Source organism: Chryseobacterium bernardetii, assembly GCF_003815975.1.
Taxonomy (GTDB): Bacteria; Bacteroidota; Bacteroidia; order Flavobacteriales; family Weeksellaceae; genus Chryseobacterium; species Chryseobacterium bernardetii.
In genome coordinates this window covers 4,066,590-4,181,932 of record NZ_CP033932.1, presented here as the reverse complement: position 1 = coordinate 4,181,932, position 115,343 = coordinate 4,066,590, and the positions used below count along the sequence as shown (strand labels likewise).

General features: G+C 35.8%; 113 protein-coding genes and 1 other RNA gene (2 of these 114 cut by a window edge). 84 read left to right on the top strand and 30 right to left on the bottom strand.

Annotated features, from left to right (window positions below; translation table 11 throughout):
* Both odhB and apaG read left to right on the top strand, forming a co-directional pair.
* Positions 1 to 355, top strand: partial view of a 2-oxoglutarate dehydrogenase complex dihydrolipoyllysine-residue succinyltransferase gene (gene odhB / locus EG339_RS19040; protein ID WP_123871487.1) — the 3' end only. The gene continues 899 nt to the left of window position 1, outside the view; the window shows 355 of its 1,254 coding nt (coding positions 900-1,254); the start codon falls outside the window, past its left edge; the stop codon is at positions 353 to 355.
* Between the two features lie 81 nt (positions 356 to 436).
* On the top strand, positions 437 to 826 hold the full coding sequence (gene apaG, locus EG339_RS19035) for a Co2+/Mg2+ efflux protein ApaG (protein WP_066700001.1): 390 nt from the start codon (positions 437 to 439) through the stop codon (positions 824 to 826).
* A gap of 45 nt (positions 827 to 871) precedes the next feature.
* Here apaG and EG339_RS19030 read toward each other — a convergent pair whose 3' ends face one another.
* From EG339_RS19030 to EG339_RS19020, 3 genes are all read right to left on the bottom strand, one after another.
* Positions 872 to 1,426 carry a 3'-5' exonuclease gene (locus EG339_RS19030; protein ID WP_123871486.1) on the bottom strand — a complete coding sequence of 185 codons (555 nt, stop codon included), beginning with the start codon at positions 1,424 to 1,426 and terminating at the stop codon, positions 872 to 874.
* 81 nt (positions 1,427 to 1,507) lie between these two features.
* Positions 1,508 to 2,491 carry a glycosyltransferase family 2 protein gene (locus EG339_RS19025; protein ID WP_123871485.1) on the bottom strand — a complete coding sequence of 328 codons (984 nt, stop codon included), beginning with the start codon at positions 2,489 to 2,491 and terminating at the stop codon, positions 1,508 to 1,510.
* 6 nt (positions 2,492 to 2,497) lie between these two features.
* A complete protein-coding gene (locus tag EG339_RS19020) occupies positions 2,498 to 3,382 on the bottom strand; it encodes a lysophospholipid acyltransferase family protein (protein WP_123871484.1) in 885 nt (294 codons plus the stop codon).
* Between the two features lie 80 nt (positions 3,383 to 3,462).
* On the opposite strand from EG339_RS19020, the gene EG339_RS19015 reads away from it, so the two are divergent.
* Positions 3,463 to 4,032 (top strand): thioredoxin family protein, encoded by a 570-nt coding sequence (locus EG339_RS19015; RefSeq protein WP_123871483.1) that lies wholly within the window; start codon positions 3,463 to 3,465, stop codon positions 4,030 to 4,032.
* Positions 4,033 to 4,156: 124 nt separating this feature from the next.
* On the opposite strand, the gene EG339_RS19010 is transcribed toward EG339_RS19015, so the two are convergent.
* The 4 genes from EG339_RS19010 to EG339_RS18995 form a co-directional block, all read right to left on the bottom strand.
* The gene (locus tag EG339_RS19010) at positions 4,157 to 5,518 is read right to left on the bottom strand and encodes an aldehyde dehydrogenase (RefSeq protein WP_123871482.1); all 1,362 of its coding nucleotides are present in this window, start codon (positions 5,516 to 5,518) and stop codon (positions 4,157 to 4,159) included.
* A gap of 214 nt (positions 5,519 to 5,732) precedes the next feature.
* Complete coding sequence (locus EG339_RS19005; protein ID WP_123871481.1) at positions 5,733 to 7,295, bottom strand: MFS transporter; 1,563 nt, start codon at positions 7,293 to 7,295, stop codon at positions 5,733 to 5,735.
* 263 nt (positions 7,296 to 7,558) lie between these two features.
* Positions 7,559 to 8,605 (bottom strand): HlyD family secretion protein, encoded by a 1,047-nt coding sequence (locus tag EG339_RS19000; RefSeq protein ID WP_123871480.1) that lies wholly within the window; start codon positions 8,603 to 8,605, stop codon positions 7,559 to 7,561.
* Positions 8,606 to 8,610: 5 nt separating this feature from the next.
* Positions 8,611 to 9,945: a TolC family protein gene (locus EG339_RS18995; RefSeq protein ID WP_228459653.1), complete on the bottom strand. Its 1,335-nt coding sequence runs from the start codon at positions 9,943 to 9,945 to the stop codon at positions 8,611 to 8,613.
* Positions 9,946 to 10,081: 136 nt separating this feature from the next.
* On the opposite strand from EG339_RS18995, the gene EG339_RS18990 reads away from it, so the two are divergent.
* Complete coding sequence (locus tag EG339_RS18990; RefSeq protein WP_123871479.1) at positions 10,082 to 10,885, top strand: helix-turn-helix domain-containing protein; 804 nt, start codon at positions 10,082 to 10,084, stop codon at positions 10,883 to 10,885.
* Positions 10,886 to 11,048: 163 nt separating this feature from the next.
* Here the strand turns inward: EG339_RS18990 and rplI are convergent, their stop codons facing one another.
* From rplI to rpsF, 3 genes are all read right to left on the bottom strand, one after another.
* Positions 11,049 to 11,549, bottom strand: a complete 501-nt coding sequence (gene rplI / locus EG339_RS18985) for a 50S ribosomal protein L9 (protein WP_123871478.1) — start codon at positions 11,547 to 11,549, stop codon at positions 11,049 to 11,051.
* A 107-nt stretch (positions 11,550 to 11,656) separates the two neighbouring features.
* Positions 11,657 to 11,959, bottom strand: coding sequence for a 30S ribosomal protein S18 (gene rpsR, locus EG339_RS18980; RefSeq protein ID WP_002979091.1), 303 nt, complete (start codon positions 11,957 to 11,959; stop codon positions 11,657 to 11,659).
* 32 nt (positions 11,960 to 11,991) lie between these two features.
* Positions 11,992 to 12,333, bottom strand: a complete 342-nt coding sequence (gene rpsF, locus EG339_RS18975; RefSeq protein WP_002979092.1) for a 30S ribosomal protein S6 — start codon at positions 12,331 to 12,333, stop codon at positions 11,992 to 11,994.
* Positions 12,334 to 12,485: 152 nt separating this feature from the next.
* On the opposite strand from rpsF, the gene EG339_RS18970 reads away from it, so the two are divergent.
* Positions 12,486 to 12,674 (top strand): hypothetical protein, encoded by a 189-nt coding sequence (locus tag EG339_RS18970; protein WP_123871477.1) that lies wholly within the window; start codon positions 12,486 to 12,488, stop codon positions 12,672 to 12,674.
* A 48-nt stretch (positions 12,675 to 12,722) separates the two neighbouring features.
* Here EG339_RS18970 and EG339_RS18965 read toward each other — a convergent pair whose 3' ends face one another.
* The 5 genes from EG339_RS18965 to EG339_RS18945 all read right to left on the bottom strand — a co-directional run bounded on the left by EG339_RS18965 (position 12,723) and on the right by EG339_RS18945 (position 19,605).
* Complete coding sequence (locus tag EG339_RS18965) at positions 12,723 to 14,069, bottom strand: T9SS-dependent choice-of-anchor J family protein (protein WP_123871476.1); 1,347 nt, start codon at positions 14,067 to 14,069, stop codon at positions 12,723 to 12,725.
* 106 nt (positions 14,070 to 14,175) lie between these two features.
* Complete coding sequence (locus EG339_RS18960; RefSeq protein WP_123871475.1) at positions 14,176 to 15,537, bottom strand: chloride channel protein; 1,362 nt, start codon at positions 15,535 to 15,537, stop codon at positions 14,176 to 14,178.
* A gap of 288 nt (positions 15,538 to 15,825) precedes the next feature.
* The gene (locus tag EG339_RS18955; RefSeq protein ID WP_123871474.1) at positions 15,826 to 17,256 is read right to left on the bottom strand and encodes a serine hydrolase domain-containing protein; all 1,431 of its coding nucleotides are present in this window, start codon (positions 17,254 to 17,256) and stop codon (positions 15,826 to 15,828) included.
* Positions 17,257 to 17,412: 156 nt separating this feature from the next.
* Positions 17,413 to 18,714: a dihydrolipoamide acetyltransferase family protein gene (locus EG339_RS18950; RefSeq protein ID WP_123871473.1), complete on the bottom strand. Its 1,302-nt coding sequence runs from the start codon at positions 18,712 to 18,714 to the stop codon at positions 17,413 to 17,415.
* A 63-nt stretch (positions 18,715 to 18,777) separates the two neighbouring features.
* The gene (locus tag EG339_RS18945; protein ID WP_123871472.1) at positions 18,778 to 19,605 is read right to left on the bottom strand and encodes an SAM hydrolase/SAM-dependent halogenase family protein; all 828 of its coding nucleotides are present in this window, start codon (positions 19,603 to 19,605) and stop codon (positions 18,778 to 18,780) included.
* Between the two features lie 133 nt (positions 19,606 to 19,738).
* Between EG339_RS18945 and EG339_RS18940 the strand changes: the two genes are divergently transcribed.
* The 6 genes from EG339_RS18940 to EG339_RS18915 all read left to right on the top strand — a co-directional run bounded on the left by EG339_RS18940 (position 19,739) and on the right by EG339_RS18915 (position 24,655).
* Positions 19,739 to 20,698 carry a PhoH family protein gene (locus EG339_RS18940; protein ID WP_066695208.1) on the top strand — a complete coding sequence of 320 codons (960 nt, stop codon included), beginning with the start codon at positions 19,739 to 19,741 and terminating at the stop codon, positions 20,696 to 20,698.
* 123 nt (positions 20,699 to 20,821) lie between these two features.
* Complete coding sequence (locus EG339_RS18935) at positions 20,822 to 21,496, top strand: porin family protein (protein ID WP_123871471.1); 675 nt, start codon at positions 20,822 to 20,824, stop codon at positions 21,494 to 21,496.
* A gap of 140 nt (positions 21,497 to 21,636) precedes the next feature.
* Positions 21,637 to 22,134 carry a hypothetical protein gene (locus tag EG339_RS18930; protein WP_123871470.1) on the top strand — a complete coding sequence of 166 codons (498 nt, stop codon included), beginning with the start codon at positions 21,637 to 21,639 and terminating at the stop codon, positions 22,132 to 22,134.
* A gap of 449 nt (positions 22,135 to 22,583) precedes the next feature.
* Positions 22,584 to 23,246: an outer membrane beta-barrel protein gene (locus EG339_RS18925; RefSeq protein ID WP_123871469.1), complete on the top strand. Its 663-nt coding sequence runs from the start codon at positions 22,584 to 22,586 to the stop codon at positions 23,244 to 23,246.
* An 81-nt stretch (positions 23,247 to 23,327) separates the two neighbouring features.
* Positions 23,328 to 23,978: a porin family protein gene (locus EG339_RS18920; protein ID WP_123871468.1), complete on the top strand. Its 651-nt coding sequence runs from the start codon at positions 23,328 to 23,330 to the stop codon at positions 23,976 to 23,978.
* A 17-nt stretch (positions 23,979 to 23,995) separates the two neighbouring features.
* Complete coding sequence (locus tag EG339_RS18915) at positions 23,996 to 24,655, top strand: OmpW family outer membrane protein (RefSeq protein ID WP_123871467.1); 660 nt, start codon at positions 23,996 to 23,998, stop codon at positions 24,653 to 24,655.
* An 80-nt stretch (positions 24,656 to 24,735) separates the two neighbouring features.
* Here the strand turns inward: EG339_RS18915 and ffh are convergent, their stop codons facing one another.
* Entirely contained in the window at positions 24,736 to 26,097 is a 1,362-nt protein-coding gene (gene ffh, locus EG339_RS18910; protein WP_123871466.1) for a signal recognition particle protein, read from the bottom strand.
* Between the two features lie 746 nt (positions 26,098 to 26,843).
* Between ffh and atpB the strand changes: the two genes are divergently transcribed.
* The 28 genes from atpB (at position 26,844) to EG339_RS18770 (ending at position 53,803) form a co-directional block, all read left to right on the top strand.
* The gene (gene atpB / locus EG339_RS18905; protein WP_123871465.1) at positions 26,844 to 27,971 is read left to right on the top strand and encodes a F0F1 ATP synthase subunit A; all 1,128 of its coding nucleotides are present in this window, start codon (positions 26,844 to 26,846) and stop codon (positions 27,969 to 27,971) included.
* A gap of 51 nt (positions 27,972 to 28,022) precedes the next feature.
* On the top strand, positions 28,023 to 28,241 hold the full coding sequence (locus tag EG339_RS18900) for an ATP synthase F0 subunit C (protein ID WP_007844726.1): 219 nt from the start codon (positions 28,023 to 28,025) through the stop codon (positions 28,239 to 28,241).
* 101 nt (positions 28,242 to 28,342) lie between these two features.
* Positions 28,343 to 28,837: a F0F1 ATP synthase subunit B gene (locus tag EG339_RS18895; RefSeq protein WP_045497327.1), complete on the top strand. Its 495-nt coding sequence runs from the start codon at positions 28,343 to 28,345 to the stop codon at positions 28,835 to 28,837.
* Positions 28,838 to 28,839: 2 nt separating this feature from the next.
* Positions 28,840 to 29,379, top strand: coding sequence for an ATP synthase F1 subunit delta (atpH, locus tag EG339_RS18890; RefSeq protein WP_123871464.1), 540 nt, complete (start codon positions 28,840 to 28,842; stop codon positions 29,377 to 29,379).
* A gap of 16 nt (positions 29,380 to 29,395) precedes the next feature.
* Positions 29,396 to 30,973 carry a F0F1 ATP synthase subunit alpha gene (gene atpA / locus EG339_RS18885; RefSeq protein WP_065398060.1) on the top strand — a complete coding sequence of 526 codons (1,578 nt, stop codon included), beginning with the start codon at positions 29,396 to 29,398 and terminating at the stop codon, positions 30,971 to 30,973.
* Between the two features lie 77 nt (positions 30,974 to 31,050).
* Positions 31,051 to 31,914: an ATP synthase F1 subunit gamma gene (gene atpG, locus EG339_RS18880; RefSeq protein ID WP_123871463.1), complete on the top strand. Its 864-nt coding sequence runs from the start codon at positions 31,051 to 31,053 to the stop codon at positions 31,912 to 31,914.
* A 271-nt stretch (positions 31,915 to 32,185) separates the two neighbouring features.
* The gene (locus tag EG339_RS18875; RefSeq protein ID WP_123871462.1) at positions 32,186 to 33,544 is read left to right on the top strand and encodes a hemolysin family protein; all 1,359 of its coding nucleotides are present in this window, start codon (positions 32,186 to 32,188) and stop codon (positions 33,542 to 33,544) included.
* Between the two features lie 11 nt (positions 33,545 to 33,555).
* On the top strand, positions 33,556 to 33,861 hold the full coding sequence (locus EG339_RS18870) for an ATP-dependent Clp protease adaptor ClpS (RefSeq protein WP_123871461.1): 306 nt from the start codon (positions 33,556 to 33,558) through the stop codon (positions 33,859 to 33,861).
* Between the two features lie 490 nt (positions 33,862 to 34,351).
* Entirely contained in the window at positions 34,352 to 34,966 is a 615-nt protein-coding gene (udk, locus tag EG339_RS18865; protein ID WP_066693081.1) for a uridine kinase, read from the top strand.
* 4 nt (positions 34,967 to 34,970) lie between these two features.
* Positions 34,971 to 35,327 carry an FtsB family cell division protein gene (locus tag EG339_RS18860; protein ID WP_065394243.1) on the top strand — a complete coding sequence of 119 codons (357 nt, stop codon included), beginning with the start codon at positions 34,971 to 34,973 and terminating at the stop codon, positions 35,325 to 35,327.
* A gap of 110 nt (positions 35,328 to 35,437) precedes the next feature.
* Entirely contained in the window at positions 35,438 to 36,601 is a 1,164-nt protein-coding gene (locus EG339_RS18855; protein ID WP_123871460.1) for a methylmalonyl-CoA mutase family protein, read from the top strand.
* Positions 36,601 to 37,041 (top strand): DinB family protein, encoded by a 441-nt coding sequence (locus EG339_RS18850; RefSeq protein ID WP_123871459.1) that lies wholly within the window; start codon positions 36,601 to 36,603, stop codon positions 37,039 to 37,041. Before EG339_RS18855 ends, EG339_RS18850 begins: the two co-directional genes overlap by 1 nt.
* A 281-nt stretch (positions 37,042 to 37,322) precedes the next feature.
* On the top strand, positions 37,323 to 38,468 hold the full coding sequence (locus tag EG339_RS18845) for a class I SAM-dependent methyltransferase (RefSeq protein WP_123871458.1): 1,146 nt from the start codon (positions 37,323 to 37,325) through the stop codon (positions 38,466 to 38,468).
* A gap of 137 nt (positions 38,469 to 38,605) precedes the next feature.
* Positions 38,606 to 38,881, top strand: coding sequence for a hypothetical protein (locus EG339_RS18840; RefSeq protein WP_123871457.1), 276 nt, complete (start codon positions 38,606 to 38,608; stop codon positions 38,879 to 38,881).
* 168 nt (positions 38,882 to 39,049) lie between these two features.
* The gene (locus tag EG339_RS18835) at positions 39,050 to 40,429 is read left to right on the top strand and encodes a dipeptidase (protein WP_123871456.1); all 1,380 of its coding nucleotides are present in this window, start codon (positions 39,050 to 39,052) and stop codon (positions 40,427 to 40,429) included.
* A gap of 261 nt (positions 40,430 to 40,690) precedes the next feature.
* Positions 40,691 to 41,608, top strand: coding sequence for a T9SS type A sorting domain-containing protein (locus EG339_RS18830; RefSeq protein WP_123871455.1), 918 nt, complete (start codon positions 40,691 to 40,693; stop codon positions 41,606 to 41,608).
* 79 nt (positions 41,609 to 41,687) lie between these two features.
* Positions 41,688 to 42,395, top strand: coding sequence for an SDR family oxidoreductase (locus tag EG339_RS18825; protein WP_123871454.1), 708 nt, complete (start codon positions 41,688 to 41,690; stop codon positions 42,393 to 42,395).
* 199 nt (positions 42,396 to 42,594) lie between these two features.
* Positions 42,595 to 43,341 carry an electron transfer flavoprotein subunit beta/FixA family protein gene (locus tag EG339_RS18820; protein WP_065398045.1) on the top strand — a complete coding sequence of 249 codons (747 nt, stop codon included), beginning with the start codon at positions 42,595 to 42,597 and terminating at the stop codon, positions 43,339 to 43,341.
* A gap of 41 nt (positions 43,342 to 43,382) precedes the next feature.
* Positions 43,383 to 44,330 (top strand): electron transfer flavoprotein subunit alpha/FixB family protein, encoded by a 948-nt coding sequence (locus EG339_RS18815; RefSeq protein WP_123871453.1) that lies wholly within the window; start codon positions 43,383 to 43,385, stop codon positions 44,328 to 44,330.
* 190 nt (positions 44,331 to 44,520) lie between these two features.
* Complete coding sequence (locus tag EG339_RS18810) at positions 44,521 to 45,120, top strand: bifunctional nuclease family protein (RefSeq protein ID WP_123871452.1); 600 nt, start codon at positions 44,521 to 44,523, stop codon at positions 45,118 to 45,120.
* 20 nt (positions 45,121 to 45,140) lie between these two features.
* Positions 45,141 to 46,523: a nucleoside permease gene (locus EG339_RS18805; RefSeq protein ID WP_123871451.1), complete on the top strand. Its 1,383-nt coding sequence runs from the start codon at positions 45,141 to 45,143 to the stop codon at positions 46,521 to 46,523.
* Positions 46,524 to 46,818: 295 nt separating this feature from the next.
* Complete coding sequence (locus EG339_RS18800; protein ID WP_123871450.1) at positions 46,819 to 47,223, top strand: hypothetical protein; 405 nt, start codon at positions 46,819 to 46,821, stop codon at positions 47,221 to 47,223.
* Between the two features lies 1 nt (position 47,224).
* Positions 47,225 to 47,635, top strand: coding sequence for a hypothetical protein (locus EG339_RS18795; protein WP_123871449.1), 411 nt, complete (start codon positions 47,225 to 47,227; stop codon positions 47,633 to 47,635).
* Positions 47,636 to 47,692: 57 nt separating this feature from the next.
* Complete coding sequence (locus EG339_RS18790; protein ID WP_123871448.1) at positions 47,693 to 48,871, top strand: acetyl-CoA C-acyltransferase; 1,179 nt, start codon at positions 47,693 to 47,695, stop codon at positions 48,869 to 48,871.
* Between the two features lie 106 nt (positions 48,872 to 48,977).
* The gene (locus tag EG339_RS18785; RefSeq protein ID WP_066700402.1) at positions 48,978 to 50,468 is read left to right on the top strand and encodes an MFS transporter; all 1,491 of its coding nucleotides are present in this window, start codon (positions 48,978 to 48,980) and stop codon (positions 50,466 to 50,468) included.
* Between the two features lie 233 nt (positions 50,469 to 50,701).
* Positions 50,702 to 51,628: a mevalonate kinase family protein gene (locus EG339_RS18780; RefSeq protein ID WP_123871447.1), complete on the top strand. Its 927-nt coding sequence runs from the start codon at positions 50,702 to 50,704 to the stop codon at positions 51,626 to 51,628.
* 11 nt (positions 51,629 to 51,639) lie between these two features.
* Positions 51,640 to 52,569 (top strand): UbiA family prenyltransferase, encoded by a 930-nt coding sequence (locus EG339_RS18775; protein WP_123871446.1) that lies wholly within the window; start codon positions 51,640 to 51,642, stop codon positions 52,567 to 52,569.
* 64 nt (positions 52,570 to 52,633) lie between these two features.
* Positions 52,634 to 53,803 (top strand): proline dehydrogenase family protein, encoded by a 1,170-nt coding sequence (locus tag EG339_RS18770; protein WP_123871445.1) that lies wholly within the window; start codon positions 52,634 to 52,636, stop codon positions 53,801 to 53,803.
* 598 nt (positions 53,804 to 54,401) lie between these two features.
* Here EG339_RS18770 and EG339_RS18765 read toward each other — a convergent pair.
* Positions 54,402 to 54,938 (bottom strand): helix-turn-helix transcriptional regulator, encoded by a 537-nt coding sequence (locus EG339_RS18765; RefSeq protein WP_123871444.1) that lies wholly within the window; start codon positions 54,936 to 54,938, stop codon positions 54,402 to 54,404.
* 971 nt (positions 54,939 to 55,909) lie between these two features.
* Between EG339_RS18765 and EG339_RS18760 the strand changes: the two genes are divergently transcribed.
* Positions 55,910 to 57,019, top strand: a complete 1,110-nt coding sequence (locus EG339_RS18760) for a M14 family zinc carboxypeptidase (protein ID WP_123871443.1) — start codon at positions 55,910 to 55,912, stop codon at positions 57,017 to 57,019.
* A 204-nt stretch (positions 57,020 to 57,223) separates the two neighbouring features.
* On the opposite strand, the gene EG339_RS18755 is transcribed toward EG339_RS18760, so the two are convergent.
* Positions 57,224 to 57,739 carry a DUF4920 domain-containing protein gene (locus EG339_RS18755; protein WP_123871442.1) on the bottom strand — a complete coding sequence of 172 codons (516 nt, stop codon included), beginning with the start codon at positions 57,737 to 57,739 and terminating at the stop codon, positions 57,224 to 57,226.
* A 142-nt stretch (positions 57,740 to 57,881) separates the two neighbouring features.
* On the opposite strand from EG339_RS18755, the gene EG339_RS18750 reads away from it, so the two are divergent.
* The 7 genes from EG339_RS18750 to EG339_RS24855 all read left to right on the top strand — a co-directional run bounded on the left by EG339_RS18750 (position 57,882) and on the right by EG339_RS24855 (position 67,212).
* Positions 57,882 to 59,294, top strand: coding sequence for an APC family permease (locus tag EG339_RS18750; protein ID WP_123871441.1), 1,413 nt, complete (start codon positions 57,882 to 57,884; stop codon positions 59,292 to 59,294).
* 162 nt (positions 59,295 to 59,456) lie between these two features.
* The gene (locus EG339_RS18745) at positions 59,457 to 59,897 is read left to right on the top strand and encodes a GPW/gp25 family protein (RefSeq protein ID WP_115925850.1); all 441 of its coding nucleotides are present in this window, start codon (positions 59,457 to 59,459) and stop codon (positions 59,895 to 59,897) included.
* A gap of 23 nt (positions 59,898 to 59,920) precedes the next feature.
* Complete coding sequence (locus EG339_RS18740; protein WP_123871440.1) at positions 59,921 to 61,804, top strand: type VI secretion system baseplate subunit TssF; 1,884 nt, start codon at positions 59,921 to 59,923, stop codon at positions 61,802 to 61,804.
* A gap of 24 nt (positions 61,805 to 61,828) precedes the next feature.
* Complete coding sequence (locus tag EG339_RS18735; protein ID WP_123871439.1) at positions 61,829 to 62,758, top strand: DUF3829 domain-containing protein; 930 nt, start codon at positions 61,829 to 61,831, stop codon at positions 62,756 to 62,758.
* Positions 62,759 to 63,118: 360 nt separating this feature from the next.
* Complete coding sequence (gene uvrA, locus EG339_RS18730; RefSeq protein ID WP_123871438.1) at positions 63,119 to 65,950, top strand: excinuclease ABC subunit UvrA; 2,832 nt, start codon at positions 63,119 to 63,121, stop codon at positions 65,948 to 65,950.
* A gap of 85 nt (positions 65,951 to 66,035) precedes the next feature.
* Positions 66,036 to 66,860 carry a hypothetical protein gene (locus EG339_RS18725; RefSeq protein ID WP_123871437.1) on the top strand — a complete coding sequence of 275 codons (825 nt, stop codon included), beginning with the start codon at positions 66,036 to 66,038 and terminating at the stop codon, positions 66,858 to 66,860.
* A gap of 217 nt (positions 66,861 to 67,077) precedes the next feature.
* Positions 67,078 to 67,212, top strand: coding sequence for a bacteriocin-like protein (locus tag EG339_RS24855; protein WP_123871436.1), 135 nt, complete (start codon positions 67,078 to 67,080; stop codon positions 67,210 to 67,212).
* Between the two features lie 29 nt (positions 67,213 to 67,241).
* Here the strand turns inward: EG339_RS24855 and EG339_RS18715 are convergent, their stop codons facing one another.
* The 3 genes from EG339_RS18715 to EG339_RS18705 form a co-directional block, all read right to left on the bottom strand.
* Positions 67,242 to 67,589 carry a hypothetical protein gene (locus EG339_RS18715; protein WP_123871435.1) on the bottom strand — a complete coding sequence of 116 codons (348 nt, stop codon included), beginning with the start codon at positions 67,587 to 67,589 and terminating at the stop codon, positions 67,242 to 67,244.
* A gap of 111 nt (positions 67,590 to 67,700) precedes the next feature.
* Positions 67,701 to 68,621: an ISAon1 family transposase gene (locus EG339_RS18710; protein ID WP_228459750.1), complete on the bottom strand. Its 921-nt coding sequence runs from the start codon at positions 68,619 to 68,621 to the stop codon at positions 67,701 to 67,703.
* Between the two features lie 37 nt (positions 68,622 to 68,658).
* Positions 68,659 to 69,012 (bottom strand): ISAon1 family transposase N-terminal region protein, encoded by a 354-nt coding sequence (locus tag EG339_RS18705; protein ID WP_123869105.1) that lies wholly within the window; start codon positions 69,010 to 69,012, stop codon positions 68,659 to 68,661.
* 263 nt (positions 69,013 to 69,275) lie between these two features.
* On the opposite strand from EG339_RS18705, the gene EG339_RS18700 reads away from it, so the two are divergent.
* From EG339_RS18700 to EG339_RS18685, 4 genes are all read left to right on the top strand, one after another.
* Positions 69,276 to 69,788 carry a DUF421 domain-containing protein gene (locus tag EG339_RS18700; RefSeq protein WP_123872724.1) on the top strand — a complete coding sequence of 171 codons (513 nt, stop codon included), beginning with the start codon at positions 69,276 to 69,278 and terminating at the stop codon, positions 69,786 to 69,788.
* A 4-nt stretch (positions 69,789 to 69,792) separates the two neighbouring features.
* The gene (locus tag EG339_RS18695; protein ID WP_123871434.1) at positions 69,793 to 70,284 is read left to right on the top strand and encodes a GNAT family N-acetyltransferase; all 492 of its coding nucleotides are present in this window, start codon (positions 69,793 to 69,795) and stop codon (positions 70,282 to 70,284) included.
* Between the two features lie 163 nt (positions 70,285 to 70,447).
* Positions 70,448 to 70,594 (top strand): quinol oxidase subunit 4, encoded by a 147-nt coding sequence (locus tag EG339_RS18690; protein ID WP_225719201.1) that lies wholly within the window; start codon positions 70,448 to 70,450, stop codon positions 70,592 to 70,594.
* Positions 70,595 to 70,678: 84 nt separating this feature from the next.
* The gene (locus tag EG339_RS18685; RefSeq protein ID WP_123871432.1) at positions 70,679 to 70,891 is read left to right on the top strand and encodes a hypothetical protein; all 213 of its coding nucleotides are present in this window, start codon (positions 70,679 to 70,681) and stop codon (positions 70,889 to 70,891) included.
* Between the two features lie 98 nt (positions 70,892 to 70,989).
* On the opposite strand, the gene EG339_RS18680 is transcribed toward EG339_RS18685, so the two are convergent.
* Complete coding sequence (locus EG339_RS18680) at positions 70,990 to 71,304, bottom strand: DUF4286 family protein (RefSeq protein WP_123871431.1); 315 nt, start codon at positions 71,302 to 71,304, stop codon at positions 70,990 to 70,992.
* A 148-nt stretch (positions 71,305 to 71,452) separates the two neighbouring features.
* Between EG339_RS18680 and gyrA the strand changes: the two genes are divergently transcribed.
* From gyrA to EG339_RS18650, 6 genes are all read left to right on the top strand, one after another.
* A complete protein-coding gene (gene gyrA, locus EG339_RS18675) occupies positions 71,453 to 74,053 on the top strand; it encodes a DNA gyrase subunit A (RefSeq protein ID WP_123871430.1) in 2,601 nt (866 codons plus the stop codon).
* Between the two features lie 27 nt (positions 74,054 to 74,080).
* Positions 74,081 to 75,112: a tetratricopeptide repeat protein gene (locus EG339_RS18670; protein ID WP_123871429.1), complete on the top strand. Its 1,032-nt coding sequence runs from the start codon at positions 74,081 to 74,083 to the stop codon at positions 75,110 to 75,112.
* Positions 75,113 to 75,288: 176 nt separating this feature from the next.
* Positions 75,289 to 76,125 (top strand): 1,4-dihydroxy-2-naphthoyl-CoA synthase, encoded by an 837-nt coding sequence (locus EG339_RS18665; protein WP_123871428.1) that lies wholly within the window; start codon positions 75,289 to 75,291, stop codon positions 76,123 to 76,125.
* 71 nt (positions 76,126 to 76,196) lie between these two features.
* Entirely contained in the window at positions 76,197 to 77,126 is a 930-nt protein-coding gene (gene menA / locus EG339_RS18660; protein ID WP_123871427.1) for a 1,4-dihydroxy-2-naphthoate octaprenyltransferase, read from the top strand.
* 17 nt (positions 77,127 to 77,143) lie between these two features.
* Positions 77,144 to 77,590, top strand: coding sequence for an SRPBCC family protein (locus EG339_RS18655; protein ID WP_123871426.1), 447 nt, complete (start codon positions 77,144 to 77,146; stop codon positions 77,588 to 77,590).
* Positions 77,591 to 77,729: 139 nt separating this feature from the next.
* Positions 77,730 to 78,416, top strand: a complete 687-nt coding sequence (locus EG339_RS18650; protein WP_123871425.1) for a metal-dependent hydrolase — start codon at positions 77,730 to 77,732, stop codon at positions 78,414 to 78,416.
* Positions 78,417 to 78,532: 116 nt separating this feature from the next.
* Here the strand turns inward: EG339_RS18650 and ffs are convergent.
* An RNA gene (gene ffs, locus EG339_RS18645) (signal recognition particle sRNA small type) lies at positions 78,533 to 78,630 on the bottom strand.
* Positions 78,631 to 78,760: 130 nt separating this feature from the next.
* Between ffs and EG339_RS18640 the strand changes: the two genes are divergently transcribed.
* The 14 genes from EG339_RS18640 (at position 78,761) to EG339_RS18580 (ending at position 90,922) form a co-directional block, all read left to right on the top strand.
* Positions 78,761 to 79,363, top strand: coding sequence for a DUF4199 domain-containing protein (locus EG339_RS18640; protein ID WP_123871424.1), 603 nt, complete (start codon positions 78,761 to 78,763; stop codon positions 79,361 to 79,363).
* Positions 79,364 to 79,379: 16 nt separating this feature from the next.
* The gene (locus EG339_RS18635; protein ID WP_123871423.1) at positions 79,380 to 80,330 is read left to right on the top strand and encodes a glycosyltransferase family 2 protein; all 951 of its coding nucleotides are present in this window, start codon (positions 79,380 to 79,382) and stop codon (positions 80,328 to 80,330) included.
* 134 nt (positions 80,331 to 80,464) lie between these two features.
* Positions 80,465 to 80,773 (top strand): PAAR-like protein, encoded by a 309-nt coding sequence (locus EG339_RS18630; protein WP_123871422.1) that lies wholly within the window; start codon positions 80,465 to 80,467, stop codon positions 80,771 to 80,773.
* A 49-nt stretch (positions 80,774 to 80,822) separates the two neighbouring features.
* Positions 80,823 to 80,987, top strand: a complete 165-nt coding sequence (locus tag EG339_RS24345) for a hypothetical protein (RefSeq protein ID WP_164466461.1) — start codon at positions 80,823 to 80,825, stop codon at positions 80,985 to 80,987.
* A gap of 351 nt (positions 80,988 to 81,338) precedes the next feature.
* A complete protein-coding gene (locus EG339_RS18625; RefSeq protein WP_123871421.1) occupies positions 81,339 to 82,040 on the top strand; it encodes a GIN domain-containing protein in 702 nt (233 codons plus the stop codon).
* Positions 82,041 to 82,100: 60 nt separating this feature from the next.
* On the top strand, positions 82,101 to 83,816 hold the full coding sequence (locus tag EG339_RS18620) for a phospho-sugar mutase (protein ID WP_123871420.1): 1,716 nt from the start codon (positions 82,101 to 82,103) through the stop codon (positions 83,814 to 83,816).
* Positions 83,817 to 83,830: 14 nt separating this feature from the next.
* On the top strand, positions 83,831 to 84,727 hold the full coding sequence (locus EG339_RS18615; protein ID WP_123871419.1) for a hypothetical protein: 897 nt from the start codon (positions 83,831 to 83,833) through the stop codon (positions 84,725 to 84,727).
* Positions 84,728 to 84,754: 27 nt separating this feature from the next.
* Complete coding sequence (locus tag EG339_RS18610) at positions 84,755 to 86,008, top strand: pyridoxal phosphate-dependent aminotransferase (RefSeq protein ID WP_123871418.1); 1,254 nt, start codon at positions 84,755 to 84,757, stop codon at positions 86,006 to 86,008.
* Positions 86,009 to 86,156: 148 nt separating this feature from the next.
* Positions 86,157 to 86,747, top strand: coding sequence for a hypothetical protein (locus EG339_RS18605; RefSeq protein ID WP_123871417.1), 591 nt, complete (start codon positions 86,157 to 86,159; stop codon positions 86,745 to 86,747).
* 132 nt (positions 86,748 to 86,879) lie between these two features.
* Positions 86,880 to 87,866, top strand: a complete 987-nt coding sequence (locus EG339_RS18600; protein ID WP_123871416.1) for a phosphatase PAP2 family protein — start codon at positions 86,880 to 86,882, stop codon at positions 87,864 to 87,866.
* Positions 87,867 to 88,085: 219 nt separating this feature from the next.
* On the top strand, positions 88,086 to 88,808 hold the full coding sequence (gene kdsB / locus EG339_RS18595; protein WP_123871415.1) for a 3-deoxy-manno-octulosonate cytidylyltransferase: 723 nt from the start codon (positions 88,086 to 88,088) through the stop codon (positions 88,806 to 88,808).
* 312 nt (positions 88,809 to 89,120) lie between these two features.
* On the top strand, positions 89,121 to 89,786 hold the full coding sequence (locus EG339_RS18590; RefSeq protein WP_123871414.1) for a histidine kinase: 666 nt from the start codon (positions 89,121 to 89,123) through the stop codon (positions 89,784 to 89,786).
* Between the two features lie 37 nt (positions 89,787 to 89,823).
* Positions 89,824 to 90,399, top strand: coding sequence for a glutathione peroxidase (locus EG339_RS18585; protein WP_123871413.1), 576 nt, complete (start codon positions 89,824 to 89,826; stop codon positions 90,397 to 90,399).
* A gap of 61 nt (positions 90,400 to 90,460) precedes the next feature.
* Positions 90,461 to 90,922, top strand: coding sequence for a tetratricopeptide repeat protein (locus EG339_RS18580; RefSeq protein ID WP_123871412.1), 462 nt, complete (start codon positions 90,461 to 90,463; stop codon positions 90,920 to 90,922).
* A gap of 7 nt (positions 90,923 to 90,929) precedes the next feature.
* On the opposite strand, the gene EG339_RS18575 is transcribed toward EG339_RS18580, so the two are convergent.
* A complete protein-coding gene (locus EG339_RS18575) occupies positions 90,930 to 91,589 on the bottom strand; it encodes an NAD(P)H-binding protein (protein WP_123871411.1) in 660 nt (219 codons plus the stop codon).
* Between the two features lie 180 nt (positions 91,590 to 91,769).
* On the opposite strand from EG339_RS18575, the gene EG339_RS18570 reads away from it, so the two are divergent.
* Both EG339_RS18570 and EG339_RS18565 read left to right on the top strand, forming a co-directional pair.
* Complete coding sequence (locus EG339_RS18570; RefSeq protein WP_123871410.1) at positions 91,770 to 92,123, top strand: MmcQ/YjbR family DNA-binding protein; 354 nt, start codon at positions 91,770 to 91,772, stop codon at positions 92,121 to 92,123.
* Positions 92,124 to 92,222: 99 nt separating this feature from the next.
* Positions 92,223 to 92,711 carry a hypothetical protein gene (locus EG339_RS18565; RefSeq protein WP_123871409.1) on the top strand — a complete coding sequence of 163 codons (489 nt, stop codon included), beginning with the start codon at positions 92,223 to 92,225 and terminating at the stop codon, positions 92,709 to 92,711.
* Positions 92,712 to 92,757: 46 nt separating this feature from the next.
* Here the strand turns inward: EG339_RS18565 and EG339_RS18560 are convergent, their stop codons facing one another.
* Entirely contained in the window at positions 92,758 to 93,678 is a 921-nt protein-coding gene (locus EG339_RS18560; RefSeq protein ID WP_123871408.1) for a bifunctional riboflavin kinase/FAD synthetase, read from the bottom strand.
* Between the two features lie 206 nt (positions 93,679 to 93,884).
* Here EG339_RS18560 and atpD point away from each other — a divergent pair, with 206 nt between their 5' ends.
* The 3 genes from atpD to EG339_RS18545 all read left to right on the top strand — a co-directional run bounded on the left by atpD (position 93,885) and on the right by EG339_RS18545 (position 96,664).
* Positions 93,885 to 95,393: a F0F1 ATP synthase subunit beta gene (gene atpD / locus EG339_RS18555; protein ID WP_065397992.1), complete on the top strand. Its 1,509-nt coding sequence runs from the start codon at positions 93,885 to 93,887 to the stop codon at positions 95,391 to 95,393.
* An 80-nt stretch (positions 95,394 to 95,473) separates the two neighbouring features.
* Positions 95,474 to 95,755, top strand: a complete 282-nt coding sequence (locus EG339_RS18550) for a FoF1 ATP synthase subunit delta/epsilon (protein ID WP_123871407.1) — start codon at positions 95,474 to 95,476, stop codon at positions 95,753 to 95,755.
* Positions 95,756 to 95,845: 90 nt separating this feature from the next.
* Positions 95,846 to 96,664 carry a hypothetical protein gene (locus tag EG339_RS18545; protein ID WP_123871406.1) on the top strand — a complete coding sequence of 273 codons (819 nt, stop codon included), beginning with the start codon at positions 95,846 to 95,848 and terminating at the stop codon, positions 96,662 to 96,664.
* A 500-nt stretch (positions 96,665 to 97,164) separates the two neighbouring features.
* Here EG339_RS18545 and EG339_RS18540 read toward each other — a convergent pair whose 3' ends face one another.
* From EG339_RS18540 to EG339_RS18520, 5 genes are all read right to left on the bottom strand, one after another.
* Positions 97,165 to 99,360: a B12-binding domain-containing radical SAM protein gene (locus EG339_RS18540; protein WP_123871405.1), complete on the bottom strand. Its 2,196-nt coding sequence runs from the start codon at positions 99,358 to 99,360 to the stop codon at positions 97,165 to 97,167.
* Between the two features lie 248 nt (positions 99,361 to 99,608).
* A complete protein-coding gene (locus tag EG339_RS18535; protein ID WP_123871404.1) occupies positions 99,609 to 100,349 on the bottom strand; it encodes a hypothetical protein in 741 nt (246 codons plus the stop codon).
* 11 nt (positions 100,350 to 100,360) lie between these two features.
* The gene (locus tag EG339_RS18530) at positions 100,361 to 101,239 is read right to left on the bottom strand and encodes a DMT family transporter (protein ID WP_123871403.1); all 879 of its coding nucleotides are present in this window, start codon (positions 101,237 to 101,239) and stop codon (positions 100,361 to 100,363) included.
* A 77-nt stretch (positions 101,240 to 101,316) separates the two neighbouring features.
* Positions 101,317 to 102,588: an aminotransferase class I/II-fold pyridoxal phosphate-dependent enzyme gene (locus EG339_RS18525; RefSeq protein WP_185146558.1), complete on the bottom strand. Its 1,272-nt coding sequence runs from the start codon at positions 102,586 to 102,588 to the stop codon at positions 101,317 to 101,319.
* Positions 102,589 to 102,670: 82 nt separating this feature from the next.
* Positions 102,671 to 103,708 (bottom strand): PLP-dependent cysteine synthase family protein, encoded by a 1,038-nt coding sequence (locus EG339_RS18520; RefSeq protein ID WP_123871401.1) that lies wholly within the window; start codon positions 103,706 to 103,708, stop codon positions 102,671 to 102,673.
* 222 nt (positions 103,709 to 103,930) lie between these two features.
* On the opposite strand from EG339_RS18520, the gene EG339_RS18515 reads away from it, so the two are divergent.
* The 8 genes from EG339_RS18515 to EG339_RS18480 form a co-directional block, all read left to right on the top strand.
* Entirely contained in the window at positions 103,931 to 107,416 is a 3,486-nt protein-coding gene (locus EG339_RS18515; RefSeq protein ID WP_123871400.1) for a glycosyltransferase family 117 protein, read from the top strand.
* A gap of 87 nt (positions 107,417 to 107,503) precedes the next feature.
* Positions 107,504 to 108,991 carry an LTA synthase family protein gene (locus EG339_RS18510; protein WP_123871399.1) on the top strand — a complete coding sequence of 496 codons (1,488 nt, stop codon included), beginning with the start codon at positions 107,504 to 107,506 and terminating at the stop codon, positions 108,989 to 108,991.
* Between the two features lie 79 nt (positions 108,992 to 109,070).
* On the top strand, positions 109,071 to 109,598 hold the full coding sequence (locus EG339_RS18505; protein WP_123871398.1) for a DUF1697 domain-containing protein: 528 nt from the start codon (positions 109,071 to 109,073) through the stop codon (positions 109,596 to 109,598).
* A gap of 423 nt (positions 109,599 to 110,021) precedes the next feature.
* Positions 110,022 to 110,831 (top strand): 3-deoxy-8-phosphooctulonate synthase, encoded by an 810-nt coding sequence (gene kdsA, locus EG339_RS18500; protein WP_123871397.1) that lies wholly within the window; start codon positions 110,022 to 110,024, stop codon positions 110,829 to 110,831.
* A 43-nt stretch (positions 110,832 to 110,874) separates the two neighbouring features.
* Positions 110,875 to 113,115 carry a TonB-dependent receptor plug domain-containing protein gene (locus tag EG339_RS18495; RefSeq protein WP_123871396.1) on the top strand — a complete coding sequence of 747 codons (2,241 nt, stop codon included), beginning with the start codon at positions 110,875 to 110,877 and terminating at the stop codon, positions 113,113 to 113,115.
* 140 nt (positions 113,116 to 113,255) lie between these two features.
* Entirely contained in the window at positions 113,256 to 113,636 is a 381-nt protein-coding gene (locus EG339_RS18490; protein ID WP_228459652.1) for an HYC_CC_PP family protein, read from the top strand.
* Positions 113,637 to 113,752: 116 nt separating this feature from the next.
* On the top strand, positions 113,753 to 114,226 hold the full coding sequence (locus EG339_RS18485; RefSeq protein ID WP_123871395.1) for a DUF3347 domain-containing protein: 474 nt from the start codon (positions 113,753 to 113,755) through the stop codon (positions 114,224 to 114,226).
* A gap of 105 nt (positions 114,227 to 114,331) precedes the next feature.
* Positions 114,332 to 115,343: the start of a multicopper oxidase domain-containing protein gene (locus EG339_RS18480; protein ID WP_123872722.1), read on the top strand. The gene runs 1,733 nt beyond the window's last position; the window shows 1,012 of its 2,745 coding nt (coding positions 1-1,012); it begins with the start codon at positions 114,332 to 114,334; the stop codon falls past the right edge of the window.

Here is a 115,343-nt window from a genome sequence, read left to right as displayed (position 1 = left end):
AGCTAACATCAAAGACCTTGCTACAAAAGTAAGAGACGGTAAAATTACAGTTGACGAAATGACTGGTGGTACTTTCACAATTACAAACGGTGGTACTTTCGGATCTATGATGTCTACACCAATCATCAACCCACCGCAATCCGCAATCCTTGGTATGCACAATATCATCCAAAGACCGGTTGCTGTTGACGGACAGGTAGTAATCAGACCAATGATGTATGTGGCTATGTCTTATGACCACAGAATTATCGATGGAAAAGAATCTGTAGGATTCCTTGTAGCGGTAAAAGAAGGTATCGATAACCCTGTTCAGGTATTAATGGGAGGCGACGAAAGAAAAGGCCTTGGATTATAGTTTTTAATAAAATTATAATGTAAATATATGATCTCGCCTTAAAAAAGGCGAGATTTTTGTATCTATTAAGAAAATACTACAATGATGTTTTCAAAAATGACTTCCAATATCAAAGTTTCAGTAATACCTGAATATGATAGTAAAAACAGTTATCCATCCGAAAATCGTTATGTTTTCAAGTACAATATCACTATAGAAAATGACGGAAGCTTTCCTATAAAAGTACTGAAAAGAAAATGGCTCATCTTTGATGTAGGATTCGGATATACAGAAATTATAGGCGATGGAATCATCGGATTGACTCCAGAGATAGGAACCGGCGAAAATTTTGCTTATTTTTCCAACGTAATGCTTCGTTCCGGAGTAGGGAATATGAGTGGGAAATACCTGGTTAAAAACCTTGAGACACAGGAAACATTAGAAATTGATATTCCAAAATTCAATCTATTGTCTGAAGTCTTAAGTAATTGATGATTTAAGTTGCAGACCAAAGAACCCGGGTTCTGTAGTCTGTATTCAGAGTCTTTTAATTTTTGCTTTCATATAATCGTGTACTTCATCATTACTGGTGAGGAAGAGTTTCTCAAAAGCCAATAAAGATATTTTTGCACATACTTCAGCATCCGCTCCGGCTCTGTGATGGTTGAACGTAATATTGTGATATTCAGCCAGTGGCTTCAGTCCATATTTTGGAAGATAATTCCATGATTTCTTTGCAAGCTGTATGCTGCAAAGATAATTGATCCTTGGGGTGAACATCCCGTAATGTTCAAGGCAGCCTCTTAAGACAGAAGCATCAAAACCTGCATTGTGGGCAATCATTAAACTTCCATACATCATTTCCTGAGCCTCATACCAAATTTCATCAAAAGTAGGGGCATCCTGCACATCTTCAGGCTGTATCCCATGCACGGCGATATTAAATTTGCTGAAATAAGGAAAGCTTGGCGGTTTAATAAGCCACGTTTTGGTTTCTATAATCTTAGAATCCTGTACTACACAGATTCCCATCTCACAAGCAGAGCTTTTTTCATGAGTGGCGGTTTCAAAATCTATTGCGCAGAAATCCATCGATAATTTGATATTTAAATTTAATATTCGCGAAGTTATACATTTCTGATTTAGTAGTAACAGATCCCCATAAGGCTGCTATTATTTTTTACTACCACCCAAAAAGTGCCTGAAGATAAGCCATTTTGATTGATAAAATTGATCTTTCTGATGGTTCTGACGGAGTCTCCACGTTCCCGGAATCTGTGCGTAGAAGCCGAAATGAGCTCTTAAAACGGCCCAGAGATGCGAAAATCCATATTTCAGTCCGAAATAAATTCCGGCAACACCATCCAGGCAAAGCCTTAAAAAAATCAGCCATATCAGCTTTGGAAACGGCAGGTTTTTAAGCATCATAGACAGGTTGTTTCTGATATTTAAATACGTTTTCTGAGCACTTTGTTTATTTAATGTCCCACCACCTACATGATATACCTTAGACTTTCCGGTGTAAAATATTTTCTTTCCTGAATTGATGAGCCTCCAGCAAAGGTCAATTTCTTCCTGATGGGCGAAGAAACGCTCATCAAAACCATTTTGTTCCCAAAAATCTTTAGAACGGATAAAAAAACAACATCCTGAAGCCCAGAAGATTTCCGATTCATCATCATATTGTCCTTTATCTTCCTCAAGATCATCAAAAACGCGTCCCCGGCAGTAAGGATAGCCGAGATTGTCAATCAGTCCACCTCCGGCACCGGCAAATTCAAAGAAATTTTGATAATCGTAAGACAATACTTTAGGCTGAACTGCAGAAATAGAGTCATCCTTCTCAAACAGATTTAAGACAGGTTCTATCCAGTTTTCCGTAACCTCTACATCAGAATTAAGAAGACAGTAATATTCATTATTAATCTTCTTTAATCCTTCATTATATCCACCGGCAAACCCATAATTTTTATTGTTTCTAATAATTTTTACGCTAGGGAAATGCAGGTTCAGAAATGCTATAGAATCATCAGTAGAAAGATTATCAATAACATAAATATCTGCATTTTGAGAAAACTGAACTACACTCGGAAGAAATTTTTCCAGCCAGTTTTTCCCATTCCAGTTTAAGATGGCTACAGCCAGTTTGTTCTGCATGTAAATCTAATTTTTTTCAGTATCAAAAATCTTAATAGAGTCCTGATACTTCCACTTTCTGTGTGACCAAAGATAGTTGTCCGGATATTTATTTAAAGTATTTTCAAGCATTTTATGGAATTTTCTAACCACTTCATGCTCTGTAAATTTTTCCTGATCCGGGTAGATCCTGTAATAGTTGACCTGATAATAACCACGCTTTACTTTTTTCATCTCACAATAAATGAATGCAAGATCCATTCGGGTTGCCAGTTTATCATATCCTATGAACGCAGGGGTTCTTTGATGCATAAACTCTAATCCATAAGTAACATGAGAAAAATGTGGGGTTTGATCTGCCACAAACATATATGCAGAATCTCCGTTATTTTCTGATCTGAAAATGTTTCGGATCACTTCATTCGCTTCCAGAGCTTCGTTTCCGAATTTATTCCTTACCTTTTTCATCTGATTTTCCCAAAAATCACTGTTTACCTTTCTGTAAACCGGATGGCAATGAGCTTGTGGGATAATCCTTGCCAATGCATTGATCCACTCCCAATTAAAGACGTGACCAGCCAATAAAATGATGTTTTTACCTTCCTTTTTGGCTTCATGAAAAAGATCCTGATTAATATGCTGCATTCTTACTCGGGATTCTGTTTCGGAAATACTGAATGATTTTATAGTTTCCACCAGATAATCTGAGAAATTGCGATAGAATTTTTTTCGGATTTTTCTGATCTCATCTTCAGACTTACCGGGAAAAGAATTGATAAGATTCTGGGTAATCACGTTCTTTCTGTAGCCTACCAGATAGTAATTTAAGAAAAACATAACATCCGAAAAAATATATAATATTCTAAGCGGAAGTTTTGAGATGAAAAATAATATTTTAATTAAAAAGCTCATAAAACAGGCAAATTTAGTGATAATAAAATTATGGTTCTATTTTTGCAGAGAGATAAATATTATTTTTTTATTTTTATGTTATGAAAAAATTGACATTGATCGCTTTGCTGGGGTTGGGCACTCTAACTTTTGCACAGGAGGTAAAGAACTTACCGGATAACGGAAAGCAAAAAACGGCTCTTATTGTGCCAACAGAACAGAAAGAACTGGAAGCAAAGAAGAAAGCCGCTGAAGAAAAAGCAAAACTTCCTAAGCCTTACAATCCGAAAGCAGATGCGCAGGCAGATATAAATAAACTGGTAGCACAGGCTAAAAAAGAAGGTAAAAATATTATGATCCAGGCTGGCGGAAACTGGTGTATCTGGTGTCTTAGATTCAATAATTTTGTGCAGGAAACTCCTGAATTGAAAGAATTGGTGGATAAAAACTACCTATATTATCACCTGAATTATTCTCCGGATAATAAGAATGAAAAAGTCTTTGCACAGTATGGCAATCCTGGTGAAAAGTTTGGATACCCTGTATTTATTGTATTGGATAAAGACGGAAAAATGATAAAGGTTCAGCAGAGTGATGTATTTGAAGAAGGAAAAGGTTACAGTAAGGAAAAGGTAAAAGAATTTTTTAATACCTGGAAGCCTAAAGCATAAAAATAAAAGGTTGTTTCATTGGAAGCAACCTTTTTTTATTAATATTGAGCAGGTAGTTATTCTGGATCCTGATCAATCAGCAAAATAGGTGGGAGAAATTATCAAATGTCTCTGTTAGAGATTTTCAGAGTAATTTTTTTATCCAGCTTAATTTTTTCTCAGAATAGGGTGGATATTTAATATTGGGTTCACCCCATGTTGCCTTTTCAAGAACAGATTTCTGATGAGAGAAGGCTTCAAAGCCGAATTTCCCATGATAATTTCCTATTCCTGAATTACCTACACCTCCAAATGGCAGGTTTTCATTGCTTAAATGCATTACCACATCATTGATACATCCGCCTCCAAAAGACAATTTTTGTGTAAAGTTTTCCTTTTCTTCCGTATTATTCGTGAAAAGATAAGCCGCCAGAGGCTTTTCTAAATCCAACACAGCATTCAAAGCCATATTAAAATTTTTAAAGCTGATAACGGGTAAAATGGGGCCAAAGATTTCTTCCTGCATGATATCATCAGTCCAGGTTATATTGTGAAGAATAGTGGGTTCTATATACCGTTTCCCTTCATCAAAATTTCCCCCAAAGTATATTTTTTCTTTATCAATAAAACCGGTTAATCGTTGAAAATTTTTTAGATTGATGATTTTTGTATACTGTTCAGAATTCGGTCCATAGTTAAACTCTTTAATGTATTTTCTTAACATTTCCTGAAATTGTTCCTGTATGGATTCTTCAACCAATAAATAATCCGGAGCAACGCAGGTTTGTCCTGCATTCAGAAATTTTCCCCAGACAATTCTTTTGGCTGCAATTTCAAGATTCGCATTTTGGGTAACAATGGCCGGCGATTTTCCGCCCAGTTCAAGAACAACCGGTGTTAAATGTTCTGCAGCAGCCTTATATACTATTTTTCCCACTCTGGTACTTCCCGTAAAGAATATTTTATCAAATTTCAGTTTCAGAAGTTCTGTAGTTTCCTCAATTCCGCCTTCATGTACATACAGGTATTCGGACGGGAAATTTTCATTGATGATTTTAGACATTGCTTTCATGGTGTTCTCTGCAATTTCACTGGGTTTAAGAATGCAGCAGTTTCCGGCAGCCATGGCAGCAATCATGGGTGAAAGAGACAATTGATAAGGATAATTCCATGCTCCGATCACCAGGATATTACCTAATGGTTCAGCATAAATTTTACTTTTTCCAAGCTGATTAACCAGATTAGTACCTGCTTTTTTAGGTTTGGCAAGAGAATGTAAGTGTTTCAGATAATAATCAATATCATGCAGTACAAATGAGATTTCTGTGGTAAATGTATCAAATTTAGATTTTCCAAAATCACTGTAAATAGCCTCATACAATAAGTTTTCATTGGATATGATAAGGTTTTTGAGTTTTTCAAGATACATTTTTCTGAAAGCAAGACTTTTGGTCTGCTGTGTTTTAAAAAAATCTCTCTGACGCTGTAAAATTTTTTCAACTTCCATACGATAGCTTTATGACATTGTAGTGATGAACAAAGCAACAATAAACCGGCCAAACTGGGTGAGGCAGGAAGCTAAAGCGTGATGTCGGAGGTTACTTCCAGATGTTTGGGGATGGAACTTTATTTTTTTGAAAGTTTTTAGAATAATTACCAGAATATATTAGAGTTATTCTTTTTGCTTCCCAGAAACTTCATCTTACAGCATCCTTTCATCACTACATTATGTTTCGTACTGCTATTCTTACCGGGTGGTAAAGCAATAAACAAATTGCGGTAATAAGGGCCAGCCAAAACAGACCTGTAAAGATTTCCATATTCGAAAGCAATATAGACTGTGCCGTTATTTTTGCTTTAAAAGCTCCTGCAGTCATAGATAATGATTCATTAACGGGGAGTTTGGCGATATGGGCTCCAAAAATTTGACTCCACTGGCTGTAGAAAACAGGATTGGTATCGGTAAGGTTGAAGCTTAAGGTATCAGCATGTTTTAAAGTTAAAAATAACATCAGGTTTTGCATTAAAGCATACCCGATAGCAGTTGTCCAGAAACGGGTAGTGGTTCCAAGGACTGTAGCATTGGAAACATATTCTTCAGGAGTGGCTGAAATAAGATAGAAAACCAACGGAGTAAACAATAATCCCTGTGCTGCACCCTGCAAAAACAAAGGCGGACATATTGTGAAAAGGGTAGTATCCGGATAGAATGTATAGGTAAACCAGGCACAATCTATGGCCAGCAAAAGAAATCCTGTAAAGAAAACAATTCTGGATGAAATCCCTTTCACCAGACAGATTCCTGATAAGAAAACACCGAGCATTGTTCCCGCAACGTTCCAATACTGGATGTTGACAATATAATCCCACGGCCACTTCCAAACAGTTGCCATGATACTGTAGACATTATTTAATCCGGAACGGATCAGGTAAAAAATGAAAAAAAGAATCATTCCTGCAATAACATTCTTTGAACTGAAAACTTCAAAATGAAACAAAGGCCTTTTAGAGTTTCTTTGCTTAAGCATAAATAACCCGCCGGAAAGCAGGAATATAAACAGACACATAATAATGGTGTCTGATTCAAACCACATCAGTCTTTTTCCGTAAATTATAGCATAACCACCAGCCTGTAAAGATACCCAAAGTAAAAACCAGCTGGCGATATCCAGTTGATATAATGGTTTTTTAGGAAAGAACCTGTTTCTGTTGAAGATCGCAATGCCGATGATGAGTACAAAAACATGGAAATATACCATCATTAGAACCATATGCTGAAAATCATAGTTTTCAATGCTTGCTTTCAATAGGGAAGTGGTTATAGTTCCGCCAGTGAGCATTATGGTATACATAAAAAGGTAAGCAAGAACTTTGGCGTGCCTTGTTTTCAGTTCAGCAATAATCAGAGGAAGAAAAATAGCACCTTCCAACAATCCGAAAATTCCTTCCAGGAAACGGATGACAATAATCACATGATAATCATTGGTGACGGATAAAATATAAAGAATAATAACGGAAATGGAAGACATCAGCAGAACATAATATTTCACGCTGAAATATGCCATAAACCGTTGTAAAACCAAAAGGGTAACCACAAATGTCCCATACATCAAAATCATTAGGTATTGGATGTCGTCTGAATCTACATCCATAAAAGAAGAGGTGAAGGCACTGTTTGAGTGTAACAGTGACAGCAGCATCAGGTGGGGAAACAGCGCCAGAATAAGAAGCGGCAGTTTCAGCCATTGTGGTACCCATTTATGATAAACTGTATTATGTTGCATAGTTGTTTAGAAAGCGGGGAAACTGCTGATTTGTTAGTCAGCTATTTATTGTAATAAAAGTGCGAAAAGACAAAAGGGCAAAAGGGGGTAAAAGTAAAAGGTAAAGTGACAAATATGCTTAAAGAAAAAATCAGCAGATCTGTATTTTGCGGTTTTGCCTTTTCGCAGAAAAAAAAATTAATTTGAAAATTTGAGAATGGGAGAATTTGAAAATGATAATAAACTTAATACTTTAATACTCTCAAATACTCCCCCTCTCAAACTTAAATCTTCTTGGCACTCACCAAAACATTCATTCCGGAAAGGAGCTTTTCATTGTCTTTGTTATTTTCGAGAATAATCTTTACAGGGAATCTCTGTTCAATTTTCACAAAGTTTCCGGTTGCATTATCCGGTTTTACCAAAGAAAACTGAGATCCTGATGCAGGAGAAACAGAAAGGATTTTTCCTTTGAATTCTATATTGGGGTAAGCATCTGCAGTGATGATGACTTCTTTCGTCTGATCAATCTGCCCAAGCTGAGTTTCTTTATAATTGGCAATGATCCATTTTTCTTTGCTTACGATTTGTACCAATGCCTGGCCTTCCTTAATTAATTGCCCTTCCTGAATTGTTTTTTTTCCTACCCAGCCGTCATAAGGTGCTGTAATTATTGTGTATGAAAGGAAAAGCTTAGCATTATTAAGGTTAGCTGAGCTCTGCTGGATCTGGCTTTTAGCCGGAGCCACTTTAGTCTGCTGTTCGCTGGTACCCGCTTTTACAGCATTTTTCTGCTGCTCCAAAGCCAAAAGATTAGCTTTTGATTGTTCATAGGAAGCTTTTACATTTTCAAATTCCTGTTCTGTGGCTGCATCTTCCGCCAGCAGGTTTTTGTATCTTTTAAAATCCTGTTCAGTTCTCCAGATATCAATTTTTGCAGAAGCGATTTTAGCATCAATGATTTTTGTATCGCTTGCTTTGGTATTTACAGCACTTTCAATAGTGGTAATGTTTTCCGTATTGGCATGAAGATTAGCTTCAGCCATATGTACCTGGTTAACAAATTCCCGGTTATCAATAACGATTAATGTATCACCTTTGTGTACAAATTGGTTTTCATTAAATTTTATCGTTTTGATGAAGCCTGAAACCTTACTGGAAACAGGAGTGATATATTGTTCGATCTGTGCATCGTTGGTAGTAACATTTTTCCTTGAAAAAAGGTAGAAGCTTATCATTCCCGTGACTCCGCTGATGATAAGAATCCATGCAAGTAGAGTAATGGATTTATTAATTCTTTTCTCTTTTTTTGTCAGTTGTTTCTGTGCCATAGTTTTTATAGGTTTCCAATCGTATATTGGAGTTGATAGTATTTAAGTTGTCTGTTAATTTTTACGGAAATAAGGTTAGATTCTGCTTCCAGATAAGTATTGTCTGCATCAATCAGTTCTGTGATAAGGCTTAATTTATTGGCATATTTTGTTCTTACAATCCGGTAGTTTTCCTTTGCCTGATTGATGGCTTCTTCAGCTATTTTTACCTTTTGGTCAGTTTCTTCAAATTTCTTGTAAGCCTCATATACATTATGCTTTACCTTTTCTTCATTTTCTTCAATCTGAAGTTTGGCCAGATCAATATTCTCCCTGGCTTCCTGCATTTTGTATTTATTTTTATACAGATTTTCAATAGGATAAATAAGGTTCAGACCGATCATTCCCAAACGATAAGCATAAGGCTCAGGTGGAAAGAACATCATATTAGGATATTTTAGAAAATACTCTCCTCCGGCAGTTATCTTGGGCAAATAATTAGCCTTAGTAAGTTTCTGGTCTAATTCTTTTAAGGAAAGGTTTTTGTGGGTGATTTTAACTGATTCATTCCTGCTTAAGGCAGTTTCTGTTAATTCATCAATATAAGGAATGGCTGCTTTATCTGAGATTAAATCTTCTGTATCCACATGCATTTCCTGCTGTTCAGGAAGAGAAAGAATGGTTTTCAGCTTGTGCTCTGCAATTTGTATATCATTATCTAATTCTGTCCAGCTCATTTTATGGTTGGAAAGCTGTAGTGATGTTCTCAATACTTCGTTTACGGTAACTACACCATTAGCTTTTAAAGCTTTTACCTGCTTAATATTTACAGAATCTTCCTTCATCTTATCATTAATAAGACTTTGCTGTTCTTTCAAATGATGAATCTGAAGGAAAGCGGTAATCACTTCCATTTTAAGCTGTCTTTCGTCAAGATGTGTACGTAAAGCTGAAATCTGAGTATCAATAGCCGCCTTTTTCTCTGTATTTTTTATTTTTCCACCCATATAAACAGGAATGGAGGCAGAAAGTGTAAAATCATACATTCCATTGATAACATCATATTTTGTAGGTTTACCGAGTATACCATCCTGATATTGAAAAAGATTGGTAACCTGATTATAGCTGGTATGGAATTCAATATCCGGAAGCTTTTCCATTTTCAGGTCTTTCTCCTTTGTAGCAGACATTTCCTGTTTCAAATGGCTGATCCGGATATTTTTGTTGTTTTTTAAACCAATTTCTATAGCCTGTTGCAGGCCAAGATGCTGGTAATCTATCATCTGTGAATGGGAAAGGCTGCTCAATAATAAGCACAACGCTATGCACTGATATCGGCATGCGTTAAATATCATATTCATAAATTATTTAAAAGATTTTTGCTAAAATGATTTCGATACTGCAAATGTACGGTGCAAGGCTTCCGACACTATTTGTGAAACCAGAAAAAGATTTGCTCATTTGCGCCATTTTGAAAATTATACCTATCTTTATTTTATGAATGACAGTCATTTTAAGGCAGTAGAAGAGGAAGATGCTGAATTTTACGTTTATCACGTCCTTACCGGAAATATTACAACAGATATTCATTATCACAATTCTGCACAGTTGGTATATGCAGAAGGTGGTATTGTTCATGTTTTTACTGATTTGAAACACTGGTATCTTCCGGCAAGATGCTTTATGTGGATTCCTGCCGGAACGCCACATTACCTTTTTTCTACCAGTCCTAAAGTAGATCTGTATAATTTTTACTTTAAGAAAGAAGCTGATGAAAATGGCTTTTTTGATGAAATTAATATTTATTCAGTTAATGAGTTACTAAGGGAAATGATTTTATATACCAAAGACTGGAATGGGAAAATCACAAAGAACGACGGCTCAAAGTATTATTTCCTCAAAGCATTAAAAGGGATTTTACCTGAAAAAAGGGATAAAAAACTCGCATTTCCTGTTCAGCATCCTTTTCCTAAAGATGAAACCCTGCTGAAGATTGCAAGGTATATCCATGCTAATCTGGAAAAGCCTTTAACAATTGAATCTACCGCCAAAGAGTTCGGGATGAGTACAAGAACGCTCTCCAGAAAATTTAAAGAGATTTTAGGTATGAATTACGTCCGGTTTCTCAGGGCATTAAGAATTACGCGTTCTCTTGAACTGATGCTGGAAGGGAAATATAATATGTATGAAATTGCCATGATGGTGGGGTACAACAGTCTGTCTTCTTTCAGCAATATCTTTAAAAAAGTAATTGGGGTAGCACCAACAGAATACCAGCAGAAATTAAGAGGTAACCGATAGTTGTTAGGTATTGTTTTTCTAGATTTGAGAGTTCGAAGGCTTGGAGTGGAGGAGACCAAATCTCACATCTGATTCTTGGTTCTCTCAGTTATAGTCCCCAAAAATAAAAACCACTTCAAAAAAATGAAGTGGTTCTGTATGGTGAGAAATTCTCAGTCGCTTATTAAGCTTCTTCAGATTTAGCCTCTTCCTTTTTAGCAGGAGCAGCTTCAACTGGTGCGTCAGAAACGATGTCGAATTCGTAGTTGTACTCAACATTTCTGTGAAGTCTGATAAGAGCAGCAAATTTACCAGTTCTCTTGATAGTGTTACCAGGAATTTTGATATATTTTTTCTCTACAGAAACACCAGCTTTTTCTAAAGCAGCAGATAGATCAGCATTGTTGATAGATCCGAATAATTTATCACCAGCACCTACTTTTGCAGGGATAGTGATAGAAGTTTTCTTCAATTGCTCAACTACAGCGTTAGCAGCAGCAATTAATTTAGCTTCTTCTTCTTTTCTAGCTTCTAATGTAGCTTCTAAAGCAGCTTTGTTTTTAGGGGTAGCTAAAAGTGCAAATCCTTGAGGGATTAAGAAGTTTCTAGCATAACCAGGCTTTACGTTTACTGTATCAAACTCAAGTCCTAAGTTTTCTACGTCTTTTTTTAGGATAATTTCCATTGTTGTTGTCCTTTTTTAGATTTTAGATTATAGTCTAAAATCAAGTTAGAATTAATGATGTATTCAGCAACAAAAGAAGAGATTGCTCTCTTCCTTTATTTATTGTCTTATTTTAATAAGTCAGCTACGTATGGTAGTAATGCAAGGTGTCTTGCTCTTTTGATAGCAGCAGAAACTTTTCTTTGGTATTTTAAAGAAGTTCCAGTGTATCTTCTTGGTAAAATTTTACCTTGCTCGTTTACGAATTGTAATAAGAAATCAGCATCTTTGTAGTCAACGTGCTTAATTCCGTATTTTTTGAATCTACAATATTTCTTTTCAGATTTTGTGTTGATATCAAGTGGAGTAAGGAATTTTACTTCAGATTCTCCTCCAGCTGAGGCTTGTTTAGCCATTTCATCTATTGCCATGTCTTGTCTTTTTTAAAAAATAGGGTTAATAATTAAGCTTTAGCTGCTTTTACTTTAGCTCTTCTAGTTACAGCGTACTCAACAGCGTGTTTGTCAAGTTTTGTAGTAAGGTAACGGATTACTCTCTCGTCACGTTTGAATGCTAATTCTAAGTCAGCTACTACAGAACCTTCTCCTTTAAATTCAATTAAAGTGTAGAATCCGTTCTTTTTCAATTGGATTGGGTAAGCTAATTTTTTTAATCCCCAGTTTTCTTTAGCAACGATTTCGCAGTTCTTTTCTTTGATTAGATCTTCGAATTTTTTCACTGCTTCCTCCACCTGTGCATCAGATAGAACGGGAGTTAAAATGAAAACAGTTTCGTAATTGTTCATAATGTTAAAAAATTTGTTAATTATTTCGAGGTGCAAAAGTAGAAATTATATTTGTAATATGCAAGAATATTTATGAAATAATGGAGTGTTTATCGTGGGAATTTGAGTGTTGATGGTGTTTTTTGTACTCTTATCAAACGAATTTTTATTTCATGAAAACCAGAATGTATACATTACCGCTGTTGGTGTTGGGAATTTGCGGCTATTCACAGGATAGAATTGTCAGGAAAAACGGGATCTCTTTTGAGGCTGAGATTATCGAAATTGGAGCTTCAGACATTATTTACAAAGAGTTGGATCATCTGGAAGGACCTATCCATTCATTAAACACATCATGCTAAAAAAAGACCTGTAAATAACAGGTCTTTTTTATGTATCATCTTTTTTAATTATTTTTTGATCACTTTTACAGATTGTAATCCGGTTTCTGTATCAGCAGTTACTATATAACTTCCGGTAGAAAGGTTAGATAAATTAATATTGAATTTACTTTGGTTAATTTCTGAACTTAAAACCGTTCTGCCTGAAGTATCTGTAACCTGTATTGATTTTACTTTAACTTTGGAATCAATATTTAACATATCAGTTACAGGATTAGGATAGGCCTTGAATGAAGTTTCCTTTTTGCTGACTTCATTTACAGCAAGGTTGCTGGCAATTACATTAACGGTGTAATCCTCTGCCTGTCCAAACACACCGCCTTTACAAGGAAGTATGATGTCTGGGTCATTAGCAATAGTACCATATACTTTTTTTACCCTCATTCTTGTATTTCCTGGAAGAGCATTGGCCGGAACAGCAATAGAATGTACTGCCTGAACGGCATCAGTACCATCTGAATTCTGTATGGTTTGGGTAACCGGATATACTTCACCAGGTTCATTCAGAATACCATTGTGATTCCAGTCGATAAATACAACAAAGCTGTCTGTCCAGTTTCCGCCCGTATTTCCTTTTAAAGTAATGTTGTAGGATTGCCCCTGGGTAACAGTAGCGGTCTGATTAAGGAAATATTCATGGGAAACTCCGGCACCTATGGTATTACTTGTTGTATTGTTGATTCCTGCAAAATTCACTAAAGTGATAGGCTCATCAGCAGGATCACCAAAATCAGGGTCAACAAACTGTAAAGGGCCGCAATAAGAGGCTGGAGGCTGTACAAAAGTATAATCTACTTTTATATTATCAACTACCAGTATGAATTTATCAGTGCTGTTATTCACAAAAGCCACTCTTACATTCTGACCGATATAAGGTGTGAGGCTTACTGCACGGCTTGTCCACCATGAGTTTTCGCTCGTTGTGCTATACAGTTCTACCGTAAAGTCGGCAACAGTATTTCCTCCGTTAGGAGCAAGCATGACTTTATAGCCATCCGGATTAGCAGCATCCTGGGCCTTTGCATCCCAATATAACGTAGGAGATGCACCTGACACCGGTATGGTTGGAGATATCAGCCAGTCATTTGATGTCCCGACAGGAGTGTACCATGAGGTACTCATTGCTGCATAGTTACCGGCAGGGCCACCGAAATTACCATTGACACCTTGTCTGTCAATACTGTTCCATCCATTGGTTATGAAGTTTACAGCAGTGGCAGGAGTGAGTCCATCTACGTTAATTACAGTCCAGGCCGCAATGCCTTGTCCGTTTCCATCAAAATTCTCTTGAAATATTTGGCCATAGCCTAATACAGGAAGGGCAACTAATGTTGCATGAAGTAAAAATTTCCGCATAACAAATGTTTTATTTTATTGTATTCTTGGTTATGCATCAAAAGTAATGATTTTTATGGTAAAAATCAAATTTACAGTAACTTGTGGTATCTTATTGTTATTTTTTTTATTGATTTTGCGGATTTTTCCTGAGCTCTGTTAGAAAATTCGTTTTTAATACATCGTACAGAGAATGTCTGCTCACTAAGATTGAAGCAATGGAAGAAAACATCCCGGCAAGCATCAGATGAAAAATAAGGGAATGCCTGTCTGTCATTTCCAGTACAATGATTGCTGATGTAAACGGGGCTCTGGTAATTCCTGTAAGAAAAGCTACCATTCCGCCCAGAACCACTACGTTGGTTTCATTTGGTGTTAAATGAATTGCCCCTGAAATAACAGATCCGATACTAGCTCCTGCTGTAAGAGCCGGGGCGAAAATCCCGCCTGCACCTCCGGAAGTGAAAGACAGGGCAGGGCCAAGCATTCTTAAGATAGGAACATACCAATCTTCATGTTTATCTTTTGTGAAAAGAACCCGTTCCATAATTTCCTTTCCTGAACCTAAAATTTCACGATTGATGAAATAGGCGATAGATGCAATAATTAAAGCACATATAATCAGAAATACTATATTAGCCCTATCTGTTTTCAGTGTCTTCTTTTTCCATCCATTGATCTTAAGCATGATTACTGAAAGCTGGCTGGCCATAATTCCGGCTGTGGCTGCTACAAGCATGATAGGAAACATGACCATTAGAGAAACATCATTCGTTTTCGGATATCCTAAATACAAATAAGATCCGGCTAAGGTCTGAGCCGTAAGCCCGGCAATAATGACAGCGGTAAATAAAGCTGTTTTAAAGTAATTGATATGTGTTTTAGATAGTTCTTCTACTGCAAAAACAATTCCCCCGAGGGGAGTATTAAAAGCTGCTGCAAGTCCTGCTGCTGCTCCGGTCATGATCATATTCTTTTTAGAAATCTTTGGCCACCAGTCAGGAAGATATTCATTAACTTTCCTGAAAACAGAGCCTGCAATTTGAATGGTAGGACCTTCACGGCCCACAGCGCCGCCGCCGATCACCAGAACTACAGAAGAAATAATTTTAAAAATAATGATTTTAAGGCTTAAAAGGCTTCTGATCTTTCTATGCTCTTTCGGATTGGCAAGTTCTACAGCGGCCATCACCTGTGGAATACCGCTTCCTTTAGCATTGGGAGCAAATTCTTTTACCAGCCACCAGGAAAGCACAAACCCCATCGGGGCAATAATGAAAATCATCCATGCATGCCAGTCAAAGATAAAATTCATGAGATTTTCGCCCCAGGCAAATATCTGCGCATATAATACAGCAAAAAATCCGGTAATCACAGACCCTATCCAAAAAGGGATAGCCTGAAGGAGATTGTGCTTCAGTTGTTCATTTCGGATATTATCAAATGATTTTTTTACAGATTGGCGAATAAGGATAAGAATTTTCAGCATTTGTAGGTTTTGAAGGATAATTACGGTAAAATATTGATATTTATATTTCTTCTAAAAATTTTGATACCATTAAGTATTTGTCAATGCTCAGTGTCTTAGGTATTCATATTCTTTGGAAAAATCAAATAACCTGGTTACATATAATTTTCTGAAATCTAACTCCATACATAATACTTTGTCTAAAGATAAAACTATTAAAGAAAAAATCCAACAAAAAAACCTTCTGTTAAAAATTGAAGGTTTTTATTTTGAATTCTGATCGGAAGTCAGCAATATTAAAGAAAACATTTATTTTTTCTTCATCAGATCCTCTATTGTCTGGATTGCTTTTATAGCGTTGGCGTTATCAGGATTTAATGCTAATGATTTTTTATAATTCTTTAAAGCTAAAGTATAATTTTTAGCGCTGAAATACCCTTCACCTAAACTGTCAAAAGCATTTGCTGACTTTGGATTTTCTTTGGCGTTTAAAGCGAATACTCTAATGGCTTCGTCAGTTCTCGAATTCCTTAACAGGATATAGCCTATGTCATTCAATATGTTTTCAAAATTCCATTTTGGATTTTTTGCTTTTAATGAATGATAAGTTTTCTCGGCATCAGGATTGTTTTTTCTGGAAAATTCAGAGATGATGTTTTCTTCTGCTAATAGATAGTCATCAGTTAAATCTTTATCAATCATAGCCGCAATATGATTGATAATCCGATACTGAACAGGAAATAAACTGTATCCGTTAGAAATCATAATTATTGCCAAATTACGTTCCGGGTAAATTTTATAGGCGCTTACATTGCCACCGGAAAAATTGTAAGCATGTATATTGTTTACTTTACTGATGTCCCATCCATATGCAAAAACATCTTTTTTATTACCAAAATCAAAAGACTGCCACATCATTTCTTTTGTTCTTTGGTCCAGGAAATCATTTTTACTAAGATGTTGGCTCCATTTTAGGAAGGCAGGAAGTGTTATAGCCACTCCGTTGGCAGAGTGGGCTCTTGTTCCGCTTATATCTGTGGACTTTTCATATTGTTTCTTTTCCGGATTGTAGTTGTATTTTATAACACGATTAGGGATTTTTTCGAGAGCATTTGAGGAAAATACTACTTGATTTTTAGTATCTGAAAACTGATTGTTTATAATAAAATCCTCAAAAGCCATTCCTGTTATTTTTTCAATAATCATGGTAAGAAGGAAATAGTTCGTTTGATTGTATCTGAATTCATTTCCTGTTTTAAATTCCATTTTTTCTTTCGCCAGCCGCTCAATAACCTTAGCATTAGAATCATTTGCAGAAATGTCATTAAAGGCTATGAGATTAGGGATTCCCGAAGAATGGGTTAATAGATTTTTTATTTTAACTTCCTGCCATTCTATGGGTAGACTTTCAAGATATTTTGAAATGTTGTCGTCTAAAAATAAACGGCCTTTTTCAATCAGTTGAAAAGCGCCGATATTTGTCATCAATTTTGAGGTGGAATATATCCTGAACATTGAGTCTGAGCCCACCTTTTTATTGCTTTCCAGTGTTTCTGTTCCGTAATATTTCTCCAAAACAACCTTACCGTCTTTTATAACTCCAATAGCCAGCCCTGGGATCTGATTAATGGTAACCATTTCTTTTACATACTGATCAATCAGTTCAGATTGTTCAGATTTCTGAGAGGAGACCATTATGGAAATGCTTAGTGCAAATGTGGTCAGAATGAATTGTTTCATATATAATTGAGTTATGTTTCATATAAGACAATCTGAGTAATGTTCATATTACTTCTGTTCAAAAATTTACAATAAAAAAACCTCCGATCAAAAATCGAAGGTTTTATGTATTGATGAGATACTCAGCAACTATTACTCATTGCTGATTTTCATTACTTATATTTCTGTATTCAGATCCCAGTTTTCAAGGTAATCATGAACGTGTTTCAGCATCATTCCTCCCAGAGAACCGTCTACTACTCTGTGGTCATAAGAGTGAGACATGAACATTAAGTTTCTGATCGCAATTACATCACCATCTGCTGTTTCAAGAACTGCAGGCTTCTTAACGATAGCTCCAATGGCAAGGATCGCCACCTGTGGCTGAGGAATGATTGGAGTACCCATAAGGTTTCCAAAGCTTCCTACGTTAGAAATAGTATAAGTTGCTCCCTGAGTGTCTTCCGGTCTTAATTTCTTGTTTCTTGCTCTGTACGCTAAATCGTTGATTGCTTTGGCAAGACCTGAAAGAGATAGCTGGTCTGCATTTTTAATGACAGGAACAATAAGATTTCCGTCTGGTAGAGCAGTTGCCATACCAATATTGATATTTTTCTTTTTAATGATGTTTTCACCACTTACAGAAACATTGATCATTGGGAAATCCTGGATTGCTTTTACTACAGCTTTCACAAAAATAGGCATGAAAGTAAGTTTTTCACCTTCACGTTTTTCGAAGATTGCTTTGTTTTTGTTTCTCCATTTTACAACGTTGGTAACGTCTGTCTCAATGAAAGAAGTTACATGTGGAGCAATTTGTTTTGCTTTCACCATGTTTTCAGCAATGATCTTTCTCATTCTGTCCATCGGAATGATCTCATCTCCCGCAGCAGCAGTAATGGTTGCAGCCGGTGCTGAAGCCGGAGCAGAAACAGCCTGCTGAACCGGAGCAGCCTGTTGAGTTGGTTGATTTCCTCTGTTAGCAACGTAAGCTAAAATATCTTCTTTAGTAATTCTTCCCTCTAAACCGCTTCCTTTGATAGATTTCAGTTCAGTTTCGGAAATATTTTCCTGTTGTGCAATTGATTTTACGAGTGGAGATAAATAAAGATCTCCCGAGAATTCTACATTGGATGCAGCCGCAGTTTGTAAAGGCTGCTCAATAGTTTTTAAAGTTTCAGTATCCGGAGTAGCTGCCGGTGTTTCAGAGGCTACTTCCTCAGAAGCAGAACCTTCTCCTTCAATTTCTAAAATAGCAATGGCCTCACCTACTTTTGCAACTTCATCTTTATGCTTTAAAATTTTTACGATTTTTCCCGAAACTGGTGTCGGAACGTCTGAATCTACTTTATCTGTTGCAATTTCTACTACAGAGTCATCCTCTTTTACGTTATCACCTTCATTGAATAACCAAGTGATAATTGTCGCTTCCATAACACCTTCTCCCATGGAAGGAAGCAATAATTTGTATTCTGCCATTTTTGATTTTTAGATTTTGACAAATATATAAAAAAAATCGGTTTTTTTATGAAATATATAATTTTACATAAATTGAATGTAGATATTCTCGCCTACATTCAATCCAAACAGGCTTTTAGCACCGTTTTTCTTGCTGCCTTTATAGATGGTAAGCTCCAATAACTGACTGTCATTGAAGATTGCTGCAGACTGACCATGGAATTCCGTTTCCCTTTCCCAGTCCGAAACCACTTCCGTATGACTGGAAAAAATCCTGGAAAGGCTCAGATTTCTAAATTTTATGGTAAATCCTTTATATGCTTTGCTGATATTTTCAAAGAAATCTTGATTAATATTTGAGATTATATTTCCGAAATTATCAATATAAGTTACTTCACCAATAATCATTGCTTCAGATTCATTGTAAACGGCCCTTGGGAACATCAGCTGTTTGGCGGTGTCTATCTTTCTTCCGATCACTTCCGGAAGGCCCCCGTTGGCAAGATGCACTGCTGCCGGAACGAAGATATCCGTAGAAGTGAAATTAATCACATCATCAAAGCGGTTGTTCAACGTAATTTCATAAATGGCTTCCGGTTTAATATCGAAAAAGATAAGGCTTAAGAGGCCGTTATCTGCTGCCAGAAAGTAAGAACCATCAGCTTTATAAAGGATATTTTTTCTTGACTTATGATAAAAGCTGTCTACAGAAAGGATATGGATGCTTCCTTTCGGGAAATATTTGTAAGCGTTTCTTACAATATAAGATGTTTGTATAAGGTTGAATGCCTGGATATCGTGGGTTATATCAATAATATTAACCTCAGGATTTAGAGACAGAATTTTGCCTTTCACAGCGGCAACTCTGTAATCTAAATTTCCGAAATCCGAAGTAAGGGTAATAATTGACATGAGCAATTTATAGAATAGTGTAGTGTTGCAAAGTTATTTAAAATAAAAGGAAAGCCCGAAAGATTGTTGAAAAGAATTTGATATAAATTTGAAAAAAAGCTTTAATTTTAAAATCTAAAAATAAAAATACTGCATGTTTGAATTGACCTATGATCTGGAAGACATCGATGCGAAAATCTTCTATGGAGTTAATAACCAATATTTCAACTTACTAAAATCAAGCTTTCCAACGATTAAAATTACCGGGAGAGACCATTACATTTTTGCAATGGGAAATCAGGAAGCGTTAGACATACTGAAGCAAAAGCTGGATGATATTGTAAAATTTATCTCAAAAAATAACTCAATTGGACTAAAAGACGTTGAAAATATTCTAAATATTAAAGACGAAAACGAAAAACAACTGATTTTTGATCAGGACATTATCGTAAAAGGAGTTAACGGAAAAGTTATTAAGGCTAAAACCACCAATCTTAAAAAACTAGTAAAAGAAACAGAGAAAAAAGATATGGTTTTCGCCATTGGCCCTGCCGGAACCGGGAAGACTTATACCAGTGTGGCGCTGGCAGCAAGAGCTTTGAAAGATAAGGAAGTAAAAAGAATTATCCTTACAAGACCGGCTGTAGAAGCAGGGGAGAGCCTTGGGTTTCTTCCGGGAGATCTTAAGGAAAAGTTAGATCCATATTTACAGCCATTATACGATGCACTTCGGGATATGATTCCTCATGAGAAGCTGGAAGGCTTTATGGAGAAGAAAGTTATTGAGGTTGCGCCGTTGGCTTTTATGAGAGGACGTACCCTTGATGACGCCTTTGTAATTCTTGATGAAGCACAAAATACTACCCACGCCCAGATGAAAATGTTCCTTACGAGAATGGGAATGAATGCTAAATTTATCATTACCGGAGATCCAAGCCAGATTGACCTTCCGAAAAACCAGCAATCCGGGTTGAAGGAAGCAATGAGAATTCTGAAAGGTGTTAATGAGATTGGATTTGTATATCTTACGGAAGAAGATGTTGTAAGACACCCTGTTGTTAAGAAGATTATTCTTGCATATAATGATGAAGAGAAAAGATTGAGAAATGATTGATTTATAGAAAGAAAAAAGTTGTATTAACCTTTTATTAACCTTAAATTTCCTCTTAAAATTTGTTAATTTGAAAAAAATAATTAGTTTTGCAGTCCTTAAAATAAAATGTATAACTAATTAACAATGAAAAAAAATTTACTTATTGCAGCTGTAGCTGTATTGGGAATTAACGCAAACGCACAGGAAACAAAATTTGGTGTTAAAGCCGGATATTCACTGTCTACTTTAAAAATGAAGGCTGATGGCCATTCTGAAACTTCAGATCCAATGCATACATTCTATGTAGGAGGATTAGTAGAACACAAATTCGGTGATAAGTTTGGTATCCAGGGAGAAGTTCTTTATTCACCGCTAGGAGGTAAAGTAGATGAAACAGGAGCTTTTGAGGGGGATTTTGAAGGAAATGCCCGTGTGAAAGCTAAAACAACTTTCGGAACTTTATTAATCCCTGTTTCTGCAAAGTATTTTATTACTGAGAATTTAGCAGTTTCTGCTGGTGCCAGTTTTGGTATCATCCTTACAGCAAAAGCAAAATATGAAGTAACAGGAGGTGCTCAAATTCCGGGAGAATTGGCTTCAGAATTCGGAATCGGAGACAAAGTGGATGTCAAAGATCAGACTAATACTTTAAATATTGCTCCTTTCGTTGGTGCTGAATACTCTTTAGAAAACGGTTTATTCTTTGATGCAAGATATAACTACGGGGTATCTAACTTAGCTAAACATGCAGATGGAGACGGCAAATTAACCAACAGCTTCTTACAGGTAGGTGTAGGTTTCAAATTCGGAGGAAACTAATCGTAAGATTAAAAATAAAATATAGAAAAACAGGGCATAATTGGCCCTGTTTTTTTGTTTTAAAGAATATCATTTTATAGAAATATGCCCTGTGATGAAAATAATTAGTATTTTTGGAACGTAAAATTTAAACTAAAAAAATGAAAAAGCTATTATTAGTAGGTGCTTTTGCACTTTTAGGAGGTGCTGCTCAGGCACAGGAAGGTTTAAAATTAGGTGGGCACATTGGGGTTCCCGTATCTGATGCAAGCAATGTATCTTCATTTACACTAGGAGTAGACGGTGCTTATATGTGGAATATTGCTAAAGGCTTTGATCTTGGGGTGGCAACAGGGTATTCTCACTTCTTTGGAAAAGATAACTTTGATGATTTCGGATTTATTCCTGTAGCAGTTTCAGGGAAATATAAGTTCAAGGGAGCACCTATCTTTGTAGGATTAGACTTAGGATACGGAATCTCTACTAAAGACGGTATGGATGGCGGTTTCTATGCACAGCCTAAATTCGGTTACCAAATGTCTAAAGGAGAATTGTACATAGGATACCAGTCTGTAAGCAACAGACGTGACTATGGTTGGTACAGAGACAGCTGGAATATTGGGGCTGTTAACCTGGGCTACAACTTCTTTATTAAATAAGAACATGTTGAAATAATATAAAAGACTCCGGCCTTTGGCCGGAGTCTTTTATATTTCAAGCCTGAAAAATATAGAATATTTGCTGCAATAGCTCTCTATATCACTTTGAATGATAAAAACTGGCCCCGAATTATAAATATTTGTTTAATTTTAACCCGTTGGTTTCTTAAAACTTAACATTTTAACAAGATTGTTTGGGCTAAATTTTCTCAAATTATGCTGATTTTGCGAAAACCGCTAAATTTTAAAAAGTAAATATATTTACCTCTGATTAAGGAATTGTGATTTTTTTATTCATAATATTGTGAAAAACACAAAAGACTCTCTTTTATATGATTTATTTTTGTAAAGCCCTAAATTTTAACAATGATATTAATCACATTAACAAATTTTAATATTAGTGGGGACCACTGTAAATTTGCCCTCAGAAAGTATTAAAATTTTTTAAAATGAAAAAAATATTATTAGCGGGTGCTGTTGCACTTTTCGGATTATCAAATGCTCAGATTGCTAAAGGTACTACATACGTTTCAGGTCAATTAGGGTATTCTCAAAACGAAAATAACAATAACGATACTAAAATCGAGAGCTTCAAAGTTCTTCCAACTGTAGGTTATTTCGTTAACACTAACTTAGCAGTAGGTTTAGGTGTAGGTTACAAAAACGATAACACTAAAGTAACTACTGAAACTACTGTTGGAGGTGGAACTTTGGTTGCTGAAAAGAAAAATACAACTTCTGCATTCGTAGTAGCTCCATTCGTAAGAAAATACTGGACTTTAGCTGATAAATTATACATCTTCGGTCAATTAGAAGTTCCTATGGAATTCGGTCAGTACAAGCAAGAAAGCGAGTCTACTTTAACGACTGGTTCTACAGTATCTAGAACATCTACTTCTGATAAAGCTAACTATACTTCAATCGGAGTTAACGTTAAGCCAGGTTTAGATTATTTCTTAAACAAAAACTGGTCTATCGAAGCTACTTTTGGTGAGTTTGGTTACAACACAAACAAATTAGATGTAGACGGAGCTAAGAGAGTAAACGATTATAAATTCGGATTGAATTTATCTTCTGTAACTTTCGGAGTTAAGTATGTATTTGCAAAATAATAAACAAAGCATATAAAAAGAAGCCCTGAGAATTCTCGGGGCTTTTTTGTATTTTTGCGGACATTTTTTAATATAATAATCATGAAAAAAATCTTATTAGCATCTGCAATTGCTTTATTTGCAGGGCTTAATGCACAAACTAAATTTGGTGTAAAAGGAGGGTATGCTTTATCAACATTGAATTCTAACAGTGATAATTTTGAATTTGAAGGCTTAAAGGCTAATCTGGAATCAAAATCCGGCTTCTATGTTGGAGGATTGGTTGAGCATAAATTCAATAATAAGTTTGCATTGCAGGGAGAAGTTGAATATGCAAATCTTGGTGGTAAGGCTGTTGTGAGCGCTAATGGTGTAAAAGTTACAGAAAAACTTAATTTTAACAGAATTGTGATTCCTGTGTCAGCAAGATATTATGCAACACCGGAATTAGGGCTTTATGCAGGGCCATATGTGAGTTTTAGAACCAATACAAAGGTGAAGATGGAGGTGAGTGGAGCGCCGTCAAATCAGGAAGCTCTACATGAAGGAGAAAAATACCTTGAAAAATACTTTGATGATGGTCTTAAATCTACAGAGTTCGGTTTGTTCTTAGGGGCAGATTATACTGTTTATAAAGGACTGTTTTTAGATGCACGTTATAGTTTTGGCTTGACGAATATGATTAAGAATCCTGTAGATGGTGAAAAGCTAAAAATGAATTTCTTGCAACTTGGTGTAGGATATAAATTTTAATAACTTAATTAATAATCATGAAAAAACTACTATTAGCAGGTGCAATAGCACTTTTCGGGCTTTCTAATGCCCAAATGACTAAAGGAGACTGGGTAATCAGTGGGAACACAGGTATGGGTTTTAATAACGCTACAACAACTGTAAAAGCCAGAGGTAATTCTGTTGACGGACCTAAAGTGAACACATTTTCAATTATCCCTTCTGTAGGTTACTTCGTTATAGACAAATTAGCAGTGGGTATCGACTTAGGGTACGTTAATACGACTACTAAATATCAAGGCATTAAATCTACCAATTCTACGTTCTCCATAATGCCTACGGCTACTTATTATTTTACAAATTCCAGTAAGTTCGTACCATTCTTAGGAGCTGGGATCGGGTATGCATCTAATAAGACAAAGTATTCTTTTTATAAGGATATCAATAATGAAGGGCTTGATCCTTTGTTGATGCGCGATACGGAGACTACTACCGATGGTTTGGCATGGAAAGTAAAAGGAGGAGTAACATATATGGCGACTTCGTCTTTAGGGGTTAATTTAGGGATTTCCTATGACCAGTTTTCAAGTAAAGAAACTATTATGAATACAGAGGTTAAAACAAATGTTAAGACTTTTGGGGTTAACGTTGGTTTTTCTTATTTTATTAAGGGGAAAGCTCAGAAATCTGATAAATAATAGAGCTGTTTAAAGATAGAAAACAAAAATCCGACTCAAATCTGAGTCGGATTTTATATTCTGATTACATTATTTCCGGACTATTTTCCAAACATTCCACCCATTCCAGGCATATTTGGCATCTTGCTCATCATCTGCATCATCTGCTTTCCTTGAGGTCCCTGCATCATCTTCATCATTTTACCCATTTGGTCAAATTGTTTCATCAATTGGTTTACATCTTCAATTTTTCTTCCTGCTCCTCTTGCAATTCTGTTTTTCCTCTGCGTATTGATGATAGAAGGTTTTCTTCTTTCTTCCGGTGTCATAGAGTAGATAATGGCTTCAATATGTTTAAAGGCATCATCACTGATTTCTACATCCTTGATGGCTTTACCAACACCTGGGATCATTCCCATCAAGTCTTTCATATTACCCATCTTTTTGATCTGGTTGATCTGCTTTAGGAAATCATCAAAACCAAACTCGTTTTTAGCGATTTTCTTGTGAAGTTTTTTAGCTTCTTCTTCATCAAACTGCTCCTGAGCTCTTTCCACTAAAGAAACAACGTCTCCCATTCCCAGGATTCTGTCTGCCATCCTTTCAGGGTAGAAAAGATCAAGGGCTTCCATTTTTTCACCTGTAGAGATAAATTTGATAGGTTTTTCAACTACGGAACGGATCGTTAAAGCAGCACCCCCTCTGGTATCACCATCTAGTTTTGTAAGGACAACCCCGTCAAAGTTCAAGGCATCATTGAATGCTTTAGCAGTATTCACGGCATCCTGACCTGTCATGGAATCCACTACAAATAATGTTTCCTGCGGCTTGATGAAATAATGTACGGATTTGATCTCGTTCATCATCTGCTCGTCAATCGCTAAACGTCCTGCAGTATCCACAATTACTACATCATGGTTGTTAGCTTTTGCAAAGTTGATTGCATTTTCAGCAATCGTAGAAGGGTTAGTAGCACCTTCTTCAGTATAAACAGGAACATTAATCTGTCCTCCTAATACCTTCAGCTGGTCAATTGCAGCAGGACGGTAAACGTCACACGCTACCAACAAAGGTTTTTTATTTCTTTTTGTTTGTAAATAATGAGCCAGTTTTCCGGAGAAAGTAGTCTTACCGGAACCCTGAAGACCTGCAATAAGAATTACAGATGGCTTTCCGGAAAGGTTAATTCCTTCCTGGGAACCTCCCATCAGGTCTACTAATTCATCGTGAACAATTTTTGTCATCAACTGTCCCGGAGTAAGGGATGTAAGAACATTTTGGCCTAATGCCTTATCCTGAACCCTTTTAGTAAGATCTTTTGCAACTTTATAGTTAACGTCGGCATCTACCAGTGCTCTGCGGATTTCCTTTACGGTTTCCGCCACATTGATTTCGGTAATTTTTCCACGTCCGGAAATATTATGTAATGCCTTATCTAATTTATCCTGTAAACTATTAAACATATTTATTGTAAATTATAGGTTTGCAAAAATAAGGAATTTTTAAGAAACCTGAGTATGATAGACTTAATATTATAAGGATTTTGATTAAAGCGGGAAGATGGACGTCTTCTCAGCCGATAAAGCCAAATAGGTTCTGCTTGATGAATAATAGTAATAAATTTCGCAGGTAGATTTGATGGGGAGATGGAAAGGGGAGTCTTTGAGATAGGAGGGAAGTGAATAAGATTGTTTCAATAATATATTTTTTAAAAATAAGCGTACTCTGGATTATTTTTAATAAAATGAACTGAATCGTGGCTTTTCATAATAGTAACTTCCATCGTCCCACTTTCAGCTTCCTTCCTTATATATAACAAATCTTTTGTTTCAAAAATTATAATCCTATTTTTGCAGCATGAATTTTCTTGATAGTTTCATTATAGTATTATTAATATCCCTGCTTAATATAATAGTATATATAATATTTAAAAAGTATTTGTACGGTAAACAGGATGCGGGAATGAAATTTCTCGTTATCAACCTTTCTAAAGATCTTATCTGGCTTATTGCTTCCTTAATCATAATAGAGAAGACTAAAGCCAATTTTCTCTTTATAGTGATCTGTTTTCTTGTTGCATCATTCCTTATTTATTTACCCATAATAAAACTCATTAATAAGTCTTGATTTTTTTGATGATAAAAATCAATTTTTAGTATTGGTAAAGTTTAATAAAATCGATATATTTGCACACGATTAAAAAAGAGATATGAACAGAAAAATTTCTTCATTATTTTTCGCATTTTTATTTGTGTTTATAAGCAGTTTAGCTTCTGCTCAGCACGAATCTGAAGGAGAGAAATCAGCGGAAAAAGTAGAGAACAAAGAAGCGAAAGAAGGCTTCAATGCGACCACGATGATCATGGAGCACATTGGTGATTCTAATGAATGGCATTTATGGACTACAAAAGATGACAGTGGTGAAGAACATCACGTTTCTATCCCTTTGCCTGTTATCATCAAAGATAATGAAGGCTGGCATACTTTTCTTTCTAGTAGTATTGCTCACGGACACGAACATGATGGGTATACTTTAGAGCACGGACAGGTAGTCTCTACTAAAGGTGTTGAAAAAGCTACATTGTTTTCAATCATCAGTGGAAAGCAAAAATCAAACGAAGTGTTTTTTGATCTTTCAGTAACAAAAAACGCAGCTTCAATGTTCTTGTCAGTAATTTTTATGGCAGTAGTGTTCATAGGAATGGCAAGAAACTATAAAAAATCACAACTTCCAAAAGGTATTGGAAAATTCATGGAGCCAGTAATTGTGTTTATCAGAGACGAAGTGGCTATTCCAAACATCGGGTCTGTTAAATATAAAAGATATATGCCTTATTTATTAACTGCATTTTTCTTTATCTGGATTAACAACTTATTTGGATTGATTCCTTTCTTCCCTTTCGGGGCAAACCTTACAGGTAACATTGCAATTACAGCTGTATTAGCTATCATTACATTATTAATTACACTATTCAGCGCAAATAAAGATTACTGGAAACATATCTTTATGCCGCCGGTTCCAATCTTATTGTACCCAATTATGGTTCCAATTGAGATTATCGGAATCTTTACAAAGCCTTTCGCTTTAATGATGCGACTTTTCGCTAACGTTACTGCGGGACACATTATGATCTTGGCGATCGTTTCATTGATCTTCATTTTCAAAACTCCATTATTAGGATTTGCATCTGTACCATTAGCATTATTCGTTTCAGTACTGGAATTATTGGTAGCAGCACTACAAGCATATATCTTCACTGTACTATCCGCACTATTTATCGGAATTGCAGTTGCAGAGCATGAACATGAGCACGGTCACGAAGAGCACGCTCACTAATTAAAAGAAAGAATTTAAAAATAATTTTTTAACTAATATAATTTATTTATTATGGATTTATCAACAGGAGCAGGATTAATTTACGTAGGTATCGGTTTAGCAGTACTAGGTGTAGGTCTAGGTATCGGTAAAATCGGTGGTCACGCAATGGACGCTATCGCTAGACAGCCAGAACAAGCTGGTAAGATTCAAGGAGCAATGCTTATTGCTGCTGGTCTTATTGAAGGTGCTGGTCTTATCGCGATCATCTTTGGTGCTTTCATCAAGTAATCTATCCTCAAAAAACATTCTTAGCAGTAAAGCGGTTGGCTGCTGCTAAGAATTTTAAAAAACAATCCATAAAATAACATTTAAAAAAAGAATTTACAGATATGGGAATTATTGAACCTGGAATTGGACTTTTGTTTTGGATGACCCTTACTTTTGTTATCCTATTATTTCTTCTAGCTAAATTCGCTTGGAAACCAATTGTAAATGCTGTTAACGAAAGAGAAACTTCTATTGTTGATGCATTAAACCAAGCTAAACTGGCTAAAAAAGAGATGGAAGATCTTAAAGCTGATAACGAAAGAATCATTCGTGAAGCTAAAATCGAAAGAGATGCTATCCTTAAAGAAGCTAGAGAAATTAAAGACAGAATCGTAGGTGAAGCTAAAGACGTTGCTAAAGCGGAAGGAGACAAACTTATCGAAGCGGCTAAGCAAACTATCAACGCTGAGAAAAACGCTGCAATGGCAGACATCAAAACTCAGATCGGTGCTTTATCTGTAAACATTGCAGAATCTATCTTAAAGCAAAAGTTAGATAACACAGAAGCTCAAAACGAATTAGTTCAAAATTATATCAACAAATCTAACCTTAACTAAGAATGCTTACATCTAAAGTAGCGAAAAGATACGCACAGGGTTTACTTGATTTCACTAATGAATCAGGTCAGACAGCTGCCGTATTTTCTGAAATGAAAGATGTAGTGAAGATTATGGCTGAATCTAAGGATTTGAACAAATTCTTCCTTACACCTTACATTGATGCAAAAAAGAAAATAGAGGTAGCAAACGAAATTTTCAAAGGTTTATCAGCATCTTCCCAGAATTTGATCAGATTGGTTATTAAACACGGACGTGAAAACCAATTAAAAAATATTGCTCAGGAATTCATCAACAAAGTTGAAGATATCAACGGTGTACAGAGAGTAACGCTTACAACAGCTACTCAGCTTTCTAAAGAGAATATTGATCAGATCCTAAGATCTACCAACCTGGTGAATGCCAATTCAAATTTCGATTTGAAATTAATTATCAACCAAGATATTTTAGGTGGATATATCCTGAGAGTAGGAGACCAGCAGGTAGACGCGTCTGTAAGGACCAAATTGAACCAAGTTAAAAAAGATTTCCAATTAAATTAAGAAAAACAACCATACAATGGCAGAAATAAATCCGGCAGAAGTATCTGCGATCTTAAAACAGCAATTGGCCAACTTCGATACTCAATCAAACGTTGAGGAAGTAGGTACAGTTTTAACCATCGGTGATGGTATTGCTCGTGTATACGGGTTAGAAAACGTACAATACGGAGAGTTGGTGAAATTTTCTAGTGATGTAGAAGGTATTGTACTTAACCTTGAAGAAGACAACGTAGGTGTTGCTTTATTAGGTGAAAGTAAATTAGTAAAAGAAGGGGATACAGTAAGAAGAACAAACAGAATCTCTTCTATCAAAGTAGGAGAAGGAATGTTAGGAAGAGTAGTAGATACTCTTGGTAACCCTATTGATGGTAAAGGTCCTATCACAGGAGATTTATACGAAATGCCATTAGAAAGAAAAGCTCCTGGAGTTATCTACAGACAACCGGTAACTGAGCCTTTACAATCAGGTATCGTTGCGATTGACTCTATGATCCCTGTAGGAAGAGGACAGAGAGAGCTTATCATTGGTGACAGACAAACAGGTAAAACTACTGTTGCGATCGATACGATCATCAACCAAAAAGAATTCTTTGATGCTGGTAAACCAGTATATTGTATATATGTTGCTATCGGTCAGAAAGCTTCTACGGTAGCACAAATCGTTAAAACTCTTTCTGATAAAGGAGCTTTAGCATATACTGTAATCGTTGCAGCTAATGCATCAGATCCAGTTCCAATGCAGGTATACTCTGCGATGGCGGGTGCTGCTATCGGTGAGTTCTTCAGAGATACAGGTAGACCAGCGCTTATCGTTTATGATGATTTATCTAAACAGGCTGTTGCTTACCGTGAGCTTTCTCTACTATTAAGAAGACCACCGGGCCGTGAAGCTTACCCTGGAGACGTTTTCTACCTTCACTCAAGACTATTGGAAAGAGCTGCAAAAGTAATCGCTGATGACGAAATTGCTAAGCAGATGAATGACTTACCAGAGTCTCTTAAGCCAATCGTGAAAGGAGGTGGTTCATTAACTGCTCTTCCGATCATCGAAACTCAGGCAGGTGACGTTTCTGCGTATATTCCTACAAACGTAATCTCTATTACAGACGGACAGATCTTCCTGGAGTCTGATCTATTCAACTCAGGGGTTCGTCCTGCAATTAACGTAGGGATCTCTGTATCAAGGGTAGGAGGTAACGCTCAGATCAAATCAATGAAAAAAGTATCTGGTACATTGAAACTAGACCAGGCTCAATATAAAGAATTAGAAGCGTTCGCTAAGTTCGGATCTGACCTTGATGCTTCTACTTTAGCAGTAATCTCTAAAGGAGAAAGAAACGTGGAGCTTCTTAAGCAGCCGGTTAACTCTCCGCTTCCGGTAGATAGCCAGGTGGCAATGATCTATGCTGGTACTGAGAACTTATTGAGAAATGTTCCATTGAACAAGATTAAAGAATTCCAACACGAGTATATCGAGTTCCTAAGATCTAAGCACCCGGATACAATGGCTGCGATCAAAGCTGGAAAAATCGATAACGATATTACAGGTGTTCTTAAGCAGGCAGCTAACGATTTAGCTTCTAAATACAACTAAAAAAATTCAATGTTTAAGGTTTAAAATATAGCGTTTTAAGCCTTAAACTTTAGACCTTAAACTTTGAACCCAAATTAATGGCAAACTTAAAAGAAATACGAGGCAGAATTACGTCAATTTCATCTACGATGCAGATTACACGTGCTATGAAAATGGTTTCCGCTGCGAAACTTAAAAAAGCACAGGATGCAATCGTAATGTTAAGACCTTATTCTGAAAAATTACAGGAGCTTATCCAGAATGTAAATTCTAGCTCTGATCCTGACCAGGTTTCTGTATATGCTCAGAAAAGAGAGGTTAAAAGAATACTTTTCATCGCTGTTACTTCAAACAGAGGTCTTGCAGGAGCTTTTAACTCTTCAATCGTAAAAGAGCTTAACCAGCAGTTCCAGAACAATTCTAGATATGAGATTGAAGTACTTCCTGTAGGTAAAAAAGTATATGATGCAGTAAGAAAGAGCCGTACAGTATATACTAATGGAAGTTCTGTTTATGATAATTTGAATTTTGATGTAGTTGCTAACATTACAGAAGGTGTAATGACTAGCTTCAAAGAAGGTAAGTTTGACGAAGTTTATGTTATTTATAACAAATTCGTTAATGCAGCTACTCAAGAAGTAACTACAGAACAGCTTCTTCCCATCTCAATGCCTGAAACTACTGAACCACAGGTAGAAACAGATTATATCTTTGAACCTAATAGAGCTGAAATCCTTGATAATTTGATTCCAAAATCAATTAAAACTCAGGTTTTCAAAGCGATCTTAGATTCAGTAGCATCTGAGCATGGAGCGAGAATGACAGCAATGCACAAAGCAACAGATAACGCGCAGGCTTTAAAGAACGATCTTGTGATCTTCTACAACAAAGCAAGACAGGCAGCAATTACCAACGAAATCCTGGAAATTGTTTCCGGAGCGGAAGCTTTGAAAAATTCGTAAAGAATTATTTTAACATACAAACAAAAGCATCGATCTTATCGGTGCTTTTTTTTGTTTCTAAAGGTTGAAAAACGCAATTAAGCACCAAAAAAACAATCTTTTCATGGACAAACAAAGTCTGTGTCCAATTATTTTTTTTATCACAAAAAAGACAGGTTTTAAGAGGTTGTTTTTTTACTCAGAAATTCATCTATTGAAATAATCTATCTAGGATTCAGGTTATTTTTATTTTACATATCTTTGTACTTAATAAAATTTATACAACTTCTAAATGGACTCGGACATAGTCAGGCTTTTGCTGGCCTTATTTCTTGTTTTACTAAATGGCTTCTTCGTAGCCGCAGAATTTTCAATTGTTAAAGTTCGTTACTCTCAAATCCAATTAAAAGCCGCAGAAGGGGATTCTATGGCAAAACAGGCAGAACATATCATCAAGCATTTGGATGAATATCTTTCTGCTACACAGTTAGGTATTACATTGGCTTCCCTTGCCTTGGGTTGGGTAGGAGAGAGCGCCCTACACCATATTGTTGAAAATATTTTCCACTCATTCAATGTGAACATGAGTGAAGCTTCCATTACTTCGGTAGCATTAATAATCAGTTTTGTATTAATTACCATTATGCACATTGTATTTGGTGAGCTTATCCCAAAATCTATCGCGATCAGAAAATCTGAAGCCACTACAATGGCAACAGCTGTTCCGTTGAGAGTTTTTTACACGATTTTTAAACCGTTTATCTGGTTGATGAACTCTATGTCAAACGGTTTCCTTAGGCTGGTTAAAATTCACCCTGCTTCAGAACAGGAAATCCATTCTACTGAAGAACTGCAGCTTTTAGTAAAGCAAAGTGCAGACAGTGGTGAGATTGAAGAAGAGAACTATGAGATCATTAAAAATGCATTTGATTTTACAGATCACTCTGCAAAACAGATCATGGTTCCAAGACAGAATATTACTTCCATTGATTTTGAAGAAGATATTAATGAAATTATCAATAAAATTATGGACAGCGGGTATTCCCGTATTCCTGTTTATATTGATTCTATTGACAATGTGATCGGTATTTTCTATACGAAAGAGATTATAAGAGAATACGTGAAGAGAAAAGGAGCTTTAGATCATGAAGACCTTAAAGATCTTATGCGTGATGCCTTTTTCGTAGTGGAAAGCAAGAAAGTTTCAGATTTATTGAAGATTTTCCAGCAGAAAAAACAGCACCTTGCCATCGTTATTGATGAATTTGGAGGAACAGAGGGAATTATTACCCTTGAAGATATTCTGGAAGAGCTTGTAGGAGAAATTCAGGATGAAGAAGACGAAGAAGAAAAAATTGTTGATAAAATTGCAGACAATACCTATTGGGTACAGGCCACGCAGCCTCTGGATGAGATCAATGAATTTTTACCTAAAAGGCTTCCTCTTTCTGAAGACAGTGAATACAACTCATTAGCAGGATTTATTCTTTATGAATTGGAAGATATCCCTGAAGAAAATCAGGAATTTGATCTGGATGACTATCATTTCAAAATTCTGAAGATGAACAATAAGAGTGTGGAACTGGTGGAACTGATATATCAGGAACCCAATGCTATTGATAATTTAGCAGAAAAAATTGGTGAAGTTTAAAACAATTAAGAATGAATTTTTATAATACGATTAAAGATTACGAAGATCCGAAACGTCAGTATGAAGAAGAAGTTCTTGTATTGGATGATACGGATGAAGTTTACAAACTGGTGCTGCATAATGATGATATCCATACTTTCGATTATGTAATTGATTGCCTGATCGAAATATGCAAGCACACATTAGAACAGGCAGAACAGTGTACAATACTTGTTCATTATAAAGGCAAATGTACCGTAAAAACGGGCTCACTGGATCTTTTGAAGCCTATGCACGAAAAATTACTTTCACGCGAATTAACAAGTGAAATCGTATAAAATAAACCCCGGCCAATATTGGCCGGGGTTTTTTGTGAAATTTTTTATGAATATTCCAGGATGTGCTATTTTCATTCAGAAAAAGGAGGCATCTTATTACTTAAACATTCTAAAGTTTAAGGCTAATTTTATGTTCCTAATAATTATTGTAACACAGGGTTTGCAAAGTTATTAATTAAAAGCGTAAAAGCTCCGTTCGCAAAGTCGTTAGCACTCAGCCAAAGAGCTTTTGTTGGGTTCATTGCTGAATGTAATGCCCTTACGAACGAAAAATATTTATACAATTTTATAGCCCCTTGCGTATTCCTCGCGTTTTAAAAATAAAAAAGATCAACTTTTTCTCTTCAAATCCATTCAAATTTAAATATTGTCACAATTTTTGAGACTCATTACTTTAACTTCAGGATATACTTACTCAATTTCACTCCCTGCATTGCTACATTTTATCTAAAATAGTATATTTGTACCAACTATAAAGAAACAAAAAACAATGCTTGTAATAGGAATTGCCGGTGGGACAGGATCCGGCAAAACTACAGTTGTTGATAAGATACTTCAGCAGCTTGATATCGAAGGAATGAATATCCTTTCTCAGGATAATTATTATCACGACAACCAGGGGCTTACACTCACAGAAAGAGAGGCTTTAAATTATGACCACCCGAAGTCGATAGATTTTGATTTACTGATAAAACACGTAAAAGCTTTAAAGAATAATGAGCCGATAGAACAGCCGATTTATAGCTTTGTAACCCATTCCAGAACAGGAGATCATGTTACTGTAGAACCTAAGAACGTATTGGTTGTAGAAGGAATTTTGGTTCTTACCAATAAAGAATTACTGAAAGAATTTGACCTGAAAGTATTTGTTCATGCAGATTCTGATGAAAGGCTGATCAGGAGGATCAGGAGAGATACCCAGGAAAGAGGCAGAGATCTGAGCGAAGTACTACACCGTTATCAGACCACTTTAAAACCAATGCACCAGGAATTCATTGAGCCATCTAAAAATGAGGCGGATCTTATTATTCCTAATATGAAACAGAATTCCGTAGCGATTGATTTTTTAACTACTGTTATTAAAAACTCGTTGAGAAAACATTAAAAAAATGGAAGAAAATAACCTTATCAAAGACATTCAGCCGAAATCTGAAACATTCAAACTTATCCAGAAATATGTGTTGAATAAGTATACCATTACGATCTGCCTGTTTTTGGTATGGATGATTTTCTTCGATAAAACTTCATTTCTTGTAATTAATGAACTGAACGGTGAGATTCATAAATATGAAGAGCAACTGGAGTATTACAAAAAAGAATATGAAAAAAATGATGCTTTTTATAAAAAACTGATGAACAACAAATCAGAAAAAGAAAAGTACGCAAGAGAAAACTATTTTATGAAGAAACCGAATGAAGAAATCTTCATCCTGGTAGTAGACAGTACAAAAGTCGCTAAAAAATAAATAGCGTGGAAAGCGTCAATAGTGAATGGTAAGTTGGGGTTTAATTGAAGGATACTATTCACTTGCGAAGCAAAATTCACCATTGACAATTCACCATTTAAACAAAACTAATGTCAGATACAGCTACACTTCCAAATTGGGAAAATTTAGTAAAAAAACAGCTTAAAACAGAAGATATTTACCCTATTCTGGAAAAAGAAAACCTGGAAGGGATAGAAGTAAGGCCATTCTATACAGAAGTTAAGAAACCTATGGCAAACCTTCCGAGAGTTGAAGAAAGTACCCATTTGGTAGCCAGATATCATGAAAGTCTTGAGGAAGAAGTATTTGCTTTTTTACTCGATCAGAATGTGGAAAATCTGACTGAGAAAACCATCTTTATCAACAATAAAGAACTGGCAGGGCATATTACGCCTCAGGATGAAGACCAATATTTTTCCTTAATTGATGTTTTCAATGAAAAGAATGCCGTTATTGACGATCAATTGGCAAAAGAATTATTGGCAAAAGGATTTAGAAGAAGTATTTGTGTAGATATTTCACTTCATCAGAATGCAGGTGCAGCTATCTATCAGCAGTTAGGAATTGCTTTGGCAAAGGCAAAAGAACTGGCAGAGGTATACGGAACTGAAATTTTCAATAAATTAATCTTCAGAATTGCTGTAGGGGGAAACTATTTCTTCGAAATGGCCAAATTAAGAGCCTTTAAAATGGTTTTTAACCAGCTTTCCAAGGAGTATGGTCTGGATGAAGTTCCTTATATCTTTGCAGAAACTTCCCTTAGAAATAAAGCTGTTTCTGACAATGAAAATAACTTAATCCGTTCTACACTGGAGCTGGCTTCAGCCATGATTGGCGGTGCAGATGCCGTTTTTACAAACAACTATCTTGTAGACAGAAGTACGGATAACTCTGAAGAGATATCTTTCAAACAGCAGATTGTATTGGCTTACGAAAGTATCATCAATGTATTTGAAGACGCAGCTAACGGGAGTTACTATGTTGAAGATATCACACAGCAGATTGCAGACAAATCATGGGCATTATTTGTTGAAATAGAAGAAGCAGGAGGCTATCTTGAACTTTTAAAACAAGGAATTGTTCAGAAAAAGATCTATGATCATGCTGTTAAAGAACAGCAATGGATCGAAGAAGGAAAAATAAAGCTGATAGGAGTGAATTTATACCCTAAATTAGACGTTAAAAAGTCTGTTGCTGATCTTTACAACGAAAAAGAAATAAAGGCGGTTCGCTGGGCTGAAATGTTTGAGTAATGAAAGAAAAACTGATCGATTTATTTGAATACACCTATCATTTCAATGCTGAGATGATTAAAGTTATTGCTGAGAGCAGAGCGCTTGTAGATGATAAAACAATCAGTCTGATTAATCATACTCTTAATGCACAACAGATCTGGAATGCCAGGATACTGGGAGAAACTACGTTTGAAGTCTGGCAGATCAATCCTTTTGAATCTCTGGTGGAAATCAATCATACTAATTTTCTTAAAAGTATAGATATTATCAGGAATTTTGATCCGGATCAAAAAATAGAATATCAGAATTCAAGAGGAACAAAGTTTGAAAACACTATTTTTGAAATGCTTTTTCATGCAGTCAACCATTCTACTTATCACAGAGGGCAAATTAATTCTTTGCTTAAGCAGAGCGGCTTGACCCCGCTATTGACGGATTACATTTTCTATAAGAGATAATTTGATTAAATAATCATTTGCGAACAGGATTTGTGTAGGTCTATAAAACACAAAATGTAAATGTTATGAAAGAAAATGAGATAAGTTTTTATATTTTTAGAAAAGTAATAGGAAATTTAGACTAATATTCTAAAATGACCACAAATGATACAGATTTTCGCAGATGATTGCACATATTTTTTAAAAATTTCCAATGATTATCTGCGTTCAGACACGTAAGAAATGAAACATAAGCATCTAAATAAATCAAACATAAACATTTGTGAAAATCTGTGTCATCTGTGGTTAAATTAATAAACAAGGAAATCCAAAAATACATCAATGCAAATCTGAATACAGATTTACACGCATTACTGCTGAAAAAATCTCCTTTTCCTGAAGTATCGATGCAGGAAATAGTGCAGCAGATCAAAGGAAAGCAGGTTGCGGAAAAAAAGTTTCCTTTCTTATTGAAAGAGGGAATTGTTTTTCCACCGCAGCTTAATCTGGAACAGTCTTCATCAGAAAAAACGGCTCTTTATAAATCTGAAATTTTAAGTGGAAATACATTCATAGACCTTACAAGCGGTTTTGGTATTGATGCCTATTATCTGTCTCAAAACTTTGACGATATTACTTTAATAGAGCAGAATACAGAACTTCTGGAAATTGTTGAACATAATTGGAATATTTTGGGCCGTCGCGCAAAATTTATCAACAGAAAACTAGAGGACTTCCTAGCTGAAAACAAAGAAAATTTTGATGTTATTTATCTGGATCCGGCAAGAAGGGACCAGAATAAAAATAAAGTCTTTCTTTTAGAAGATCTTTCCCCGAATATCCTTGAAATCCAGAAGAAATTACAGTCTATTTCCAGTCTGGTAGTCATTAAGCTCTCACCACTGATTGATCTTAAATATCTTATTTCAGTGTTGCCGGGTATTTCACGGATTGATATTATTGCGGTGAAAAACGATGTGAAAGAAGTTGTTGTTTTCCTTTCCAATGAAAATACTGGGAAGATGATCTGCAACTGTGTAAACCTTGAAAGCGGAGAATCTGCCTTTAGCTTCATATTTGGGGAAGAAGAAAATGCCCAATCGGAGTATTCCGAACCTGAAAAATTCATTTATATTCCCAATAATTCAATTTTGAAAGCGGGAATTTTCAATTTAATTTCTGAAAAGTGCAGAATTAAAAAGTTGCATCCTAATACTCATATTTATACCTCTTCTGAAAAGATTGATGATTTTCCGGGAAGAGTTTTTGAAATGGAAACCGTTGATTCTAAAAAGATTAAAAAGAAAGAGCAATACAATATTATTTCAAAGAATTATCCCTTAAAACCCGAAGAAATTAAAAAGAAATACGGATTGAAAGATGGCGGAAATGACTATCTTATTTTTACACAGTCCAAAAAAGGGAAAATTATTTTAAAATCAGTATAAAAATGTTGCCAAAAGAAACAGGATTTCTTAATTTTGGGCAATCAAAAATGAGAGCAGGAAACCTTCGCTGTTTAGTTCACAGAATAGACTAAAATAATGCGGTTCCGTATGATATTAATAAAAAATAAATTTTACATATGAAAAAATTAGTTATATGTTTAGCGATTGCAACGGTAGCGGTAAGCTGTAAAAAAGTTCCGCAAGGTGGAAGCAAAGCTGTTTTGAAACTTGAAGAAGGAGTGGAAAGATATTCTGATGATCATCAGGGTGGAGAAGCTCATGCTACCCATGAAGCGGCTGCTGAACACAAGGAAGACGCTGCAAAACCAGAAGCTGCTGCTCCTAAAACAGACAGTACTGCTGCTGCAAAGCCTGCTGAAAAAAAAGAAGAGGCTCCAAAAGCTGAACACTAATTATTAGTATACCATATAAAAATGCCCTGCTTCTTTGCAGGGCATTTTTTATTTTTAAAGATCATTGATGGGCGGGTACCTGGAAATATCTTTTTCTTTAGAAAATCCTGTGTTTTTACTTGGCCCAGCGGTGCATTTTTTTTAATTTTAGCAAAATAAAATTTTACAATGCAAGAGACATTAAATTACATCAACGAAAACAAGCAGCGTTTCGTGGATGAATTATTTGAGTTATTGAGAATTCCTTCTATTTCTGCAGATCCGGCGTATAAAGATGATGTATTGAAGTGTGCAGATGTATGTGCAGAACACCTTAAAAATGCAGGAGCAGACCATGTTGAAATATGTGAAACTAAAGGTTACCCTATCGTTTTCGGAGAAAAAATTATAGACACTAACCTGCCAACGGTATTGGTTTACGGGCACTATGACGTACAGCCGGCAGATCCATTGGAATTATGGAGAAAACCTCCTTTTGAACCTTATATTGAGAAAACAGAGCTTCACCCGGATGGAGCTATCTTCGCAAGAGGAGCTGCAGATGATAAAGGACAGTTCTTCATGCACCTGAAAGCGTTTGAAGCGATGATGAGAACCAATACACTTCCCTGCAACGTTAAATTTATCCTGGAAGGAGAAGAAGAAGTAGGATCTGTAAGCTTAGGAGACTTTGTGAATGAAAACAAAGAAAAATTATCCTGCGATTGTATTCTGATTTCAGACACACACATCTATAGCAACGAACAACCAACTGTTACAACAGGTTTAAGAGGATTAAGCTATGTGGAAGTAGAAGTGGAAGGACCCAACAGAGACCTGCATTCAGGACTTTATGGTGGAGCTGTCCCAAACCCGATTCACGTATTGTCAAGAATGATTGCGAACCTTATTGATGAGGACGGGCATATCACTATTGACGGGTTCTATGATAATGTTGAGATCGTTTCTGATGCAGACAGAACAGAAATGAATAAACTGAAGGATAATCCTGAAGAATTCAAAAAGTCAATCGGATTGAGTAATATTGAAGGGGAAAAAGGATATACAACCTTAGAAAGAGCTTCTATCCGTCCTACTTTAGACTGTAATGGTATTTGGGGAGGATATACAGGCGAAGGCGCTAAAACGGTAATTCCTTCCAAGGCTTTTGCTAAAATTTCAATGCGTTTGGTTCCTTATCAGACCCCTGAAGAAATAACAGAAAAATTCACAAAATATTTCGAAAAAATTGCTCCGGATACAGTAAAAGTGAAAGTAACTCCTCACCACGGAGGAATGCCTTACGTATTACAAAGCGATACCAAGGAATTCTTAGCGGCTAAAAAAGCAATGGAAACCGCATTTGGTAAAGAAGTATTACCGTACAGAAGCGGGGGAAGTATTCCGATTACAGCCATGTTTGAGAAGGTTTTAGGAGCTAAATCAGTACTGATGGGATTCGGATTGGATTCTGATGCCATCCACTCTCCAAATGAGCACTACGGATTATTTAATTTCTATAAAGGAATTGAAAGTATTCCGTTGTTTTTTGAAAACTATTCAAAATAAATATTGAACTGCATAGTATATATGTTTAAGGCACTTCTCAGAAGTGCCTTTTTTATGAATTGTTGACACGTAATAAAGTAAAGAACAAACTTTAAAAAAGACTGTTATGAAAATTTTTATTTTAGATTTAATTAGAATAAGAATAAAATACAGCCTGTAAGCAGTTAAATTCATTGATAATAAAAGCTTTACTTTTTATTTTCTGTAGAGTTATTTCACTATTCAAGGAAAGTTTATATTTTTAATACAAACTTGAAACTAATGAAAAAAATCTACTCAATCGCATGTTCTTTGTTAGCTATGTTTTGCTTTGCCCAACAGGCAGTGTCATTTGAAGATAACGAAGGGTTTATAGCCGGAAATATTCACGGGCAGGGAGCCTGGATAAGCACTCCAACAGGAGGAAATCCAGAAAATGTCATCCATCAGACTATTAGTACAGATAATGCCACCGATGGCAGCAGTGCTCTTAAGATTGTCAGGGAATCAGTTTATGGGGTTCAGACAGAGCCTGTTATCGGAGGATTTTACAACCTGGCGGTCCCTCTGTTCAGCAACCATTTTTCTGTTTCATTTGATATTAATATGTCTCAGCTTAATGGTTCCGTATTTGGATTTCAGGGAGTAAATAATATCAATGAACAAACTATTATAAGAGTAGATTTTGATAAAACAGGAATTATAAATATTTTAAGCAAAATTTCAGGTGTACAGAGTATAATTTCTACCTCTGGACTTTGGCTCCCTGGGACATGGTACAGATTTAAAGTGGTAGGTACAGCTATGGATATAAGGTATTATCTTAATGATACTTTAATTTATGCAGAAGCTGTTAATGGCCCTCTTGCAATGGATCAACTGAGGTTTGTTCATAATAATGGGCTGGGCATCGCTTATTTTGATAATATCAAGATCAATAATGAACTGCTGCTCTCTGTAAAAGAAGCAAAGGCAAATGCTGAAACATTCACTGTATATCCTAACCCTGTAGAAGATATTCTTTATATTAAATCCAAAGAAAAAGCAGATAAAATTGAAATATATGATACCAGCGGAAGAAAAATGTCTGCAGATTTAAATGAAAATCAGGTAAACGTTAAAAACCTTGATGCGGGAAGTTATATTATTAAGATTGTAACAAAAGTGGGTAAAACTACGGGGAAGTTTATCAAAAAATAATACCTGATAAATCTTAGCATCTGTAAAGCGCTCCAATTGGGGCGTTTTTGTTATTTTAGAGAAATAAATTTGGAAGCATATGTCAGAAAATAAAACAGCATATATAACAGGTGGAACCAAGGGAATAGGTTTCGGGATTGCAAAAATTTTGCTTGAAAATGGAATTTCAGTAGCATTTTCAGGAAGAAAAAGAGAAGACGTTATGAAAGCGGAAGAAGCACTTAAACAGTATTCTGATAACGTCCTGGGAATTGTTTCTGATGTGAGAAGCCTGGAAAGTGAAGCAGAAGCAGTAAAAAATACCATTGAAAAATTTGGTAGGCTGGATTATGTGATTGGCAATGCAGGATTGGGAATATTTAAGCCCGTAGATGAGTTGACTGCCCAGGAGTGGAATGATATGATAGAAACTAATCTGACCGGTGTTTTTTATACCTTAAAAGCTTCAGTAGAGGAACTGAAGAAGACAGAAGGATATTATATTACCATTTCAAGTCTGGCGGGAGCTAATTTCTTTGAAAACGGAACCGGTTACAATGCTTCAAAATTCGGTGTTGTAGGATTTACACAGGCCGCTATGATTGATTTGAGAAAATATAATATCAAGTCTACCGTAATTATGCCGGGATCTGTTGCCACTTATTTTAACGGAAATATACCTTCTGAAAAAGACAGCTGGAAGATTCAGCCGGAAGATATGGGGAACCTGATCTTGGATATTTTAAAGATGAACCCGAGGGTTTTACCTAGTAAAATAGAGTTTAGAGCAACAAAACCAGCGAAATAAGTACATCTAATGTATTGAATAATAATTTAATAAGTATTATGCATGCATAATATATTTTTTATTTATATTAGCAAAAATTAATTCAGCTAAAATCACCACATAAAGTGCTGTGATTTTCTGTCTGGAAGAGAAAAATAAAATAGTACACATGAAACCGTAAGGTTACATATGACCAGATAAAAAAAATTAAGAACAACATATGAAAATATTAGTTTGCATTAGTAGTGTTCCGGATACTACTTCGAAAATTAACTTTACAGCAGATAAATCTGCTTTCGACAAAAACGGAATTCAGTGGGTAATTAATCCGCTTGATGAATTTGCGTTGACAAAAGCGGTTAAACTTCAGGAATCTCAGGGAGCAACAGTAACAGTAATCAATGTAGGTGATGCTGCTACTGAACCAGTAATCAGAAAAGCTTTGGCAATTGGAGCTAATGATGCAGTAAGAGTAAACCTTGATCCAAAAGACAGCTACTCAACAGCAAAAGAAATTGCTGCTGTAGCTCAAAACGGAGGATATGATCTGATCCTTTGCGGAAAAGAATCTATTGATTATAATGGTGGTTCAGTACCAGGAATGGTCGCTCAGTTATTGAACCAGCCTTTCGTAAACGCATCAGTAGGATTAGACGTAAACGGAAGCGAAGCAACTGCAGTAAGAGAAATTGAAGGGGGAAAAGAAACTATTTCTGTTAAATTACCAGCAATTATTGCAGGTCAGAAAGGATTGGTAGACGAAAAAGACCTTATCATTCCAAATATGAGAGGAATTATGTCTGCAAGAACAAAACCTTTGCAGGTAGTAGAACCAACCTCTTCAGAAGTTAAAGTTCAGGGAGTATCTTATGACAGTGTTCCTCCAAGAGCTGCTGTGAAAATGGTTTCTCCGGACAATCTGGATGAATTGGTAAGATTACTTCATGAAGAAGCTAAAGTGATCTAATCTTTAAATTTTTCAATCTTTTAATTTTTAAATTTAAAATAATGGCAGTATTCGTATACGCAGAAAATATAAACGGAGTTTACAAAAAAGCAGCTTTTGAAGCAGTTTCTTACGCTAAAGCAGTTGCAGATAAAGCAGGAGATACCGTTACAGCGATCTCTGTAAACCCTACTGATTCTTCAGATTTATTATATAAATATGGAGCATCAAATGTTATCAACATCAAAGACGAAGGTCTTAAGAATTTCTCAGCTAAAGCATTTGCACAGGCTGTAAACGAAGTGGCAAACGGAAATATTATCGTTTTCCCTCATACTACAGACGCTTCTTCAGTAGCTCCAATGTTAGCGGTAATGAAGAACTATTCTTTAATTACCAACGCATTAGAAGCTCCAGAAAGTCTTTCACCTTTCCAGGTGAAGAGAAAAGCATTCTCAGGAAAAGGATTCATGCATGCAAAAGCTGAAGGAAACGGAGTAATTATTACCGTTTCTCAAAATGCTTTTGGTGTTAAAGAAAATGCAGTATCAGGTTCAGAAGAAGTGAAAAACTTATCTGTAGCTAATGATGATACTAAAGTAATTTCTCACGAGCAAAGTTCTGGAAAATTGGACCTTAAAGAAGCTGAAATTGTTGTTTCTGCAGGTAGAGGGATGAAAGGTCCTGAAAACTGGGGAATGATTGAAGATTTAGCAAACGTTTTAGGAGCGGCTACAGCTTGTTCTAAGCCTGTTTCTGACATCGGATGGAGACCTCACACAGAACACGTAGGACAGACAGGAAAGGCTATTGCCCCTAACCTTTATATTGCAGTTGGTATTTCAGGAGCAATTCAGCACTTAGCCGGAGTAAACTCTTCAAAAACTATCGTAGTGATTAATAACGATGCTGAAGCACCTTTCTTCAAATCTGCTGATTACGGGGTAGTAGGTGATGCCTTCCAGATTATTCCTGCGTTAACAGAGAAAATTAAAGCAATCAAAGGATAAAATTTAATGATGAATAGTCGATTCGTTTTGCTTACCGGTGTTTGGGAAATGTAAAGTTCACTTACGAAGTAAAATTGACGATTGACGATTCAAAATTCTTCACCATACAAATAAAAGCTCGGCTTTCCGGGCTTTTATTTTTGTGCAAAAAAGTGAAATCACAACAAAAAATTAATCTATATTTGTAGCTATGGATTATAAGCAGCTAATTATTCGCGGAATATCGTACAGCCAGACTCAATCGGGGGCGTACGCATTGTTACTGGAGCATGAGGAAACACACATAAAATTACCTGTTGTTATAGGAAATTTCGAAGCTCAATCTATCTCTCTCGGACTGGAAAAAGATATCCATCCACCGCGCCCTCTTACCCACGACTTATTCTCAAAATTTATCGTATCGGCCAATTATGAGTTGGTTTCTGTAATCATTTACCAGATTGTAGATGGGGTATTCTTTTCAAATATTAACTTTAAAAATAAAGTTACTGATGAAGAACTGATCCTTGATGCAAGAACTTCTGATGCCGTTGCCATGGCCGTAAGATTCGATGCACCCATCTTTACCACTCAACAGGTTCTGAATGAAGCCGGAATCCTATTGGAACTGGAAGATGTATCAAGAGAAGAGCAGACGTTTTCAGAAACGGTACAAACTGAAGACAACTTAAAATCCCTTTCTATGGAGGAACTTCAGAAACTACTGGATGATGCCGTTAAAGAAGAAGACTATGACACCGCCCTTGAAATTCAGGAAGAAATCAAGAGGAGGAAAAAGAAAATTGACTAAAAGAGATACTTTATATAAAAATGAATTTAAAATTACGACTGACCATCCTCAGTTTTCTCCAGTTTTTTGTGTGGGGAGCATGGCTGATTACGATGGCAAACTTCTGGTTTGGTACTAAACATTGGGAAGGAACACAGTTTGGAGCTGTTTTCGGAACAATGGGAATTGCTTCTATTTTTATGCCAACCATAACTGGAATTATTGCAGACCGTTGGGTAAACGCTGAGCGAATTTTTTCAGTATTACACATTCTTTACGGGGCTATTCTTTTCATTTTGCCACACTCTGCAGATCCTAATTCCTTCTTTTCGGTGATGCTTGTTGCAATGTGTTTTTATATGCCTACTATTGCTTTGGCCAATTCAATTTCCTACACTATTTTAAAGAATAATAATATGGATGTAGTGAAAGATTTCCCGCCAATCCGTGTATGGGGAACTATCGGTTTTATTGTAGCCATGTGGATCACTAACCTTAGCGGTAATAAAGCAACAGAAGGACAGTTTTATATTGGTGGAGCAGTAGCCATATTCTTAGGGATCTATGCCCTTACTTTACCAAAATGCCCACCGCAGAAACTAATTGATAAAAACTCTCCTTTGTCAGAACAATTAGGATTAAATGCCTTTAAGCTTTTTGGAAATTATAAAATGGCATTGTTCTTCCTGTTTTCTATGCTTTTAGGAGCAGCACTTCAGTTAACAAATGCTTATGGAGATGTATTCTTAAGTGAATTTGCTCATTTTCCAAAATATGCTGATTCATTCGTAGTACAGAGATCTACTATCATCATGTCTATTTCCCAGGTTTCTGAAACCCTTTTTATCCTGGCAATTCCTTTTTTCCTTAAGAAATTCGGTATTAAAAAAGTAATGTTAATGTCTATGCTTGCATGGGTATTAAGATTTGGTTTCTTTGCATATGGCGTACCGGATGGTTTTGGTCTGTCTTTAATTATACTTTCATGTATCGTATACGGAATGGCTTTCGATTTCTTCAATATTTCAGGCTCGCTTTTCGTAGAGACAACTACAGATAAAAAAATCCGTTCATCAGCACAAGGTTTATTCATGATGATGACCAACGGCTTTGGAGCTGTTTTTGGCAGTTATATTGCAGGTTGGGCCATTGATAAATTCTTTACCCACAAGTTTACAACAGCTACAGAATTGTCAACATATCTGGAAACAACGCCGGATAATCCTACATTCCTGGAAATTTTAAAGAATAGCTTTAATGCAGTTGTCAATAAAGATGGAACACTTTCTTCTGCAGTAATGGTAAAAGACTGGCACCAGATCTGGCTTTCATTTGCGATGTATTCATTAGTGCTGGCAATATTTTTTGCTGTTTTATTTAAACATAAACATAAACCTGAAGATGTTTCTTCAGTGAAGCATTAATCATAAAATCATTAAACAATAAAAAATTGCACCTTCTTACAGAGAGTGCAATTTTTTATTTTTAACCATTTGATCGTCAAGCTAAACTACTCATAAGCATAAAATGGGATTCAAAAATTATCATAACGGTAATTTGGTTTTTGTAATTAATCAATATAATCGCTATTCTATTGATTAATATTCAATACTGGAAGTTTTTTATTGTGACTAATGATTGTTAGGGAGTGGAAATGCCCGTTTGGTAACAGATGATTTGAAAATGTGTTTTTTTTTGTATTTTGGCACTTTAGTAAATATGAAAAATATACAGTTATTAGGATTGTTATTAGTGGTTGTAGGAAGTTTTCTGCCTTTGGTACATGTACCCATCATAGGAAACTGGAATTATTGGAAACTAGACCACTATTTGGCTATAGCATGCTGGATTTTTGCTGCATGTGCCGTTTTTGGAATTGTCAATAACAGTGCAAAAATCGTTAGGTTTTTTGGAATCCTGCTTATTCTGTTATTTGCATTCACTCTGGTGGCTGTTAAACTACAGTCTTTAGATTACTTCAGCTTTTTGCCCTTTAAATCATGGAGGGAAGCTTTTGCAGGAATTGTGAAGTTAAAGTGGGGTTGGATTGTAGAATTTCTAGGAGCCTTTTTAATGGTTTTTGCAGGAAATAGTAAAAAAGTAAATCAACGAACTCAAATATAATATGAACCTTTTAAAAGTATCTTTAGCTGGGGTATTATTGTTGATGGCTGTTCAGGTCAAATCCCAGAAAACAGAGCAGAAAAAACCGGATAATCCTGTAAAATGCGCCAATATAAAAGAAGGTAAATTTCTAAGGGCTAATTATCCTGAATCCATCTGGCATATGACTATTAAAGGTAATATTCAGACTGAATATTTTAATAATGGAAAAGATTATATAAAATCTACCCTGGTTTTTATTGATGACTGTAACTATAAGTCAATTGTTATGGAAAAGTCAGATAAAAATGATCCTGCACAGATTGGAGATGTTTTCAATAATAAAGTGATAGCCACTCAGGATAATCTTTTAAAGATCAATATAAAGATTGAAGGCTCTCAATTTGATGTGGTATACATAAAAGTTAAATAAGTTTAATGATAAAGATGAAGTTTAGGCTTCGTTTTCGCTAAAATAAAAATTATATACATGAAAGAAGTATTCATTGTTTCCGCAGTAAGAACACCTATGGGGAGTTTTATGGGAAGTTTGTCAACAGTTCCGGCTACTAAACTGGGAGCTACTGCTGTAAAAGGAGCATTAGATAAAATTGGTTTAGATCCTGCTAACGTTCAGGAGATTTATATGGGAAATGTGCTGCAGGCAGGAGAAGGCCAGGCGCCGGCTCGTCAGGTAGCATTAGGAGCAGGTCTTTCTGTGAATACCCCTTCCACTACAGTAAATAAAGTATGTGCTTCAGGGATGAAGGCTGTAACAATGGCAGCACAGGCAATTAAAGCTGGAGATGCAGAAGTAATTGTTGCAGGAGGTATGGAAAATATGTCTTTGGTTCCTCACTATTATAATGCAAGAGTAGCCACAAAGCTGGGCGATATCAAAATGCAGGACGGAATGGTGTTGGATGGGCTTACAGACGTATACAACAAAGTACATATGGGAGTATGTGCAGAAAAATGCGCTGTTGATTATAACATTTCAAGAGAAGATCAGGATAATTTTGCTATAGAATCTTATAAGAGATCTGCAAAAGCCTGGAGCGAAGGGAAATTCAATGACGAAATCGTACCGGTTTCCATCCCTCAAAGAAAAGGAGAGCCTGTTATCTTTGCTGAAGATGAAGAGTACAAAGCTGTAAACTTCGACAGAATTACAACTCTTCCTACCGTTTTCAAAAAAGAAGAAGGAACAGTAACAGCTGCCAATGCTTCCACATTGAATGATGGGGCATCTGCATTAATCCTCGTTTCTAAAGAAAAAATGGAAGAATTAGGATTAAAACCATTAGCAAAGATCGTTTCTTATGCTGATGCAGCTCAGGAGCCTGAAAACTTTACAACAGCTCCGGCTAAAGCTTTACCTATTGCTCTTAAAAAAGCAGGACTGGAAATATCTGATATCGATTTCTTCGAGTTTAATGAAGCTTTCTCGGTAGTAGGTCTTGCTAATAACAAAATCTTAGGATTAGATGCATCTAAAGTAAACGTAAACGGAGGTGCAGTAGCATTAGGGCATCCACTTGGAAGTTCAGGATCAAGAATTATTGTCACATTAATTAACGTATTGAAGCAAAATAATGCAAAATACGGCGCAGCAGCTATCTGCAACGGTGGTGGCGGAGCTTCTGCAATTGTGATTGAAAATATCTAATATTCTGTTTCAGAGTATATTGCCATTAAGGAATTGATAATTTTTTTAAAATCTTATCCATTTCTTAATGGTTTTTTTATTTTTGTGCTACTAATATTTATTTGAAATGTCTGAAACTGAGAATCGACAGCCCAACAACATAAAGAATAATCCGAAGATTATGAAAGCCTGGGCGGTATATGACTGGGCCAACTCTGTGTATTCCCTGGTTATTACTTCCACTATTTTTCCCATTTATTACTCTATTCTTACCACTGCGTACGAGAAAAAAGAATATGTGACGGAAACCAAAAAATGGATTGATGTCCCGGTAAGACATGCCATCAAAATTTTCGGGAACGAATACCAGCCGGATGCAGTGTACGGATATTCATTAACCATCTCTTTCTTTATTGTAGTATTATTGTCTCCGTTTTTATCCTCGCTGGCGGATACCATCGGAAATAAAAAATCATTCCTGCAGTTTTTCTGTTATCTTGGGGCAACATCCTGTATGGGATTAGCGATGTTTACAGGAATGCATAATGTATTTTTGGGACTCTTATTCAGTATTACAGCGAGTGTAGGTTTCTGGGGAAGTTTGGTGTTTTATAATTCCTTCCTTCCGGATATTGCAACACCGGACAGGCAGGATGCACTTTCTGCAAGAGGATATGTTTATGGATACATTGGTTCCGTTGTATTGGTGGTAATCTGTTTAGTACTGATTCAGGTTTTTGCTAAAGGAGCAGCACAGCAATTACTATTTACAAGAATAAGCTTCCTGCTGACAGGAGCGTGGTGGTTTGGGTTCTCCCAATATACCTTCAAGCACCTTCCTCAGTTTGGAGATGTGAAAGACAAGCTTCCTAAAGATCTTGTATTATTAAACTATAAGAATATCTTCAAAAAACATGAAGAGCAGGGTGGGTTCTTTGAAGTATTAAAGGATAACATGAGTTTTTACAAGGATATTGCCAAAGAAAGCTTCCACGAACTGTATAAAGTAGGCGGTGAACTTTTCAAGGACAGAAACCTGAAATTCTTCTTATCCAGTTTCTTCTTTTACAGTGTGGGAATGCAGACTATTTTCCTTATGGCCACCTTATTTGGAAAAAGTGAAATTAACCTCGCACAGGATAAACTGATCGGAACGCTTTTAGTAATCCAGATTGAGGCCATTATAGGAGCCGTGATCTTCTCAAGGTTATCCAAAAGGATTGGAAACAGAAACGTTATTTCTATTGCTATCTTCTTATGGATCGTTGCCTGTATTTGGGCCTATTTCCTGAACAAGGAAAATCCGACAGTAGAATATCAGTTCTATGGAGTAGCAGCAGTAGTGGGATTGGTAATGGGAGGTCTTCAGGCCATGTCAAGATCCACTTATTCAAAACTACTTCCTGAAAACTCTATGGAAAACACCACCTATTTCAGTTTTTATGATGTATTGGAAAAGATAGCGATCATTATTGGTACATTTATCTTTGCAACATTAATTGAGCACTTTAATAATATGCGGATTGCAGCCTTGTCTATGACATTATTCTTTGGCGCAGGATTGATATTGATCCGGTTCCTGAAGGTTAAAATGAGAAAAGACAGAGAAACACTATAAAAATTAAAAGACGTTATTTTAACGTCTTTTTTTATTTTTTAACTTAATATTAATTTCTGTCCACACAATGGCTAAACTATAAATTAATACAGAAACTTCCTGAATTTGGTGGATTTTTTGTATATTTATATAGAGTTTAAGTAAAGCAGAACCAGAAAAATGATAATTCGGTCCGGGTTTTGCTTATATTCAGCGGAATAATTTTTAACTTTGCAAAAAGATTTATTGTCAATATGACCAACCCTTTATTTTATGCAAAAATAATCCTGTTTGGAGAATATGGAATGATTGAAGATTCCCAGGGGCTTGTTGTACCTTACAGCTTCTACAAAGGAACCTTAAAATTTTCAGACCTGGCTTCAGAATTTGAGCTTAATTCAAACAGGCATCTGCAGAAATATTCAGAATTTCTTACAACGCTTGATCTTTCAGATGACTTTACATTGGATATTGAAAGTTTCAAAAAAGATATCGCCAACGGGCTTTTCTTCGATTCTAATATTCCACAGGGATATGGAGTAGGAAGCTCAGGCGCTTTGGTAGCTGCTATTTTTGAAAAATATTCAATCAGCAAACTGAATCCGGACAACATATCTAAGGAAAATCTTAAAAAATTAAAGGCTGTTTTTGGTGAAATGGAGAGCTATTTCCACGGAAAAAGTTCAGGAATGGATCCATTGATTTGCTATATGAACCTGCCTATCCTTATTGAAAATAAAGAAAATTTAGACAGAGTATCAATCCCTGAAGGACAGGAAGGAAAAGGAGCTATTTTCCTTATTGATTCCGGAATTACAGGAGAAACAGGGCCTATGATTCAGATTTTCTTTGAAAAAATGAAGGCAGAAGGGTTCCGTAAAACGCTGAAAGAAGAATTTATCCGCTACAACAACGCCTGTATAGAAGCATTCCTTAAAAAAGATATGAATCCTTTCTTCAGAAACCTGAAAAAGCTTTCTCACTGGGCATATGAACATTTCCGTCCCATGATTCCTGAAAGTATTTTTAATATCTGGAAAAAAGGACTGGATTCCAATGCTTATTACCTGAAACTCTGCGGAAGCGGTGGTGGAGGCTATATTTTAGGCTTTACCCAGGACTATGAAAAAGCAGAAAAAATGCTTGATGGCTTCCAAAAAGAAGTGATTTACAGATTTTAAACAGGTTGGAAATGAATTCTGAAAAAGAAACTTTCCAATCCAAAAAATATATCTCAAAATCTCTATATTACAGATTTTCACAATTCGTGGGCTTTTTGCTTGGAGCACGTTTTTTTGTAGCTGCCCTTCTTACATTTGCCCTTTACGTTTCTACATTTTTTCTTTTTAATCAGGAAGAATCCTTCAGAAATTTTGTCTTTGATTTCAAAGTACACGGTATTATTTTCTGTACCGTCCTTACGATTTTAGCAGGTGGAATCATCAATCAGTTCTATGATCTGGAGAAAGACCATATTGTAAAACCCTTCAGAACCAGAATTCAAAGCTTCATTAAGCAGAAGTATTTCCTATATGCCTATTTGGGGCTTAGTGCAATTTCGTTAGGAGTAGCCTGGATGATCTCACACAATGTTTTCATCTTTTTTGTAGTGTATCAGTTTTTTATGTGGCTGTACAGTCATAAGCTAAGCAGGATTTTAATTCTGAATAATCTCACTTTTGTAAGCCTCACTTTATATCCTTTCTTTGGGATGATGGTTTATTATGAGACCTTTTCTAAGAAGGTTTTTCTGATGGCTGTTTTTCTTTTCCTGATTCTTTTATGCATAGATATTGTAAAAGATACCCTTACCAGAAGTGTAGATAAAGCATTTGGTTACACTACCATTCCCAATTATTTTAAAAGCAGAAATACGAAGATTATCCTTATCTCTTTACTGCTCATAACGATGGCAGTTTCTATGAAAATTATTATGAAAACCGGGGTTACAGGATTTATGGCTTATTATTTTGCAGGAGGTCTTTTTGTGATGATTCTTTGTATTTACCTCTTTTTAAATTCCACCCGAAAAAGCAACTTCCTTACACTTAATATATTACGATTATGGGTTTTTGTAGGAATTATAGCAATGCTTTTAAACGGAATTGAACACAAATTATAATAAAAATTCTTTAAATAAACTCAGGTTATTATTACCTTTGCGTAACTAAATTTAATAAATAGGAATGCCCATTTTTAATGATACTAAAGTTGCATTTGCAGACAAGACAGATGCACAGTTGAGAAAGGCTTACTGGATGTTTAAAATGATTGAACAGCCCGCTCTTACCAGCCTTGGAACATCCGTTCTGAATTTTACAGTACACAACAACTTTCCGTTTGTTACCGGAATTGTAAAAAACACTTTGTTTGAGCAGTTCTGTGGCGGAGAAACCCGCGAGGAAAGTATGAAGGTAGTAAAACAGCTTTTCAGGAGAGGAGTTGGAAGTATTTTCGATTATTCCATTGAGGGGAAAGAAGATGAAGAAACTTTTGATGCAGTATGCAAGGAAATCAAAGATATCGTAAGATTTTCAGTAGGAAACCCGGCGATTCCTTTTATTGTATTTAAACCTACCGCATTCGGAAGAATTGATCTTTATGAAGCCGTTGGAAAAGGAGCAGAGCTTACTACCAGCCAAAAAGAAGAATGGGAAAGAGTGGTAAGAAGATTTGATGAAGTATGTGCACTTTGTCATGAAAATGATAAAAAAGTGATGGTAGATGCAGAGGAAACCTGGATGCAGGATTCTGCAGACCAGCTTTGTGAAGAAATGATGGAGAAATATAACCAGGAGAAACCTATTGTTTGGAACACAATCCAGATGTACAGAACAGGAAGGCTGGAATATATGGAAGCACACCTTCAGAGAGCAAGAGAAAAGAATTATTTTATCGGGTATAAGATCGTTCGTGGAGCTTATATGGAGAAGGAGAGAGCCAGAGCGGCAGAAAAAGGATATGCAGACCCGATTCAGCCTACCAAAGAAGCTTCTGATAAGAACTATAATGCGGGAATTGACTTTGTAATGAATCACCTGGATAAAGTGTCTGCATTCTTTGGGACACACAATGAGATTTCTTCCGAACTGATTATGGATAAAATGAAGTCCAAATCTTTAGAAAACGGAAACCCACACGTTTATTTCGGACAACTTTACGGAATGAGTGATAATATCACCTTCTACTTGTCTGATAAAGGCTATAACGTGGCTAAATATCTTCCATATGGGCCTGTAAAGGATGTTGTGCCCTATCTTACAAGAAGAGCCCAGGAAAACACCTCTGTTGCCGGCCAGACCGGAAGAGAACTTGGACTGATCAAAAAAGAGCTGGAAAGAAGAAAAAAACAATAATAATTGTTGCTAAAACAAAGGAAGGCCTGCGCAGAATATGCAGGCCTTTTTATTTGAGTTATTTTAATAAAACACCTTATTTATTAAATATTTTATAAGTTGATTAGAATTTCTGGAATTAGTAAATAAAAACATATTGGTGTTTAATATTAATTATACGTTAAAATAATCTAATTTTTATTGCAGATTTGATTTTTAATTTTTATATTTGATAAAGTGATTAAAAAACTAATGCATGAAAAAAACTGGTACGGCTCCATTATTATGTGACAGATTCTTTTGTCTGAAAGAGCCTTCAAAGACCGATTCTTCAAAATTCCCGGATACAGTAATTCAATAAGTAAAAGAGATTAAAATGTATCTCAGGAAATGTCAAATTTTAAAAAATAAATAAAGCAAATAGCTTTAGTTTTCTTCTTCAAATATTTTTTAGCCTGACCTTTTCTTGGTCAGGTTTTTAATAATTTTACTTTTAGTATTTGACCTTTGCCATTGCTAATAACTTTGTATCAAATTAAGATTACTTATAAGAGTTTTTGTTTTTACTTCTGAATATATTTCTGAGTAAATTTTTTGTTATTGATATAACTGATAAGATTTACGGTTCAAAACTTTCAAATTTTCCGTTTTCGTAGAACAGAACAATACGTTTTATTTTATTGGTTTGATTTCCAATAACTTGGCTTAAAATTTCTTCAGGTGAATTTCCTAATCGCTGAGAATCCGATATTTTTTCTGAAGCCTTATCTTGGGCCGGTATAACCGATTCTCCAGGAGATGCCACAGGAAGCTCAGGTTCTGCTTCATCGGCCCCGAATTCATCATCTTCATTTATCATAGTAAAAAGGTCGGGTAGAGGTGTGGTTCTAACCTGATCTTCTTCAGGCTGTTCTTCCTGTACTTTTGTTTCCGGTAACTCCGGCTTCAGCATTTCGCCTTCACCCGTAACCAGCCAATCCCAAAGAAGCTCAGGGAAACGGGATTTTATTTTTATGATAAACTCTAATGATGGTTTATTTCTTCCGGATGTAATATGCGAAATTGAGGAGCGCTGCACATCAATCTCATCTGCAAATTCAGATGGGGTAAGTCGGGAGTACTCTATAACTTTTGAAATTCTTTCATTTAAACTCATAAAAATAAGCCTTTAATTATGTTACAAATGTAATCTTTATAATTTACAAAAGCAAAATACAAATGTAAATAAACTTAAAAAATATGAATATACAAATGTAAATAAATTTCAATTAGTTGTTTTATAGTATTTTACGGTTAAATTACAAATGTTAGTTATTATTGTGACCAATATATTATATCAAGAATAAGATCTAGTCTTAGGAATGTTTTTCTGTTAAATGAACTTCAAAAATGGGTTAATAATGTAAATTTTAACTCTTTTAAAGGCTATTTTAGATGACTTATTCTCTATTTTATTCTATTTACAATGTTAATCAATAATATTTATACCATTCGCGAGTAAAATGCCATAATATAGCTTATAATACTATATAATAGACATCAACACTAATTTATAACTGTAAATTACTTCTGTAAACGTGCTTTATTTTTAGTTTTTTAGATAGATTTTAAGAGTAAACTTTCCTAAATAAATAAAATTAGTTCTAGCTAACTTTCGGTATCCTTTTAAGCGCTAAGTTTATTGCAATTTTTGATGGGTTGGACTAATTTTTTGTATTTTACATTTGTATAATGATGTTTATTACTATGTTCTCCACATTTTATTTGTTTAAAAAATACATACCCATTTGGCCTAAAATAATCATTTATCTACTTCAAGTATTCTTAAAAATAGTATTTAGATAAATTTCATAACTGTTTGAAATTAAACATATTAATTATTAACTATTAAATTATTCGCAATCCACAATTTTATCAACAGACATTTTGTCAATAGTGCCTGTTTAACAATGTTACTTATGTTAATGCATTAAAGGGAAGTAAAATGCATCATTTAACTTTTGTAAACCACGTTCTGTTTACAAAAATTCCTTTAAATTTTCCTGTTTTCATGCTGTTTACAAATGTTATTGCTTATTGTATGCTTTAAAATGGCTAAATTTGATTCCAGTAAATTATTTTCCAGCAATGAATTTTGAACATATCTATTCTCCAACTCCCGATTTCTCAAATCGCTATATTTCCCCTGAAAAATTATTTTCTTACCTACAGACGAATCTCAGCGATTATATTCAGGAGATCGGTACATCCTATTTAGAGAAGCCTATTTACCAGTTAAGCATCGGAACCGGAAACATCCAGGTATTGGCCTGGTCACAAATGCACGGAAATGAATCCAATGCCACACATGCCATGCTTGATCTTTTGACAAGTCTTGATAAAGCTCCCGGGATGAAGGAAGATTTATTCAGTAAAATCAGACTGGACTTTATCTTTATGCTTAACCCTGACGGATCTGAAAGATGGACAAGGCTGAATGCATCAGATATTGACCTTAACCGTGATTTTCATAATGAAGCAAGTAAAGAGATTAAGTTTCTGAAAAAAGCAGCAGCTTCTAAGAAATATGATTATGCATTAAATCTTCATGAGCAGAGAACCATTTTTACTACAGATGGTATTCATCCGGCTACTCTTTCTTTTCTGGCGCCTTCTGAAAATGTAGAACGTACCATTACGGAAAACAGGAAAAAATGTATGGCTGTAATCGGAAGTGTTTATACTCATTTAAAAGAAATGATCCCTAACCAGATTGGTAGATATTCTGATGAATTTTATCCGACTTCTACCGGTGACAATTTTATAAAAGCAGGAATGCCTACAATATTATTTGAAGGTGGACATTTTGTAGATGACTACACAAGAAAAGGAACCAGAAAATATTATACAATTGCTTTATATTATGCATTGAAAGCAATCAGTGAATTGAACTCAGATATTACAGGATGGGAAACTTATCTGCAGATTCCGGAAAACAAGGAAACCCATTACGATATTATCTATAGAAATGTAAGATTGAATACAAACCATGAATGTATCTTGGACATTGCTGTTCAGTATAGAGAAATGAAAGAGGATGGAAAAGATGAGATTTCTTTCATTCCTTTTGTGATGGAAGCAGGGGATGTGAAAAAAAGAAAAGGATGGCTGGAAGTAGATTGTACAGGAAAGAAATTTATTTCTGTTAATAAATATCCGAAGCTGGACTCAGTAGTGGATTTTACAATAGAAGATTAACAATTTCGGCAACCCAACGGGTTGCCGAAATTGTTATTTATGTATTTCCACAAGAAAAATCAAACGAGTAATAAAAGTAGAAAATTTTAGTTTTAGAAACTAGGAAATGATAAATGGTAAATTGTCTTTTCCTTAATTTTTAAAATTTGCGTAATCTGCAAAATCTGCGAGAGATTTTAAAATTTTATTGAAGCTTGAAAAATCTTAGTTTACTACTTTGATTCCACTTGCCAGGAATCTGATTTCTTCCTTAGGCTGTGTAATAGCATCAATCTCAGATTGAGGTTTTTTAGCATCTTCAGCATAATGCTTCTGTTCATCTACGGAGATTACTTTTCTTTCAGCATTTCCTTCCAGAACTACATTTTTACCTTTTAAAGCGGTTGGAACAAAGAAGGCATAGTCTTTCATTTTTACAAAAAACTGTGAGTTGTCATCAGTCTGAATAGTCAGCCAGCATCCCTTTTTCTCACAAACATCAGCTACCTTTCCTTTGATGGCTACATTTTCCAGCTTTTTATTTTCTTTTTTCAGCTTTTTCCCCAGTTTGTCTACTGTAATAGCTTTCGATTCTGTATTGGCAGTAACTCCCGCCCCATAAATGTCGCCTACCAAAGCATTTCCTGCCGGTGGTGAAAATTTCTTTTGTGATGTTTCTTGAGCAAATGCCAGTGTAGAAGCACTTATAGCCACTGCAAATAGAATAGCTTTAAATTTCATGTTTAATATTTTTTCCAAAAATACTAATTAATATTGAATCATAAATTGATAAAAATTGATAATAACCGGATACTTATGTAAAATCTTAATAAAATTCGAAATGAAAGATAGATTTGTTTATATTTGACCCCTATACTTGACTATGCATAAAAAACTGAAACTATGGGATGCCATTATGCTTGTAATGGGATCAATGATTGGAAGCGGAATCTTTATTGTAAGCGCTGATATGATGCGAAATCTGGGCTCTGGTTACTGGCTTATTGTGGTCTGGATCATAACGGGAATCATGACGGTTGCCGCCGCAATAAGTTATGGTGAGCTTTCCGCTTTATTTCCAAAGGCTGGTGGGCAATACACATATCTTAAGGAGATCTTTGGCAGGAAAATGGGGTTTCTTTACGGCTGGGGGCTCTTTACTGTGATACAAACCGGAACAATTGCTGCTGTAGCAATGGCTTTCGGTAAATTTACAGCTTATCTTATACCTTCACTTAATGATGCTGCACCCATTTTCCAGAGTGGGGAGTTTAAAATTACATGGATACAAATTTTAGCTATTGCAATTATTCTCCTGCTTACCTATATCAATACAAGAGGCGTTGAAAGTGGAAAGTTTTTGCAGAATATTTTTACAGGATCTAAAATCATAGCATTATTAGGGCTTATTGCTGCAGGATTTATTTTGGTTGATTTCTCCCATCTCTCTGAAAATTTCAGCCTGGGAATGGATTCTTTTAGTAATCTGAAAAAAGATCTGAGCGGAAACTTCCTGAAAGAAGGCTGGGAACCAATTAGCGGAATGACATTAATGGGCGGTATTGCTGCTGCAATGGTAGGGTCGGTCTTCAGTTCCGTAGCCTGGGAAAGTGTAACGTTTGTCTCAGGTGAAATTGAGAATCCAAAGAAAAATGTTGTAAAATCAATGATTTATGGAACGTCTGCCGTAATGATCTTATATATAGCGGTTAATTTCGTGTATTTAAATGCATTGGACAGAGACAGTATTGCCTTTGCTGCCAACGATAGAGTAGCTGTAGCAGCCTCGCAAAATATTTTTGGTAGTGCAGGAACTATTATTATTGCTTTACTGGTGATGATTTCAACCTTCGGATGTGATAACGGGCTGATCTTAGCAGGAGCAAGAGTTTTCCAAACCATGGCAAAAGACAGAATGTTCTTTAAATCCGCAGAAAAAAACAACAAAAATGAAGTCCCTGAAAATGCATTGTGGATGCAGGGAATCTGGGCCTCTTTATTATGTCTGAGCGGTCAGTACGGAAACCTTTTGGATATGATCTCGTTTGTGATCGTTCTGTTCTATATGATCACTGTTTTCGGGGTTATCTATCTGAGAATTAAGCAGCCTGGTTTGGAAAGACCTTACAAAACATGGCTGTATCCGGTAACTCCAATTATTTACCTGGTGATAGGAACTGTTTTCTGTATCCTTTTATTAATATATAAGCAGCAATATACATGGCCGGGATTTTTACTGGTATTATTGGGACTTCCGGTCTACTATTTCATCAACAGGAGAAAAGAAGATCAATAAAGTAATATAATGCAGATAATGGTTTTAGGGCTCTCAATTCAATTTGAAGGCCCTTTATTTTAAATAAAATTTTAATTTATTGTGGTTATTATTTAACGAAAATGTGTATTTTGGTATTTCGTTTTTATGAAAACGGAACCATGAAGTAAAAAACAAGAAGTTATGGATACACCAAATTACAGAATGCCCTTTGTACCGTCTACACTAATGACAGAAGGGGGAAGTATCGATACCTGTGATATGGGAGAAAGTATTGCACACAATATCATGCTCCTGATCACTACTAAAAAAGGAGAGAACAGATACGATGAAAACTACGGAAATGATGTTTGGAACCTGGAATTCGATAATGGGGTGACCAGTGCTATCTGGGAAAATGTTTTTATTAAAAGCCTCAGAAGACAGATCCAGGAATATGAACCAAGAATTGTACAGCCACAGATCGACGCCCATATCCAATTTGTAGAACACAGTTACGATACCAAAGAACACACTGAAATCAAAAAGAAAGTAAGAATTGCCATCAATGCCAAAATGGAGGAAACAGGAGAACGTTTCAGCTTTTCAACAGAACTGTTCCTGAGCCCAATGTCTATTGATTAATATTTTTAACAGCGAAAAAAATTATGAACCTAGATCAAAATATTTATTCCAAAGAATCTGTAAAAGCAAGAATGCTTCAGAATGCCACTAAAGTATGGGGATTGAAAAGCCCGCAGTCTTTGGATCCGTTTGTAAAACTATTGATTGATGCATTCAGTACAGAAGTTTTTAAAGCGAATAATGAAATACAGACAGTAAATGCCCGGATTCTTGAAAAACTGGCAAAACTTTTAACTCCATCTATTTATACCCATCCTATTCCGGCTCATGCGGTTGCTTTTACACAGCCTTATGATTCAACTGAAGTTCTATTGGAACATACGGAGTTTTTCTTCCGTAAGCAAATGACTTCTACGGTAAAATCGGAATCAGATAAACAAGTGAATATTCCTTTTACACCGGTTGGGAATGTAAGAATCAATAAAGTACACACTTCAGTAATGTTTGTAGGAAATACCTGTTATAGTATTGATGACAGATTTAATAAAATTCCGATTGCAAGATTTAATGGCAGGCCTGAAGATTACAGAAAAATTACAGTAGGAGTTGATGTCAGCAAATATGTCAGCGAATATTTCCCAAAATACATGAGCATATTCTGCTCCAATCCGGCTTTCGAACATCTGGATTTTGTATACAAACTATTACCTTATATTACCGTTTCAAGTAATGGAAATCCTCTGTTTGTAAGAGAAGGATTAAGTTATCTTACAGAAAGTACTCAGGATGGTTATGAGCAGATGTTTAAAGAACAGTCAATCCGAAGCAAGGTGATAGAAGATATTAAAAGTATTTACCGTCATAAGTTTATTGAGATCACCGGACTTTCCAGCAGCCTGTTTTCAGAGCCGGGACAGCTTCCACAAAACCTTGATTTCCTTGCCGGAAAAGAAGAAATTGTAAAATATCTGGATAACAAACGCTATCTATGGCTTACTTTTGAGTTTCCGCCACAATTCTCAGCAGAAATCCTGGATAATTTCTCATTTGTATTAAATGCTTTCCCAATCTATAACAGAGGCTGGAAAAAGACAGAGTACAGTCTTGATATTATGGGAAACAATATCCCTCTGGTAACAGACGAAGGAGAACATTTCCTATATGTAGATGAGGTACAGGATGGAGACGGAAGAAAATATACCGAAATACCATTTACTCCCGCAGATGATCTCAAAAAAGGATTATACACCGTAAGAAAAGGAGGAATGGAACGTTTTACCAGCAGAAATGCTGTAGATATGATTGCAAATGTTCTGGAGCTGACAAGGGATGAAATTGCAGCATTTTCCCTTTTAAACAGAGATAATGTAAAAGGAGTTCTCAGCGAAATGTCAGACAAGATGAAATCTATGGTTCAGAAAGTGAATAATGCCAAGAGGAACATAAGGCAGGAACTGAATTACGTTATTATGGAACCTGTAGAAAAAACAGATCATACCTATGCTTCTTTCTGGATCACCCACTGTACATTGGCCAACCACATGCGTCCGGGAACAGAACTTTCCAACCAGCTAAAGTCTCAGACCGTTGTTTTGCTTACAGAAACATTGGGCGGGGCAGAAGAACAAAAAGGCACAGACAGCATCCAGGCTTATAAATATGCTTTGACCACAAGAGATAAAATTATCTCCCTTGAAGACGTTAAAAACTATTGCCGGATGATCCTGAAAGACGAATTGAGAGAAGTAAGGGTAAAAAGAGGAACAATGATCAGCAACAAACCTAAAGAAGGTTTTGTAAGAACCGTTGAGGTAGAAATTGTTCCGCAGAATTATTCTTTCTATGGAAGAGCATATTGGGAAAATATGGCCAATATTACCAGAAACCAGATCATTGCCAAAGCAATAGATGGGATTGAATATCTGGTGAAAGTAACGAATGAAGACGTAGAGTTCCAGGATATGTAAAAATCAACAGTTAAAATAAAAAATATGAAGAAGATTATTGTACTCGCAATGGCCCTTTCTTTAACTGCTACTGTAGTTAGTTGTAAAAAAGGCGCCGGAAAATTCGGGAGCACAGTTTTGAATATGGGAAGCGAGACAGATGCCAATGCTATTATTGATTTTAATAATAATTTTATTGATTCCTATAAAAGTACATCCAAGCATATTGAAAGGATCTTAAAATATGCAGACGAAGCCGTAGCTAAGTCAAAAGGAGAAAATGTACTGATTATGCCGATTGTGCTGTCTTCAATGGATTATTCCTTTTCAAAGATTAAGGAAGTGCCGTCCGGATTTGATAAAGAGAAGGCTGCTATTGAAAAAGAATTCAGTATTTATAAGGCTAAAAAGGAAAATATAGATAAAAAAATTGAAGAGCTTAAGTCTTACATGACTTCGGAAGACTATAAAGATGATAAAGGAGCAAAAGCAGAAGCCATCAGAAAAGAAATTGAAGCCGATGCGAACGCTTTCTATACTGCCGGAGAAAACATTATAACCAGAATTAAGCCGGCTACAGATGCCGCAGAGGAGATCATATTGAAGGACCATCCGATGAAAGAATATATTATTTCTTCCAAGAACGTAATGAATTCATTGGATTCAGTCATTGATGTTTTAGGAAAGCAGTATTCCGGACAATTTAACGAAGCGGAAGCCCAGAAAAAGTATGACGAATACGCCAAAGCCGTAGAAGCTAATGCTAAACTAAACTTTGACGTGAAAGACCGGCAGTATTCTTATAAAAAATCTCAATTTGAAATTTTTAATAAAAATGCGTCTAACTTTTTAGACCTTTACAGAAAACTGATCAGAGATGCTAAAGAAAAAGGAAAGATTCAGGATAATGATATCCAACAGATTGATTCTTCTTATGAAAGTGTTCTGAGTGCATACAATAGCTTTGTGAAATAATTTTTTGATTCGTTACAATATCAATCAGTTTTAAAATATCAAATGCCGTATTTACTACGGCATTTTTTATATTCAACATCCAAACCAAACTATCATATCAATTTGTCTTATTAATTTTCAGCTAACAGCCAGACCATGCAGGATTTGAGAAGTCAAATCAATACTATCGTATCTGCTTTATAATTTTAAATCCATCCATTGGCTTAGACAAAACCTGTAAATGGTATTTATAAATGGCAATAACATCAGGCAGAAATAAACTTCCATTATGAAAATTTTAACCCGGTTAGAATAAAAAAAAATTCATAAAAATTCCGTATTTTTGCACGTCGTGATTTTCAGGCAAAATCACTCCAAATTATGAGCAAATCAACAGAATATATAGAAGTTTACGGAGCACGTGAACACAATCTAAAGAATATTAATGTTAAGATCCCGCGCAACGAACTGGTAGTAATTACCGGGCTTTCCGGGAGCGGAAAATCTTCACTGGCTTTTGATACAATTTTTGCAGAAGGTCAGCGTCGTTATATAGAAACATTCTCTGCTTACGCCCGTCAGTTTCTGGGTGGATTGGAGCGTCCGGATGTAGATAAAATTGAAGGACTGTCACCCGTTATTGCCATCGAGCAGAAAACAACCAATAAAAACCCCCGTTCTACTGTAGGAACTGTTACAGAGCTGTATGATTTCCTACGTCTTTTGTATGCAAGGGTTTCAGATGCTTATTCATTGTCTACAGGACAGAAACTGGTAAGTTATACCGAAGATCAGATCCTTGATACCATTAAGGAAAACTATAAAGGTGAAAAGATCATGTTACTGGCACCTGTTGTACGCTCAAGAAAAGGACATTACCATGAACTTTTCGTGCAGATGGCTAAAAAAGGCTACGGACAGGCCAGAATTGACGGTGAATTACAGGATATTGAATACGATTTAAAGCTTGACCGTTATAAAACCCACGATATTGATATTGTGATCGACCGTTGGATCATTGGGGAAAACGCTTCAGAAAGCAGAATGGAAAAATCCCTCCGCACTGCAATGGAAATGGGAGAGGGAATCATCGGAATCCAGAAGCTGGGAAGTACGGATATTGAATATTTCTCAAAAAACCTGATGGATGCTGAAACAGGACATTCCTTAGCATTACCGGAGCCGAATACATTTTCGTTCAACTCCCCAAAAGGAAGCTGCCCGAACTGTAAAGGACTGGGAACGATTAAAAAGATCAATACAGATTATTTTATTGATAATCCGAAACTGTCAATCAACCAGGGAGGTTTATTACCATTGGAAGATATCAAATCCAATAAATGGATTCTGGCACAGATCAAGAACATTCTTGAAATCTTCGGATTGGGAATGACAACGCCATTACAGGATATTCCGGAAGAAGCTTTGGACTATATTTATAACGGATGTCACAAGGAATTCAATAAAGATCTGAAATATGCAGGAATCACCAAGAAGATCAAGATTAGCTTCGATGGTTTGATTGCCTTCATGGAAGAAATTATTGATGAAAGAGAATCTTACGAAGCAATTTTACTGGAAAGACATTTCACCACAGAAGAAACATGCCCGGAATGTAACGGAACCCGTCTTCAGCCATCAAGCTTAAGCTTTAAAATTGACGGAAAGAATATTGCTGAGGTTAATGGACTAAGCTTAGCAGATTTAAAAGAATGGCTTGCAGATGTGAAAGATAAATTTTCTGAGAAAAATAAAATCATCGCCCACGAAATATTAAAGGAAATTGAAACCAGACTTCAGTTCCTGTTGGATGTTGGTTTGGATTATCTAAGCTTGAGCAGAAGTTCAAAAACCCTTTCAGGAGGAGAATCACAGAGAATTCGTTTGGCAACACAGATTGGTTCTCAGCTTGTGAACGTTTTGTATATCCTGGATGAACCAAGTATCGGGCTTCATCAGAGAGATAATGAAAGGCTGATCCATTCTTTGAAGAACCTTAGAGATATCGGGAACTCTGTTTTAGTAGTAGAGCATGATAAAGACATGATCCTTGAGGCCGATGAGGTATTGGACATTGGGCCGAGAGCCGGAAAATTCGGTGGAGAAATTCTCTGGCAGGGAAAACCAAAAGATCTTTTAAAAGCAGATACTATCACTGCTCAATATATCAACGGAAAAAGGAAAATTGAAATTCCGGCTGAAAGAAGACCGGGGAGCGGAAAAAATATTGTTCTGAAAGGAGCAACAGGAAACAATCTTAAAAATGTAACGCTGGATATTCCTCTTGGAAAGCTGGTGGTAGTAACAGGAATTTCAGGAAGTGGAAAGTCTTCGCTGATTAACGGAACATTATATCCGATTCTTAACAAACATTTTTACAGAGCCGTTCAGGAGCCTTTACCATACAAAAAGATCGAAGGACTAGATAATATTGATAAAATTGTAGATGTAGACCAAACTCCGATCGGAAGAACACCGCGTTCAAATCCGGCAACGTATACAGGAATGTTTACAGACATCCGAAACCTTTTTGCAGAATTACCGGAAAGTAAAATCCGTGGATACAAACCGGGAAGATTCTCTTTCAACGTAAAAGGCGGTAGATGCGAAACCTGCCAGGGTGGTGGATTAAAAGTGATTGAAATGAACTTCCTTCCGGATGTATACGTTCACTGCGAGACCTGCAACGGAAAACGTTTCAACAGGGAAACCCTTGAAGTTCGTTACAAAGGAAAGTCTATTTCCGATGTACTGGATATGACGATTGATGAAGCAGTAGAATTCTTCCAGCCGATTCCTAAGATCTTTGCTAAAGTAAAAACATTGCAGGACGTAGGTTTAGGGTATATTACACTGGGGCAGCAATCTACAACTCTTTCAGGGGGAGAAGCTCAGCGTATCAAACTGGCCACAGAACTGGCAAAAAGACAAACCGGAAACACCCTTTATATCCTTGATGAACCTACAACAGGATTGCATTTCGAGGATGTAAAAATTCTGATGGATGCTATCAATCAATTGGTTGAGCTAGGAAATTCATTCATTATTATTGAACATAATATGGATGTGATTAAACTGGCAGACCATATCATTGATGTAGGTCCGGAAGGCGGAAAACATGGAGGTCAGATTGTAGCACAGGGAACTCCTGAGGAAATTGTAAAGTCTAAGAAGAGTTTAACCGGGAAGTTTTTGAAGAGGGAATTAGAATAAGAATATAGTAGTCTGAGTATACAAAAGAATTTGCGAAAGCAGATTCTTTTTTTATTTTTATCCATCAAATCCAAGCTAGTTAATCATGAAAAAATATATTGTATCGGCATTGTTTCCCATTCTTTTATCATGCAAAAAAGAGAAAGAAATACCTGCAACTAAAGGAACAGCAGTTCAAAAGAAGGATATTGCTGTAGCAGTTGAACCAGACTTTAAATTCGATAAAAATACTGTTTTCGGAGTATATCAGCTTACCAATAAAGATATAGCAATCTGTATTCCTGTTCAGTTTGGTGATTCTGAGGATCCGTTATCCGGAAAATATGAAAACTTCCTTGTAAAAGATTCCATTCCCTGGATATATGGAAGAGATATGAAGGATTATAAATACTATGATACACTATCTGCAGGACCATTGTACTACAATAAGAGGTTTGAAGATAGCTTTAAAAAAGAAATGAAAGCCTCGTATTTCGTTTATGGAACCAAATCCTCTCAGGAATGTAAAATAAAACGGGTGGTTTTCCAATCTACAGAGTGCGGAAACGATTATATCGCTTACATCCTGAATGTTGATAAGGATATTGTTGGAAACCCACTTATTGCTTCAGAAAAAGAGATTCCTCTGAAATACGGGAATAATTATACAGAGGTCAATAAATCTATCAAAAAATCAGCAGCAAAAGAAAGTACGGAAAACAACTACGGGTTCGGAAATTATAACCCAATCGTTTACGGAAATTATAAAAATCTGTATTTTACTTACTATGATGATTTCAAATGGTATGATAAGAAATCTGGTTCTAATTGTCAGTTTCCCGAAAGAGCAGTTTTTGAATCAGACTCCAAAGGAAAAATAAATTTGCTTTGGAGTTCCGAAATGGACCTTCTTGGATTACCATGTCTTTAAGAATGGGACTTTTTTTAACTTTTAGTAGTATTTTATGTAAAAAAATGGTAAAACTTTGAATGTCAATAGTCTTATCTTTTAAAATCTGTACAATATAATATTTATAGATCTTTTATTTTAGTTAAAAAGTGTGAATAATGAAAAATTTGAGCATGAAATTATAATAATGTATAACAATATTCGTTTTACTTTTACAAAACCATAAAATTAAAGCTATATGAAAAATTTAAAGAAACTGACTAAAGGAGATTTAAAGTCAGTGTACGGAGGAGAACCAAAACAATATTGTACGTATTGCGAATGGGCAAACAAAGTAATTTGCAGCGAAATTCCAATCGTTCAGTGCCCATAAAAAATCAAGCCGCTTTTAAGCGGCTTTTTTTATTCCTTTGTATATTGTATAAAATCTTTCAGGTTTGATGTAAGATCTTTAGAATGGTTAACATTCTTATCAAAGATAATATTATTGATTTTCCAGCCTTTATCTGCTTCAATCAGCTGTATTCTGTCAGTCCATGACACTTTTGGAGACGTCAGATTGTATTCAAACTGAATAAGGGCTTCTGCTGTTTTATCATGTATAGTAATGTTTTTAATGTTGTAACCGGTATACCCTTCATATAAACCTGAAAACATAGCTCCTTCAAAGATCAAAGGCTTCTCATCCGGATGGTCACTGTTTTTCACTTTTTCAATATCAGCTTTTGAAGCATTGATTGCATCTTCCAATGTTTTTTTCAGTTTCGGAGAAAATACTTCATCAGATACAGGTTGGTTGTAAACTGCTTCATTAGGTTTCCCATATTGGCTGTAAAGCGGATCAAGCGCAAAAGTTGGGGACTAGGCAAAAAGTTTAGCTAATCTGAAGATAAAAAAGGTTCTGTCTTTTACTCCTCTGAGCTGCATTCTGAAGTTTTTTATTTTCGCATTGAAAGATTCAGCAGCAGCATTGGTGCTTCTTTGATCAAAGTAGTTGAGAATATTTCTATAATGATTCATTATTGTTTTTCTTAAGGTAGAAAAAGATTTAAACTCTGCTTCTTCCACATTTCTAAACCAATGGGCCAGTTTAGTCATGGCTACAGATTTCGAAATATTCTGGTTATAAATTTTTCTAAGTCCATCAGTCAATTCATATGCCTGTTCCAGATCAGGATACTGGGTAAAAAGGATCGAAGCTCTTTGTTTCTGGGACAGAGTCCATTTCTCACGGCTTTTATATAGTAAATACCTGCTTCTTACCAAGAGCTGTTTCCGGGTATCTCCATTTGCAAAAACTTCTGTTTCAGCTGAGTGACTGTTAAAAGGATTGTTTTCCATTTCAATGGCTTCCCAGCGATGCCTGATCCTGATCTCCTGAAGGGCCTCTATGGACAGCTTCTGAACATGAAAACGATCAATAACCTGTACTGCATCAGGAAAGCAGCGTTGGGCAATACGCTTCATGGAACCCGCCATATCCAATGTAATTTCGTTTACCTTCATCCGAAGTTTTCTGCTGATCTTCAAAAGATGTGTGATGACAAAATCACTCTGGGTACCTTTTATCATAGCAACAATACTTCCTTTTCTCCCTTTTGCTTTTTTGGAGGTAAGAACGGTATAAAGTTCTCCATCAGATAATGCTACTTCGTCTAAAGATAAGGAGGCTGAGACATTTTCAGGGTAAATGATCCAGTCCTCTGCGTGCGGTTTTTGTTCCCAGCTATGATATTCGCTGAGATTATTCTTGTATTGCCTCTGGAAGGTCTTGCCTTTGATCCCGAAAAATTCTGCTATAACTTTTAGGGGAAGAGCTTTAGTGTCTGCTAATTTTTTTTAAGAAGACTGCCAAATCCTTTGTCATCCGTGTGCCTTTCGCTACAAGCTGCCAGTCTCTCTGAAGGATCTCACCGGAGGATTTATCTGTCCATCTCCTTCTTTTAACATGGAGCTTTACGATTTTACCCCGTAATGGATAATCATCTACAATGATTTCAGGTAAAAAGCCCTTGGATTCAAGTCTCCTTTCTTTAAATTCATGGGGAATACTGTTTCTTTCTTCAAAATAAATATGAAGTTCTGCATCATGAGTTTCTGCTTTGAGGATATCAAAGTGCTCTACTAAAAATTCCGGAAGTAATAATTTAAGAAGGTCGTGATCGCTTAACATGATGCAAAGATAAAACTACTTAACATTCCCCCCAACTTTTGAGACTGAGCCTGTAAAGCTGATTTATTTTTTCAGTAATCTGTTGTTTTTCAGCTGATGGTGTTGTTTTATCACAGGCAATACAGCAGAAGATAAAGCTTGCGTAAAGAAAAAGTGGTCGTATCATACTAGTAAAGAATATTTTTTTGAAATTCAAAAGATGTACCAAGTCATTAGTTTCAGTAATACCAAAAAATCAATACATTTGAATAGATAAAAAAATGATGGATTCTATTCTCAATGTTGCGTTGCGTTCCCTTTGCGTGTACCTTTTTATGGTAATCGCTATCCGTTTATTTGGTAAAAACCAGCTTTCCCAGCTCAATGCCGGAGATGTTGTTTTGCTACTGCTGATTTCGAATGCCGTTCAGAATGCAATGGTAGGGCCGGACACTTCACTGCAAGGCGGTATTGTAGCCGCTTTGGTTTTATTTGCTGCCAATTTCATTTTGAAGAGACTGATGTTTTCCAATCGTTCCTTTGAAGCTTTTATGCAGGATGAACCCGTAATTTTAATACGGGACGGTATTGCTGATCAGACTGCTTTAAATCGGGTGAAAATTACTGAAAATGAACTTGAGGAAGCTATAAGAGAACATGGTATTGAAGACATCAGGAATGTTAAACTGTCCGTATTGGAAGTAGATGGCAATATCAGTGTGATCTCTCAGGATGAGAAAAGCAAGCAAACCCATTATGCAAGAATAAAAAGAAAATACAAAAGAAAATACCATTAATCCTATGAATTACGAACTACGAGAAATGCTTCCCAGTGATGAAGCAAGAGTATTGGAAATTTTCAGACAAGGTGTAGAAAGTGGCATTGCTACTCTGGAAACAGAAGTTCCTACTGCAGAAGCATGGAGTATGGAATATTTCAATGACTGCCGCTGGGTGTTGGAGAACGAAAATAATGAAGTGGTAGGATGGTGTGCCATTAAACCGGTAAGCAAAAGAGAGAGCTTCAAAGGAGTGGCAGAAGTAAGTATTTATTTCGATAATGAATATCAGGGAAAGGGATTGGGATCCATATTGCTTAAGAAGATAATTCTGGATAGTGAAGACCATGGGTTCTGGACATTGCAGACCAATATTTTTTCCGAAAATGAAATAGCCATCAAGTCCCATCAGAAAAACGGCTTCAGAATGGTAGGGGTTAGCAAAAAGTTAGGGAAGCTTAACGGGGAATGGAAAGATCTTGTGCTGATGGAAAAGAGAAGTGAGATCATCTGATGGGTAATGAAACTGAAAATTAATTCATTGTAAAGACCAATTTTAAACCTCAAACATTCAGCTTTAAACAATTTGGCCTGAACATTGTTATAGGTCATTCATTAAGTTGGAAAAAGTAGAAATAATGAGAACTATATTTAAGATTACAGGTGCTTTGATCGTAATGTCTATGTTTACATCCTGCGTAGCCTACGATAATGGCGGGTATTACCAGACCAAAAAAATTCCGCCGGGCCAGGCTAAAAAAATATATGGCGGAAGTGCCAAAGATTATGCCCCGGGCCAGGTGAAGAAGAGAAGAGGATACTAAAAAAGATGGTAAAATAGAAATTAGATAAGTATTTTTGGCATTAACCTTGATATATTTCGCTACTAAGTTTGAAAAAGTGAAATAATGAAAAGTATGTTGAAAATTGTAGCAGCAGGGGTAATTGCTATAGCACTATCATCCTGTGTTGTTCATGAAAGAAGAATGCCGCCTGGGCATGCAAAAAGAGTGTATGGAGGAAGTGCAAGATATTATGCACCCGGGCATGTTAAAAAAGTATATATCTATGACGATCGTGGGCATCATCACAGGGGCCATGGTCACAGACATCACAGATAAATAAAAAAGCACTGAAAAACTTCAGTGCTTTTTTGTTTTGTATGTCCCGTCCTGAAATAAATTGATTAACTGTCAAACTATTTGAGGACTCAATATCATTACAGTTTTGATTTTTTAGGATTCAGGAGAGTATCGAAGATCAGTACTTCCTGTCCGAATTGATTTTCAATCCGCTCTGATATATTTTTCAGTTCACTTTCAAGAAAATCATTCCTCAGTTCATCATTATCAAAGACCAACAGAAGGTTATAATTTTTTCCTTCATCAATATAATCACTATGAACTTCAGATAAGATATATTTGTTGACATCCATCAGATTTTCTGTCATTAAAATCAGGGTTTCATCAATATAATTTTCCCATTCTTCCAGATTATTTTTCGTGCAGTGGAAAGTTATACTTAATACGCTCATATTTTAAGAATTTTTAAGATTTTGTGGATAAATTCTAGGGCAAAAATCGGCATTTTTTTCGTAAATTAGCCCGTTAATAAAAATTGGAAATAAATAATTTTCAGACTTTCAGCTAAAGGTCTGACTATCATTATAATAAAATTTGTTTATGCAAAAAGAAGGAGAAAGACTGATTCCTATCAACATTGTTGATGAAATGAAGTCGTCTTATATCGATTATTCGATGTCGGTTATCGTTTCAAGAGCGCTACCGGATGTAAGAGACGGCTTGAAACCCGTTCATAGAAGAGTACTTTATGGTATGTATGGATTAGGGGTTTTTTCGAATAGAAAATATTTAAAATCTGCGAGAATTGTTGGGGACGTTTTAGGTAAATACCACCCGCACGGAGACTCCTCTGTATATGACGCGATGGTGAGAATGGCTCAGGAATGGAGTTTACGTTATCCTCAGGTAGACGGGCAGGGTAACTTCGGTTCTATGGATGGTGACCCACCAGCGGCAATGCGTTACACAGAAGCAAGACTGAAAAAAATCTCTGATGAGGTTCTTTCTGACCTTGACAAAGAAACTGTTGACTTCCAGAATAACTTCGATGACAGTTTACAGGAGCCAACGGTAATGCCTACCAAGATCCCTAATCTTTTGGTAAACGGAGCTTCAGGTATTGCAGTAGGGATGGCAACAAACATGGCGCCACATAACCTTTCTGAGTCTGTAGATGCTATCTGTGCTTATATCGATAATAAAGAAATTACCATTGATGAGCTGATGCAGCATATCATTGCTCCGGATTTCCCCACAGGAGGTATCATTTATGGATATGACGGAGTAAGAGACGCCTTCCATACCGGTAGAGGTAGAGTAGTTCTGAGAGCGAAAGTTAATTTCGAAGAAATCGGAAACAGAAATGCTATCATCGTAACAGAAGTTCCTTACCAGGTAAATAAAGCGGAAATGATCGCCAGAACTGCGGAGCTTATTAAAGAAGAGAAAATCCCTGGTATCCACGAGATCAGAGACGAATCAGATAGAAAAGGACTTCGTGTTGTTTATGAATTGAAAAACGATGCGATCCCGAATGTTGTTCTGAACCTGTTATATAAATATACAGCACTTCAGACTTCTTTCAGCGTAAATAATATCGCGTTGGTACACGGAAGACCGGAGCAGCTGAATCTTAAGGATATCATTCATCATTTTGTAGAGCACAGACATGAAGTAATCGTAAGAAGAACTCAGTTTGAGCTTAAAAAAGCAAAAGAAAGAGCACATATCCTGGAAGGTTTCATGAAGGTAATCGGAACTCAGGATTCTTTAGATAAAGCAATCTCAATTATCCGTCACAGTGCTAACCCTCAGGCAGCGAAAGAAGGCCTGATTGAAGCATTTGAGCTGTCAGATATTCAGGCTCAGGCGATTCTGGATCTGAGACTGGCTCGTTTAACAGGAATGGAGCTTGATAAGATCCGTGATGAGTACGATGCTATTATGAAAGAGATCGCTAATTTGGAAGATATCTTAGCCAATGAGCCGAGAAGATTCCAGATTATCAAAGACGAATTAATCGAAATCAAAGAAAAATACGGAGACGAAAGAAGAACTGAAATTGATTATTCAGGAGGCGAAATGTCTATTGAAGATATTATTCCTAACGAATCTGTAGTTCTTACCATCTCTCACGCAGGATATATTAAGAGAACCTCACTTTCCGAATACAAAATTCAAAGTAGAGGTGGTGTAGGAAACAAAGCGGCTACAACAAGAGACTCAGATTTCCTTGAATATATTGTATCAGCAACTAACCACCAATATATGCTGTTCTTTACAGAAAAAGGAAGATGTTACTGGTTAAGAGTATTTGAAATTCCTGAAGGGTCAAAAACAGCAAAAGGTAGAGCAGTACAGAACCTTATCAACATTGAACCGGACGATAAGATCAAAGCATATATCAGAACAAACAACCTTAAAGACTCTGAATATGTAAACCAGATGAGCGTAGTGATGGTTACTAAAAACGGTACTATCAAGAAAACATCATTGGAAGCCTATTCAAGACCAAGGGTAAACGGGGTAAATGCTATTGAGATCAGGGATAATGACCAGTTATTAGGAGCTTACCTTACCAATGGTACCTCTCAGATTATGATTGCCACTAAAAATGGTAAATGTATCCGTTTCCCTGAAGAAAAAGTAAGAGAAGTTGGTAGAGGCTCTATCGGGGTTCGTGGTATTGCGATGGAAGATGATGATGAAGCTATTGGTATGATTGTTGTGAATGATGTTGAGAATGAAACAGTTCTTGTAGTATCTGAAAAAGGATATGGTAAGAGAACTGCAGTAGAAGATTACAGAATTACAAACAGAGGAGGAAAAGGAGTTATCACCCTGAATATTACCGAAAAAACAGGAAATCTGATTGCTATTCAAAACGTAACAGACGAAGATGGATTGATGATCATCAATAAATCTGGTGTTGCCATCAGAATGGGAATGGATGAAATGAGAGTGATGGGTAGAAATACACAGGGAGTGAAGCTTATCAATCTTAAGAAAAATGACGAAATTGCAGCCATTGCAAAAGTAGAAATGGATAAAGATGTAGAAGAAGATTCTGAGGAGATTGAAGATGTGGAAGAAATTGAAGGAGAAGTTCAGGAAGGAATGGGATCCTTATTTGATAACCTTGAAGACGATAATGAAGCCCCTCAGAATGAGGAAAATGAGAATTCTGATTCTGAAGAATAAATGTACAATTAATATAAAATAGTTATTATGAAGAAACTAATTTTAGGAATGGCTATCGTAGCATCTGCTTTTGCCTTTGGACAGAAGGGAGATGTAAATGCTAAGCTTCAGGCTACCAACAAAGAAGCTATGGACGCGTATAATGCAAAAAATTATGCGGCTGCAGCACCTAAGTTTGTAGAAATTTACGACTTATTGAAAGCGAATGGCCAGGATAACAAGATATATATGTATTATGCAGGGCTTAGCCATGCATTAGCCAACAACAGTGATCCGGCTATCAAAATATATACAGATCTTGTAAATTCAGGATTTACAGGAGTAGAAACTACTTACACTGCTAAAGAAAAGAAGAGCGGTCAGGTTGTTAATTTAGATAAAGCTACCTGGGAACTTATGAAAAAGAATTCTGACTATTCAGATTTCAAAACAGAGCAGTCTGCAGGAGTAGAAGTAGATCTATATGAAACCTTGTCTTTATTGCTTCTTAACGCTAAAAAGCCAAACGAAGCTCTTGTAATCATTGAGAAAGGATTGGCTAAATTCCCAAACAATGCTAAATTGAAGGAAAATCAGACCACTGCCTATCTGCAGTCTGGAAATATGGATAAATTCGTTACCAACTTAAAAGAGCAGTTAGCGAAGAACCCTAATGATGCCACCAATTGGTATAACCTTGGGGTAATGCAGGCAAAAACTCCGGCTACAGTTAATGACGCTTTAGAATCATTCAAAAAAGCTATTGAACTTAAGCCAGATTTCGCTAATGCTTACCAGAACCTTGTATACACTACCATTGGAGACGACTCTAAAATTGTAGCTGATATCAATGCATTAAGAAAAGATAAGCCGGATGAAGCTTCTAAACTAATTGATGCCAGAAGAGAAAGATTTGCAAAAGCTTTACCGTTTGCAGAAAGCTGGTATAAAGTAGATCCTAAGAATATTGATGCTGTAAGCACATTGAAAGAGATTTACGTTGTAACTAAAAATCTGGATAAAGTGAAAGAAATGAAAGCTAAAGAAGCTGAGCTAAGTGCAGCTGCACCAGCAAAATAATCATTTTATACCTTACAATAATAAAAAGCCGGAACAGGAATGTTCCGGCTTTTGTTTGCAGTGAAAATATCATGTATTACTTCGTTATTCATTGCTCATTATTTATCATTTACTGTCTAAATTTCATCCCTGAAAATTCTCTGTAATTCCGTATCTTTGAGAAAAATTTTACCAAAATGATCGAGTGGAAAACCGTTAAGGAATACGAAGATATTACCTATAAAAAATGTAATGGTGTAGCAAGAATCGCTTTCAACAGACCGGAAGTACGTAATGCTTTCAGGCCGAAAACAACTTCAGAATTATATGATGCTTTTTATGATGCTTCCGAAGACCCTTCAATAGGGGTTGTTTTACTTTCAGGAGAAGGACCAAGTCCTAAAGATGGAGGTTGGGCTTTCTGCAGTGGTGGAGATCAAAAAGCAAGAGGCCATCAGGGATATGTAGGAGAAGACGGAAGACACCGTCTAAATATCCTGGAAGTTCAGCGTCTGATCCGTTTCATGCCGAAGGTTGTAATTGCAGTAGTTCCGGGATGGGCAGTAGGTGGCGGACACTCTCTTCATGTGGTGTGTGATCTTACTTTAGCCAGTGAAGAGCATGCTATTTTTAAACAAACAGATGCCGATGTAACAAGTTTTGATGGTGGTTACGGATCTGCTTACCTTGCGAAAATGGTAGGACAGAAAAAAGCCCGTGAAATTTTCTTTTTAGGAAGAAACTATTCCGCTCAGGAAGCTTTTGAAATGGGAATGGTAAATAAAGTAGTCCCTCACGCAGAATTGGAAGATACCGCTTACGAATGGGCTCAGGAAATATTAGGAAAATCTCCGATGTCTATCAGAATGCTAAAGTTTGCCATGAATCTTACAGATGACGGGATGGTGGGTCAGCAGGTATTTGCCGGAGAAGCAACACGTTTAGCTTACATGACAGATGAAGCTAAAGAAGGAAGAAATGCATTCCTTGAAAAAAGAAAACCAAACTTCGGAGACGATAAGTGGATATCATAACATTAGTAATGAGTAATAAGTAATGGGAAAATTTCATTACTTATTACCCATTGCTCATTACTTATAAATTTATGACTGATTGGATAAAAGCCGCAAGGCTCAGAACTTTGCCGCTGTCATTAAGCGGAATTATTATGGGAGCCTTCATCGCAAAATGGAGGTTGTACAGAGAAGGAGGAATCTGGGATTGGAAAATTTTTGCATTGGCACTTTTAGTAACACTGCTGTACCAGATTTTATCAAACTATGCTAATGATTATGGCGACGGAGTAAAAGGAACAGACGCCAAAAGAATTAACGAAGCGGAAGCAAGAGCAGTAGCCTCAGGGAAAATTACAGCCAAACAAATGAAGAATGCGGTCATTCTTTTCTCAGCACTGTCTTTCATTGCTACCATCGCATTGTTATACGTTGCTTTCATACCGGAGTATATGAATGAATTTTACATCTTCATCGGGCTGGGAGTAGCAAGTATCTTGGCTGCAATAGGATATACAGTAGGGAAGAAGCCTTATGGGTATATGGGCTTGGGAGATGTCTTTGTGTTTATCTTCTTTGGATTGGTTTCCGTATGTGGAAGTTATTTCCTGTTTACCAAAACATTCAGCTGGGATATACTGCTGCCGGGAACTGCAGTAGGGATGATGAGTATGGCCGTTCTGAACCTGAACAATATGAGAGATATTGAAAGTGATAAACTGTCAGGAAAAAACAGCTTTGCATTAAGAATCGGATTCAAAAATGCAATGATCTATGAAATGATCCTGTTACAGCTTCCATTGATATTGATCTTTGCTTTCCTGGGAATCAACGGATTTCTGCAGGAGCAGAACTATTATGTTTTTATTGTAATGATTCTTATGTTTCCTTTAATGAAACTGAGAAGAAATATCATGTCAGTAAAAGAGCCGAAAGAACTGGATCAGTATTTAAAGCAAGTGGGAATAATGACGTTTGTAATGGCTATTCTTACGGCTGCCGGACTTAATTTGTTTAACTAAATCTAAAATAGTATATCATGAGTTCCAATGTCTATGTTGAAGCGCAAATGCTTATCAGAAAACCGGTTCAAGATGTTTTTGAAGCATTCATCAATCCTGAGGTAACCACTCATTTCTGGTTTACAAAATCTACCGGGAAATTGGAAGAAGGAAAAACGGTAACATGGGAATGGGAAATGTATGGTGTGAAAAATGTGGTAAATGTTCATAAGATTATTCCTAACCAACTCATTAAAACAGAATGGGGAGAACCTTCAGTGTATGTAGACTACGAGTTTAAAACCATGGAAAACGGAACTCTTGTTGTTATCAAGAGCTATGGATTCAGCCAAACGGGTGAAGAGCTCCTGAGACAGGTTAATGATAATACAGGTGGTTTTACAACAGTTTTAGACGGTTGTAAGGCCTATTTAGAGCATGGGATCAATCTGAGATTGATTGAAGATAAATTTCCGTCGAAATAGATAAAGTAAATAAACAACGCTTTGCGTTTTAAAAACACGGATGACACAAATGCTTTCACGAATGTTATTACCATGATGGTGCTGTTTGTGAAATTATTTGAGTCATTTGTGTTTAATAATAATTGAAATTAAATTTAAAATGAAAATACAATTCTTAGGACAAAATTGTTTCCTGTTCACATACAAGGACAAGACAATTTTAAGTGACCCATTTTACAACTACAAAAAAGCGGAATCAGGGTTTGATATTGCCGCTCAAAAAATTGATTACATCCTTTTGACCCATGCCCATGGAGATCATATTGCAGATGTAGCTGAAGTACTGCAGCATTATCCGGAAGCTACTGTAATTGGAGTACCAGAAGTATGCGGATACTTTTCACAGGCTAAAAATAAAGACGATGTCAACTTAGGAGGATCGGCAAAAATAGACGATCTTAAAATTTCCATGGTTCCGGCTCACCACACCAGTTCTTTCCCTGATGGAAGCTACGGCGGCGTTCCTGTAGGGTATATTTTCAGGCTTCCTGAAGGCAAAAACATATATTTGGCCGGAGATACAGGAGTAATGGCAGATATGGAGCTATTTCCAAGATTATACGGGAATATTGACCTTTCTATTCTTCCTATCGGGAGCCACTACACAATGTGCCCAAGAAAAGCATCTTTCGCAGCAGCAGAATTATTAAAAACGCCGAAAGTAATCGGATGTCACTTTGATACTTTTCCTGCTATCGAAATCAATCATGAAAGTGCATTAAAGCATTTCGCTGATAAAAATGTAGAACTTGTTTTACCAAAATTAGGAGAGACGTTCGAATTTTAATCAATAATAAGAAAAGAGAGAAACTGAAAATTAGAAAATGGAAATGATGCGTAAGGTATTAAAAACAAAAAAAGATAATTATCAAATTACCTCTCTTCTCACTTTAAACCAAAAAAAAATGGCAAGCTACCTAAATCACACCGCTACGACCGATTACCTTTGCTGCGTTCCCACCCTGGAGGATTCTCAGGAGCTGGTTGTTTAGGACTTGCCGTTGCAAAGGTAGGAAATATTTGTAAACTTCAAAACTTTATTAAAGAAAATTTGTTGAAAAAATGCAGTCGTAGAGCTAAATAGCTGACATTTAGGGGAATAATTTTTCAACTTTTTCTAAAAATTTTAACATGACGAAAAGTCCATCAACACTAGGAATTATACTTTTTATTGCTACAATGATCTTTTTCTTTGTAGTATATACTTTTTTCTCGGGAATTAATTATTTTGATATCTCTTTGAAAGCCAATGCTTTCGTTTTGCCTGTTCTTTATGCGGGAACAGCATTTTGGTCTGTGAAAACCTATTGGAACAACCATAGAGTAGTAACTTTTAAGGAAGCATTCAAAAGAGCTTTCGTTCCGATGTTCATTGGAGGAATTCTTTCAATTTTCAGTATTTATGCCTTTTTAAACTTTGCAGATACGGATGCTAAAAAGCTCTTGAACTACCAATATGTTCAAAGACAGAAGTCGGAATTGGATACAGAATATACTTCAGCGAGAAAGATTTTAAAGCATCAGAAAGATATTGACGAGCTGGATCAGAAGTATAAAGAAAGGCTTCAGAGCTTCAGCCCGAAGGCTGTAAAAGGAAAAGATATGCTTACCGCAAGTCATTTTTCAGGATATTTTGCAGCAATTCTTATATTTTACGTAGTTTTGTCGGTGTTTTTCGGAGCATTTTTCAGAACAAGAAGTATCTATCAGCCCGAAGAAACAAATCAAGACTAATTTTTATTAAAATTAAATGAACTTATCTATAGTTATTCCGTTACTGAACGAAGAGGACTCTCTGGAAGAGCTTTTTTCAAGAATTGATAAAGTCTGCAAAACCAGTAATTTATCTTACGAAATTTGGTTTGTGGATGATGGAAGTACGGATTTATCGTGGAGCATTATTGAGAACTTAAAAGTACAGCATCCTCAGATCCACGCTATTAAATTTTCCCGAAATTACGGGAAGTCTCAGGCGCTTCATGCTGCTTTTGCAAGAACAAACGGAGATGTGGTAATTACCATGGATGCCGACTTACAGGATTTTCCGGAAGAGATCCCGGAACTTTACAATATGGTTATCCAGGATAATTACGATATTGTTTCCGGTTGGAAAAAGAAGCGTTTTGATAATGTAATGACTAAAAATATTCCGTCAAAATTATTCAATGCAGCGGCCAGAAAAGTTTCAGGAGTTTATCTTCACGACTTCAACTGTGGTTTGAAGGCTTACAAAAAGCAGGTTGTAAAATCTGTAGATGTTTATGGAGACATGCACCGCTACATTCCGGTATTGGCAGCCAATGCAGGATTCAGAAGAATTACGGAAAAAGAAGTACAGCATCAGGCAAGACCTTACGGAACTTCAAAATTCGGAACAGAAAGATTTATCCGTGGATTTTTAGATCTGGTAACGCTTTGGTTTGTAAGCCGTTTTGGCGGAAGACCCATGCATTTCTTTGGAGCAGTAGGAACGTTAATGTTTATCTTCGGTTTTCTTTCAGCACTTTGGCTGGGAGTATCTAAACTGATTGATGTGGCAAGAGGAATCTATGGTCATTTAATCACCAATAATCCTTGGTTCTACATTGCTTTAACCATGATGATTATGGGAACATTACTGTTTGTAGCAGGATTCCTTGGAGAAATGATTATCAGAACAAACCGTGAACATAAGAACTATAATATTGATGACGTGATATAGTAATTGGAAACACTGTATTTTATCAAAATATAACAAATCAATATGATCCCTTGGAAAGCAATATGCTTTTTTAAGGGATTTTTTTTTGATTAACAAATTATTTTCCGATCTTAGTGTAAGATGAAAAAACACAAATGGAAAGTATTACAGATAAACTTATGGTGAAAACCCAAAGTAAACGATACATCAACGATAAAGACGGTAAGGAAAAGCTAATGGCTACTCATGCTGACATTGGTGCCACCTTCGAAAAAAACTCTTTTGGAAGCTGCAAAAAACTTAACAATGGCCCCTGCGCTCCTGTTGTAACGAAATGGGAAGGATTCTACGATCAGATTATTGTAGAGGATAACAATGGAAAAGCCCTTCTTGAAGATTCCCAAGCCAACTGTGCAGTAAGCAATGCTCCCAGTATAACAAGATGGTATTCCTTACGATGTTAATTTTTATTTTACCAAATATAATGCAGAAATTATTTTTAATGATGAAGAAATGCTGCAGGTTTTTAACACATTGAAAAAATCATTCCCTGATGAACCCATAGATATTGTACTGGTTCCCGGTTTTATGTATAATGATTTTAAAGTGGTGGTACAGTGCAAAGATAAAAAGATAGCTTTAGAGAAATTTAAAGTGAAAAGAGCCTGGGGTGGTTAGAATTATATGGAAAAAATATTAAATCCTATTTATATTGTAATAGCACGAATTTTAAACCAATATAGTTTTAGAAGAAACGAGGAAAACTATATTATAAAAGAAAGGCATCCATTCATTGGGTGTTTTTTTATTGACCTTCGTATAAAATATAGTAGGTTTAAAAGAATAAAAAACAAAATATACCTTCTTGTTGAAAAGTAAAAAATTGAAAACTATCAGGTATTTTATTGCCAAAAGACAAAGATTTTTAGAAATTTTAATCCTATTTTTGTTAAAAGATATTCTTGAAAGCCCGGAAAACTTTCAGGAAGCAGATCATAATGATCATCAGTAGAATATTTAAAATTAAATATGAAAAAAGTACTTTACACATTGATGTTGGTTGCGGTAGTTTCCTGCGGGAAAGTTTCCCCAAAAGGAAATATTGAAAAGAAAGATGTGGATGTTCCGGAATTTGTAAATCTGGATCTTAACGGAAAATTCCGTGTATTTTACGCCAGAGGGCCTAAGAACTTTGTGGAAATAGAAACTTATCCTAATGTTGCCAATAATCTGGACGTAGATGTAAAGGATAAAACTCTTTTCATCAAAGAAAAAAGAGGAATAAAAGGGGTAGATTTTTATAATGTAACCATCTATTCAAAATATAATCTTGAAAAAGTAGCCGTTTCAGATTCGGTAGAAGTAAACATTTCAAGTGAAATTAAAACCGATAATTTCAGACTGAATATGAAAAATAATGCAAGTTTCATGGGATCTGTAAACACCAGAAGAGCAGAAGTGGAAATGCATAACAGAAGCCGTGCTAATTTTTTAGGATTAACCAAAGATGCAGTAATAAAGATCTCTGATACCGCAAGTCTTATTGCTCCTTACTGGAAAATCACCAACCTGAATATTGATTCCAAAAACGGAAATTATGCTGAGGTAAATGTAAAAGATTCTTTAAAAGGGAATATTCAGAACACGGCAAAACTGATCTACTATAATGATCCGATCAGAGCATTTAAAGTAGATAAGACAACGAAAGTTGAAAATAAAAAACTGGATTAGAAACAATATCATTTTAAAACTAGGAACTTTACAAACTTATAAAAAGAACAACGTACAAATATGAACACATTAGAAAAAGCGAAACTTTGGTTAAGTGAGACCTTTGATGAAGAAACGAGAAAGGCAGTACAGGCATTAATCGACAGCAATTCCCCGGATCTTGAAGATTCTTTTTACAGAGAACTGGAATTCGGAACAGGAGGAATGCGTGGAATTATGGGAGTAGGAACCAACCGCTTAAATAAATATACATTAGGACAGGCAACTCAGGGATTGGCTAACTATATGCTTCAGCAGTTTAAAGGAGAGGAAATTAAGGTTGCCATTGCCTATGACGTTCGCCACAACTCTAAAGAATTCGGGAAACTGGTAGCAGATGTCTTAACCGCAAACGGAATTAAAGTATTGCTTTTCAAGGATCACAGACCAACTCCTGAGCTTTCTTTCACGGTCCGTGATAAAAAATGTAACGGAGGGATTGTATTAACAGCATCTCATAACCCACCTGAATACAACGGTTATAAAGTATACTGGAATGACGGGGCTCAGATTGTGCCGCCAAATGATGAAGCCATCATCAAAGAAGTATATTCTGTAAAATTCGAAGAAATTAATTTCAACGGAAACGATGATTTGATAGAATGGATCGGTGAGGAACAGGATGACGTGTACATTGATGCTTGTATTGAAAACTCTACTTACCAGAATAAAGGAAAAGAAAACTTAAATATTGTTTTTACTTCTATCCACGGAACTACCTATACTACAATTCCTAAAGCTTTGGCAAAAGCAGGTTTCAAAAAAGTAGATTTGGTTAAAGAGCAGATGATCCCAAGCGGAAATTTCCCTACAGTAGAATCTCCAAACCCTGAAGAACCGGCGGCGTTGGAAATGGCTATGGATCTTGCAAAAATTACCAATGCAGACATCGTTATCGGAACAGACCCGGATGGTGACAGATTAGGAATTGCTGTAAGAAATCTTGATGGTGAAATGCAGTTACTGAACGGGAACCAAACCAATACTATTCTTACTTATTACATCCTGAATGAATGGAGAAAGCAGGGAAGAATTACCGGAAAAGAATTCATTGGTTCTACCATCGTTACTTCAGACATTTTCTATGATATAGCACAGAAATTCGGTGTTGAATGCAAAGTAGGTCTTACAGGATTCAAGTGGATCGGAAAAATGATCCGTGAAGCAGAAGGAACTCAGAAGTTTGTATGTGGTGGAGAAGAAAGTTTCGGATTCATGACCGGAGATTTCGTTCGTGATAAAGACTCCTGTGGAAGCATCCTTTTAGCTTGCGAAATTGCTGCATGGTGTAAAGCTAACGGTAAAACCATGTACCAGTATATGATCGAGATTTATGAAGATCTGGGGATGTATTTTGAAGGATTAATCAACATTGTTAGAAAAGGAAGAGAAGGTGCTGAAGAAATTCAGGATATGATGAAAAACTTCCGTGAAAATCCTCCAAAAGAACTGGCTGGTTCGTTAGTGGAAGAGGTAAAGGATTTCAAAGAACAGACAAGTCTTACCATTTCATCAGGAGAGAAAAAAGTAATGAACGAAATTCCACAGTCTAACGTATTAATTTACTATACACAGGACGGAACTAAAGTTTGTGTAAGACCTTCAGGAACAGAACCAAAAATTAAATTTTATGTTTCAGTAAAAGATGCCATCTCTTCTGAAGCCGATTTTAAAGATAAACTGAAATCATTGGAAGCTAAAATTCAGGCCGTTAAAACAGATTTAAATCTGGATTAATCATCTTAGCAACCATGATTAAAAGAATTATAGCAGTTTGCATACTGTCTGTAGCTGTAGTTTCCTGTAAAAAGGAAACTGCGGTTTCTGATGTAAAGTCTGCCAATGACTCAATAGCTAAAAACGAAACCAAAGAGGATCAGTACAAACCCATTGATACAGCTTGTTCTTCAGAAAATAAAACAGAAGATTATATTACAGCTTTACAATGGCACCGTACTAAAATAGACAGAGAGATTGCAGGAAACAGTCCGGAGAAGAACAATAAAGTATACGAAGATTATTTGAAAATAAGAGAGAAATACACCGATTGTTTGAATACTTCTCAAGCTGAGATACTTGATAAGTATATTGATTATCATACAGGACCAGATACCTATAATCTGCCGGATAACATAAAGAAAATAGCTGCCGAACTGAATAAAGCAGGTCTTGAATTCCGCGAAATGGGTGAAGGACTTACTGAAATTCATTCTTTGCCGGGATATTATGAGTCTGTTTTTAAAAATAAGGTAACCCCTGATTATGCTGCCTACATCTCACAGATGGCAAAAGATAATAAAGAGAATTATGCTGTGAACGGCGGACTTTTAATAACCTGGGAAGAGCTGGGAGATCGATTGATCGAGTGGGAGAATTTTATAAATAAATTTCCTAAAAGCCTATTAATAAAGAAAGCAAAAGATAATTATCACAATTACCTGCTGGATTATCTTTTGGGAATGGATAGCGATCGTATTTATGACAGTGAAGAAGGGAAAATTTATAATGATAAAAGAGAAGCATACAATGCACTCATCAAAAAATATCCAAACTCTGCTACTGCAAAAAAAACTAAAGAACTAATAGCCGCCTATGATGCCCATATACCTGTGGATCAAATAGAAAACAAAATTAATCTGAGAAGATAATATTCGTAAATTTTAAATAAAAATAAAGTGAAAGTCTCAAAATTAGCAGCGAACCTGATCGGTTCTGAAATTGTAAAAATTGGTAACGAAGTAAATGATCTAAAAGCAAAGGGTGCAGAAATTGCCAATCTTACTATTGGTGACCTGAATTCTAATATCTATCCTATTCCGGCATTGCTGAAGGAAGAAATTCAGAAAGCCTATCAGAATAACCTGACAAACTATCCCCCTGCCAACGGACTTTTATCTTTAAGAAAAGAAGTTTCCAAAGATTTAAAAAACAGATGGAATCTGGATTATTCTCCAAACGATATTTTGATAACAGCAGGATCAAGGCCATTAATCTATGCTGTATACAAAACGATCGTAGACGAAGGAGATAAAGTAGTATATCCTACACCATCATGGAATAACAATCACTATGCCTACCTTACTTCTGCCAATGCTGTAGAAGTAAAAACAAAGCCTGAAACGAACTTCCTTCCAACTGCAGACGATTTAAGACCCCACTTGGATGGTGCCGTTTTATTAGCGCTTTGTTCACCATTAAACCCAACCGGAACAATGTTCACCAAAGAACAGCTTTCTGAAATCTGTGAATTGGTGATTGCTGAAAACAAAAAGAGAGGAGCAGACGAAAAGCCATTATATTTAATGTATGATCAAATCTATTCTAACCTTACTTTTGGAGCACAGCACGTAGATCCGGTATCTCTTTTCCCTGAAATGAAAGAATATACAGTATATATTGATGGTATTTCAAAATGCCTGGCTGCAACAGGTGTACGTGTGGGATGGGGATTCGGACCCGCTCATATTATTGATAAGATGAAAGCACTTCTTACGCACGTAGGGGCGTGGGCTCCAAAACCTGAGCAGGAAGCAACAGCTAAATTCTTTGAAAACCCTGATAATGTAAATGTATTCGTAGAAGATTTCAAAGCTAAGCTGGAGGAAAGCCTAAAAGTTCTTCACAGTGGCGTTCAGGAGCTGAAAGGAAAAGGTTTGGCAGTAGACAGCATTGAGCCAATGGGAGCTCTTTATCTTACCATCAAATTAAACTATATTGGAAAAACAAAACCGGATGGAACGGTTATTGAAAACTCTTCAGACCTTGTATTCTATTTAATCAATGAAGCTGGTGTTGCTTTAGTGCCATTCTCAGCATTCGGGGAAGATAAATCTGAACCGTGGTTCCGTGCTTCCGTTGGAGGGTTAGCCGTAGATGAGATCAAAGTAATGCTTCCGAAACTGGAAACGGCTTTGAATAATCTTAAATAATTAATCTTAATTAATTTATAAATGTGCCAGTGTAACATTTTGCCAATTTTTCTATTGGTAAATATTGTTACACTGGTATTGTTATATTGGTACATTATAAAAATGTCACGCTGAGCAGGATCGAAGCGTTTTTAATATTCTATAAACCATGAAACTTACCAAAAAATACTTTCTTGAAACAAAATTACTGAGTTATTCTGCCTTGTTTGTGATCATTGTGGTTATTTTAAGTGTTTGGCTTTCCGGAAAAGATGCTCACCGGTCTTTATTTCAAAACTCAATCTTATCAACATCTATTTTAGCCGGAGTAATCTTCTTGTTTATAAGCTTAGGCCTGTATCATGGATTGAAACTAAAAGATAACATCGGAAGCATCTTAAATAAAGAAAGATTAAAAAAATACACCGATAAAATACCTGAAATTGATAGTTTTGATTTTGATCTGCCTATTATAGGAGATGGGATAGGTAGTGCTATACTTTCTGCTATTGCATGGTTTTTATTTTCTATTCTGCTGATATTCCTTTCTTATTTTTTTGGACTTTTCTTTTGGTCTGCCATACTATTTCTGACTGCTATGTTATATTGGATCTTCTTTCGGGCATTACGCTATGTCTTTAAAAATTCAGGCAGATGTAAAGGAGATATATTGAAAAGCTTTGGATTGGGTTTTCTGTACTCATTTCTGTACATTTTCTGGATTTATGGAATCATTTTTCTTATCAATTATATAAACTAAAGCTTGAATACTATTTTGTAAAAAAATTAAATAAATATTAAAAATTAAGTAAACACTTTGTACTAACGTCAACAAGGAATTACCTTTGGGACTTTTATAAGCTAAGAATAAACAGGGTTGAAAACAACAACGATGAAAAAATTGAGATTTTTGCTGTTGCCAATGTCTATATTGGTATACTCGCAGGAAGCAGATACATTGCAGGTGAAAGAATTACCACCGGTTTCAGATCTGACTAAAGTGCAGACTTATACTCTAAAAGATGGTTCTGTACGAACATATCCGAAACCTAAACTGCTGGATTTTGTAACCAAGCTTCCCCGAAATTTTATTGATACCAATAAAGACTTTGTAGCAAAAGATCATGCCTACTATTTAGGAGGTGCTGTTGCCTCAACACTCATTCTATTGCCATTTGATCAGAAATTAATTGATAACTCAAGAGAGTTGGGAGAAAGATGGGGAATGGATAAAGATAACAATTATACCAAGCTTGGGGGTGTTTTCAAAATTCCAAAAGATATCGGATCTACACTGTATCTTATTGGAAATGGTTCTACATTGGTGTTATTAGGAATTGGTTTCGGAACCTATGGTTTAATTAAAAATGATTACAGAGCACAGGCAACAGCCAGTGGACTAATGGAAAGTTTAATTCTTTCCGGAGTTTTTACCCAAACTATTAAAAGGATTACCGGAAGAGAAAGTCCGTTTATAGCAGAAGAAAATGGTCATAAAGGCGGTGCATGGAACCCGTTTCCGAGTTTTTCAGCATTCAGCAAATACACCTCAAACTATGATGCCATGCCATCCGGGCACTTAACAACTTTTATGGCTGGGATTACTGTCATTGCAGATAATTATCCGGATGCAAGATGGATAAAACCTGTAGGATATACATTAGCCGGAGCTTTGTGTTTTCAGATGATGCAAAGCAAAGTTCACTGGGCTTCAGATTATCCTTTAGCTTTATTAATGGGGTATTTCATTGGAAAAACTATATCAAAAAGCAGATATACTTCTTCTGAAGGTACCATTGGAAAAACAAAATATAAATTTGACCTTATGGCATCCCGCCAATGGGAGTATAACATGGTGGGAGTGAAGCTATCTTTTTAACGTATTGACTCATTTAAAAATCTATACCCGATTCTCACATTTTCATTGAAAATGTGGGAATTTTGTTTTTCTGAAAGGATAAAAATCATAATATTTAAAGGAAAAATTGGACATAATACCACAATTTATAGAGCAAACTAAAATAGTTTTCACTATTTTTGGTCTGAATAAGCAAGATCATTCATGATATAGCTTGAAACTTAATTAATATTGTACTGAATGAAAATAATCGCTGTCATCCCTGCGCGCTATGAAGCAAGCCGTTTTCCGGGAAAACTGATGCAGATACTGGGAGAAAGAACCGTTATTACCACCACCTATCAGAACGTAGTGGAAACCGGGCTGTTTGATGAAGTATTTGTTGCAACAGATTCCGAGATCATCCTGGAGGAGATTACTAAGAATGGCGGAAAAGCTGTAATGACGGGACAACATGAGACAGGAAGCGACCGTATTGCCGAAGCAGTACAAAATATAGACTGTGATATCGTTATTAATGTTCAGGGTGATGAGCCATTCCTTAAGCTTGAACCTTTGAAACAGCTGATCGAAGTTTTTAAGCAGGACGAACAGCAGGAAATTTCCCTGGCTTCCCTAAAAATAAAACTATCTGAAAAAGAAGAAATAGAAAACCCGAATAATGTAAAAGTGATTACGGATAATAACGGCTTTGCCTTATATTTCAGTCGCTCCGTAATTCCTTTTCACAGAGAAATATCTTATGATGTGAAATACTTTAAACATATTGGAGTGTATGCGTTCAGAAAAGAAGCATTATTACAGTTTTCAAAGCTGGAGATGAAACCTCTGGAAATATCTGAGAAGATAGAATGTATCCGTTATCTTGAATACGGAATGAAAATCAAAATGATAGAAACCAATTTTGTCGGGGTAGGAATTGATACACCGGAAGATCTGGAAAAAGCAAGAAAGTTGATGTAATCGGGAAATTTAATAAGATAATTTTGAAAAACGGAATTCGGTAATCAGACTTACTCAGTATTTTGCTTTTTATCCCAATTCCTCTTATATTTGAATGATAAACAATTTATCTGGTAAAGATCTTATGATGGCCCTGTTTTTACAGGAAAGTATAGAGATCTGTAATTTTGAAAATAAAATATTACATCTTACAAAAAGTGTTGGTTTTAGAGAAGATTAGGAGAACGGTTTTTAAATATGAATGAGAACCTGGTTCCAAAAACAGGCTAAACTTTTAGATCTTCTTTGAATAACTATTTTTAATAAAATTAAATGAAAAAAATAATATACTTAGTCCTTTTTACGGTTACAAGCTCATTATTTTATGGCCAAACTGCAAAGGAGATTATAGATAAAAATATTGAACTATCAGGAGGCTTAACCAACTGGAAATTGTTGAACTCCGTATTGCTGCAGGGGAAGGTAGTATTGGGAATCAAAGATGAATATCCTATAAAAATTTACCAGCAGCGTCCCAATCTTACCAAAACAATCATTGTGGTAGGTGGAAAAGAAACCGCAATTGAAGGTTTTGACGGAAATAAAGGGTATGCAATGAATTATGCAACCAATAAGCTTCAGGTATATCCGGAATATGTACCGGAAAGTTTTGATAATGATTTTATTGACTGGGAAAGTAAAGGATTTGATGCTAAATATCTCGGAAAAGAAAAAGTAGGTGATATCTATTGCCATAAAGTGGAATTAACCAAGAATGTAAATAAGAATATGTACTATTTTGATACAAAAACTTATATGCTTTTGAAGGAAATTAAAAAAGATGAAACTTTGGTATATTCCGATTATAAAAAAGTAGGAAACCTTACGATGCCTTTCAGAATAGAATCTTCAAGCCCGAAAAAGGATGGCGATTATGTGATGCTGCTTAACAGGGTAGACGTTAACAAGGCTTTTCCTGCAAATATTTTTAAGTTTTAATTCATCCGCAGTTCAGGCTGCTTAAAATTTATAAGAAATGAAAAATATTTTTTTAATGCTGCTTTCATTTACAGCGTTTCTGCAAAGCTGCACCAATCAAAAAAGTGAAGTTTCTCAAGCTAAAACCAAAGAACTTATGGGAAAAACAATATATGACTTTAAAGTAGAAAGCCTTGACGGAAAGGAAATCAACTTTGCAGATTTCAAAGGGAAAAAGATACTGATCGTTAATACCGCTTCTGAATGCGGGTTTACTCCTCAGTATGCAGATCTGGAAAAAGTATATGAAGAATACAAAGACAAATTGGTAGTAGTAGGTTTCCCTGCCAACAACTTTGGAGGACAGGAACCGGGAACAAACGCTGAAATAGGAACATTCTGCCAGAAAAATTACGGAGTAACATTCCCGATGGCAGCAAAAGTTTCGGTAAAAGGAGATGATACCGCACCCATCTTTAAATACCTAACAGAACAGGAATTAAACGGAGTAAAAAACACCACTATCCTTTGGAACTTTACTAAATTCCTGATTGATGAGAACGGAAAACTTATTGATAGCTTCGTAAGTACTACAAAACCTACAAGCGATTCAATTACAAAATATTTGAAATAAGACAGAGAAAATATATCTTGATAAAGTGGATGATTACATCCACTTTTTTTATTTTTATACCATGAAAAAACTATTAACTATTTGCAGTCTGATCCTTTTTGTGAAAGGATTTTCACAAGACAATTATTTTTTAGGGAAAACAAATTACTGTATTCCCGAGAAAAAAGAGTCAAAAGAAATGTTTGAAGGTGCTGTTGAAGGTCTTAATTTCCCCCAATATTATCCTGCATTATCATTGGCTTTAATGAAAGTCATTAAAGACGACCCTAAATATTGTGATGCCTATTTTTTAGCAGGATATTATTTACGATTGCAGAACCTGCATAAAGAATCTTTGATAATGTATTATACAGCAGATAGTCTGGCTCAGAATAAAGCTCCGATATTTAAACAGAATCTTGCTGTACAATACATGAGATTCGGGCAGGTGAAAAAGGCAAGAGAGAAATATCAGGAAATCATTAAATATTTTCCCGGTGATCCTGAAGGATATTATAGATGTACACAGATTTTTCTAGTATAGCTTTTTTTCACTTATCAATCACTTTTTCTGCAAAGCAAAAAATATTTCCAAGTTTAATACTGGAGTAGCCGTTGCTTTTAATTTTTGAAGAATTAATCATTGCTTTGGCTAAAATATCAGTTGGTAAAGGCTTCTGACTTTCCAGCAATCCTAGCTTATTGGCAAATTTTATAATCCTGCTGCCCAGGACTTCACCAGTTCTTTCAGAATTCTTCCGCTCCAGCATTCCGGGTTTGAAGATAGTTATTTTATTGAAATGTAACTGCTTTACAGCTTCTTCCAGCTCACCCTTCATTTTAGAATAGAAAATCTTGGACTTCGGATTAGCTCCATACGCTGAAACCAGAATGTAATCTTCCACCTCATTTTCTCTGGCTGCTTTTGCAAATTCATACTGATAATCAAAATCCACTTTTTTCTGGGCTTCTTTACTTCCGGCATCCTTTAAAGTAGTTCCCAGGCATGAAAATGCAACATCCCCTTTTATCATTCCTTTCCATTCTTGAGGTTTTTCAAAATCTATAATGTGAACTTTAAGCTTGTCGTTCTCAATATCAACAGGCTTTCTTACAAAAATATCAACTTCCTCAAAAGCTTTATCGTTGAGCAACTGATTAACCAAGTCTTTTCCTGTAGCGCCTGTAGCACCAATTACTAAAGCTTTCATAATAATAAGGTTTAATATGATAATATTTTCTTTCTTAAATTTACTAAATTTGATTAAAAGATAAAAGATAAAAGATAAAAGATAAAAGATAAAAGATAAAAGATAAAAGATAAAAGATTATTTTAAACATCTGGTTTTGCTATCAATTATCATATTACCTATCACTCATTACTCATAACAATGGATGCCAACGAAATATTAGACTACTGTCTTGCTAAAAAAGCCGTTACAGAAAGTTTCCCTTTTGATAACGAAACCCTTGTATTAAAAGTTGATACTAAAATGTTCCTGTTGATGGCACTTGAAAGACAACCCTTGTCCATCAATGTAAAGACAGACCCGGAATGGAGTGCTGAACTTCGGGAGCAATATCCCCAGATTACAGGTGCTTATCATATGAATAAAACCCATTGGAATTCAGTAGTGGTGAATGGTTTGAAAAGAGATCTGATTTTGAAACTAATAGATCATTCTTATGATCTGGTATTTAAATCACTTACTAAAAAAGTTCAGAATACCATCAATAATTCATAATATCATCAATTTACAGCTTTAAGCCGTATGCATTCAGGTATAAATTTTGTTACCAGATATCTGTAAATATTAAACTGATATCAATTAAAATAAGAACCAATGAAAAATCACCTTTTATTATTCATCGCAGCGGGTGTGTTAGCATTATCAGGCTGCAATAAAGCAAAGAATAAAACAACCCCTGAAACTGTTCTATCTGAAAAAAAGGCGGAAAATTTTTCTGATAATCTGAAGATAGAATTTGTAGGAACTGATAATTTTACCATTAAAAGTGCCAGACTTATAGTGCGTTTGTATGGAATGGACGGAAATTTAGCAGATGCACCCGCTACATTACTGGAAGAAAAAGAATATGAACAGAAATCAATACCTTTTACCATTAATTTTCCGGTATCTAAGGATGCTGTAAGTAAGATCAATCCTAAGCCTGCGGGGCCTGTTAAATATTATATTGGTCTGAGCTGGGATTCTGACGGAAACGGAAAGGCTGACAGTAAAGGAGATATAGGGATAGATTATGATAAAGGGTTTCCTAATGTGACAATGAATAATGAGGTTCAGAAAATAAACCTGAAGATACTTAAATAAAAAAACAAAAAAAGGTTATTCAGCACTGAATAACCTTTTTTATATCTTAGAAATTAAATTCCTCTGTTAACCGCTTATCTTCGTCAAGCCTTTCAATCAGTTTTTCCAGACCTTCAAACTTAATTTCATCATGCAGGAAGTCTCTGAATCTTACTGTGATCTTTTCATCATAAATATCATTGTCAAAATTAAGGATATATACTTCAACTGTTAATCTTTCTCCGTTTACTGTAGGATTTGTTCCAATGCTCAGCATTCCTTTATATTTCTGCCCTTTTACTTCCACTTCAACAATATAAGCGCCTTTTTTAGGCAGGAGTTTAATAGATTCCGTATCAATATTAGCCGTTGGATATCCAATAGTTCTTCCTATTTTCTTTCCATGAACTACCGTTCCGGAAACAGGGTAGGAGTATCCCAGCATTTCATTGGCTTCTTTAATATTTCCTGTTAAAAGAGCATTACGAACTTTTGTAGAGCTGATGTTATTCTCATGAATATTAATGGCTTCCATCTGCTCAACCTCAAAATCAAGTTCTTTTGAAAGTTTTTGAAGAAGCTCAAAGTTTCCGCTTTTATTTTTTCCGAAAGAATGATCGTATCCTATAATAAGGTATTTTACATTCAGCTTATCAATGAGAATTTGACGCACAAATTCTTCACCGGTAAGATTTCTGAATTCTTCATCAAATTCTTTAATAAACAGGGTTTCAACGCCATATTTTTCAATGCGCTGTTGTTTTTCCTCTATCGTATTCAGAAGTTTTAAATCTTCATTAGGATTAAAAACAAATCTTGGATGTGGCCAGAAAGTAAGAATGGCAGTTTCCAGATTATTTGCTGTTCCTACCTTAATGAGTTCATTGATAATACTTTTATGTCCGAGATGTACCCCGTCAAACATACCTAAAGACAATGCTAGAGGCTTTTGAGAGGAATAATCTTTAAAATTCTTGAAAACTTTCAAAACGGGAAAAATTTGACTGCAAATATAGATATAATGTAACAATCTATCAATATAACAATGAATCAATATTTTTCTCAGATAAATAGGCCTTCAGATTGGTAAACTGCCGGATGGGAAAATTTCTTAAAAGCATGATAAAAATCTTTTTTTTACCAATTGCGTGTTTACGAAGAATCACTATATTTGCACCAAGAAAAAATTTAGCAATGGCAAACCAAATTAAAGGTAAAATTTCTCAAATTATTGGTCCGGTAATCGACGTTGTCTTTACAGATGTAGAAGCAGTTCCTGCAATCTATGACGCGTTAGAAATTACAAAAGAAAACGGTGAAAAAGTAGTTTTAGAGGTAGAACAACATATTGGCGAAGATACAGTAAGATGTATTGCAATGGACGCTACTGACGGTCTTAAGAGAGGTCAAGATGTAATTGGATACGGAAATCCTATTACAATGCCAATCGGTGAGGCTGTAAACGGAAGACTATTCAACGTTGTTGGTGATGCTATCGACGGACTTCAAGATATTTCTAAGGATGGTGGTCTTCCAATTCACAGACCAGCTCCAAAATTTGATCAATTATCAACTTCAGCAGAAGTTTTATTTACAGGTATTAAAGTAATCGACCTAGTTGAGCCTTATGCAAAAGGAGGTAAAATTGGATTGTTCGGTGGTGCTGGTGTAGGTAAAACAGTATTGATCCAGGAGTTGATTAACAATATTGCAAAAGGACACGGAGGTCTTTCTGTATTTGCCGGAGTAGGTGAAAGAACGAGAGAAGGAAATGACCTTTTGAGAGAGATGTTAGAATCTGGAATTATCAAATATGGTGATGATTTCATGCACTCTATGGAAAATGGAGGTTGGGATCTTTCTAAAGTAGACTTGGAAGCTATGAAAGATTCTAAAGCAGCATTCGTATTCGGACAGATGAACGAGCCGCCAGGTGCGAGAGCTAGAGTAGCCCTTTCTGGTCTTACATTAGCTGAGTACTACAGAGATGGTGGAGAAAGCGGACAAGGTAGAGACGTACTTTTCTTCGTAGACAACATCTTCCGTTTTACACAGGCTGGTTCTGAGGTATCTGCACTTCTTGGTCGTATGCCATCAGCGGTAGGTTACCAACCAACTCTTGCTTCTGAAATGGGTGCAATGCAGGAAAGAATTACTTCAACTAAAAACGGTTCAATTACTTCAGTACAGGCGGTATACGTACCTGCGGATGACTTAACTGACCCGGCTCCTGCAACTACGTTTGCCCACTTGGATGCAACTACGGTACTTGACAGAAAGATTGCTTCATTAGGTATTTACCCAGCGGTAGATCCACTAGCATCTACTTCAAGAATCCTTGCTCCTGAAGTAATCGGTCACGATCACTACAACTGTGCTCAAAGAGTAAAAGAAATTCTTCAAAGATACAAAGCGCTTCAGGATATCATCGCAATCCTTGGTATGGAAGAACTTTCTGAAGAAGATAAAGCAGTTGTTTACCGTGCAAGAAAAGTTCAGAGATTCTTATCTCAGCCTTTCCACGTAGCAGAACAGTTTACAGGTATTCCAGGATCATTGGTGGATATCAAAGATACAATCAAAGGATTCAACATGATTATGGATGGTGAATTAGATCACTTACCAGAAGCTGCTTTCAACCTGAAAGGAACTATCGAGGAAGCTATCGAAGCTGGACAAAAAATGTTAGCTGAAAACGCATAAATTATTAACAATTTGAGATTTGAAATTTGAAGTTCGATGGTAATTTCAAATTTCAAACATCAAATTTCAAATTTGTTTCTATGAATATAAAAATTTTAACACCAGAATACGTAGTTTTTGAAGGAGAAGTAAACTCAGTATTACTGCCGGGAAAAAATGGTGAATTCCACATCATGAAAAACCACGCAGGAATTGTTTCTTCTTTAGTTGGTGGAAAAGTAAAGCTTTTTACGAATTCTGTAGATGAAGCTTTCGCTAAAAATCTAACCAAAGAAAATGATAAAGACTCTGTTTTTTCATATTCTATCAAAAGCGGTGTTGTGGAATTTAATCATAACAAAGGAATTATCCTTTGCGAATAATTAAATGAAAAGCTAAATATATTTTCAAAAAAGTGTAACTTTGGTTACACTTTTTTTATTGTATGTCAAGTCATGTAAAAATCTGATTCTATGAAGAAAAGTATAATCATATTCTTTACAATTCTGGGGGCTTTCCTCAATGCCCAGAATATCAAAACCAAAAGAGGAATTATCAACTTAGACGGGATCCCGGTAGCCAAAATTTCAAATAAAGGCAGTGAGTATACTTTCATGGATTTGAAGGAAACTCCTTTGTATACTATAAAATTTATTGATAAAAGTATTGTAGACTCAGTAAGGGACAGCTACATTCAGATCAATAGAGTGTATAACAGGGATAAAACCATTGAGGTAGATTATTCATCACCTTCTGCATTTTCCGGTGAAGAAAAATCTGCAGTCTATACTTCTGTGAAAGATTTTAAAATCATAGATAATAAAGGAATCAATGTAAAGACTCTGGATGAATTGTTTTCAAATGTCCCTAAAAGAAAGCTGGACAGTAAGACAAAGGATGCCTATACTATCAGAAGGAAGATTGATAAAATGAACCTGGAAGTAAATAAAGTGGGAGAGATCCTCAGCAATGGCGTTCCTGTGGGTTATTTTACCAATTTACCGGTAAGCTTTGGTTCAGATGATAAAATCATGGAAAAAAGCTTTATAGATATTGAAATCTATGATGCAAAGAGTAAATATATTGGAAAGTATATTACCACAACCAAACAGCTGAAAACCGCCGGTGGGAAATCTTTTACTCTTTTCAAAGAAATGTCAGGCAGAGCTTCTATTCTGAAATATCCAACCTATAAAGCACTGGCAGAACGTATGGCGATTATGGATCCGAATTTTATCAAAGTTCAGGAAAAAGTAAATGTAGGCCCTGTTACAAAAGATACCCCGAATTAAATTGGCTAAGAAATATAAAACAAAATCCTCCGAAATGCTTCTGAGGATTTTTATCTGTCTGATTTGATAAATGTTCACTTATTATATTCGTGAATTTGTGGCTAAAAAAATAAGCCACGAATGCACGGATTTTTCTTTGTATGCAATGTAAATATAATATAATCATCTTGCGCAATCTGTTGGAGTTTTTTGGAGGATTTTGTCATTATGAAAGAATCTAAAAACATTACATATTAAAACAGGAGGCTGGATTCCTAAGGAATGACAAAGATTATGGGTATTTTATTCTTAGAAAATATAGTAAAATCTATTCAATAGAAACGGGCTTTAGCCCGTTTTATAATAAATATAAAATTCCAACAGCTTTAGCCAAAACGTATAAGTATAAGGATTATTTATATAATCTTGTCCCAAAATTAATCTGCATAATTAGCGGAATCTGCGAGACAAAAATAAAAAGTCCTTAATTAGAAATCCCCTGAGAAAAATCGGGATCATTTTTACAAACTCAAAATCACACCATTTTCTTTCAATTGCTGCATAGGTTTTGAAAACCAGAACAACTCAAAATCATCAAAATTTTCTTCAAACTGATTCTTAAGTTGTTGAATTGTAGGCTTTTTTTGGTTGTCGATAGAATGTTCTTTCAAAATATCCATCAGCCATTCTGCTTTATCCTGCTCCATCTCAACCTTTACAATATTGGTTTTTAGGTGGAATGTAAGAAGCGTATATGTACCGGAATATTTCTTTTTATTTTTTACGCGATTCTCAGCGATTACATTTTTGGTTAAAAAAACAACTTTTGAATTTCCCTTAAATTTAAAATCTTCATCTTCCAATAAGCTGTCATGAATATAATCAGGGTGAATAGTTGTTCTTGGAATTTTAAAATCAAACCATTCTTGAAGAGGAAGGTCAAAATTAATTCCATGCATATAATTGAATAAAGATTTTTTTAAGCCCGAACTAAATTTATCATGATTGATTCCTGTTTTATCTGTAAAATCAATATCATTATTAGCAAATAGAATTTCCTGTTTGATTGGGGTAACTCCAAATTCTTCAGGATTCAGCCCAACAGGTGAGTGGGCAGTCATTGCAAACTGATGCCAGAAGCCACTTTGCAGAATTCCCATTTCAAACAACTGGCGAACCATTTCCATAGAGTCAATTGTTTCCTGGATCGTTTGTGTTGGGTAACCATACATCAGATAAGCATGGATCATAATTCCGGCTTCTGTAAAATTTCTTGTCACTTTTGCAACCTGTTCTACAGAAATTCCTTTATCAATTAATTTCAATAAACGGTCACTTGCCACTTCAAGGCCTCCTGAAACGGCAACACATCCGGACAGTTTTAATAAATAACATAAATCTCTGGTGAAGCTTTTTTCAAAACGGATATTGGTCCACCAGGTAACCACAAGATTTCTCCGGAGGATTTCAAGGGCAACTTCTCTCATTAAAGCTGGCGGTGCAGCTTCATCTACAAAATGGAAGCCGGTTTCACCTGTTGTTTTAATAAGCTCCTCCATTCTGTCTACCAGAATCTTGGCAGAAATAGGCTCGTAGATCTTGATATAATCTAATGAGATGTCACAGAATGTACATTTCCCCCAATAACATCCGTGAGCCATGGTTAGTTTATTCCACCTTCCATCGCTCCACAAACTATGCATTGGATTGGCAATTTCAATGACTGAAATATATTGATCGAGTTTTAAATCCGTATAATCCGGAGTTCCGATATCTGACTGTTTGTAATCGTGCCTTTTTGAATTATTTTTATAGACAACTTTCTGATTTTCAAGTAAAAAAGTTCTTTTATACTGAGGTTCTTCGCTTTGTTCAGAAGAACAAATACTTTCATACAGGAGTTCAAGAGGAAGTTCACCATCATCAAGGGTGATAAAATCAAAAAATTCAAAAACTCTCTGATCCTTAACTTCTCTTAATTCAGTATTCGGGAAACCTCCGCCCATTGCAATTTTAATGTTCGGAAAATTTTTCTTTATAAACTGGGCACACCTGAAGGCTGAATATAAATTTCCAGGAAAAGGAATAGAAAAACAAACCAGTTTGGGTTGTACTGATTCTAATCTTTCGTGAAGAATTTTTAAAGTAAAATCATCTATAAATGTTTGTTGGGCAGATAATTTTGAATACAGTTCATCAAAAGAATTAGCACTTTTCCCCAAACGTTCGGCATATCTGCTGAAGCCAAAATCAGCATCAATATTTTCAACAATATAATCTGAAATATCTTCCAGATACAGGGTTGCCAAATGTTTGGCTTTGTCCTGTAAACCCATGTTCCCGAAAGCAAATTCCATATCATCCAATTGGTTGAAACGGGAAGCTTCGGGTAAAAAGTTCATGCTGCAGATCTGTCTTGCCAGTGTAGGGTTTTTTCCCTGTAAAAAAGGAATCACCTGATCTATCGTCTTTAAATACTCTTCTCTTAATGCATAAATCCTCTGTGTATTTTCAGAAGCATTCTGAAGATCAATTCCTTTACTGAAAACCTTCTGTAATCCACCTTTTGAAAATAACTCCAAAATAACATCTATTCCCAAATCAATCTGATAGCTGGAAATATTTTTAGTATTTAAAAATCCTTTAATATAAGCTGTTGCCGGATAAGGAGTGTTAAGCTGGGTAAAAGGCGGGGTAATAAGGAGCAGGTCTTTCAACAGAAATTTTTTGCAAAGTTATTCTAAAGTTTTTTCAGAAAAAAATTTTTTGCTCTGATTATAGACAGGTTTAAATCGTGTTGAAAAAATTCTCCCATAGATCTCAGATAGCTGAAAAGTATGATAGTGGAGATTTTTTTAACGAAGGTTTATGAAAGGTGCTACCTATTTTAAGGGAGCAAAGTAGGATCAATTTCACTAATTCTCTCTAAGCGAAAGCATAAACATAGAGCTTCTTCTGTGAAAAATTATTTAAATACTGAATCAGGTGGATGATTACTGATGAAATTAAGAAAAGACTCTTCTTCAAAATAGCCATTTTCATCTAAAATTTCAGGGCTTAAAACTTCTGCTTCCTGGGATCCGTCCAAAATTATATTCTCAATATTTCTTCCCCCTTTTGCTTCTATTTCATTGTGAAGACTTATTAAATATCTGGAATATATATTGCCTTCTGCCAGTGTATGATGTCCGTTTTCAGCAATAAGAACTGAGGATATATTTCCTCCAAAGTAGGTTTCATTGTCGTTGCCTGACGCTCCAAACAGTACATCACAGGAAAGGTTGCCGGTACAGTACAGTGAGCCGTATACAATTATATTTTTTGCTTGTATATTTCCAATAACAATAAGCACAACGTAGTCTTCAACAAAAAGATTTCCTGAAAGGCTGATATCTTTATCAAATAAAATTACCTTATATCCTTCACCATCTTCAGTTACCAAGTCAAGAGAGCCAGAGTCTTTATGTTCTGCAAGGACAATTGTGGGTTGTTCATCCTCATCAGGTTGTAAAGATGACATTTTTATTTTCTCTGCCATTTCCTGATCCAGCATTTCAAGAAATTCCGAAAAATCTTTTTCATGTAATGACTGATCTTGAAACAGTGTAAAATCTAAAGTTGATATAACTTTGGAATAAAAAATCCCTGACTCTCGTTTAAGGTAAGCATACAACTGATCTTTTGATAGCTTCTGTAATTCCTTCATGATTTTAAGTGTTAAGTATGAATTGTATTTTTACGATCAGAAATAACATTCAGGATAACTCCCAGCAGGATCAGTGTGATCCCGATCAATAAATTGACAGTGAACTTTTCATTAAACATAAATACGCTTACCATAACGGCAACTACCGGTTCAAGGGCTCCTAAAATGGCAACAGGCGTAGAGCCAATACTTTTAATTGCATATACTAGGCATAAACTGGAAATAACCGTGGTAAGGAAAGCAAAAATGAGAAAGTTAATAAAAATAGTCATTGAAGGAATCCCAAATGACTGATGCCCGATAACTGATTTACCCATAAAAAACAAAGAAGTAAAAAGCATAGAGTAGAAGGTAAGCTTAAACCCCGACACTTTTAGTTTCGATTTGTTAACAATTACCATATATAATGCATAAAACAATGAGCTGAGCATCACAATTCCCAATCCTGCAAAATTAATTTCCAAACCATTTCCCTTCAGGCATAAGACAATAACTCCGGCAAAGGCAAGAAGTAAGGAAACAACAGATAGTTTAGTGAGTTTCTCTTTGTAAAAGAAGAACATAATTAATGCCACAATTACCGGATAAATAAATAGAACGGTAGAGGCAATTCCCGGAGTGAGAAAATCATATCCTATAAAAAGAAATTCCGAGGAAAGAGCATAGCAGATTCCAAGAATGGCTAAAATCATGGCCTCCCTTTTATTGATTCTGAAATTTTGTTTAGAATAGATGAGATAAACTCCTACCATGAGAGCCGAAAAGAAAAATCTGTAAAACAATGCAATATCCATTGAAAAATGAGCCTGCTTGATCGGCAGAATAAAAATCGGAATCAATCCGTATGAAACTGCCGACAAAATACCCAATAAATAACCCCTAAGTTTCATTTGCTTTTTATAGTTTATAGTTTTTAAAATAAAAAACCACTGAATCAATCAGTGGTTTTTTTTAATTTTGTTAAAGATTAGATCGGTTTAAAACTTAATCCCTGCTCTTGCAGTAATATTTGTTCCTGCTCTTTATAGTAACCACTTACCAGTTTATCGTGAATTGCTTCAAACGCTGCCAGAGTTTCATTAATTTCAGCATCCGTATGAGAAGCGGTAGGAATCAGTCTTAAAAGAATCATTCCCTTCGGAATTACCGGATATACCACGACTGAAGTAAAGATCCCGTAATTTTCTCTAAGGTCTTTTACCAATAGAGTAGCTTCTACAGGAGTTCCCTGCATCATTACAGGAGTTACGCAAGTATTGGTATCACCAATATTGAATCCTCTTTCTTTTAATCCGTTCTGTAGTTTGGCTACATTTTCCCAAAGCTTAGCTTTGATTTCGGGTCTTGATCTCAATAGCTCCAGTCTCTTCAGTCCTCCTATTACCATTGGCATTGTAAGAGATTTTGCGAAGATCTGTGATCTTAGGTTAAACTTCAGGTATCTGATGATCTCTTTGTCTCCCGCAAGGAAGGCTCCGAAACCAGCCATAGATTTTGCAAAAGTAGAGAAATATACATCAATCTGATTGATGCAATCCTGCTCTTCACCAACTCCGGCACCTGTTTTACCTAGTGTTCCGAAACCGTGAGCATCATCCACTAAAAGTCTGAACTGATATTTTGATTTAAGTTCGCAGATCTCTTTGATTTTTCCCTGCTGGCCTCTCATTCCGAAAACACCTTCAGTAATCACAAGAATTCCTCCTCCTGTTTCTTCTGCCACTTTTGTAGCCCTCTGAAGGTTTTTCTCAAGGCTCTCCATATCGTTATGTTTGTAGGTAAATCTTTTACCTGAATGAAGTCTTACCCCATCCACGATGCAGGCATGAGAATCCATATCATAAACGATTACATCATTTCTGCTTACCAAAGCATCAATGGTAGAAACCATTCCCTGGTAACCGAAATTCAATAAATATGCTGATTCTTTTTGTACAAAGTCTGCCAATTCTCTTTCCAACTGAAGGTGCTGATCTGTTTCTCCAGACATTGCCCTTGCTCCCATTGGATAGAACATTCCGTATTCTGCAGCCGCCTTTGCATCTGCTTCTATTACTTCAGGATGATTACACAGCCCTAAATAATCATTGGCACTCCAGAAAATTACTTCTCTACCCTGAAATTGCATCCTCGGGCCGATAGGTCCCTCTAGTCTCGGGAAAATAAAATATCCCTCTCCGTAATCTGCAAATTGTCCAAGTGGTCCTGGATTTTCTTTTATTCTTTCAAAAATATCCAACATTGTATCGTAATTTTTAAGTAAAAAAGCCTTTTTTGTAGAACACGCAAAAGGCTTTATTATATCGTGATTTTATTTGTTCCTATTTAATAAACTCTGTCTTGAAGACTTCGTCATAATTGTGGACACAGTTGTTAACAAACCCCTGTTCGGCCATCCACTTATCACTGTATACTTTGGTGATGTATCTTGAACCGTGGTCAGGATAGATTAAAACAACCACATCATTTTCGGTTAATTCGTGAGAATTTGCATATTGCATCAGTCCCTGAGTTACAGCTCCTGTGGTATATCCTCCCATGATGGCTTCCTTTAAAGCAATTTCACGGGTTCTGTAGGCTGCCATTTCATCATTTACCCTTACAAATTCATCTACCTTGTCAAAAAGAAGTGCGGAAGGAATTAAATTTTTTCCCATTCCCTCAATCTGGTAAGGATGTACATCTTCTTTGTGAATTTCACCGGTTTCGTGATAGCTTTTTAATATAGAACCATCTGCATCCACCCCGATAATTTTAATATCCGGATTTTTCTCCTTCAAAAACTTTGCTGAACCAGATAAAGTACCTCCTGTTCCGGTACAGGCAAAAAGGTGAGTGATTTTACCTTCTGTCTGTTCCCAGATTTCAGGACCTGTAGTCTGGTAATGGGCATCAATATTCAGTTCATTAAAGTACTGATTGATGTAAATAGAATTGGGAGTTTCCAAAGCGATTCTTTTCGCTACTTCATAATAAGATCTAGGATCATCCGCCGGTACATTGGCAGGACATATATATACAGTAGCTCCTAAAGCCTTAAGATAAGCGATCTTTTCAGGTTTTGTTTTGTCGCTTACCGCGAGAATACATTTATAACCCTTAATGATACATACCATTGCAATAGAAAACCCAGTGTTTCCTGATGTTGTTTCTACAACAACGGAATCCTCTTTCAATAAGCCTTTTTTCTCTGCGTTCTCTATAATATGAAGTGCGATTCGGTCTTTGGTGGAATGTCCAGGATTATATGATTCTAACTTGGCATAAACGGTTGCTGGAATATCTTTTGTCACAGTATTTAGCTTCACCATAGGAGTATGTCCTATTAGGCCAAGAATATTATCGTAAACATTACTCATTATTTGTTATTTTCAATAAAAATCTGACTGCAAAAATACAAAAAAATAAATAATTACTAAACTTTTGTTTGATTTCTAGGGCATCGTTTTGTAAAAAAATATTTTCCTGTTTACAGGATCAGCACGAGTTTAATCGCAAATTCTGCGCCAAATTTTTAAATTTTGTTAAAAACAATATAAAATAATATAAAAGCCTTATTTTCGCATAATTGATTTAATACTATGAAAAATTGGACTTTTAGGCAATGGAACACCGTTTTAGGATGGGTGATTTTCGTCATTGCGTTTTTCACGTACTTGTCCACAATAGAACCCAATTTCAGTTTTTGGGATTGTGGTGAGTACATTTCTTCTGCAGTAAAACTTGAAGTAACGCATGCTCCGGGAGCGGCTTTATTCCAGATAGTGGGTGCCGTAGCAGCCATTTTTGCATTAGGGAAAGGCGAAAATTACTCCATCGTAATCAACGCGATGTCTGCATTGTTCAGCGCGCTGACTATTTTATTTTTGTTCTGGACGATCACTCATTTTGTGAGAAGATTACTGAACAAAGATTTTGAAGAAATTACAAAACATCAGGAAATCTCTATTTTATTTGCAGGAGCGGTAGGGGCACTTTGCTTCACTTTCTCAGATACGTTCTGGTTCTCAGCAGTAGAAGGTGAGGTTTACTCAATGGCTTCTATGTTTATCGCGCTTTTGGTCTGGTTGATTACGAAATGGGAAAATGAGTATCAGGCAGCAGACAGTGAGAGATGGATTATCCTTATTTTCTTCGTTTTAGGGCTTTCTGTTGGGGTACACATGATGTGTATGCTGGCAACTCCTATGGTATGTCTTGTATACTATGCAAGAAACTATAAGTTTACCTGGAAAAACTTCATCTGGGCAAACCTTATTACCCTGTTGATCCTGAGTATGGTCTTCAAAATTATCTTCCCGCTGATTATGACGATGTTCGGAAGATTGGAGATTTTCTTTGTAAACGGTCTTGGGCTTCCTTTCCATTCAGGAACCATTGCTGCCTTCCTACTGATGGTGGTTATCAGCTATTTCTTAATCAAATATGCCAGAAAAACGAAAAAGAATCTGTACCAGACAATTGCTTTATCTGCAGTATATATGATTATCGGGTTCTCTTGCTGGATGGTAATTCCTATCAGAGCAAATGCCAATCCACCAATGAACCTTAACGACCCGGATACAGCAATTGGTATGCTGGATTACTACAACAGGGAACAATATGGTGACTGGCCAACAATTTACGGACAGAACTATACGGCTTTCCTTGATGCCAACGGAATTGAAAAGAATGAAGACGGAAGCTTTAAAACAAAAAAGACCGGTGAAATCTACGAAAAAGATGAAAAAACCGGAACTTACAGAAAAACCGGAGACCGATTCAACTATGTTTTCAATAAATCTCAGGTGAGTTTAATGCCAAGAATGTTTAATGAGGATAAGGATGTAATGGCTAATTATATTTCAATGTATGGCGCGCCTGATTTTACATTTAATTATGGTAATGAAGATGTGGCAGATAACCCTCAGGCCAAGCAGATCTTTGATGAGCTGAGAGCTAAGTATGATGATAAATCTATTACTGCTTCAGATTATTTAAAGGTAAAACCTTATAACCTTATTAATGTTCAGAAGCCTTCTTTCCTTCAGAATATGGATTATTTTATTTCTTTCCAGAACGGGTATTACTTTGTGAGATACCTGCTGTGGAACTTTGTAGGAAGACAGAATGACCTGGAAGGAAACATGGAAAGCACAAAAGGAAACTGGATTTCCGGAATTCCTTTTATTGATAATGTAAACGTAGGAAATCAGGATAAGATGCCTGCTAAATTTAAGAATGAAAGTACGGTGAAGTTCTTCTTCCTGCCATTAATTCTGGGATTAATCGGATTCTTTTTCCAGTTGAACAGGGATTTCGGAAGATTCTATGCTTTATTGTCTTTATTCATTATTACAAGTGTTGGTATTATTTTCTATACGGGGGTAAAGCCTTTTGAACCGAGAGAAAGAGATTATGCAATGGTAGGTTCATTCTATGCCTTTGCGATCTGGATCGGATTGGGAGCAGGTGCTATCTTATGGTTCTTACAGTCTAAGATCAAATCCAACGGTGCTAATATTGCACTGGGAGTTGTATTGTTAGGAGTGCCTTTCATGATGGGCTTCCAAAACTATAACGTTCATGACAGAAGCAACAGATATACAGCATACGACTATGCATATTCAGTGTTAAAATCATTACCGAAAAACGATATTTTATTCGTGTATGGTGATAACGATACTTATCCGGTTTGGGCAATCCAGGAAACGGAAAGATTCAGGGATGATGTGAAAGTGGTGAACTTCACACTTGCTTCAACGCCATGGAACCTTGATCAGATAAAGAGAAGAACTTATAATGCTATGGGAATCCCAAGTGAACTCACTCACGAGGATTACAGAGATGGTGTAAATGACCAGATCTATATGATGAAGAAAGAAGACTGGGAAGGGGTTTTCTCTATGCTGAAAGAACAGGGAGTTCCGGATACGGAATTCAAGGATTTCAGAAAGTATCTTACACAGGATTCTTTAACACTGAAAGATGCCATTAAGTTTATCAAATTCAAGTCTCCTGAAAAAGATCAGTTACTGAAAATGTACTTTGGAGAAGAGAAATATGAAAAGTATAACATTCTGCCGGTAAACAAATTTATCCTTCCTGTAAATAAAGAGAATGCCTTAAAAGCAGGAATTATCAATCAGGCAGATCTTCCTAATGTAGCAAATCAGATTATGATTACTTACAAAGGAAATACATTGTATAAAAACAACCTGATTCTAATGGATCTTTTAGCCAACTTCGATTGGAAACGTCCGATTAACTTCTCTTCAGGAGGTATTTATGACAGTGAAAATATTTTCTATCTTAATGATTATCTTCAGTTTGACGGGTTCAGCTACCGATTGATTCCAATCCAGACTTTGCCATCAGCAGACGGAGACATGGGAAGAGTAGATGTAAATAACCTTTATAATGTAGTGAAAAACTTCAGATGGGGGAACTTTAAAGACCTGAATGCTCACTTTGATGAAACAGCAACTTCCAATATCATCAGCTACAGAATGTCAGCAAGCAGAGCAGCTTCAGCATTGGCTCTAAGCGGACAGAAAACTAAAGCGTTGGAAATCCTGGATCTTGCAGCCAAAGAAATTCCTGCTGAAAAGTACAATGATCCACGCTCATTAAGCTCAATGGTAACCGGATATATCATCGCAGGACAGGAGCAGAAAGGATTGCAGCTGGCAGAAGTACTTAAAAAAGGAATTTTTGATGAGTATGATTATTACTTAAGCCTCTCTAAAGCAGATCAAAGCTATGTAAGAAGACAGATGAGAACAAAACCAATGGAATATTCTCTTGTAGTAGCAGCGGTTACAGATGCTTATACCAAGATGGGACAGAAAGAAAAAGCATATGCTTATCTGGTAAAATCCATTGAGCCGATTGATAAGAAATTCAATGCCTTTGTGAAGGAGCTTCAGCAGATGGGTAAAGAAAAAGCAATGAAAGAATCTGAAGATGTTCAAACAATCACGCCATTCTACCAATATTTATTTGATGTAATGGAGCCTTTTGATTCTACTTATTCCAAGGAAAAAGAAAATCAGATCACTTCAGCAATTATTAAAGTAACACAATAAAATTTTTAAAACGGAACTTCGGTTCCGTTTTTTTGTTATTGGCAATCCTGAATTTTAAGATTATATTTGTGGAACTAAAAATACATAATGGCTGAAACACAGAATAGCAGGTTTCCAATCTATGCCGTAATGGTTACGGTTATTTTTAAACTACTTTTTTTATTAACGCATTATATTCAGGAAGATGCTTTCATCACCTGGCGGGTAGCTCAGAATCTACTGGATTATGGAGTGATCGGCTTCAATGGTGATACTAAGATTTCAGCTTCTACCACTCATTTGTATGTTTTTGTGTCCTATATTTTCAATCTTATTTTTGGGAAAGAAAACTTTATAGAACCGCTTTTGATTTTTAATTCGGTCCTGTTTACCATAGGAACCCTGTTTTTATCACATCTGCTTCTTAAAAACCCTTGGCATAAAGCTATTTTTATTTTTTTACTCGGAATTTTACCCCCGGCTATTAAAATTTCAATTCTGGGAATGGAGTATGGGATCCTGTTTTTCCTGGAAATGTCCCTGCTGTATTACGGTTTCAATAAAGGAAAAAAATGGGTATTAACCCTTCTTCCGGTCCTGATTATGTTTACCAGAATTGATACCGTCATTTTCCTTGGAGTTGTATTTCTTGTTGACTTTTTCTGGAACAAAAAAATCAGATGGAGCTATATTTTTGGCGGAATTTTAGGCGTTTTATCAACGGTTGCTTTCAACTGGTTCTACTTTGGAGAAGTTGTAAATAACACTATTACTGCCAAAAAATTACTTTACGAACAGCAGCTGACTTTAGGGGAACATTTTGATTATTTTATGGTAAGCTTTGGAAATTTCTGGGGAATGCTGAAGGTTCCTGGAGCATTCAATCCCATTACAGTGATTATTCTTATTTTTGAGTTGCTTTGCTTTATTTATCTCATCAGACAAAGGGAAAAAAGAAATTATTACCTGTGGATGATCTTTATTTTTGGATGGGTAAAGCAGATTGTTTTTATTTCTCAAAAAAGCTTGTTCGATTGGTATTACTGGGTTCCGCAGCTTCTGCTTTTTGTTCCTGTTCTTATTTTTGTACTGGAGCAGAAGGAGAGAAGAAATTTATGGCTGTCACTGCTTATTTTGTTTTATATTGTTCCGATGCTGGCTTTTCAAACCATTCATTCTATTGCAACAGGAAATGGGGAATGGAACTACAGAAGAACTATCGGTATATTCCTGAACCAATATGAAAAAGATAAAAATCAGTGGATTTTATTGGAGCCTGCGGGGTATGTGCCTTATTTTTCGGGATTAAAAACTATTGATGAAGTTGGGTTGGTAGACAAACAGATTCAGGAAGAGATCAAAAAAGATAAAACAAATTACTGGATCAACACGGTTAAAAACAGAAAACCCAAATATCTGCTTTCCTATCAGAATTTATACGAAGGAAAGAACGCAGATTATTACCAAACCCATTATAAATTATTAAAGGAATTCAGGGTGAAAGATCACCTGAAAAGTGATAATAAAATACTGGAAAAAATCTACAATCTCAAGCCTTCCGGAACAGATTATAATTTATATATCCGGGTTAATTAAATAGAACATTTTTTAAAACACCTGGATTTTCCAAACCCAGACCCCTGTAAACTATTATCTAAAATCTAATACCTAACTTATGAAATATTGTGCTTTTCTCCGTGGTGTCAATGTAAAAGGAACCAATATGAAAATGGCAGATGTATGCCAGGTCTTTAAGGATGCCGGAATGAAAGATGTGGCTTCTATATTGGCTTCCGGCAATATTGTGTTTTCGTCTGATAAAAGTGCTGAAGAATTAAAAGTAATTCTTGAAAAGGCGATGTCTGAACATTTCTCTTATGAGGCTTTTTTGTTCATAAAATCTCACGAAGAAACAGAAATTTTTTGGAAGAGTATTCCTTTTGAAAAGAATGAAGATCTTCATATTTATGGCTTTGTCGGGATACCGGGAGTGGAGAATGTTTTAATGGAAGAATTCCAGAAAACTTCCCGGACGGAAAATGAAAAAGCTGAAATCGTTAATGATATATTTTACTGGCAGGTTCCCAAAGGAAATACATTAGATTCTACTTTTGGGAAAGTCTTAGGAAAGAAAAGCCTTAAAGATCAGATGACCAGCAGGAATGTGAATACGTTTGAAAAGATTTTAAAAAAGATGGAGTAATTGTTATCTACAATACAACGTAGCAATCAAAAAAGCATTAATAAATCATAAGTATTGTATAATCAGTGCGATAAATGATTTGTATAGTTCAATAGGAACGGGCTTTAGCCCGTTCTTTTTTATCCAAATTCCATTGGCTTTAGCCAAAACCTTATTTGCAATCTTTGCCATTCAGTCATGAATCTGACGTTAGATTTATTTTATCATGCGATATTTAGATTCTTTCAGAATGACAAACTAAGTGTTGAAATACAAAAACATTTTATCATCCAATTTTCCTCAGAAATTTAATCAATAAAATACAGCCTAATCAAAATACAGCCATTATCTTCTCTAAAACTCTAAAATTACACTCTCTCCTCAAATAATTTCCAAGTCTGAAACTTTCTCAGTATTTTTACTGAACTTTTTAATTACAACAAAATGATTCAGTATTTAGATAATATTCAGCACAAAGATTCAAAAAACTTTTTCCTTATTGCAGGACCCTGTATTATTGAAGGAGAAGATATGGCGCTTAGAATTGCTGAAAAAGTAATCAATATTACAGACAAGTATAATATTCCTTATATTTTCAAAGGAAGTTTCAAAAAGGCTAACAGAAGCCGTGTAGACTCTTTTACAACCATTGGAGAAGAGAAATCTCTTGAAATTCTTAAAAAAGTAGGAGAAACTTTCAATATTCCTACCACTACGGATATTCACGAAAATGAGCATGCTGCATTAGCAGCCCAGTATGTGGATGTTCTTCAGATCCCTGCATTCCTGGTTCGTCAGACAGATCTGTTGGTTGCTGCTGCTAAAACAGGAAAATGTGTTACTTTGAAAAAAGGTCAGTTCCTTTCACCGGAAGCTATGAAGTTTGCAGTTCAGAAAGTTACAGATTCTGATAACCAGAAAGTGGCAATCATTGAGAGAGGAAATTCTTTCGGGTATACAGACCTGATCGTAGACTACAGGGGAATTCCTACCATGAGAGAATATGCGCCTGTGATTCTGGATGTTACGCATTCATTGCAACAGCCTAATCAAAGTTCCGGAGTAACAGGAGGAAGACCCGATCTTATTGAAACTATTGCCAAAGCAGGAATTGCAGTAGGAGCAGACGGAATTTTTATCGAAACCCATCCAACTCCGGAAACTGCATTATCTGATGGAGCCAACATGTTAAGACTCGATTTATTAGAAGATTTATTACAAAAATTAACAAGAATTAGAGAATCGATTTTGTAATTGTTAAAAAAACATTAATTTTAGAAATTCTAAAATATTTCTTTTGAAAAAACTAGTTTTACCGCTAAGCCTTATGGTTCCTGTTCTGATTTTCTCCCAACAAAGGAAAAAAGATACGGCGACCACTAGAGTGACCGATATAGAGGAAGTTGTGTTCCAGAAAAAAACAACAGGAAAGACCAATGACCTTACCAATGTAAGAATTTCTGCAAAAGAAGCGAAAGCAGTAGCTTCTATTAGTGGTGGAATTGAAGGGCTGATTAAAACACTTCCCTCTGTAAACTCCAACACAGAGCTGTCTTCCCAATATATGGTACGTGGTGGAAACTATGACGAAAACCTTATCTATATTAATGATATTGAGATCTACAGACCTTTCCTGATCAGAAACTCTCAACAGGAGGGGATGAGTATCATTAACCCGGATATGGTTTCTGCCGTAAATTTCTCTGCAGGAGGTTTCGAAGCCAAATATGGTGATAAGATGTCTTCTGCTTTAAATATCTATTACCGTGAGCCTGAAAAATTTGAGGTTTCCGGTGAGGCAAGTTTAATTGGTGGTAGATTAACCACCGGTTTGGCTTCAAAAAATAAAAAGTTTACCGCATTATTTTCAGGAAGATACAGAAATACCAATCTTGTTCTTAACACCTTAAAAGAAGATACAGACTTTAATCCTACTTATTGGGATTTCCAGTCTTATTTGAACTATCACGTTAATGACAAATTCTCCATGTCATTCATTGGGTATTATTCCAAGAATGATTATGAGATGATTCCTAAAGCGAAAAGTGTAACTTTCGGAAGCCTTCAGCAGCCTATTACTGTAAATATTGGGTATGGTGGTAAAGAAAATGACCAGTATAAAAATATGATGGGTACATTTTCCATGAACTATAAACCTGCTGATAACTGGAAGCTTACAATGGATGCTTTCGCTTATCAGAACAGAGAAAGAGAATACTATACTATCCGTTCAGAATATGAACTGCAGACGTTTGACCCGATAACAAAGGAACCTGTTTCCAGTTATGATGTAGGAGGACAGACAGAACATGCCAGAAATGATTTATTTGTAAGAACTTACGGAACTCAGCTCAGAGCGAAATTTTCTCCTAATGTGAATACAGATATTGAAGTTGGTTTCAAATATGAAAAAGAAAACCTTAAAGATCTTACCAATGAATGGAAACTGGTAGATTCTGCCGGATACAGCCTTCCAAGACCGGAAGTAATTGATCCCAGATCAGGAACTACAACAGGAGATCTGCGAATGTTCTATTATATTGCAGGAAAAAATAATATAGAGCCTACAAGATTATCTGCTTATGCACAGTATTCCCAGAAATTTTATTGGGGAGCAAGCAAAGTATTTTTAAATGCCGGAGTAAGAGTTTCTAACTGGAGCTTTAATAAAGAAACGATATTCTCACCAAGAGTTCAGTTTGCGATAAAACCAGACTGGGATTCCGATATGTTATTTAAACTTTCCGGAGGAATTTATTATCAATCTCCATTTTATAAAGAGATTAAAGATCTTGACGGAAACTTCAACCCGAATATCAAGTCACAAAGATCTATCCAGGCTATCCTGTCCAATGATTATGAGTTCTATATGTATGACAGACCGTTTAAATTAACAACGGAGCTTTACTACAAAAAAATGGATAACCTGATTCCGTATTATATGGATAACGTGAGAATCCGTTACTCAGGGCAGAATAATGCCAAAGGATACGCTTATGGAATTGATACCAGATTATTTGGTGAATTTGTTCCGGGAGTAGATTCATGGCTTTCAGCGAGTTATGCAAGAGTGTATGAAAATATTGATGGAAGAGGAGATATCCCGAGACCAACGGATCAGAGGTTCAGGGTTGCCATGTTCTATCAGGATTATATGCCGCAGTTCCCATCCATGAGGGTAAACCTTACTTTGGTATATGCAATGGGATTACCAACAGGATCTCCTGTAATGTTTAATGATAACGGACAGCCGGATTTCAATTCAGCATACAGTTATCAGAAAACATTGCCCGCTTACAAAAGGGTAGATATCGGATTAACAAAAGTATTTATTGATCCAAAGGATAAAAATAAAAGATCCGGTTTCTGGGGTAATTTCCAGGAATTATCATTAGGAGTACAGGTTTTCAACGCGTTTAATATCAATAACACTGTGGCTAACCAGTGGATTACAGATTACAATACCAATTATATGTATCCGGTTCCGGTACGTCTTACAGGACGTTTCTTCAATGTGAAACTAGAATTTAAACTATAAAAATCTGCGTTATCTGCAAGAACATATAAAGCAAAATCCTCTGAATATTCTTCAGAGGATTTTTATTTGCCTGAATTTTATAACAACAATACAAAATTTTATAACAACGGTTTACTGAATATTTTTAACTTTGTCTCATAATGAAAAAGATTCTTGCCATACTGTTTTCTATTTTCTACTTCGGATTCTCTTCCGGAGCAGCATTTAGCATTCATTACTGTATGAAAGAATTTGTTTCTGTAAGCCAGAAAGCTGATGATATTTGTGGCAAATGCGGTGTTAAAGATAAAAAAGGATGCTGCAAAACAGAGATCAAAGTCGTAAAAGTTGATGATTCCCAAAAGTCTGATCTGCTGAATGTTGATTTCTTAGTCCAGATTTCAGAAATTCCTGTTAAGCATCAGTTTGTTTTTTTAGACAGATCCTTTTCGGCGACCAAATTTACTCAGATTCAGATTAATGCACCACCGGAATATAAACCGGTACCCATCTATATCAATCATTGTAATTTTAGAATTTAAAATCCGTCAGTCGTTTTCGGTGTTATCATAACATCCGTTACCAATGACATGTCTTAACGCATTACCTGTGCGTTACCCTTATTCTTTATTAAATATTAATTCTAAAATTTAAAACAATGAAAAAGTATATCATTACAGCAGCCTTAACTTTATTCTCAGTTATTTCACTTTCAGCACAGTCTAAAAAAGACGCTCAGGTTTCAAAGCTTTATCAGAACTATATTGCCATCAAGTCGGCTTTAGCTTCTGATGATGCAGATCAAACTTCAAAAGCAGCTACAGAATTCATTAAAACAGCTTCAACTATCGATTATAAATTAGTTTCAGAAGGAAACCTTAATATTCTTAGAAAAGATGCCTCTGCCATTTCAGAAGCGAGAACAGTTGCAGCTCAGAGAGAAACTTTTTTCAATCTTTCGGACAATATGATTGCTCTGACGAAGGAGTTCAAGCTTTCTGAGAAACCTGTTTACGTACAATATTGCCCAATGGCTGACGGAAGTTGGTTAAGTGATGAAAAACAGATCATGAATCCATACTATGGAAAATCTATGCTTTCTTGCGGAAGTGTAAAGTCGGAAATTAAATAAGTGTTGTATTAGTCTTTAAAACAATAAGTTGCAGGGTTTAATTTGTTTTAAACTTTAAACTCTGCAGCTTCTGAAAAAGTTCGGAATATTATGAAAAAATTAATCATGTTTCTGGTGCTTTTGTTCTCTGTTTTTACCTTCGCACAAACTGCAAAAACCTATTATACCTGTCCTATGCACCCTGAAATAGTCTCTTCAAAACCCGGAGACTGCCCGAAGTGTAACATGACATTGGTGAAGAAAACGGTTGTTGTACAACCTAAGGTTATGACCAGGCCAGCAGTAAAGCCTGTACCGAAAATAGAAAAGAAAACAAAACCTGTAGAAACAAAAGTAAATAAAACTAAGGCTGAAATAACTAAAAAAGAAAATCCAGTAGGGGAAAGAGCATTAACTCAGCCTTCAATTTCATCTTTATCAAAACCTATATCTGAGCCTCAAGCTACTTACACTTGTCCTATGCATCCTGAGGTAATTTCAGATAAGCCGGGAAAGTGTCCTAAGTGTGGAATGGAACTGGTAGAAAAAGAAGGTCAAAAACATGCTGTCACTGAAAGCTCAAAAGGAGAAAAAACAGTATTAAAAAGAAATTCTGAAAATGGAAAACTTACTTTTGGCGGGAAAACAGTCCGCTATGATTTATATGTAAAAGACACCATTGTTAATTTTACAGGAAAAAACAGGAGAGCAATTGCGGTCAATGGTAAGCTTCAGGCTCCTACATTGTATTTTACAGAAGGAGATACTGCTGAAATTTATCTGCACAATATGCTTAAGGAAAATACAGGCCTGCACTGGCACGGGGTAATTCTTCCCAATGAACATGATGGGGTACCTTATCTTACCACAAAACCTGTAAAGCCTGGTGAAACCCATCTGTATAAGTTCAAAATCTCTCAAAACGGAACTTATTGGTATCATTCTCACGAAGCATTACAGGAACAGATAGGAATGAACGGGATTTTAGTCTTTAAAAAGAGAGATGGAGAGCCAAAAACTGAATATAACGCAGAAATCCCTGTATTGTTGGGGGATTGGAGTGATGATGATCCTATGCAGATTGCCCGTAGGCTGCATATGGCCAATACAGACTGGTATGCTGTGAAAAAAAATGCAG

Coding starts and splice junctions, on each gene's coding strand:
- EG339_RS18805 (WP_123871451.1), top strand. CDS start 45,141: ATGAATTTAAAATTACGACTGACCATCCTCAGTTTTCTCCAGTTTTTT.
- EG339_RS18485 (WP_123871395.1), top strand. CDS start 113,753: ATGAAAAAGTATATCATTACAGCAGCCTTAACTTTATTCTCAGTTATT.
- EG339_RS18535 (WP_123871404.1), bottom strand. CDS start 100,349: ATGAAGGAATTACAGAAGCTATCAAAAGATCAGTTGTATGCTTACCTT.
- EG339_RS18695 (WP_123871434.1), top strand. CDS start 69,793: ATGAATTACGAACTACGAGAAATGCTTCCCAGTGATGAAGCAAGAGTA.
- EG339_RS18630 (WP_123871422.1), top strand. CDS start 80,465: ATGGAAAGTATTACAGATAAACTTATGGTGAAAACCCAAAGTAAACGA.
- EG339_RS18745 (WP_115925850.1), top strand. CDS start 59,457: ATGGATACACCAAATTACAGAATGCCCTTTGTACCGTCTACACTAATG.
- EG339_RS18565 (WP_123871409.1), top strand. CDS start 92,223: ATGAAAAATCACCTTTTATTATTCATCGCAGCGGGTGTGTTAGCATTA.
- EG339_RS18545 (WP_123871406.1), top strand. CDS start 95,846: ATGAAGAAAAGTATAATCATATTCTTTACAATTCTGGGGGCTTTCCTC.
- EG339_RS18550 (WP_123871407.1), top strand. CDS start 95,474: ATGAATATAAAAATTTTAACACCAGAATACGTAGTTTTTGAAGGAGAA.
- EG339_RS18620 (WP_123871420.1), top strand. CDS start 82,101: ATGAACACATTAGAAAAAGCGAAACTTTGGTTAAGTGAGACCTTTGAT.
- EG339_RS18970 (WP_123871477.1), top strand. CDS start 12,486: ATGAAAACCAGAATGTATACATTACCGCTGTTGGTGTTGGGAATTTGC.
- atpB (WP_123871465.1), top strand. CDS start 26,844: ATGAACAGAAAAATTTCTTCATTATTTTTCGCATTTTTATTTGTGTTT.
- EG339_RS18960 (WP_123871475.1), bottom strand. CDS start 15,537: ATGCTGAAAATTCTTATCCTTATTCGCCAATCTGTAAAAAAATCATTT.
- EG339_RS18625 (WP_123871421.1), top strand. CDS start 81,339: ATGAAAAAAGTACTTTACACATTGATGTTGGTTGCGGTAGTTTCCTGC.
- EG339_RS18735 (WP_123871439.1), top strand. CDS start 61,829: ATGAAGAAGATTATTGTACTCGCAATGGCCCTTTCTTTAACTGCTACT.
- rplI (WP_123871478.1), bottom strand. CDS start 11,549: ATGGAAATTATCCTAAAAAAAGACGTAGAAAACTTAGGACTTGAGTTT.
- EG339_RS18840 (WP_123871457.1), top strand. CDS start 38,606: ATGAAAAAATTAGTTATATGTTTAGCGATTGCAACGGTAGCGGTAAGC.
- EG339_RS18615 (WP_123871419.1), top strand. CDS start 83,831: ATGATTAAAAGAATTATAGCAGTTTGCATACTGTCTGTAGCTGTAGTT.
- atpH (WP_123871464.1), top strand. CDS start 28,840: ATGCTTACATCTAAAGTAGCGAAAAGATACGCACAGGGTTTACTTGAT.
- EG339_RS18725 (WP_123871437.1), top strand. CDS start 66,036: ATGAAAAAATATATTGTATCGGCATTGTTTCCCATTCTTTTATCATGC.
- EG339_RS18685 (WP_123871432.1), top strand. CDS start 70,679: ATGAAAAGTATGTTGAAAATTGTAGCAGCAGGGGTAATTGCTATAGCA.
- menA (WP_123871427.1), top strand. CDS start 76,197: ATGACTGATTGGATAAAAGCCGCAAGGCTCAGAACTTTGCCGCTGTCA.
- EG339_RS18860 (WP_065394243.1), top strand. CDS start 34,971: ATGGAAGAAAATAACCTTATCAAAGACATTCAGCCGAAATCTGAAACA.
- EG339_RS18770 (WP_123871445.1), top strand. CDS start 52,634: ATGCCCATTTTTAATGATACTAAAGTTGCATTTGCAGACAAGACAGAT.
- EG339_RS19005 (WP_123871481.1), bottom strand. CDS start 7,295: ATGCAACATAATACAGTTTATCATAAATGGGTACCACAATGGCTGAAA.
- EG339_RS18505 (WP_123871398.1), top strand. CDS start 109,071: ATGAAATATTGTGCTTTTCTCCGTGGTGTCAATGTAAAAGGAACCAAT.
- EG339_RS24345 (WP_164466461.1), top strand. CDS start 80,823: ATGCTGCAGGTTTTTAACACATTGAAAAAATCATTCCCTGATGAACCC.
- EG339_RS24855 (WP_123871436.1), top strand. CDS start 67,078: ATGAAAAATTTAAAGAAACTGACTAAAGGAGATTTAAAGTCAGTGTAC.
- EG339_RS18705 (WP_123869105.1), bottom strand. CDS start 69,012: ATGTTAAGCGATCACGACCTTCTTAAATTATTACTTCCGGAATTTTTA.
- EG339_RS18930 (WP_123871470.1), top strand. CDS start 21,637: ATGAAAAAGCTATTATTAGTAGGTGCTTTTGCACTTTTAGGAGGTGCT.
- EG339_RS18740 (WP_123871440.1), top strand. CDS start 59,921: ATGAACCTAGATCAAAATATTTATTCCAAAGAATCTGTAAAAGCAAGA.
- EG339_RS18870 (WP_123871461.1), top strand. CDS start 33,556: ATGAATTTTTATAATACGATTAAAGATTACGAAGATCCGAAACGTCAG.
- EG339_RS18775 (WP_123871446.1), top strand. CDS start 51,640: ATGAATTCTGAAAAAGAAACTTTCCAATCCAAAAAATATATCTCAAAA.
- EG339_RS18875 (WP_123871462.1), top strand. CDS start 32,186: ATGGACTCGGACATAGTCAGGCTTTTGCTGGCCTTATTTCTTGTTTTA.
- EG339_RS18670 (WP_123871429.1), top strand. CDS start 74,081: ATGAAGAAACTAATTTTAGGAATGGCTATCGTAGCATCTGCTTTTGCC.
- EG339_RS18940 (WP_066695208.1), top strand. CDS start 19,739: ATGTTTGAATTGACCTATGATCTGGAAGACATCGATGCGAAAATCTTC.
- EG339_RS18510 (WP_123871399.1), top strand. CDS start 107,504: ATGGCTGAAACACAGAATAGCAGGTTTCCAATCTATGCCGTAATGGTT.
- EG339_RS18895 (WP_045497327.1), top strand. CDS start 28,343: ATGGGAATTATTGAACCTGGAATTGGACTTTTGTTTTGGATGACCCTT.
- EG339_RS18585 (WP_123871413.1), top strand. CDS start 89,824: ATGAAAAATATTTTTTTAATGCTGCTTTCATTTACAGCGTTTCTGCAA.
- EG339_RS18650 (WP_123871425.1), top strand. CDS start 77,730: ATGAAAATACAATTCTTAGGACAAAATTGTTTCCTGTTCACATACAAG.
- EG339_RS18635 (WP_123871423.1), top strand. CDS start 79,380: ATGAACTTATCTATAGTTATTCCGTTACTGAACGAAGAGGACTCTCTG.
- EG339_RS18760 (WP_123871443.1), top strand. CDS start 55,910: ATGAATTTTGAACATATCTATTCTCCAACTCCCGATTTCTCAAATCGC.
- EG339_RS19000 (WP_123871480.1), bottom strand. CDS start 8,605: ATGGCACAGAAACAACTGACAAAAAAAGAGAAAAGAATTAATAAATCC.
- EG339_RS19030 (WP_123871486.1), bottom strand. CDS start 1,426: ATGGATTTCTGCGCAATAGATTTTGAAACCGCCACTCATGAAAAAAGC.
- EG339_RS18920 (WP_123871468.1), top strand. CDS start 23,328: ATGAAAAAAATCTTATTAGCATCTGCAATTGCTTTATTTGCAGGGCTT.
- ffh (WP_123871466.1), bottom strand. CDS start 26,097: ATGTTTAATAGTTTACAGGATAAATTAGATAAGGCATTACATAATATT.
- rpsR (WP_002979091.1), bottom strand. CDS start 11,959: ATGGCAATAGATGAAATGGCTAAACAAGCCTCAGCTGGAGGAGAATCT.
- EG339_RS18605 (WP_123871417.1), top strand. CDS start 86,157: ATGAAACTTACCAAAAAATACTTTCTTGAAACAAAATTACTGAGTTAT.
- EG339_RS18680 (WP_123871431.1), bottom strand. CDS start 71,304: ATGAGCGTATTAAGTATAACTTTCCACTGCACGAAAAATAATCTGGAA.
- kdsA (WP_123871397.1), top strand. CDS start 110,022: ATGATTCAGTATTTAGATAATATTCAGCACAAAGATTCAAAAAACTTT.
- EG339_RS18580 (WP_123871412.1), top strand. CDS start 90,461: ATGAAAAAACTATTAACTATTTGCAGTCTGATCCTTTTTGTGAAAGGA.
- EG339_RS18750 (WP_123871441.1), top strand. CDS start 57,882: ATGCATAAAAAACTGAAACTATGGGATGCCATTATGCTTGTAATGGGA.
- atpD (WP_065397992.1), top strand. CDS start 93,885: ATGGCAAACCAAATTAAAGGTAAAATTTCTCAAATTATTGGTCCGGTA.
- EG339_RS18575 (WP_123871411.1), bottom strand. CDS start 91,589: ATGAAAGCTTTAGTAATTGGTGCTACAGGCGCTACAGGAAAAGACTTG.
- EG339_RS19010 (WP_123871482.1), bottom strand. CDS start 5,518: ATGGAAGTTGAAAAAATTTTACAGCGTCAGAGAGATTTTTTTAAAACA.
- EG339_RS18855 (WP_123871460.1), top strand. CDS start 35,438: ATGTCAGATACAGCTACACTTCCAAATTGGGAAAATTTAGTAAAAAAA.
- EG339_RS18915 (WP_123871467.1), top strand. CDS start 23,996: ATGAAAAAACTACTATTAGCAGGTGCAATAGCACTTTTCGGGCTTTCT.
- kdsB (WP_123871415.1), top strand. CDS start 88,086: ATGAAAATAATCGCTGTCATCCCTGCGCGCTATGAAGCAAGCCGTTTT.
- atpA (WP_065398060.1), top strand. CDS start 29,396: ATGGCAGAAATAAATCCGGCAGAAGTATCTGCGATCTTAAAACAGCAA.
- EG339_RS18590 (WP_123871414.1), top strand. CDS start 89,121: ATGAAAAAAATAATATACTTAGTCCTTTTTACGGTTACAAGCTCATTA.
- EG339_RS18490 (WP_228459652.1), top strand. CDS start 113,256: ATGAAAAAGATTCTTGCCATACTGTTTTCTATTTTCTACTTCGGATTC.
- EG339_RS18570 (WP_123871410.1), top strand. CDS start 91,770: ATGGATGCCAACGAAATATTAGACTACTGTCTTGCTAAAAAAGCCGTT.
- apaG (WP_066700001.1), top strand. CDS start 437: ATGATGTTTTCAAAAATGACTTCCAATATCAAAGTTTCAGTAATACCT.
- EG339_RS18815 (WP_123871453.1), top strand. CDS start 43,383: ATGGCAGTATTCGTATACGCAGAAAATATAAACGGAGTTTACAAAAAA.
- EG339_RS18665 (WP_123871428.1), top strand. CDS start 75,289: ATGATCGAGTGGAAAACCGTTAAGGAATACGAAGATATTACCTATAAA.
- rpsF (WP_002979092.1), bottom strand. CDS start 12,333: ATGAACAATTACGAAACTGTTTTCATTTTAACTCCCGTTCTATCTGAT.
- EG339_RS18990 (WP_123871479.1), top strand. CDS start 10,082: ATGAATGACAGTCATTTTAAGGCAGTAGAAGAGGAAGATGCTGAATTT.
- udk (WP_066693081.1), top strand. CDS start 34,352: ATGCTTGTAATAGGAATTGCCGGTGGGACAGGATCCGGCAAAACTACA.
- EG339_RS18785 (WP_066700402.1), top strand. CDS start 48,978: ATGTCTGAAACTGAGAATCGACAGCCCAACAACATAAAGAATAATCCG.
- EG339_RS18825 (WP_123871454.1), top strand. CDS start 41,688: ATGTCAGAAAATAAAACAGCATATATAACAGGTGGAACCAAGGGAATA.
- EG339_RS19020 (WP_123871484.1), bottom strand. CDS start 3,382: ATGAGCTTTTTAATTAAAATATTATTTTTCATCTCAAAACTTCCGCTT.
- EG339_RS18955 (WP_123871474.1), bottom strand. CDS start 17,256: ATGAAACAATTCATTCTGACCACATTTGCACTAAGCATTTCCATAATG.
- EG339_RS18925 (WP_123871469.1), top strand. CDS start 22,584: ATGAAAAAAATATTATTAGCGGGTGCTGTTGCACTTTTCGGATTATCA.
- EG339_RS18810 (WP_123871452.1), top strand. CDS start 44,521: ATGGATTATAAGCAGCTAATTATTCGCGGAATATCGTACAGCCAGACT.
- EG339_RS18835 (WP_123871456.1), top strand. CDS start 39,050: ATGCAAGAGACATTAAATTACATCAACGAAAACAAGCAGCGTTTCGTG.
- EG339_RS19015 (WP_123871483.1), top strand. CDS start 3,463: ATGAAAAAATTGACATTGATCGCTTTGCTGGGGTTGGGCACTCTAACT.
- EG339_RS18950 (WP_123871473.1), bottom strand. CDS start 18,714: ATGGCAGAATACAAATTATTGCTTCCTTCCATGGGAGAAGGTGTTATG.
- uvrA (WP_123871438.1), top strand. CDS start 63,119: ATGAGCAAATCAACAGAATATATAGAAGTTTACGGAGCACGTGAACAC.
- EG339_RS18640 (WP_123871424.1), top strand. CDS start 78,761: ATGACGAAAAGTCCATCAACACTAGGAATTATACTTTTTATTGCTACA.
- EG339_RS18515 (WP_123871400.1), top strand. CDS start 103,931: ATGAAAAATTGGACTTTTAGGCAATGGAACACCGTTTTAGGATGGGTG.
- EG339_RS18995 (WP_228459653.1), bottom strand. CDS start 9,945: ATGAATATGATATTTAACGCATGCCGATATCAGTGCATAGCGTTGTGC.
- EG339_RS18655 (WP_123871426.1), top strand. CDS start 77,144: ATGAGTTCCAATGTCTATGTTGAAGCGCAAATGCTTATCAGAAAACCG.
- EG339_RS19025 (WP_123871485.1), bottom strand. CDS start 2,491: ATGCAGAACAAACTGGCTGTAGCCATCTTAAACTGGAATGGGAAAAAC.
- EG339_RS18935 (WP_123871471.1), top strand. CDS start 20,822: ATGAAAAAAAATTTACTTATTGCAGCTGTAGCTGTATTGGGAATTAAC.
- EG339_RS18530 (WP_123871403.1), bottom strand. CDS start 101,239: ATGAAACTTAGGGGTTATTTATTGGGTATTTTGTCGGCAGTTTCATAC.
- EG339_RS18945 (WP_123871472.1), bottom strand. CDS start 19,605: ATGTCAATTATTACCCTTACTTCGGATTTCGGAAATTTAGATTACAGA.
- EG339_RS18965 (WP_123871476.1), bottom strand. CDS start 14,069: ATGCGGAAATTTTTACTTCATGCAACATTAGTTGCCCTTCCTGTATTA.
- EG339_RS18795 (WP_123871449.1), top strand. CDS start 47,225: ATGAACCTTTTAAAAGTATCTTTAGCTGGGGTATTATTGTTGATGGCT.
- EG339_RS18690 (WP_225719201.1), top strand. CDS start 70,448: ATGTCTATGTTTACATCCTGCGTAGCCTACGATAATGGCGGGTATTAC.
- EG339_RS18820 (WP_065398045.1), top strand. CDS start 42,595: ATGAAAATATTAGTTTGCATTAGTAGTGTTCCGGATACTACTTCGAAA.
- EG339_RS18755 (WP_123871442.1), bottom strand. CDS start 57,739: ATGAAATTTAAAGCTATTCTATTTGCAGTGGCTATAAGTGCTTCTACA.
- EG339_RS18900 (WP_007844726.1), top strand. CDS start 28,023: ATGGATTTATCAACAGGAGCAGGATTAATTTACGTAGGTATCGGTTTA.
- EG339_RS18800 (WP_123871450.1), top strand. CDS start 46,819: ATGAAAAATATACAGTTATTAGGATTGTTATTAGTGGTTGTAGGAAGT.
- EG339_RS18790 (WP_123871448.1), top strand. CDS start 47,693: ATGAAAGAAGTATTCATTGTTTCCGCAGTAAGAACACCTATGGGGAGT.
- EG339_RS18830 (WP_123871455.1), top strand. CDS start 40,691: ATGAAAAAAATCTACTCAATCGCATGTTCTTTGTTAGCTATGTTTTGC.
- EG339_RS18780 (WP_123871447.1), top strand. CDS start 50,702: ATGACCAACCCTTTATTTTATGCAAAAATAATCCTGTTTGGAGAATAT.
- EG339_RS18600 (WP_123871416.1), top strand. CDS start 86,880: ATGAAAAAATTGAGATTTTTGCTGTTGCCAATGTCTATATTGGTATAC.
- atpG (WP_123871463.1), top strand. CDS start 31,051: ATGGCAAACTTAAAAGAAATACGAGGCAGAATTACGTCAATTTCATCT.
- EG339_RS18700 (WP_123872724.1), top strand. CDS start 69,276: ATGGATTCTATTCTCAATGTTGCGTTGCGTTCCCTTTGCGTGTACCTT.
- EG339_RS18765 (WP_123871444.1), bottom strand. CDS start 54,938: ATGAGTTTAAATGAAAGAATTTCAAAAGTTATAGAGTACTCCCGACTT.
- gyrA (WP_123871430.1), top strand. CDS start 71,453: ATGCAAAAAGAAGGAGAAAGACTGATTCCTATCAACATTGTTGATGAA.
- EG339_RS18850 (WP_123871459.1), top strand. CDS start 36,601: ATGAAAGAAAAACTGATCGATTTATTTGAATACACCTATCATTTCAAT.
- EG339_RS18520 (WP_123871401.1), bottom strand. CDS start 103,708: ATGAGTAATGTTTACGATAATATTCTTGGCCTAATAGGACATACTCCT.